The organism is Streptomyces sp. P1-3, from assembly GCF_050613155.1.
Lineage (GTDB): Bacteria > Actinomycetota > Actinomycetes > Streptomycetales > Streptomycetaceae > Streptomyces.
In genome coordinates this window covers 6091208-6204972 of sequence record NZ_CP192512.1, presented here as the reverse complement: position 1 = coordinate 6204972, position 113765 = coordinate 6091208, and the positions used below count along the sequence as shown (strand labels likewise).

The following is a 113765-nucleotide window of genomic DNA, read 5'->3' as shown; positions in this document are numbered from 1 at the left end:
GGCGAGCGGCACACTGAACATGTCCACCATGGTGGTGTTGCAGAACATGCCGTCCGCGTTGAGGGTGAACTCGGCGCAGTCGTGCAGGACTTGGTAGTTGGGGTCGGCGGTGACCCAGCCGGCGGGGTACTGGAGCGCCGCGCTGCCCGCGCCGTCGGTGACGGCCTTGAACCTCAGCTTGCCGCCGAGCGCGACGTAGATCCGCCCCGACATGGCGGGGAGCGTTAGCCGGGTGTCGCCGCTCGCGGCGAGCGGGATGGCGTAGTCGGTGAAGCCGTCGGGGCCGTTGTCGGACAGCGCTATGGGCGCGAGGGTGCCGTCGGGCGTGACGCGCACCTGGCGGCCGTCCTGGTTGCCGACGATGTAGAGCCATATCGATGAATTGCCGAACTCACCGGTCCTGTTGACGACCGTGAGCGGCAGGGCGGCGGCCGCGGTCTGGGCTCCGTGCCGCCCGGCCGCCGGTGAGGGTGAGGCCCGTGGCGGCCGCGGCGGCGGTGGCCGCAAGCCCTCCGAGCAGATTCCTGCGACTGAGTGCCATGCTCATGCGTGCTGCCTCTCGGCTATGTGGGGGGGGATTGCCGTGAGAGCGCTCTCTTGTTGAGGCAGCACCTTGCCCGCAGCACGCGGCGGGCGTCAACCCTCCGTACGAAAGGTCAGCTCCCCGCCAACTCGTCGTAGATCCGCAGCACATGGGAGACCGCGTCGTCCTCACCGGGCCAGTCGTCGGCCTGCGCCCGGCCCGCGGCGGCCAGTTGGGCGTGCCATCCGGGATCGGTGAGCAGCCGGTGTACGGCCAGCGCCAGCGCCTGCGAGTCGCCGTACGGGACGAGGTCGGCGGCCTCGCCGACCAGTTCGGGCACGCCGCCGACCGCGGTCGCCACCAGCGGTACGCCCACCCGCAGCGCCTCCTGAGCCAGCAGGGACCGCGCCTCCCAGGGGCTGGACAGGACGGCGACATCGGCCGCGGCGAGCAGGTCCGAGACATCGGGGCGGCGGCCCACCAGCCGCACCGCCAGCCCTTCGGCGTCGATCCGCCGCTGCAAGGCGGGCCGTCCGGGCCCCTCCCCCGCGATCACCAGCAGCGGCGCCGGGTCCAGCGCGGCCCAGGCCAGGGCCGCGTCCAGCAGTGGCCCGTGCCCGCGGCCCTCCTCCAGCCGGCCGGCGGTGAGGATCAACGAGCGCTCCATCACGCCGAGTTCGGCCCGGAACTTCTGGCGCCACTCCTCGTCGCGTTCGGGTACGTGCCGTGGTGCGGGGACCGCGACCGGCGCGAGCCGGGCGTCGCGCGCCCCCCGCGCGCGGGCCAGGTCCACCAGGTCCGACGAGGCGCCGAGCACCACGGTCGCGGCGCGCGCCACCTTGCGTTCCATCAGACGGACCAGGTGCGAGCGGGCGCCCTCGGTGTGCGGCCTGGTGTGCCAGGTGACGATGAGCGGGGTCCCGCGCCCCCGCATCGCCAGCGCGGCGAGCAGCCCGGACCGCAGGCCGTGCGCGTGCACCAGGTCCGCACCGGCGGCGGCCGCGCGCAGGACCGCGGCGTCTCCGGCGCCGGTGCGGGCATCAGCGGGGACGAACCGCGCGCCCGCCGCGGTGAATCCGTAATCCTCCTCGGCACCGTGCGGCGCGCACACGGTCACCCGCAGCCCGCGCGCCACCAGCCCGGCGGCCAGCGTCCGCACGTGCACCCCGCTGCCGGAACTCCCGCTGCCCAGCACCTGCACGGCGTGCAGAGACGGCTGCCCCTGCGGCGGGACGGGTGTACTGCTCACGCGGGCGTGGCTCCTGAGGCGACGTCGGGGCGGGCGGTGGGCACGCGGCGGTGCGATGCGCTGGCGGGGCTGGTCGTTAGATGTGCCGCGTGTGCTGGATGTGCCGGGTGTGCTGGGTTCAGGATGCCAGCCCGAACACCCGCTCCGGCACCACGGCTTTCCGACGAGGGCCGTCCGGCGCACAGATGATCCCCCGGACTCCTCCCCCAGCGCGGCCGCTGGGGGCGTCCCCAGGCGACCTCCAGGAGCACCACCCGCACGAGCGACGCCGACAGGCGTTTCGGGGTCCGTCCCACCGGCCGTCAGCCGCGGGGCGACGGAAGGGGACGTGACAGGGACCCGCAGCCACCGTGGCGTCGGCATCGGACCGTGGCCCCCGCCGGGCGGCAGTCGCGAGGACGGCGGGAGGGGACGTGGCGGGTGCCCCGCAGCGCGGCGAACATCTCGCCCCGTACCCCGCGGTACGGCAGTAGGTTCGCCGACCGAGTGGGGGCACCTCCCAGCGGCCGCGCTGGGGGAACCCGGCGACGGCCCCGACTCAGATAACGGCGCAGGCGCACCCGTACGGCGGCACGCCGCACCGCGCGCCCCGGCCACCGACCGACAGGTGACACGACCACTCGGCACGACCACACGGCTCAGGCGCCGACAACGCCGGCCCCGTCACAGACCCGTACGCGCCGCCCGAAGCAGTTCCTCCGCGTGCGCCCGTGCCAGTTCCGAGTCCTCCTGGCCCGCGAGCATCCGCGACAGTTCGCGCACCCGGTCCTCGCCCTCCATCGCCTTCACGCCGCTGCGGGTCACGGCCCCGTCGCTGGTCTTCTCGACCACCAGGTGCCGGTCGGCGAACGCCGCGACCTGCGGCAGATGGGTGACCACCACGACCTGCGCGGACTTGGCGAGCTTGGCCAGCCGCCGCCCGATCTCCACCGCCGCCTTGCCGCCGACGCCCGCGTCGACCTCGTCGAAGAGATACGTCGGCACGGGGTCGGAACCGGCGAAGACCACCTCGACCGCGAGCATCACCCGGGACAGCTCACCGCCCGAGGCCCCCTTGGCGATCGGCCGCGGCGGGGCGCCCGGGTGCGGGGCCAGCAGCAGCTCGACCTCGTCGGCGCCGTGCGGACCGTAGACGACCGCGCGGCCGCCGACCTCGATGCCCGCGCCCGCCACCGCGTCGGCGACCTCGGTCTGCCGGATCGCGAAGGTGACTCGCGCATGGGGCATGGCGAGTTCGGCGAGTTCGGCGGTGACCGCGTCGGCGAAACGCCGCGCCGCCTCCGTACGGGCGTCCGTGAGGGTCTGCGCCAGCTCGCCGAGTTCGGTGCGCAGCGCGTCCCGCTCGGCCGCCAGCTCGCCGATCCGGTCGTCGTCGCCGTCCAGTTCGGCCAGCCGGGCGGCGCCCGCCTCCGCCCAGGCGAGGACGTCGGCGACGGTCTCACCGTACTTCCGGGTCAGATGGGTCAGCGTGGCCCGCCGCTCCTCGACGGCGGCGAGCCGCCGCGGGTCGGCGTCCAGGTCGTCGGCGTACCCCGCGAGCTCCCCCGCCGCGTCGGACAGCAGGATGCCGACCTCCCCGATCCGGTCGGCCAGCGCGGCCAGCGCCGGGTCGTGGGAGCGTACGGCTTCCAGGGCACGGTGCGCCCCGGCCACCAGGGTGGCGGCGTCCACGCCCTCGAGGTCCTCCGGGTTCCCGGCGAGCGCGGCGTGCGCGGCGGTGGCGGCGGAGGCGAGCGCTTCGGCGTGGCCGAGCCGCTCGGCCTCGGCGGCCAGCTCCGTGTCCTCCTCAGGCCGCGGCTCGGCGGCGGCGATCTCCTCCAGGCCGAAGCGCAGCAGATCGGCTTCCTGGGCGCGCTCGCGGGCACGCGTGGTCAGCTCGTCCAACTCGGCGCCGACGGCCCGCAGCCTGCGGTAGGCGGCGGCGTACTTCTCCAGTGGACCGGTGACCGCGTCGCCCGCGTACCGGTCCAGGGCCTGCCGCTGCCGGGCGGGGCGCAGCAGGCCCTGCTGGTCGGTCTGGCCGTGTACGGCGACGAGGTCGTCGGCCAGTTCGCCCAGCAGCCCCACCGGCACGGCCCGGCCCCCGACATGGGCGCGGGACCGCCCCTCGGCGGAGAGAGTCCGGCTGATGAGCAGCGCGCCGTCGTCCAGCTCGGCCCCCGCCTCCTCGGCACGTACCGCCGCCAGGGACCGCTCGTCGACGGTGATCCGGCCCTCGACGACCGCCGCCTTCGCCCCGATCCGCACCAGGGCGGCGTCGGCGCGCCCGCCCAGCAGCAGGCCGAGGCTGGTGACGACCATGGTCTTGCCCGCGCCGGTCTCGCCGGTCACCGCCGTGAATCCCGGTGACAGCTCGACCACGGCGTCATCGATCACGCCCAGCGCACGTATCCGCATCTCCTCCAGCACGCCCATGACCATACGAGGTTTCCGGCCCCGCCCGCGACGGGCGTCCCTGGTGCTCCGCCCCGGACCCCGGTCCTCAACCCCCGGCTACCGCTGAGGGTCCCCCCAGATATGCCGCCGTACGGGCTGGCGGCACCGATGCGCGCCGCGCGGCACGATGCCGATATGCGGCTCGCCGCGTGGCGGGGGCGGCTTCGCCCCTTGGACCCCGGGTCTGGGGCAGAGCCCCCACGCGGCGGTAGCCGCATATCGGACGCAGCCGGGAAGGTGGGGGTCCCCCACACCCGCAGGGCGTAGGGGGAGGAGGGCCAGGGGAGAAGCCCACACGGCGCCGCACGCGCCTGCGCCGGCGAGGCGGCGTGCCGCCGGCCCCCGGGCACCGCAGCCGCACAGCACTTCACCGGTGCGGGCCGGTCTTCGCGCCGAGACGGCGCGAAGCCAGCCGACGAACAGCCGCGCCCGCGGAAGCCGCAGGCCGCCGCCGAGCACCTCCGGCGCGACGGTGGGCAGCCCACGACAGGGGCGGCGCGTCGAGCAGCCCCGGCGCCCCGGCCGCGTCCCCGGCACGGAGCACGCCGGTTCCGGTCAGCCCGCCGCCGGGCGCCCACGCGGGGCGTCACACCGACCACGACGGAACGCGGCGTAGCCCCGCGAACGGGGCGCCCCGTTCCCGGTCAGCCCGCCGCCAGGCGTCAGTGCGGGGCGCCGCGCCAGCCGGCGACGGGGAGAGCGAACTTGGCGACCAGCCGGTCGGTGAACGACGCGTGGTGCAGGCGGGCGAGCCGTACGGGCACCGCGCCGCGCCGCACCTCCACCCGTGCGCCCGCGGACAGTTCGACGGTCCGCCGCCCGTCGCACCACAGCACCCCGTGCGGGGTCTGCGGCTGGACCTCCACCGCCAGCACCGAATCGGGCGCCGTCACCAGCGGCTTGGCGAACAGCGCGTGCGCGCTGATCGGCACCATCAGCAGCGCCTCGACCTCCGGCCACACCACAGGGCCGCCGGCCGAGAAGGCGTAGGCGGTGGAGCCGGTCGGGGTGGCGCATACGACGCCGTCGCCGCCGAAGCGGGAGACGGGGCGGCCGTCGACCTCGGTGACGACCTCCAGCATCCGCTCGCGGGCGGCCTTCTCCACGGACGCCTCGTTCAGCGCCCAGTCGGTGTGCACGATCTCCCCGTTGTTGCGCACGAGGACGTCGAGGGTCATGCGCTCCTCGACCTCGTAGGAACGGGTGACGACCCGGTGGACGACCTTGTCGAGGTCGTCGCGCTCCGCCTCGGCGAGGAAGCCGACCCGGCCGAGGTTGACGCCGAGCAGCGGCACCCCGGACGAGCGGGAGTACTCGGCGCCCCGCAGCAGCGTCCCGTCGCCGCCGAGGACGACCAGCAGCTCGCAGCCGTCGAGGACGCCGGGGCCGCCGTCGACCAGTTCCACCGCCTCCGGCAGCGGCAGGTCCGCGGCCTCCGCGGCGAGTACCCGCACCCCGATCCCGCTGCGCAGCAGGCCTTGGACGACCAGCTCGGCGCTGCGCACGGCCGCCGGGCGGCCGGTGTGCGCGAGCAGGAACACGGTGCGACGTGCGTCCGACGCCGCTGCTGATGCTGATGCTGCTTCTGTAGTGGTCAACGAGGCCCCTCCGCCACTGCACGGTCGACATCCGCCGGGTCCAGTGCCGGCGCCCCGGCGCGCATCCACAGAAAGTACTCGACGTTGCCCGAGGGACCGGGCAGTGGGCTGGCGGTGACGCCGAGCACACCGAGCCCGAGGGCGGCCGCGTGGCCGGCGACGGTCCGCACGGCCTCGGCGCGCAGTTCGGGGCTGCGCACCACGCCGCCGCTGCCCAGCCGTTCCTTGCCGACCTCGAACTGCGGCTTGACCATGAGCACCAGATCGGCGTCGGGCGCGGCGCAGCGCACCAGCGCGGGCAGCACGAGGCCGAGCGGGATGAAGGACAGGTCGCCGACGATCAGGTCGACCGGCTGCCCGTCGATGTGCTCCAGGGTCAGTTCGCGGACGTTGGTGCGGTCCTTGACGACGACCCGCTCGTCGCTCTGCAGGGACCAGGCGAGCTGTCCGTAGCCGACGTCGACGGCGACCACGCAGGCGGCGCCCGCGCGCAGGAGGACGTCGGTGAAGCCGCCGGTGGAGGCGCCGGCGTCCAGCGCGCGCCGCCCGGCGACGCGCAGCCCCAGCGGGGTGAAGGCGGCGAGCGCGCCCGCGAGTTTGTGGCCGCCGCGGGAGACGTACTCGGGGTCGCTGTCGTCCTTGGCGACGACGATGGCGGCGCTGGTCTCGACCTGTGTGGCGGCCTTGGTGGCGGTCGTCCCGCCGACGGTGACCCGTCCCGCGACGATCAGCTGGCTCGCGTGCTCGCGGGAACGGGCCAGCTTGCGGCGGACCAGCTCCGCGTCGAGTCGTCTGCGCTGGCTGCGGTTCGCTGCCACGTGCGGTTCAGCTCCTGATGTCGTACGGGGTGGAGGGGGCGGGGGGGCCGGGGCGCCGGTCGAGCGCGGCCAGCGTCTCCCGCAGGCCCCGGTGCACATCCTCGTACACCTCCAGGTGGCCCGCGGCGGCGAGGTGATCGGCATCGGCCAGCCGGTCCAGCTCGGCGTCCACGCGCGGGTTCCCGGTGGGGGTGCGGACGACGCCGAGCGGGGCGGATGCCTCGGGATCAAGCCCGGCCCCGGGGTCGGGCCCGGGACCGGCCTCGGTTCCGGGCTCAGCCGCTGGCACCGGCCCAGGCTCGGGCTTGGGCTCGGTCCCGGCTCCAGCCCGCGGTGGCGTGTCCGGCATCGGATCGGTCATGTGCCGACGCTATCGCGAACCGGGCGTACTCCGGCTGGGGGCACCGCCTGGGGGCACCTCTGGGGGCACCTCCCAGCAGCCGCGCTGGGGGGGAGTCTGGGCGAGGCCGCGCTGGCGCCCTGGGGTACGGTCGGTGACCATGGCGACCATCGAGGAGTGCCGGGACGCGCTCGACCGGCTGGCGGAGAACCTCTCGGGGGCGGACGGCGATCTGCGCAGCGCCGCCGCCCTCGACCGCTCGCTCAGCTGCCGCATCACCGACCTCGACACCACGTTCGTGGGTCGGCTCGCCGGCGGTCGGCTCGCTGACGTGACCGCGGTGCCCGGGCCGCCGCCGGGCAAGGCGGAGATCCGGCTGACGATGACCGGTGACGACCTGGTCGCGCTGGTCGGCGGGCAGCTGAACTTCGCCCGCGCGTGGGCGAGCGGGCGGGTCAAGCTGGAGGCGGGCCTGCGGGACCTGCTGCGGCTGCGGAAGCTGCTGTAGGCGCGCCGCTCACGACAGCGCGCGGCTTACGACAGGCACGCCGCTCACGACGACGTGGCCTCCGCCGCCTTGGTGGCCGCCGCGGTCTCGGTGACCGCCACGGTCTCGGTGACCGCCACGGTCTCGGTGACCGCCACGGGCTTGCCGGCCACCGCCTGGGCGCGCCGCCTGGGGGCCGCGGGCACCACCAGGGGGGTCCCGGTCTCGGGGTCGTCGATCACCTGGCACCGTATTCCGAAGACCTCCGCCACCAGCTCGGCCGTCACGACCGTCTCGGGTGCGCCTTCGGCGACGACCCGGCCACCGCGCATGGCGATGAGGTGGGTGGCGTAGCGGGCGGCATGGTTGAGGTCGTGCAGCACGGCGACGAGGGTGCGGCCCTGCTCCTCGTGGAGCTGCGCGCACAGGTCCAGGACGTCGATCTGGTGCTGGATGTCGAGGTAGGTGGTGGGCTCGTCGAGGAGCAGCAGCGGGGTCTGCTGGGCGATGGCCATGGCGATCCACACCCGCTGGCGCTGGCCGCCGGAGAGTTCGTCGACGTAGCGGTCGCCGAGTTCGGCGACGCCGGTGGCCGCCATCGACTCGTACACGATCCGCTCGTCGGTCTCCGACCACTGGCGCAGCAGCCCCTGGTGCGGGTAGCGGCCGCGCGCCACCAGGTCGGCGACGGTGATCCCGTCCGGCGCGATGGAGGACTGCGGAAGCAGCCCGAGGGTGCGGGCGACCTTCTTGGCGGGCAGGCTGCCGATGGCCTGGCCGTCGAGCAGCACGGAGCCGGCCGCGGGCCTGAGCATCCGGGACAGGGCGCGCAGCAGGGTCGACTTGCCGCAGGCGTTGGGCCCGACGATCACCGTGAAGGAGTGGTCGGGGATGGTCACGGACAGGTCTTCGGCGACCGTACGGCCGTCGTAGGCGAGGGTGAGCCCCTCGGCGGTCAGGCGCTGGCGCGAGGCGTGGGTGGCAGGCACGGGCGGTCGGTTGTCCTTGTCGTGGGGCGTGGAGCTGGTCGAGGACGCGGGCGTGGGGCCGGTCACGGACGCGGGCCGGGGCATGGGGCCGGTCGAGGACCGGGGCACAGGGACGGTCGACGGCGTGCGCGCGCGGGCGTCGGTCATATCCGGCCCGCCCGGCGCTCGGTGGCCAGCAACCACAGCAGATAGCCGCCGCCGAGGACGCCGGTGAGCACGCCGACCGGCAGTTGGTCGGCGCCGAAGGCCCGCTGCGAGGCCCAGTCGGCGGTGATCAGCAGCGCGGCACCGGTCAGCGCCGAGGGCAGCAGGTTGGGGCCGGGGGACTTCGTCAGCCTGCGGGCCACCTGGGGCGCCACGAGCGCCACGAACGCGATGGGCCCGGCCGCGGCGGTCGCCGCGGTCATCAGCAGGACGGCGGCCAGCATCAGCACGAGCCGGGTCCGCTCCACGCGCACCCCGAGGGCGAAGGCGCTGTCGTCGCCCATCTCCATCATCCGCAGCGCACGCGCGTGGCCGAACACCACGGGGAGGAGCAGCGCGCAGGTGCCGGCGAGCGGCCACACCTGCTCCCAGTCGCGGCCGTTGAGCGACCCGGTCACCCATACCAGCGCCCGGGTGGCGTCGAGCAGGTCCGCCTTGGTCAGCAGATAGCTGTTGGCGGCGCTGAGGACGGCGCTGACGCCGATGCCGACGAGGACCAGCCGGTAGCCGTGCACGCCGCGCCGCCAGGCCAGGGCGTAGATGGCGATCCCGGTCAGCAGGCCGCCGACGACCGACCCGCCCGCGACCGCGAGCGGACCGCCCTGGAACAGCACGATGACGGTGAGCGCCCCGGCCGCCGTGCCCTGGCCGAGGCCGATCATGTCGGGGCTGCCCAGCGGGTTGCGGGTGTTGCTCTGGAACAGGGCGCCGGAGAGTCCGAGCGCGACGCCGACCAGCAGGCCCACCAGCACCCGCGGCAGCCGTAGTTCGTTGACGATGAAGTCCTGCGCCACGGTGCCGCCGCCGAACAGGGTGTCGATGACATCGGCGGGCGGTATGGCGAAGTCGCCGGTCCCGATCAGCACCACGCTCATGGTCAGGGCGATGGCGGCCAGCAGGAACCCCACGACCACCGCGCGGGTGTCCACCCGCACCGACAGCCCGCCGCGGACGCGCAGCGTCACCCCGCGCGTCCCGCGCACCGTGGTCCGGTCCGTACTCGCGTTCACAGCTGGGCCATCCTTCGGCGGCGTACGAGGTAGATGAAGACAGGGCCGCCGATGAGCGTCGTGACCACGCCGACCTGCAACTCTGCGGGGCGGCTCACGACGCGCCCGATGACGTCGGAGACGAGCAGCAGCACGGGCGAGAGAACGGCGGCGTAGGGCATGATCCAGCGCAGATCGGGCCCGGTGATGGTGCGCACCATGTGCGGCACCATCAGTCCGACGAAGGCGATCGGCCCACAGGCGGCCGTCGCGGCTCCGCACAGCAGAGTGGTCGCGATCATGGCGAGCACCCGGGTGCGGCCCAGTCGGGCGCCGAGCGCGCGGGCGGTGTCGTCGCCGAGGCCGAGGGCGTTCAGCGGGCGGCCGAGCGCGAGCGCGAGGACCAGGCCGACCAGGAGGAACGGCGCCACCTGCTGGACGACCGTCATGTTCGCCGAGGCGAGCGAACCGACCGTCCAGAAGCGCATCCTGTCCAGCGCCGCGGAGTCCATCAGCTGAACGGCGTAGACGTATCCGTACAGCGCGGAGTACACCGCCGAACCGGCGAGCGCCAGCCGTACGGGCGTCGCGCCCCGGCTGCCGCCGAGCGCGAACACCAGCACCGAGGCGACCGCCGCGCCGAGGAAGGCGAACCACACGTACCCCGTCAGCGAGGTGACGCCGAGGAAGCTGATCGCCGACACGACGGCGGCGGAGGCGCCCGCGTTGACACCCATCAGTCCGGGGTCGGCGAGCGGGTTGCGGGTGAGGGCCTGCATCACCGCGCCGGCCAGGCCCAGCCCCATGCCGACGAGCAGCCCGAGCAGGGTGCGGGGCAGCCGTACGTCCCGGATCACCACATCGGTCTTGTCCCCGGTGTAGTGGAACAGGCCATGCCACACCTGGTCCAGCGGGATCGGCTTCGAACCGACCGCGATGCTCGCCGCGGCCGCCAGCGCCAGCACGCCGAGGGAGACGAGGAGCCCGGCGGCGCGGCGCCTGGTGCGCGGCGCGGCGGGTGGCGCGGGCGCTGCCACGGCCCCGGTGCGTTCGGGACTGACCAAGGACACGCGGAACTCCACCTCGCAGCAGCACCATCGAGCAAGAACTTAGGTCAGGCTAGCCTAAGACTTACTGGCCTCTGCGGCTGGGGCACCGCGCCCCCGCCAGGCGCGGGCGCCAGGCACCGACCGCCGTGGCCGGCCGCCTCACCAGGGCCGATGACGAAGCCTCAGCACGCGAGACGCGGAGACGGGCCGGGCCGCGCAGCCCCGGCCCGCGCCCGCTGACACCGCCTCACAGGACCGGCCGCAGCCGCCGATGCCGCCTCCAGGCCCGGCGGCTGCCACTGACGCCGCCTCTCACAGGCCCAGCCGCGGCCGCCGCCTCTCGCAGCCCCAGCCCGCGGCCGTTGACAGCCTCACAAGCCAAGCCGCGCCAGCGCCTTGCCCGCGTCCGCACCGCACGCCCCGTCGCCCGCGGCCGTCCACGCCGCCGCGCACAGCGCGCGCAGCCCGTCCAGCGGATCGTCCCCTTCGCCGTCCAGCACGAGCGCGTCCCCGTCCACCGCGGCCACCCAGCCGCCGCACCGGAACCCGCCGCGCCGCCCGCCCTCCGACGACGCCGCCTCCCCTGCCGGCGCCACCTCCGGCTGCCCGGTCAGCAGCCCCCGCAGGTCGGCCGCCACATACGTCGGCCGATGCCGGGGCTCCGCGGCGAGCAGCTGCGCCGCCGTCGTCACTCCGGTCAGCACCAGCAGGGAGTCGACCCCGCCCGCGTACGCGCCCTCGATGTCGGTGTCCAGCCGGTCCCCCACCACCAGCGGCCGCCGCGCCCCGGTCCGCAGGATCGTCTCCCGGTGCATCGGCGGCAGCGGCTTGCCCGCCACCTGCGGGGTGGCGCCGGTGGCGATCCGTACGACCTCCACCGCCGCGCCGTTGCCCGGGGCGATGCCCCGGGCGCTGGGGATCGTCAGGTCGGTGTTGGAGGCGAACCACGGCACGCCGCGTGCCACCGCGTACGACGCCTCCGCCAGCCGCCCCCAGGGCAGTTCGGGGCCCCCGTACCCCTGCACCACCGCGGCGGGGTCGTCGTCCGCCGACTCCACCGGCTCCAGCCCGCGCTCGCACAGTGCGACCCGCAGCCCCTCGCCGCCGATCACCAGCACCCGCGCCCCGGCCGGCACCTGCTCGGCGATCAGCCGGGCCACGGCCTGCGCGGAAGTGATCACATCGGCGGGCGCGGCGGGCACCCCGAGTTCGGTCAGATGCGCGGCGACCGCCTCCGGGGTGCGCAGCGCGTTGTTCGTCACGTACGCCAGGTGCATGCCCTCGGCCCGCGCGGCACCCAGCGACTCGACGGCGTGCGCGATGGCCTCGCCGCCCGCGTACACCACACCGTCCAGGTCCAGCAGCGCGGTGTCGTACGCCTCGCTCAACGGCCGCGCGCTGCCGTCGGGCCGGTTCCGGACCGTCTCGTTCATCAGGGTGCCGCTCCTTAGCGGTGGGATTCGTGTCGGCGGTGGAACCGTCACGGGCTCGTCCCCCGATCATCGCCCATGCCCCGCGCCGGGTGGCATGCGGCCTGTTCGATGCGGCCCTTTCCAGCCCCGGCACCGGTGTGCGCCACCGACGACATAACATGCCCCAATGAGCACTCCAGGGCACGTCGGGAAAGGCCTACAGCTCCTTCCCTTCCGGGGTCTGCGGTACGTCCCGGAGCGGGTCGGCAGTCTCGCCGCCGTCACGTCCCCGCCGTACGACGTCGTCGTACGGCCCGACGGACTGCGCGAACTGGAGACCTCCGACCCTCACAACATCGTCCGGCTCATCCTGCCCCAGGCCGACACCCCGGCCGACCGGCACCGGCAGGCCGCAGAGACCCTGCGCCGCTGGCAGGACGAGGGCGTCCTCGCACCCGACCCGGACCCCGCGCTGTACGTGTACGAGCAGCGAAGAGGCGACATCCTGCAGCGCGGGCTGATCGGCGCCCTGCTGCTGAGCCCCAGAGAGGAGGGCGTGGTCCTGCCCCACGAGGACGTCATGCCGCACGTCGTCGAGGACCGGGCCGCTCTCATGCGCGCCACCGGCGCCAACCTCGACCCTCTGCTGCTCGCCTACCGGGGCAACGGAAACGGCAACGGCGGCAGCAACGCGACCGGCGAGGGGAACGCGGCCCACGACGGCAACCGGGTCGAGCCCCTCACCAGCTCCCCGCCCGCGCACGGCGCGGCGCGGGTCATCGAGGCCACCGCCACCCGCCCGCCGCTGCTGTCCACCACCACGGAGGACGGCTTCGAGCACCGGCTGTGGCGCGTGACCGACCCCGCCGAGCTCACCGAGATCACCACCGACCTCTCCCACCGGCAGGCCCTCATCGCCGACGGCCACCACCGCTGGGCGACGTATCTGCGGCTGCGCGCGGAACGCCGGGACCCGGGCCCCTGGGACTACGGCCTGGTGCTTCTGGTCGACACCGCCCGCTACCCCTTGCAGGTGCGCGCGATCCACCGGCTCCTGCACCGGCTGCCGGTCGCCACCGCGCTCGCCGCGCTGGGGGACGCGTTCCGCGTACGGACGGTGGAGGGCCCGCTGCCCCGCGCGCTGGCCGCACTCGACGAGGCCGCGCTGGAAGCGGCGGCGGAGCGCCCGGCCGGCGGCACCGGCTCCGGCACCGCCCCCTCGAACGCGTTCCTTCTGGCCGGGGAGGGCGGCTTCCACCTCCTCGACCGCCCGGACCCGGGGCTGCTCGCCCGTACGGTTCCGGCCGAACGCCCGGAGGCCTGGCGCACGCTGGACGCGACGGTCCTGCACTCCGTGCTCCTGGATCACGTGTGGCAGGTCCCCGACGCCCCGGAGCACATCGGCTACATCCACGACGCGGCGGCGGCCGTGGCGCAGACGGAACGGCACGGCGGTACGGCGGTGCTGATGCGCCCGGTGTCCGAGGACGTCGTCCACGAGCTGGCGCGGCAGGGCGTCGCCATGCCGCACAAGTCGACGTCGTTCGGACCGAAGCCCGCCACGGGCCTGGTGCTGCGCAGCCTGACCCTGAACTGACACGACGCTTCGGGTGAGGCGTACGTGTGAGACGTACGCGTGAGGGCGGAACCCCGGCCGGGGTTCCGCCCTCACGTGTGCCGTGCGGCGACTACGGCCGCCCGTCAACGATCAGCGATCAGCTGTCGGCGCCGTCGTCCGCGCGCTGCTCGTCCTTGTCCTCCTGCTCGGCCTGCCCGGCACGCTCATCCTGCTCATCGTCATCGCGCTCGTCACGGTCCGCGGCAGCCCCGGCATCGTCCTCGGTGTCGTCCTCAGCGTCGTCGTCCGCGGGCGCGCTTTCGCTCTCGGGCGCGCTCTCACCCTCCGGCATCAGCGCGTCGACGAACTCCACGCCGTCCAGCTCCGCGAGCCGGTCCGAGGCGTCCGTCGTCCCACCCTGGTCCGCCTCAAGGGCCTTCGCGAACCACTCACGCGCCTCGTCCTCACGGCCGACGGCGAGCAGCGCGTCCGCGTACGCGTACCGCAGCCGCGCAGTCCACGGCTGGACGGAGCTCGACGCCAGTTCGGAGCTCTGGAGCGTCACGACCGCGGCATCGGCCTGCCCCATGTCCCGCCGGGCACCGGCGGCGACCAGCCGCATCTCGACCTGACCGGCCCGGTCCAGCTTCTGCACCTCCGGCTCACCGGCCATGGCCAGGGCACGCTCGGGGCGGCCCATGCCACGCTCGCAGTCCGCCATCACGGGCCACAGCTCCACGGAACCCGTCATACGACGCGCGGCGCGGAACTCCGCCAGCGCCTCCGAGTACTTCCCCACGGCGTACGAGGCGAAGCCGGCCGCCTCGCGGACGGCGGCGACCCGGGAAGCGAGCCGCAGCGCGACCCGCGAGTAGCCGTACGCCTGCTCGGGGTCCTCGTCCAGCAGCTTGGCGACCATGACGAGGTTGCGGGCGACATCCTCGGCGAGGGTCTTCGGCAGGCTCAGCAGCTCCTGCCGGACGTCCTTGTCGATCTCCTGGCCGGTCACGTCCTCGGGAATCGGCAGCCGCTTGACGGGCTCGCGGTCCCGGTCGCGGTCGCGGTCATCGCGCCGCCCGTACCCGCCGGGACGGTCGGTCCGCCCGTCGCGGCGCCCGTACCCGCCAGACCGCTCACGGTCGTCACGGCCGCGTCCCTGCCCGTACGGACGGCGCGGCCCGCGGTCGTCCCGACCCCGGAAGCCGCCGTCACGGTCATCACGGCGGGGACCACGCGGCCGCTCGTCACGACGGTCATCACGCCGGTCGTCACGACGCTCGTCGCGGCGGAAGGAAGGCCGGTCGTCGCGACGCTCGTCACGCCGGAACGCGGGCCGGTCATCCCGACGGTCGTCACGGCCGAACGAAGGCCGGTCGTCGCGGCGCTCGTCACGCCGGAACGCGGGCCGGTCATCACGACGCTCATCGCGACGGTCGTCACGACGGAACGACGGCCGATCATCACGACGCTCGTCACGGCGGTCGTCACGACGGTCGTCACGACGGAACGACGGCCGATCATCACGACGGCCATAGCCACCGCCGGGGCGGGAGCCACGGTCGTCGTCACGGCGGGGGCCACGAGGCCGGTCGTCGCGCCGGTCGTCACGGCGCTCATCGCGACGGTCATCACGACGGAAACCACCGCGGTCGTCGTCGCGACGCGGACCGCGATCACGGTCATCACTCCGGAAACGCGGACGGTCGTCCCGGTCGCGGTCCTGCCGGAAACCGCCATCGCGGTCGTCGCGACGCGGACCACGCGGGCGGTCATCACGGCGGAACGCGGGCCGGTCGTCACGACGCTCATCGCGACGGTCGTCACGACGGAACGACGGCCGATCATCACGGCGGCCGTAGCCACCGGACCGTCCACCGCGCTCGTCGTCATCACGCCGCGGACCACGCGGACGGTCATCGGGGCGGCGGCCTGAGCTTCGGAAGTCACGCCGGTCGCCGCCGTCACGGCGCCGGGGCTCGCGCTCCGGCCTGTCGTCGGGGGAGTTGGGGGACATCGACGTGACTCCTGTCATGAGGTACCGCAGTCATTCTCGCACCTGGTTTACCGGCGCGCTTCAGCAAAACAAAAAAGGACCCTTGGTCCCAGCATGCACGCTGGGACCAAGGGTCCTGAAAGATTGTTCGGCGGCGTCCTACTCTCCCACAGGGTCCCCCCTGCAGTACCATCGGCGCTGAAAGGCTTAGCTTCCGGGTTCGGAATGTAACCGGGCGTTTCCCTAACGCAATAACCACCGAAACCCTATCGGGTTCGAGCGAACAAGCACACTCTTCAATTGAAGATACTGGTTCGACCGGTGCGACTGTTCGCAACCCGGGAACCACACAGTGGACGCGAGCAACTGAGGACAAGCCCTCGGCCTATTAGTACCAGTCAACTCCACCGGTTACCCGGCTTCCATATCTGGCCTATCAACCCAGTCGTCTACTGGGAGCCTTACCCTCTCAAGGAGGTGGGAATACTCATCTCGAAGCAGGCTTCCCGCTTAGATGCTTTCAGCGGTTATCCCTCCCGAACGTAGCCAACCAGCCATGCCCTTGGCAGAACAACTGGCACACCAGAGGTTCGTCCGTCCCGGTCCTCTCGTACTAGGGACAGCCCTTCTCAATATTCCTACGCGCACAGCGGATAGGGACCGAACTGTCTCACGACGTTCTAAACCCAGCTCGCGTACCGCTTTAATGGGCGAACAGCCCAACCCTTGGGACCGACTCCAGCCCCAGGATGCGACGAGCCGACATCGAGGTGCCAAACCATCCCGTCGATATGGACTCTTGGGGAAGATCAGCCTGTTATCCCCGGGGTACCTTTTATCCGTTGAGCGACGGCGCTTCCACAAGCCACCGCCGGATCACTAGTCCCGACTTTCGTCCCTGCTCGACCCGTCGGTCTCACAGTCAAGCTCCCTTGTGCACTTACACTCAACACCTGATTGCCAACCAGGCTGAGGGAACCTTTGGGCGCCTCCGTTACCCTTTAGGAGGCAACCGCCCCAGTTAAACTACCCACCAGACACTGTCCCTGATCCGGATCACGGACCCAGGTTAGACATCCAGCACGACCAGAGTGGTATTTCAACGACGACTCCACACACACTGGCGTGCATGCTTCACAGTCTCCCACCTATCCTACACAAGCCGAACCGAACACCAATATCAAGCTATAGTAAAGGTCCCGGGGTCTTTCCGTCCTGCTGCGCGAAACGAGCATCTTTACTCGTAATGCAATTTCACCGGGCCTATGGTTGAGACAGTCGAGAAGTCGTTACGCCATTCGTGCAGGTCGGAACTTACCCGACAAGGAATTTCGCTACCTTAGGATGGTTATAGTTACCACCGCCGTTTACTGGCGCTTAAGTTCTCAGCTTCGCCCCACCGAAATGGAGCTAACCGGTCCCCTTAACGTTCCAGCACCGGGCAGGCGTCAGTCCGTATACATCGCCTTACGGCTTCGCACGGACCTGTGTTTTTAGTAAACAGTCGCTTCTCGCTGGTCTCTGCGGCCACCCCCAGCTCAGGAAGTAAATTCCATCACCGGAAATGGCCCCCCTTCTCCCGAAGTTACGGGGGCATTTTGCCGAGTTCCTTAACCATAGTTCACCCGAACGCCTCGGTATTCTCTACCTGACCACCTGAGTCGGTTTAGGGTACGGGCCGCCATGAAACTCGCTAGAGGCTTTTCTCGACAGCATAGGATCATCCACTTCACCACAATCGGCTCGGCATCAGGTCTCACCCTTGTATGAGAGACGGATTTGCCTATCTCTCGGGCTACACCCTTACCCCGGGACAACCACCGCCCGGGCTGGACTACCTTCCTGCGTCACCCCATCACTCACCTACTACAAGTCTGGTCCGTCGGCTCCACCACTCCCCATCACTCCGAAGAGATCAAAGGCGGCTTCACGGACTTAGCATCGCCTGATTCAATGTTTGGCGCTTCAAAGCGGGTACCGGAATATCAACCGGTTGTCCATCGACTACGCCTGTCGGCCTCGCCTTAGGTCCCGACTTACCCTGGGCAGATCAGCTTGACCCAGGAACCCTTAGTCAATCGGCGCAAACGTTTCTCACGTTTGTATCGCTACTCATGCCTGCATTCTCACTCGTGAACCGTCCACAACTACCTTCCGGCGCTGCTTCACCCGGCACACGACGCTCCCCTACCCATCACAGTCCCCGTTGGGGGTATGTACTGCAATGACACGACTTCGGCGGTACGCTTGAGCCCCGCTACATTGTCGGCGCGGAATCACTTGACCAGTGAGCTATTACGCACTCTTTCAAGGGTGGCTGCTTCTAAGCCAACCTCCTGGTTGTCTCTGCGACTCCACATCCTTTCCCACTTAGCGTACGCTTAGGGGCCTTAGTCGATGCTCTGGGCTGTTTCCCTCTCGACCATGGAGCTTATCCCCCACAGTCTCACTGCCGCGCTCTCACTTACCGGCATTCGGAGTTTGGCTAAGGTCAGTAACCCGGTAGGGCCCATCGCCTATCCAGTGCTCTACCTCCGGCAAGAAACACACGACGCTGCACCTAAATGCATTTCGGGGAGAACCAGCTATCACGGAGTTTGATTGGCCTTTCACCCCTAACCACAGGTCATCCCCCAGGTTTTCAACCCTGGTGGGTTCGGTCCTCCACGAAGTCTTACCTCCGCTTCAACCTGCCCATGGCTAGATCACTCCGCTTCGGGTCTTGAGCGCGCTACTAAACCGCCCTATTCGGACTCGCTTTCGCTACGGCTTCCCCACACGGGTTAACCTCGCAACACACCGCAAACTCGCAGGCTCATTCTTCAAAAGGCACGCAGTCACGACCGTGCTCCAAAGAACACGGCGACGCTCCCACGGCTTGTAGGCACACGGTTTCAGGTACTATTTCACTCCGCTCCCGCGGTACTTTTCACCATTCCCTCACGGTACTATCCGCTATCGGTCACCAGGGAATATTTAGGCTTAGCGGGTGGTCCCGCCAGATTCACACGGGATTTCTCGGGCCCCGTGCTACTTGGGAAATAAGCAAGCAAGCCGCTAATGTTTCAGCTACGGGGGTCTTACCCTCTACGCCGGGCCTTTCGCATGCCCTTCGCCTACATCAACGGTTTCTGACTCGCCTCATGGCCGGCAGACCATGAAAGCTCACTCCCACAACCCCGCATGCGCAACCCCTGCCGGGTATCACACACATACGGTTTAGCCTCATCCAGTTTCGCTCGCCACTACTCCCGGAATCACGGTTGTTTTCTCTTCCTGCGGGTACTGAGATGTTTCACTTCCCCGCGTTCCCTCCACATACCCTATGTGTTCAGGTATGGGTGACAGCCCATGACGACTGCCGGGTTTCCCCATTCGGACACCCCCGGATCAAAGCTCGGTTGACAGCTCCCCGGGGCCTATCGTGGCCTCCCACGTCCTTCATCGGTTCCTGGTGCCAAGGCATCCACCGTGCGCCCTTAAAAACTTGGCCACAGATGCTCGCGTCCACTGTGCAGTTCTCAAGCAACGACCAGCCACCCATCACCCCCACACCTACCGTGCAGAGTTCACTGGGGCCGGCGTACCGAAGGCCGAGCAACGCTCGCACCCTCAGACACCCAACAGCGTGCCCGACACGATCCATCCCCTTCACTGTGTTCCACGCCGAAGCAGTACTAACAGGAAGAATCAAAACCGTGCCGAGTAGTCAACGTTCCACCCATGAGCTAACCGTGCGAGACATTCGCTCGCAGTCGGCCATATGCTCCTTAGAAAGGAGGTGATCCAGCCGCACCTTCCGGTACGGCTACCTTGTTACGACTTCGTCCCAATCGCCAGTCCCACCTTCGACGACTCCCTCCCACAAGGGGTTGGGCCACCGGCTTCGGGTGTTACCGACTTTCGTGACGTGACGGGCGGTGTGTACAAGGCCCGGGAACGTATTCACCGCAGCAATGCTGATCTGCGATTACTAGCGACTCCGACTTCATGGGGTCGAGTTGCAGACCCCAATCCGAACTGAGACCGGCTTTTTGAGATTCGCTCCACCTCACGGTATCGCAGCTCATTGTACCGGCCATTGTAGCACGTGTGCAGCCCAAGACATAAGGGGCATGATGACTTGACGTCGTCCCCACCTTCCTCCGAGTTGACCCCGGCAGTCTCCTGTGAGTCCCCATCACCCCGAAAGGCATGCTGGCAACACAGAACAAGGGTTGCGCTCGTTGCGGGACTTAACCCAACATCTCACGACACGAGCTGACGACAGCCATGCACCACCTGTACACCGACCACAAGGGGGCGACCATCTCTGGCCGTTTCCGGTGTATGTCAAGCCTTGGTAAGGTTCTTCGCGTTGCGTCGAATTAAGCCACATGCTCCGCCGCTTGTGCGGGCCCCCGTCAATTCCTTTGAGTTTTAGCCTTGCGGCCGTACTCCCCAGGCGGGGAACTTAATGCGTTAGCTGCGGCACGGACAACGTGGAATGTCGCCCACACCTAGTTCCCAACGTTTACGGCGTGGACTACCAGGGTATCTAATCCTGTTCGCTCCCCACGCTTTCGCTCCTCAGCGTCAGTATCGGCCCAGAGATCCGCCTTCGCCACCGGTGTTCCTCCTGATATCTGCGCATTTCACCGCTACACCAGGAATTCCGATCTCCCCTACCGAACTCTAGCCTGCCCGTATCGAATGCAGACCCGGGGTTAAGCCCCGGGCTTTCACATCCGACGCAACAAGCCGCCTACGAGCTCTTTACGCCCAATAATTCCGGACAACGCTCGCGCCCTACGTATTACCGCGGCTGCTGGCACGTAGTTAGCCGGCGCTTCTTCTGCAGGTACCGTCACTTGCGCTTCTTCCCTGCTGAAAGAGGTTTACAACCCGAAGGCCGTCATCCCTCACGCGGCGTCGCTGCATCAGGCTTTCGCCCATTGTGCAATATTCCCCACTGCTGCCTCCCGTAGGAGTCTGGGCCGTGTCTCAGTCCCAGTGTGGCCGGTCGCCCTCTCAGGCCGGCTACCCGTCGTCGCCTTGGTAGGCCATCACCCCACCAACAAGCTGATAGGCCGCGGGCTCATCCTGCACCGCCGGAGCTTTCCACCACCATGAGATGCCTCAAGTGGTCGTATCCGGTATTAGACCCCGTTTCCAGGGCTTGTCCCAGAGTGCAGGGCAGATTGCCCACGTGTTACTCACCCGTTCGCCACTAATCCCCCACCGAAGCGGGTTCATCGTTCGACTTGCATGTGTTAAGCACGCCGCCAGCGTTCGTCCTGAGCCAGGATCAAACTCTCCGTGAATGTTTTCCCGTAATCGGGATGCACACTCGCGTTGAGCGGAACCACCGGGAGGAATAATCCCAGTAGTTCACAGCGTCCTCGCTGTGTTTGTGTTTCTTCAAAGGAACCTCGTCCCAAACCATCAGGTTCGGAGACGGGGTATCAACATATCTGGCGTTGACTTTTGGCACGCTGTTGAGTTCTCAAGGAACGGACGCTTCCTTCGGATTCCCTCTCGGGCTTTCCTCCGGGCGCTTCCCTTCGGTCTTGCGTTTCCAACCTTACCAGATCCGATTTCCAGTCCGTTTCCGTTCTGGTCCGTTTCCGGATTCCCCTGTTGGAGCGGGGTCTTTCGCGCCTTCCGGCGTGTCCACTACTTTAGCGGATTTCTCACCGGGCTCCCAATCGAGCCTTCCGGGTCAGAATTCCGGCACGCCAAAAGACGCAGCGGAAGGAGACCCCGATGAGGGATTTCGCAAGTAGTGGGTTGCCGCCTGGGGCTGTGGAGAAGTGGACCACGAAAGGTCACGTCATCCGTGCTGCCCGTCTCAAGCGGCTCGGGCTACGTTAGGCGTCTCGCCGTCCCGAGTCAAGTTCGGCCTGACGGCGCGTCGGGCCGCGGCGGCGCGGGGTGTGGGCCCGGTACGGGCTGACCGTCCGGTCGCCCGCGATCCAGAAGCGCCAGGGGTGGTTCGCGCCGTCTCCTCCGACGCCGGTTCGCGGGCCGCGCAGCACGTCCGCGGAAGGAACCGGATCGCCCGCGAGGATCCGCATCGCGGCCTCGTGCCCGGCTCCCTGCCCACCGCAGACATCAGTGCCGTTCAGCAGCCGGTCCACTTCGAGGGCCGTGGCCAGTCGCGCCGGGCCCTTGGCCAGCTCGTGATCGCCGCGGGCGGTGGCGCGGCGCGCCCGGGCCAGGTCCGCGCCGCGAGTGATCTCCCCCGCGCGCAGCAGCACACCGCTCGCCGAGCCCTCCGGGCCGCAGACCAGGTTCAGGCAGTGCCACATGCCGTAGGTGAAGTAGACGTACGCGTGGCCGGGAGGCCCGAACATCACGGCGTTGCGCTCGGTGCGGCCGCGGTAAGCGTGGGAGCCCGGATCGGCCTCGCCCGCGTACGCCTCCACCTCTGTCAGGCGCACCTCGATCGGGCCGTGCAGGGTCTGGCGCACCAGGACGCGCCCGAGCAGATCGGGGGCGACCTCCAGTACGGGGCGGTCGAAGAAGCTCCGGTCGAGCGGCGTACGGTCGGATGCCACGGTCACGGGATTCGAGCGTAGTGCAACAGATCACCGGCAGACCGGTACCGCTGTTGGTGCGGGGCCCGGTCGGCTGGAAGGGTAGATACGGAACCGTCTGCCGTCGTTCCGCGTTTCTACCGGTCAACGGTTCACGTGCGGACCCGCAGATCAATCAGTGGTCGTGTCCTGGAGAGGAAGAACATGGGCTTCAAGAAGCTGCTCGCGAGTCTGGGTGCCGGTGGCGCCTCGGTCGAGACTGTGCTGACCGAGGAGAACGTCGTGCCGGGCGGTGTCGTGCAGGGCGAGGTCCGCATCCAGGGCGGGTCCGTCGCGCAGCAGATCGAGGGACTGTCCGTCGGTCTGCAGGCGCGGGTCGAGGTCGAGGGCAACGACCAGGAGTACAAGCAGGACGTCGAGTTCACCCGGCAGCAGCTCGGCGGCGCGTTCGAGGTGCAGGCGGGTGCGGTGCACGCCGTGCAGTTCGCGCTGGAGGTCCCGTGGGAGACCCCGATCACGATGTTCATGGGCCGGCACCTGACCGGGATGAACGTGGGTGTGACGACGGAGCTGGCGATCGCGCGCGCCGTGGACTCCGGTGACCTGGACCCGGTCAACGTGCACCCGCTGCCGGCGCAGCAGGCCCTTCTGGACGCCTTCGGCTCGCTGGGCTTCCGGTTCAAGAGCGCGGACCTGGAGCGCGGGCACATCCGCGGCACCCGGCAGCGGCTGCCGTTCTACCAGGAGATCGAGTTCTACGCGCCGGAGCAGTACCGCGGGCTGAACCAGGTCGAGGTCACGTTCATCGCGGACGACCGTGAGATGGACGTGGTGCTGGAGATGGACAAGAAGCCGGGGCTGTTCACCGAGGGCAGCGACTCGTACCGCGCGTTCACCGTCAACCTGGCCTCGTTCCAGAGCACCGACTGGGCCGCGTACCTGAACCAGTGGCTGGCCGAGGTCGGCGGCAAGCGCAACTGGCTCTGACCCGCGGCCGGTTCTGACCGGCCGCCCTGATCGGAGGGCGTGCGCGGACCCGTGGTCCGCGCACGCCCTTTGTCATGTCTCGCCTGTCCTTTCTCGCCTGTCGTGACCCCCGCCTGTCATGTCTCGCCGTCTTCGGTGTCGTACACGACGGTGAACGGGGTCCCGTTCCGGGTCCAGTAGTCGGCGGCCTCGGTGAGGATCTCGGCGGCGGTCTCGGCGGCGGCGGGATCGGCCGCGCGGAACGCGGCCCAGCCCTGGACGCGCAGCAGGTATCCGGTGGGCTCGCCCCACCAGGACAGGTCGGTCAGGCAGTCGGCGAGGGCGTCCCAGTTGCGGCCGAACCAGTCGGGGAGCCGCAGATCGCGGGCGCACCGGTCGAGGAAGGCGGCCTTGTCTGACACGCCGTCAAGGTGCAGGACGGCCGTGTACGGGCGGGGGCGGGGCGCCGGTGTGGTCATGCACGCATCGTCCCAGACCGGGCGGCCGTCGCTGGCTAGGCTGGCGGCGCATGCGTCTCGTACGAGCAGCAGGAGGTTTCCAGGTGTCACAGCAGAACCGGCGTCCGCTCCCCCACGACTTCCATCCCCCGGTGCCGTCCTTCTCGGCGCGGAGTGAGGATGTGGAGCACGAAGGCACGCTGAACGCCGCCCAGGTGTACGCGAAGGGGAACACGTCCCCGCATCTGCGGTGGGAGGGTTTTCCGGAGGCGACGAAGAGCTTCGCCGTCACGTGCTTCGATCCGGACGCGCCGACGGGCAGCGGCTTCTGGCACTGGGTGCTGTTCGACATCCCGGCGTCGGTGACGGAACTGCCGGCCGGGGCGGGGAGCGAGGGGTTCAAGGGGCTGCCGAAGGGTGCCGTGCACGTCCGGAACGACTACGGGACGCGGGACTTCGGTGGTGCCGCGCCGCCGCCCGGTGACGGGCCGCACCGTTACGTGTTCACCGTCTACGCCGTGGACAGCGAGAAGCTGGGGCCGGACGCGGACGCTTCGCCCGCGGTCGTCGGTTTCCATCTGCGCTTCCACACGCTGGCCAGGGCGAACGTGATCGCTGAGTACGAGACGCCGGCCGGGGCGTGAGACCGGCGGCGCGGACGGGCTTCCGGGTCCGGTCCGCGCCGCTGAAATTGCGTTGTCGTCGCACCTGCGCCACGCCAGAGTTGATCCCGGCCCGCCCGTCCGGAGCGGGCCGGTGCGCCGGTGTGCGGGAGGTGGTCCGGGTGCGCGAGACGCTGGTGCTCAATGCGAGTTTCGAGCCGCTGTCGACGGTGACGCTGCGACGTGCGGTGGTGCTGGTCCTGCAGGACAAGGCCGTCGTCGAGCAGGCGCATCCCCGGCTCCGGGTGCGGGCTTCGGCGGTCGATGTGCCGCTGCCGCGGGTGATCCGGCTGTGCCGGTACGTACGGGTTCCGTTCCGAAGACAGGCGCCGTGGTCGCGGCGCGGTGTGCTGGTCCGGGACCGGCACCGGTGCGCGTACTGCGGCCGCAGGGCGACGACCGTGGACCACGTGGTGCCCCGGTCGCACGGGGGCGGTGACACCTGGCTGAACACGGTCGCGTCCTGCGCGGAGGACAACCACCGCAAGGCGGACCGGACTCCGGAGCAGGCGGGGATGCGGTTGCTCAACGCCCCGTTCGAGCCGACTCCTTCGGACGCGCTGCTGCTCGCGCTGGACGCGTCGGCCGCCCGGGACCTCCCGGACTGGCTGACACTGCCCGCGGCCTGAGGCGCCCCCACCGCCTGGCATGACGCCTGACATGAGATGAGCTGCCGCTCGCGCCGTGGGCGCGGGCGGCAGCTCGTGGTGCCGGTGGTGGTGCCGGGTCAGTCGATCCTGGGCTGCTCGCGGCGCGGTGCCGCTTCCTTGGGGGAGCTGGAGCCGCCGCCCATGGGGCCGAAGTTCCCGATGGCGCCGCCGAGTCCCTTGAGCGCGTCGCCGATCTCGCTGGGCACGATCCAGAGCTTGTTGGCGTCGCCTTCGGCGATCTTCGGCAGCATCTGCAGGTACTGGTACGACAGCAGCTTCTGGTCGGGGTCTCCGGCGTGGATGGACTCGAAGACCGTGCGGATCGCCTGGGCCTCGCCCTCGGCGCGCAGCGCGGCGGCCTTGGCCTCACCTTCGGCCCGCAGGATCGCGGACTGCTTCTCGCCCTCGGCGCGCAGGATCTCGGACTGCCGGACGCCTTCGGCTTGGAGGATCGCGGCGCGCTTGTCACGGTCGGCGCGCATCTGCTTCTCCATCGAGTCCTGGATGGAGGTCGGGGGCTCGATGGCCTTGAGTTCGACGCGGTTGACGCGGATGCCCCACTTGCCGGTGGCCTCGTCCAGGACGCCGCGCAGGGCGGCGTTGATCTCCTCGCGGGAGGTGAGGGTCCGTTCCAGGTCCATGCCGCCGATGATGTTGCGCAGCGTGGTGACGGTCAGCTGCTCGATGGCCTGGATGAAGCTGGCGACCTCGTAGGTCGCGGCGCGTGCGTCGGTCACCTGGTAGTAGATGACCGTGTCGATGTTGACGACCAGGTTGTCCTGGGTGATCACCGGCTGCGGCGGGAACGGCACGACCTGTTCCCGCAGGTCGACGCGGTTGCGGACGGAGTCGATGAACGGTACGACGATGTTGAGGCCGGCGTTGAGGGTGCGGGTGTAGCGCCCGAAGCGCTCCACGATGGCCGCGCTGGCCTGCGGGATGACCTGGATCGTCTTGATGAGTGCGATGAAGACGAGCACCACCAGGATGATCAGGACGATGATGATTCCCACAGCGGCTCCCCGTGCCCTTCGTGCTTCTGTCGGTCAGGACTCTCGGTCTTCGGAACGATGATGTTGAAGTCTTTCAGATAACCGGTGTCCGGCGCAGCCTGACGGGGTTACATGACCACGGCCGTGGCTCCGTCGATGTCGACGACGTCGACCTGCTGTCCGGGTTCGTATGCCTGATCGGTGTCGAGGGCGCGGGCGGACCAGATCTCGCCCGCGAGTTTGATCCGGCCGCTGGCGCCGTCCACCCGTTCCAGGACGACCGCCTGGCGGCCCTTCAGCGCTTCGACGCCGCTGACGAGTTCGGGGGGCCGACGGCGGCTGCGGTTGGCCATCGGGCGTACGACGGCGATCAGCGCGACCGACACGACGGCGAAGACCACCGTCTGCAGCACGAGTCCGCCGCCGAGCGCGTCGGTGAGGGCGGCGGCGACGGAGCCGACCGCGACCATCCCGAATTCGGGCATCGCGGTCAGCACGAGCGGAATCCCCAGTCCTCCAGCGGCGATCAGCCACCACACCCATGCGTCCACATGGTCATGGTAGTTCGCGCGGTGTACGGGGGACAGGGCGCGGGCCGACAGGCCGCCGAGCGCCGGTGCCCGGCGGGACGACAGGCCCCCGCTCGTATCCGGCGGGCGCCCCGCGCCTCCCGGCCCGGGGCCGGCCCGTCACTTGCCGAGCGGCAGCCCCTGCGCGCTCCAGCGGTCGCCGTTGCGCGAGACGACCAGCGGCAGGCCGAAGCACAGGGAGAGGTTGCGCGAGGTCAGCTCGGTCTCGACCGGGCCGGCGGCGAGCACCTTGCCCTGCCGGATCATGAGGACGTGGGTGAAGCCGGGGGCGATCTCCTCGACATGGTGGGTGACCATGATCATGGAGGGGGCGTACGGGTCGCGGGCGAGCCGGCCGAGCCGCCGTACGAGGTCCTCGCGGCCGCCGAGGTCGAGACCGGCGGCCGGCTCGTCCAGGAGCAGCAGCTCGGGGTCGGTCATCATGGCGCGGGCGATCAGGGTGCGCTTGCGCTCGCCCTCGGAGAGGGTGCCGAACTTGCGGTCCAGGTAGTCGGTCATGCCGAGCCGGTCGAGGAAGGCGCGGGCGCGCTCCTCGTCGACGGCCTCGTAGTCCTCGTGCCAGTGCGCGGTCATGCCGTAGGCGGCGGTGAGCACGGTCTGCAGCACGGTCTGGCTGCGCGGCAGCTTGTCGGCCATGGCGATGCCCGCCATGCCGATGCGCGGGCGCAGCTCGAACACGTCGACTCCGCCGAGCTTCTCCCCGAGGATCTGCGCGGTACCGCTGGTCGGGAAGAGATAGCTGGACGCGACGTTGAGGAGGGTGGTCTTGCCGGCGCCGTTGGGGCCGAGGATCACCCAGCGCTCCCCTTCGGCGACCGACCAGGAGACCTGGTCCACCAGAGCCCGGCCTTCGCGGACCACGGATACGTCCACCAGCTCCAGAACATCGCTCATGAGCGCGTTGTCTCCCATTGCAGTCTCGAATGTCGCTTGCGCCGGTAGGCGCAGCCCCCAGGGAAAACCTACGCCACGTGGTGTCGGTGCCAGTCCCTAGGCTGGGGGCATGCTCGACGAACCTCGCTCAGGACGCCTCGCCGCATGGGGAAATTCCCTTATTGCCGGACTTGTCTCGCCCGATGAGGCCGCTCACCGGATCGCGGGCGGTGATTCAACGCACCGCGTCGCCGATCTGCCCGGGGAGTCGGCGCCGGTCGGTCTGACGCTGGCCCTCGGCCGGCTGAGGGTGCTGGGCGCCACCGGACTGCGGGTGGCGCTCCCGGCGCCGGGCCACCCGCTGGGGCTGAGCGGTCCGCCGGAGTTCAACGCGCGGGCGCTGGAGGCGGGTGAGGCGGTGCTCGCGTCGGGCGTGTCGCTGGGGCTGGTGCCGGAGGTGTTCCAGGCGGGTCCGGAGGGCGACCGGCATGTGGAGGTGGTGTGGCGCTGTCTGCCGGTGCGTGAGGCGCCGCCCGCCGATGTGCCGTCGCTGGGTGAGGCCGAGCGAGAGCTGGCGGAGGCGCTGCGGGAGGCGACCGATGTGCTCTCCCGGTTGAACGTGGCCGGGGCGGGGCCGGTCGCGCAGGCCGCGCTCGACGCGTACCGGGCGCGGGCCGAGCGCGGGCGCGAGGTGCTGGCGCCGGGCTATCCGCCGCGGGCGATCCGGGTGCTGGAGCTCGCCCAGCGGGTCGGCGCGCTGATCGGCATCGCGCGGGGGGCCGGTGGCCGGGAGCACGGCGCCGCGGTGAGCGCGTCGGAGATCGCGGCGCGCGCGGAGGTCCTGCGGCCGGTGGAGCGGACCGCGCGCCGGGCACAGGTGGCCGCGTACAACGCCTATGTGGAGGAACGGGAACGCCGCCGCGGCGAGGGCTGAGGGCCGCCGGACGCGGCGAGGCCCCGCGGTCGAGAGACGCGCGGGGCCTGCCGTTCGGCTGTGAAGAGCCAGGTGCGGATCAGCGACCGCAGTTGGGCGCGGAGTCGAAGTCGAGGAGCTCGATCGCGTCGACGTTGTTACCGCACACGTCCACCGGGCCGCTGATCGGCACCTGGATGTCGTTGCCCGAGACGACGCCCGGGGAGCCGGTGGCTCCGCCCTGCGCCGTGGCGCCCCCGGCGGCGGAGGCGACGCCGGCACCGGCGATGGCGAGTCCACCCGCCGCGATGGCGACGGCCGCGAGCTTCTTGATGTTCTTCACTTGGTCAAACCCTTCTAGCGTGATGCTGTGGCAATCGCCGCAGCACGCACTGGAAAACGGGCGGAGACCTCCGAGGTTGCGCTGATCGGGTGACATACACCCGACGGTATGAATCTCTGCTCGGCACATGACGTGATGGAACGCCCGTGACCGATCGGTCCGTCATGCCCCGATGCCGTGCCGTACCGCCCACAGCGCCGCCTGGGTGCGGTCCGCGAGGTCGAGCTTCATCAGGATGTTGGACACGTGCGTCTTGACGGTCTTCTCGGAGAGCACCAGCGCGCGGGCGATCTCCCGGTTGGAGCGTCCGTCCGCGATCAGCGCGAGCACCTCGCGCTCCCGCTCGGTGAGCGTGCCGCCGCGGCCTCCGCCGCCGCCCGACTCCTCCTGGGACAGCAGCGCTCCGGCGACCTCGGGCTGGAGCAGCACATGCCCGGCGTGTACGGACCGGATGGCGCCGGCGAGGGCGTCGGGGTCCACGTCCTTGTAGACGTAGCCGGCGGCGCCCGCGCGCAGCGCGGGGATGACGGTGCGCTGCTCGGTGAAGCTGGTCACGACCAGCACCCGGGCCGGGTTGTCCGCCTCGCGCAGTCTGCGCAGCGCCTCGATGCCGTCGGTGCCGGGCATCTTCACATCCATGAGGATCACGTCGGGCCGCAGCTCCTGGGCGCGGGTGACGCCCTCGTCGCCGTCGGCCGCCTCGCCCACGACCTCGATGTCGTCCTGGACCTCCAGGAAGGTCCGCAGTCCGCGCCGTACGACCTGGTGGTCGTCGACGAGCAGGACCCGGATCCTCCCACCCGTCGCCCGCCACCGCCCTTCCGGCGAGACTCTCCCGGGCTCCTTCCCCTGCGCGGCTTCCCCCGGACTCCTCCCCCAGCGCGGCCGCTCGGAGGTGCCCCCAGGAGGTGCTCCCAGGCGGTGTCCCCGGGGGGACCCGCTTCGCGTCGCCTCTTCCTCTGGTGGTTCAGCCACCGGGCACCTCCATCTCGATCAGCGTCCCCTTGCCGGGCGCCGAGTCCACCCTGAGCCTGCCACCGACCCCGCCGGCTCGGTCCCGCATCGACACCAGGCCCAGGTGCCGACCCGCGCGCCGGGTGGCGGACGGGTCGAATCCGCTGCCGTCGTCGGCCACCCGCAGCAGGGCACCGCCGTCCCCCTGACGGGTCAGGGTCACCTCGACGCGCCCGGCGCCGGAGTGCCGCAGCGCGTTGTGCAGGGCCTCCTGGGCCACTCGCAGCAGCGCCTCCTCCTGGGCCGCGGGCAGCGCCCGCACGCCGTGGGCGGCGAAGGTGACACGGGCGGTGTGGGCGCGGTCGAGTACGTGGATCTGGGTGCGCAGGGTCGCGATGAGGCCGTCCTCGTCGAGGGCCGCGGGGCGCAGCTCGACGACCGCGGCCCGCAGCTCGTCGGCGGCCTCCGCGGCGAGCGCCGCGATCTGGTGGAGCTCGGTCTTGGCGCGGGCCGGGTCCCGGTCGACCAGGGCGACAGCGGCCTGTGCGGTCAGACGCAGGGAGAAGAGCTTCTGCGCCACGGCGTCGTGCAGTTCGTTGGCGAGCCGGGCCCGCTCCCCCGCGATGGTCAGCTCGCGGCTGCGCTCGTAGAGCCGGGCGTTGGTCAGCGCGATGGCGGCGTGCTGGGCGAGGATGCCCAGCAGCTCCTCGTCCTGGGCGGTGAAGCCGCAGCCCCCCGCGGGCTTGGGGCACTTCTTGTTGGCGAGGAACAGCGCGCCGAGCACCTCGTCGCCGTCGGCGACGGGCAGCCCGATGAAGTCGGACATATCGGGGTGTGCGGCGGGCCAGCCCTCGAAGCGGGGGTCCTGGCGGACGTCGGCCAGCCGCTGTGGCGTGGCGTCGTGGAGCATCGCGGCGAGGATCCCGTGCTGGCGGGGCAGCGGGCCGATGGCCTTCCACTGCTCCTCGCTGACCCCGTCGACGACGAACTGGGCGAAGCCGCCGTGATCGTCGGGCACGCCCAGCGCCGCGTACTCGGCGTCGAGGAGCTGCCGGGCCGAGACGACGATCGTCTGGAGGACGTCGCGCACTTCGAGGTGCCGGTTCATATCGAGGAGCGCGCTGCTCACACAGGCCAGGCCCGCGCCGGGATCACCGCCCAGTACCGCATTCATAAGATCACCGTACCGGCGGGCCGTCCGGCGGATATCGGGCCCGCGTCGGCTCGCGCCTAGGCCCTGCGACCTAGGGCCGGAGGGCCGCGAGTTCCCGGAAACCCCCTTCGCCGGGCCGGATGGCGGGCCACACTCCCCTATATGTCCATACCAATGAGGAGCTGGACGCCGACGCACGGCGAGCCGTACCGCCCGGTCCCCTACCGTCCCGCCCGGATGCCGGCCGAGGAGTCGCTGGCGCGCGCCGCCGAGCTGCGGGAGCGGATGGCGGAGCGCAGGACGGTGCGGCGGTTCTCGGCCGACCCGGTGCCGGAGCAGGTGGTGCGGGATGCCATCGCCTGCGCGGCGACCGCACCGTCCGGGGCGCATCAGCAGCCCTGGACGTTCGTCCTGGTCAAGGATCCCGAGGTACGGCGGCGGATCCGGGAGGCCGCCGAGGCGGAGGAGCGCGTCTCCTACGGCGGGCGGCTGGGTGATGAGTGGCTGGCGGCGCTGCGTCCGCTGGGCACGGACGAGGTCAAGTCGCACATGACCGACGCCCCGCAGCTGATCGTGGTCTTCCAGCAGCGCCACTGGCTCGGGCCGGACGGCGAGCGCCGCAAGCACTACTACGTGGACGAGTCGGTCGGGATCGCGGTGGGGATGCTGCTGTCCGCGCTGCATCTTTCGGGGCTGGCGGCCTTGGTGCACACGCCCAGCCCGATGCGGTTCCTGTCCGAGGTGCTGGACCGGCCGCCGAACGAGAAGGCGTTCGCGGTGATCCCGGTGGGCTATCCCGCCGACGACTGCGAGGTCCCGGATCTGGTCCGCAAGTCGCTGGACCAGGTGATCGTCGACATCTGACGGTTCGACCCGAGGGGACCGAAACACCCGGATTCCCGTATTCGCATGAGCACACAGAGCGAGGCGGAGGGGGTCCGGGTGTGACCCTACGCATAGGACGTACATCACTTACGACCTGGATTAGTGGACGTTTAAGACCCGTATAAGCGGGGAGACAGGCGCCCTGGACGCCTCCCGGGGGGCCGGGGTTCCACTAAGCGGCTTAGTACGTCACACCTTTGCCACGCGTTTTTGCCGCCGCTAACAATTGCCGAGTCGCACGGCGCCGTCATCGAGACGCGGCGCTTTTTTCGCGCCGCTCCGGCCGATGCGACTCAAGCGATTGGAAGAGGACTTCACCGCATGCGCGTCCCCAGCATCCCCGGTTATAGCCGTCTCACCAAGACCCACAAGCTTTCCGCCGCCGGTATCGCCGCCGCCAGCACCGCCGCTCTGGCCTTCGCCGTCGTGCCGGCCAGCGCCGACAACGACGCGGACGCCAAGGCGCTGTCCGCCAAGCCTGTGGCCCTCGACCAGTCGACCTTCGGTGGCGAGATCCAGAAGAACAGCCTGACCCAGCAGTCCGCCGAGGCCGCCAAGCAGGCGAAGGCCGACGCAGAGGCCAAGAAGAAGGCCGCGGCCGCCGCGAAGGCCAAGGCCGAGCGCGACCGCGTCATCAAGGAGCAGATCGCCAAGAAGCGCGCCGCCGCGGAGGCCGCCAGCCGGTCCGAGAAGCGCAAGGCGGTCGTCAAGAGCGCCCCGGCCCCGAAGGTCTACGCCAACAACCTCGACGGCTGGATCCGCGAGGCCCTGGACGTCATGAAGGCCAAGGGCATACCGGGCAGCTACTCCGGTATCCACCGCAACATCATGCGTGAGTCCACCGGCAACCCGCGGGCCATCAACAACTGGGACGTCAACGCCGCCAACGGCATCCCCTCGAAGGGCCTGCTGCAGGTCATCGACCCGACCTTCCGGGCCTACCACGTCGACGGCACGTCCTGGGACATCTACGACCCGGTCGCCAACATCACCGCGGCCTGCAACTACGCGGCCGACCGCTACGGCTCGATCGACAACGTCAACTCGGCGTACTGAGCACATCCGGCATGACGAAGGGCGGCACCCCGCGAGAGGGGTGCCGCCCTTCGGCGCGTCGTCAGGCCGACGTCACTTGCGCATGACCTCCGGCTCGTGGCGCCGCAGCAGCCGCGCGACCACGAAGCAGCAGACGACGCCTATGCCGAGCAGGACGGCGAGGTCGGTGTACCACTGCGAGGCGGCGTGCTCCCAGAGCGGGTCCGGGTTGTTCGCGTTCTCCTTGTCCCATGGCGCCATCACATGGCCCAGGCCGGGGCCGAGGTCCAGCGTGGCGCCGGCCGCGGCCACGGCCCAGCGGGCAGGCATCAGCCAGGCGACCTGTTCCACACCCGGGGAGTCGTAGATCTGGAACATGATGCCGGTGAAGACGATCTGGACGATCGCGAACATGACCAGCAGCGGCATGGTCTTCTCGGAGGTCTTCACCAGGGACGAGATGACCAGGCCGACCATCATCGCGGTGATGCCGATGGCGATGATCGCCACGCACAGCTCGGCGAACGGCGGGAGGACCAGGCCCTCCTCCGGCAGCTCGCGCTTGGGCAGGCCGATGGCGCAGATGATCACGCCCTGGCAGGCGGTGATCAGGCCGAGCACGATGACCTTGGACATCAGGTACGCGGAGCGGGACAGGCCGACGGCCCGTTCCCGTTCGTAGATGACCCGTTCCTTGATCAGCTCACGTACGGAGTTCGCCGCGCCGGACAGGCACATGCCGACCACGAGGATCATGATGACCGTGCCCGCCTGCGAATTGTGCTTGGGCGCCGGTGCGTGGACCAGGCCGTTCTTCGCCGGGATGACCGTACTGACGATGCCGAGCACCGCGGGCAGGATCACCATCAGGGCCATGAAGCCGCGGTCGGACGCGATCACCGACAGGTAGCGGCGGATCAGGGTCCACAGCTGGGAGCCCCAGCTCTGCGGCTTGGCCACCCGCGCGGGCGGCGGCTGGACGTGCACCGACTGCGGGGCGACGGCGTCGAGGTCCGCGGCGTACAGCCGGTAGTGCTCCGAGCCGCGCCAGCGGCCCGCCCAGTCGTAATCGCGATAGTTCTCGAAGGCCGAGAAAACGTCGGCCCACGTCTCGTAGCCGAAGAAGTTGAGCGCCTCCTCCGGCGGGCCGAAGTACGCGACCGAGCCGCCCGGCGCCATCACCAGCAGCTTGTCGCACAGCGCCAGCTCGGCCACGGAGTGGGTGACCACCAGCACGGTGCGGCCGTCGTCGGCCAGACCGCGCAGCAGCTGCATGACGTCGCGGTCCATGCCCGGGTCGAGGCCGGAGGTGGGCTCGTCCAGGAAGATCAGCGACGGCTTGGTGAGCAGCTCCAGCGCGACGGAGACGCGCTTGCGCTGACCGCCGGAGAGGGAGGTGACCTTCTTCTCCGCGTGGATGTCGAGCTTGAGCTCGCGCAGCACCTCGTTGATACGGGCCTCGCGCTCGGCCGCCGCGGTGTCGCCGGGGAAGCGGAGCTTGGCCGCGTACCGCAGGGCCTTCTTGACGCTCAGCTCCTTGTGCAGGATGTCGTCCTGCGGGACCAGGCCGATGCGCTGCCGCAGCTCGGCGAACTGCTTGTACAGGTTCCGGTTGTCGTAGAGCACGTCGCCCTGGTTGGCCGGACGGTAGCCGGTGAGGGCCTTGAGCAGCGTGGACTTGCCGGAACCGGACGGGCCGATGACCGCGACCAGGGACTTCTCGGGGACGCCGAAGGAGACGTCCTTGAGGATCTGCTTCCCGCCGTCGACGGTCACCGTCAGGTGGCGGGCGGAGAAGGACACCTCACCGGTGTCGACGAACTCCTCGAGCCGGTCGCCGACCAGCCGGAAGGTCGAGTGGCCGACGCCGACGATGTCGGCCGGGCCGATGACCTGCTGACGGACCGGCTGACCGTTGACATACGTACCGTTGTGGCTGCCGAGGTCGACGATCTCGAAACGGCCGTCGGGCAGCGCGCGGAATTCGGCGTGGTGCCGTGAGACCTGCAGGTCGGAGACGACCAGCTCGTTCTCCAGCGCACGGCCGATCCGCATCACCCGGCCGAGGGCCAGGTGATGGAAGGTGGTCGGGCTGCGGTCGCCGTGGGCCGGCGGGGCCCCCGCGGCGCCGGCGCCGGGCACCTTCTGGGCCGGGGTCTCGCGCGGGGCCTGCTGCGGTACGTATCCCTGCGGCGGCTGGTGGGGCTGGCCGTGGGGCGGCTGCTGGGGAGGGACCTGCTGCGGAGCCTGCTGCCAGCCCTGCGCCTGCGGCTGCTGCTGGTACGGCTGCTGCGGCGCGGGTCCCCAGCCGGGGCCGGGCTGCTGCTGGTGCGGCTGCTGCGGGGCCGGAGCCTGCGGCTGCTGCTGGAACTGCGGAGCCTGCTGGCCCGGCATCGCGTTCGGGGCGTTGTTCGGTGCGCTGCCCGGGGCGTTGAAGGCACCCGAGGCGGCGGGGGCCGCGGCGGCGGACAAGCTCAGCCGGGGGCCGTCGGTCGCGTTACCCAGGTGCACCACGGACCCCGGGCCGATCTCCAGCTGCTGGATCCGCTGACCCTGGGTATAGGTGCCGTTGGTGCTGCCCTGGTCCTCGATGATCCAACTCCGCCCACCCCAGCGCACGGTGGCGTGCCGCCAGGACACCCTGGCGTCGTCCAGCACCATGTCGCCTTGCGGGTCGCGACCAATGCTGTATGACCTGGATGGATCAAGTGTCCAGGTCTGTCCGTTCAATTCCAGTACGAGTTCCGGCACTCCATGCCCCACTAGTTGTCCCCCGAGTCTCCCCCCTGCGCGGGATCCGCACAGGGAGTCTAGGGATGGCGAACATCGTGAGGAACTATTTCAGGCTCGGTCCCCGTACCGAAAGTCGGGCCTTGACAAGAGCGCGTATCGGGTCGTACCGACTCATCCGAAAGGCCCTCGGAAAGTGGTAAGCGGCCACGGATGACGCAGATCATGGATCATCCGGGCAACTCACGGTCAATTCGCACCGAACGCGCACCTACCGGGGGAACCGTCATGACGGCGAGCAGCGGAGGACGGATCCCCTGGGGCGCTGCCGCGCTCGCCGCGCTCACGGCCGTGAGCTGGGCGTTCATCGCCATGGTGGGGGTCGCCGCGCTCGGCCTCGAACTACTGGGAGCCGACGACGTGGGGGCGCTGGGGCCGATGACGGCCGCCGTGGTCGTCCTCGCGACCGGCGGCAGCGTCACCCCGTCAGGAGATGTGGAGGTGTTCGGGCTTGTCGGCGCGGATGCCGCGAGCGCCGTCGATATCGCGCCACTGGGTGTCTCCGTCGTCGGGGCGCTGCTGCTCGGCGGGGTCTTCCTGCGTTCGCTGCGGGCGGCCGGGGCGGTGATCCCCCTCGCGGAACTCGCAGTTCGCGCCGGCGCGATGGCCGTCCTCTTCGTCATGTTTCTGGTGGGGCTGTGCTGGGTGGGCAACGATACGGTCACGATCGACGGCTCCGGCCTCGGCCTGGACGACGCGGCGCCCCGGGACGGCGGACTGCTCGACCGTCTTCCGGACGAACTGGGCGACCTCGTGGAGCTCGGCGGCGGGCTGCTGCCGAGTCGTATCGCCGAGCTGGCACGGGCTCAGGCGCACGTCGGCTACTCCGTCGACACCGGCCCGTCGCTGCTGGGCGGCGCCGTCTGGGTCCTGATCGTGCTGGGCATCGCGCTGCTGGTGTCGCGCCGCGGCCCGCTGCCGCGCGGCTGGGAGGCCCTGCACCGGACCGTGCGGCCCGCCGCGTCCGCGCTGTGCGCGGTGCTGCTGCTCGCCATCGGCGCCGGGCTGGCGACCGCGGTGTTCGCCGCGATCGACGACGACCACCCCGCTCTCGTGCTCGGCGCCGCGCTGCTCGGTGCGCCGAACGGGGTGGGGCTCGGGGTGCCGCTGGGGCTCTTCGTGCCCTGGCACGGTTCGGCGACCGGTGCGCTGCGGTCCGTACTGCCCGATCCACTGGACGATCTGCTCAGCACCGGCGGGGACCGGTCGATCACGATCGGCCGACTGGCCGAGCTCGACGGACGGGTGTGGCTGCTGGTGGTGGCCTGTGTGCTGATGATGCTGGCCGCCGGGGTGCTCACCGGTGCCCGTACGCCGCTCCCTCCGGGTCGGAGGGAACCCGGGTACGGCTTCGCGGGGTGGTGCGCGCTGCGGCTCGGGGTCGCCACGGCGGTGACCCTGCCCCTGGCCGTCTGGCTGACGGGGCTCTCGGCGGGGGCGAGCCTGTCGGTGCTCGGCTTCGACGCCTTCGGGGCCGGGATCGACCTGCACGGCAGCATCCCGCTGGCGCTGCTGCTGGGCGCGGCCTGGGGCGCGGCGGCGGGAGGCGCGGGGGCGCTGCTGGTGTGGGTCACCGGAGTCGCCGGGACGGGGGCGTCGGCACTGGCGCGAGCGTCAGAGCCTGCGACGGCGCGCGTGAGCACGCGGCACGGCGGCTGACGAGACCGGGTCCCGTCCGTCACGTCCGCGTGACCATCCGGTTACCGTGGGTCGAACACTCCATGCCGTACGCCTGTCCGCTGCACGGACAGCCGGGCGAGGCGCGTCGGCGGCCCGATACGGTGGAATCACCATGAGCGCATCGCAGATCCCACCTGCCACCGCCGTACCGGGCGACGACGTACCCACCCTGCTGGTCAAGATCTTCGGCAAGGACCGGCCCGGCATCACCGCCGGTCTGTTCGACACCCTCGCCGCCTACGGCGTGGATGTCGTGGACATCGAGCAGGTCGTCACGCGAGGGCGCATAGTGCTGTGCGCCCTGGTGACGACGCCGACCGACGCCGGTGCGGCCGAGGGCGACCTGCGCGCGACCGTCCACAGCTGGGCGGAGTCGCTGCGGCTCCAGGCGGAGATCATCTCCGGCCGGGGCGACAACCGCCCGCGCGGCACCGGCCGCTCGCACGTCACGGTGCTCGGCCACCCGCTGACGGCCGAGTCCACGGCCGCGATCGCGGCGTGCATCACCGGCACCGGCGGCAACATCGACCGTATCTTCCGGCTCGCCAAGTACCCCGTGACGGCGGTGGAGTTCGAGGTCTCCGGCGTGGCGACCGAGCCGCTGCGTACGGCGCTCGTCACCGAGGCGGCGGCCCTGGGCGTCGATGTGGCGGTCGTGTCGTCGGGGCTCCAGCGGCGGGCGCAGCGCCTGGTGGTGATGGACGTGGACTCCACGCTCATCCAGGACGAGGTGATCGAGCTCTTCGCCGCGCACGCGGGCTGCGAGGCCGAGGTCGCCGAGGTCACGGCCCAGGCGATGCGCGGCGAGCTGGACTTCGAGCAGTCGCTGCACGCGCGCGTGGCGCTGCTGAAGGGCATCGACGAGTCGGTGGTGGACAAGGTGCGGGCGGAGGTCCGGCTGACGCCGGGCGCCCGCACTCTCATCCGTACGCTCAAGCGGCTGGGCTACCAGGTGGGCGTGGTCTCGGGCGGCTTCACCCAGGTCACGGACGATCTCATGGAGCGGCTGGGCCTGGACTTCGCCTCCGCCAACACCCTGGAGGTGGTGGACGGGAAGCTGACCGGCCGCGTCGTGGGGGATGTGGTGGACCGGGCGGGCAAGGCCCGCCTGCTGCGGCAGTTCGCGGCCGAGGCCGGGGTGCCGCTGGCGCAGACGGTGGCGATCGGGGACGGCGCGAACGACCTGGACATGCTCAACGCGGCCGGGCTCGGGGTGGCCTTCAACGCCAAGCCGGTGGTGCGCGAGGCCGCGCACACGGCGGTGAACGTGCCGTTCCTGGACACCGTGCTGTATCTGCTGGGTGTGACGCGGGAAGAGGTCGAGGCCGCGGAGACCCACAGCGACTGACCCCCGCCCTGACGCCGCCGTACGGGTGGCATACGACTACTGACCGGGCCCCCGCCGTGCGGCAGGGGCCCGGCGCGTGTTCCCACGCCTCCGTGGCGACCTGCGAGGCCGGCAGGCGGCCGGTCCGGCGACCGCCTGCGGGGTCACTTGTGCGGCGACCAGTACGCGACGAGGCGGCCCACGCCGTGCTCCACGGTCTTCCAGGAACCGTTGAAGGTGAGCACCGCGATGGCGGCGGTGGGGAATCCGCTGCGGTTCATCCGGGGCAGCAGATCGCTCTCGGACTCTCCCGCCAGGGCGTCGGCCAGCGCGTGCATACCGGGGTTGTGGCCGACCAGCAGGAGATCGGACACATCGTCGGAGGTCTCGTTGAGCAGGGCGATCAGCTCGCCGAGCGATGCCTCGTACATCCGCTCCTCGTAGACCGTCTTCGGCCGCTGCGGCAGCTCATGGACGGCCAGCTTCCAGGTCTCGCGGGTGCGCAGCGCGGTCGAGCAGAGGGTGAGGTCAGGGGTGATACCGGCGCCGGCGAGCCAGCGCCCGGCCATCGGGGCGTCCTGGCGACCGCGATCGGCGAGCGGTCGTTCGTGGTCGGATTCCTGGGCCCAGTCGGCCTTGGCGTGTCGGAGTAGGACGATCCTGCGGGGCACATCGACGCTCATGGGCTACAGCTTCGCACGAAACGCGGTACGCGGCGCGGGGTGTTGGGGCCGTCCCCCACCAGGGGGTGACCAGGGCAGAACATCTAGTGCGGCGCCGCCTGCAGCAGCAGAAGCGCCGCGAAGGCGATGGCCGGGAGCGCTATCGCCCACCACGGAAGCCGGATCTCCATGCCGCTGTGCGTGGAGCGGGCGGACCGGGTGTGGGTGCTGGCGGACATGATCGCCTCCGGATGGGGAGCGGGCGCTGTGACGACGACACCTACGAATCTAGGGAGCCGAGGTCGCCGATCCCATCCGGTGAGCCACCCACTTGCCCCTGACGCCTGCCCCCTAGGGGATGGTGGTGCCAGCACCACCATCCCCGGACGTCACGGCGAGGCGATGGTCGCGATCACGCCGATGACGACGGTGATGCCCAGCATCACGCCCAGGATCGTGAGCAGCTTCTTCTGGCCGTTCTGCGGATTGGGGTCGAGCACGGGAGACGACATGGCCCAAGTGTCCCATCAGCCCCGAAAGGCTCGCAGGCGGGGCGTCACGGCTCGTCCCGGGCGGGGCGTCACAGCTCGTCCCGGGAGCGAGGCGTCACAGCATCGTCCTCCAGCACGCGGTCGCGCCCGGCGAGCACGCCCGCCGCGATCTGCGGCAGCATCAGCCCGGCCATGAGTGCGATCGGCAGGTCCCAACCGCCGGTGTGCTGGTAGAGCGCGCCCACGAGCAGCGGTCCGGGGATGGACAGCAGGTAGCCCGTGCTCTGCGCGAACGCCGACAGCTTGACCACGCCGGCGCCGGACCGGGCCCGCATGCCGATCATGGTGAGGGCGAGCGGGAAGGCGCAGTTGGAGACGCCGAGCAGCAGGGCCCAGAGCCAGGCGCCGCCGGCCGGGGCGAGCCACAGCCCGGCGTAGCCGATGAGCCCGAAGACGCCGAGGACCACCGCGAGCACACCCTGGTTACGGAGCCGGGCCGCGATCCGCGGCAGAACGAAGGACAGCGGTACGCCCATCGCCATGGTGAGGGCCAACAGCACCCCGGCGGTGGAGGCGGAGACCCCGGCGTCCCGGAAGATCTGCGGCATCCAGCCCATGGTGATGTACGCGGCGGTGGCCTGGAGGCCGAAGAACACCGCGATCGACCAGGCGATGGGGCTGCGCGTGATGCGGATCGCGGGGGCGTCCTGGGGAGTCGCGGCGCGGGACTCACGGCGCGCCTGCCGGTTCGTGCGCCCGCCGGCGACGGCGAACCAGGGCAGTATGGCGACCGCGGCCAGCAGAGCCCACACTCCCAGACCGGTGCGCCAGTCGCCGCCCATGGCATCGGTCATGGGCACGGTGACGGCGGCCGCCGCGGCGGTGCCCAGGGCCAGGGCCATGGAGTACAAGCCGGTCATGGCGCCCACCCGGTCGGGGAACCAGCGCTTGATGATCACCGGGATGAGGACGTTGCTCACGGCGATACCGGCCAGGGCGAGCGCGCTGGCCGCCAGGAAGACGGCGGTGCCGCCCGCGAACGGCCGTATGACCAGGCCCGCGGTGATGGCGGCCAGTCCGGCGCAGACCACGGTGGCCGGGCCCCAGCGGCGGGCCAGCCAGGGCGCGGTGAGCCCGAAGACCGCGAAGCACAGAGCGGGAACGGAGGTCAGCAGTCCGGCGACCGTGCCGCTCATCCCCAGGCCGTCCCGCACCTCTTCGAGCAGTGCGCCGAGGCTGGTGATGGCGGGCCGGAGGTTGATGGCGGCGAGGACGATACCGGCGATCACCAGCCGCCGCGGCCAGGGCGAGGCGTCGGCGCCGGACGGAGCCCCGGACGAGGCGTCGGCGGCTCTCGACGCGGACGCCGCGGCGGCCCCGGGACCGCCGGTAGCGGTCGCCGCCGAGGTGCCCGGACCCGCGGCGCGGGCCGTCCGTTCGGTCCCGGTCGGCGCCGGGGCGGCGGGGTCGATCGTCGCTAGCTCGTCATCTGCCATGCCGACCATCATAGAATCATGGGATGAATCTCGGCCAATCCGTTCGCGACGCCTGTGACCCCGCGGTCACGCGCGAACGGCATCATGGGAGAACCCTCCCGCCCACTGACGGCTCAAAGCCAGGAGAGTCATGCCACTGACCTCGCCCCGGCGCTCCGCGCTCGCCGACCAGGTGATCGCCCAGCTGCGCGCCCAGATCACCTCCGGCGAGTGGCCGGTGGGATCGCGGATCCCGACCGAGCCCGAGCTGGTGGAACAGCTCGGGGTGGCCCGTAACACCGTGCGGGAGGCGGTCCGCGCGCTCGCGCACAACGGCCTGCTGGACATCCGGCAGGGGTCGGGCACGTACGTGGTGGCGACCAGCGAGCTGGCCGGGGTGATGAACCGCCGCTTCGCCGACGCTGATCCGCTGCACGTCGCCGAGCTGCGCAGCGCGCTGGAGACGAAGGCGGCGCAGCTCGCGGCCGAGCGCCGCACCGAACAGGACGTCAAGCAACTCGACGCGCTGCTGGACCGGCGCGAGCGGGCATGGGAGTCCGGTGACGCGGAGGCGTTCGTGGAGGCGGACGCGACGCTGCACATGGCGGTGGTCGCGGCCGCGCACAACGAGGTCCTGGCGGAGCTCTACGCCGATCTGGGCGGTGTGCTGCGGGACTTCCTGCGCGCGGACGTCGGTCGCGAGCTCCGACCGGAGTCGCATGTGGACCACGCGCGGCTGGTGGCGGCGATCCGGGCCGGGGACGGGGAGCGGGCGGCGGCGGAGGCGGGCGCGCATCCGTACGCGTGCCGGCTCTCGCGCCTGGGCGCGTGACCGGGGCCCCGCCCCGGACCCGGCCCTGACACGTCAGCGCGGGTGGCTCACCCACGCCTCCCGTATCTCCTTCCAGCACCGCTGCGACAGCTGCACGTACTGGGCCGGTCCCACCTCGACCGGAGCGCCGTCCATGTCCGGGTCCCACCAGCGCTCGCACTCCACGTGGAGCTGCACCCGGTCCGCCTCGGGGTAGGGGTTGAAGCAGGTCGCGGTGGCGTGTGAGCCGCGCACCCAGGCGTTGCACGCCGCGCGTTCGTCCCGCGGCCGCGGCCGGCTGTCGGACGGGTCCGCCGCGGCGATGTGCTCGGCGGCCACGGCGACCGCGCAGGCGGTGGCTATGAGCGCCACGGCCGCGGCGGGACGGGACCAGCGGGACCTACGCATGGCGGAACCTCCTCGGCCGTGCTGCGGCGCGCACGCCGCGGCTGCACCTCAAGGGGGATGTACGGGGGATGTACTCCGACGTTCCTGTGAACGCAGTCACGCGGTACGTACTCCACGATGCCGCCGCCGCGGCCACGGCGCCCGCCACGCTGACCCGAACGGGCGATGCCCCGGCCCCCGCGCGCTCGCGGGGACCGGGGCATCGAAGGACCGAACCAGGCGGTACGACGGGCTCAGACGCCCATCATGTGCACGCCGCCGTCGACGTGCACGACCTCGCCGGTGGTCTTGGGGAACCAGTCAGACAGCAGCGCGACCACGCCGCGGGCCGCGGGCTCGGGGTCGGCGATGTCCCAGCCGATCGGCGCGCGGTCGCCCCACTCGTCCGCCAGCACCTCGAAGCCGGGGATGGACTTGGCGGCCATCGACTTGATCGGCCCGGCGGAGACCAGGTTGGAGCGGACGTTGACCTTGCCCAGGTCGCGCGCCAGGTAGCGGGAGGTGGACTCCAGGGCCGCCTTGGCGACGCCCATCCAGTCGTACACCGGCCACGCGAACTGCGCGTCGAAGGTGAGGCCGACGACCGAGCCGCCGCGCGGCATCAGCGGCAGCAGCGCCGCGGTCAGCGACTTGAGGGAGTACGCGGAGACCTGCACGGCGGTGGAGACGTCCTCCCAGGAGGCCTCCATGAAGTTGAAGGCGCCCTGCGGGCCGAAGGCGATCGAGTGCACGATGCCGTCCAGGTCGACGCCCTCGCCGAGGTGCTCGCGCACCTTGTCCGCGAGGCTGTCCAGGTGCTCCTGGTTGGTGACGTCCAGCTCGATGACCGGGGCGGGCTTGGGCAGCCGCTTGGCGATCCGCTCGACCAGCGTCAGCCGTCCGAAGCCGGTGAGGATGACCTCGGCGCCCTCCTCCTGGGCCAGCTTGGCGGCGTGGAAGCCGATCGACGCGTCGGTGATGACGCCCGTGACCAGGATGCGCTTTCCGGCGAGAATTCCACTCATGACGTTCAGTGACCCATGCCCAATCCGCCGTCGACGGGGATGACGGCTCCAGTGATGTACGCGGCCTCGTCGGAGGCCAGGAAGCGGACCGCGGCGGCGATCTCCTCCGGCTGCGCGTAGCGCGCCAGCGGCACCTGCTTCACGATGCCCTCCCGCTGCTCGTCGCTGAGCGCGCGGGTCATGTCGGTGTCGACGAAGCCGGGGGCGACGACGTTGACGGTGATGTTGCGCGAGCCCAGCTCGCGGGCGAGGGAGCGGGCGAAGCCCACCATGCCGGCCTTGGAGGCGGCGTAGTTCGCCTGTCCCGCGGAGCCGAGCAGCCCCACGACGGACGAGATGAGGACGACCCGTCCCTTGCGGGCGCGCAGCATGGCGCGGTTGGCCCGCTTGACCACCCGGAAGGTGCCGGTGAGGTTGGTGTCCAGGACCGAGGTGAAGTCCTCCTCGGACATCCGCATCAGCAGCTGGTCGCGGGTGACGCCGGCGTTGGCCACCAGCACCTCGACCGCGCCCTGCTTCTCCTCGATCTCCTTGTACGCCTGCTCGACCTGCTCCGGGTCCGTGATGTCGCACTTCACGGCGAGGAAGCCCGCGGGCGGCTCGCCGCTGCGGTAGGTGATGGCGACCTTGTCGCCTGCTTCGGCGAACGCGCGGGCGATGGCGAGGCCGATGCCGCGGTTGCCTCCGGTGACGAGAACCGAGCGGCTCAAGGGACCACCCTCTCTGTTGATTGTCGCTGCGTATGTCGCCTGTATCCCCAAGAAACTATCGGGCTGGGGCCCCGGACGGAGAATCGGCCCCGCACAGGGGCTGACATTTGTCACTGTGGACTCCCTACAGAAAGCACTGGGCGGCCGCGCCCCGCACGGGGCATGATCGTGGGGCCGACCACGGGAGGATCACGTGCCCCATTCCATCGACGAGGACTTCTTGGCGCTGCCGCTGCGGGCGCTCGCGGACGCAGCGCTCGCCCGCGCCCGCGCGCTGGGAGCCGACCACGCGGACTTCCGCTTCGAGCGGGTGCGCAGCGCGTCCTTGCGACTGCGGGACGCCAAGCCCGCCGCTTCGTCCGACATCACCGACCTGGGCTACGCGGTGCGCGTGGTGCACGGCGGCGCATGGGGATTCGCCTCGGGGGTGGATCTGACGATGGACGCGGCGGCCCGGGTCGCCGCGCAGGCGGTGGCGATGGCCAAGCTGTCCGCCAAGGTGATCGCGGCCGCCGGTTCGGACGAGAGGGTGGAGCTGGCGGACGAGCCGGTGCACGCCGACCGCACCTGGGTCTCGGCCTACGAGATCAACCCGTTCGAGGTACCCGACGCGGAGAAGACCGCGCTGCTCGTGGACTGGAGCGAGCGGTTGCTGGCCGCGAAGGGGGTCGCGCACGCGGACGCGTCGCTGCTCTCCGTCCACGAGAACAAGTTCTACGCGGATACCGCGGGGACCACGACCACGCAGCAGCGCGTGCGGGTGCACCCGCAGCTGACCGCCGTGGCCGTGGATCCGGAGAGCGGCGAGTTCGACTCCATGCGCACGCTCGCGCCGCCGGCCGGCCGCGGCTGGGAGTACCTCCGGGGAACGGGCTGGGACTGGGACGCCGAGCTGGCCGAGATCCCCGCCCTGCTCGCCGAGAAGATGAGCGCGCCGTCGGTCGAGGCCGGGGCGTACGACCTGGTGGTGGACCCGTCCAACCTCTGGCTGACCATCCACGAGTCCATCGGCCACGCCACCGAGCTGGACCGGGCGCTGGGCTACGAGGCGGCGTACGCGGGCACGTCCTTCGCCACGTTCGACCAGCTCGGGAAGCTCAGGTACGGCTCGGAGATCATGAACGTCACCGGGGACCGGACCGCCGAGCACGGTCTCGCCACCATCGGGTACGACGACGAGGGCGTCGCCGGCCAGACCTGGGACCTGGTCAAGGACGGGGTGCTGGTGGGCTATCAGCTGGACCGGCGGATCGCGAGGCTCACCGGGCTCGGCCGGTCCAACGGCTGCGCCTACGCGGACTCCCCCGCCCACGTCCCCGTCCAGCGGATGGCGAACGTCTCGCTCCAGCCCGCGCCCGGCGGGCCGTCCACCGAAGAGCTGATCTCCGGGGTGGAGCGCGGGATCTACGTCGTCGGCGACCGCTCCTGGTCGATCGACATGCAGAGGTACAACTTCCAGTTCACCGGCCAGCGCTTCTTCAAGATCGAGAACGGCCGGCTGGCGGGCCAGCTGCGCGATGTCGCCTACCAGGCCACCACCACGGACTTCTGGGGGTCGATGGCAGCCGTGGGCGGCCCGCAGACCTACGTCCTGGGCGGCGCGTTCAACTGCGGCAAGGCCCAGCCCGGCCAGGTCGCCGCCGTCTCGCACGGCTGCCCGTCCGCCCTCTTCCGCGACGTCAACATCCTCAACACCACGCAGGAGGCCGGTCGATGAGCCGTACGCACAAGCCGCACGAGATCGTCGAGCGCGCGCTGGAGCTGTCCCGCGCGGACGGCTGCGTGGTGATCGCCGACGAGACGTCCACCGCCAATCTGCGCTGGGCCGGCAACGCCCTGACGACCAATGGCGTCACCCGCGGCCGCACCCTCACCGTCATCGCGACCGTCGACGGCGCGGAGGGCACCGCCTCCGGTGTGGTGTCGCGATCGGCGGTGACCGCGGACGATCTGGAGCCGCTGGTCCGCGCCGCCGAGGCCGCCGCCCGGGAGGCGGGGCCCGCCGAGGACGCCCAGCCGCTGGTCGAAGGAGTACCGGCGTCCGCCGACTTCACCGAGCCGCCCGCCGAGACCACCTCGGAGGTCTTCGCCGCCTTCGCCCCGGCGCTGGGCGAGTCCTTCGCCCGGGCGCGCGCCGGGGGCCGGGAGCTCTACGGCTTCGCCAACCACGAGTTCGTCTCCAGCTACCTGGGCACCTCCACCGGTCTGCGGCTCCGCCACGACCAGCCCACCGGCACGCTGGAGCTCAACGCCAAGTCACCGGACCGCACGCGTTCGGCCTGGGTGGGCCGCGCCACCCGTGACTTCCGCGACGTGGACCCGGCCGCGCTGGACGCCGAGCTCGCGCGGCGGCTGGTGTGGGCCGAGCGGAAGACCGAGCTGCCCGCCGGGCGGTACGAGACGCTGCTGCCGCCGACCGCCGTGGCCGACCTGCTGATCTACACGATGTGGTCGGCGGCGGCGCGGGACGCGACGGAGGGCCGTACGGTCTTCAGCAAGCCGGGCGGCGGCACGCGCGTCGGCGAGAAGCTGTCCCCGCTGCCGCTGACCCTGCGCAGCGATCCGCGCGAGCCGGGCCTGGAGGCGGCGCCGTTCGTCCTCGCGCACTCCTCCGGCGACGACGCGTCCGTCTTCGACAACGGGCTGCCGCTGCCCGCCACCGACTGGATCGCCGACGGGGCACTGAACCATCTGCTGACCACCCGGCACAGCGCGGGGCTGACGGGCCTGCCGGTGACCCCGGGCATCGACAACCTGATCCTCGACGCGGGCGGCACCCGTTCCCTGGAGGACATGGTGGCGGGCACCGAGCGCGGTCTGCTGCTGACCTGCCTGTGGTACATCCGCGAGGTGGATCCGGCCACGCTGCTGCTCACCGGCCTGACCCGGGACGGGGTCTATCTCGTCGAGGGCGGCGAGGTCGTCGGCGAGGTGAACAACTTCCGCTTCAACGAGTCGCCGGTGGACCTGCTCTCCCGCGCGACCGAGGCGGGCCGCACCGAACCGACGCTGCCGCGCGAGTGGAGCGACTGGTTCACCCGGGCCGCGATGCCGCCGCTGCGGGTGCCCGACTTCAACATGAGTTCGGTCAGCAAGGGCGTATGACCCGGCCGGGGACCGATCGCCCCGGCGTGACCGACGGGCATGACCAAATAGACTCGGCCTGTCCTACATAGACTCGACCTGTCCTTCGTCCGACCACCAATCTCAGGAACGCCACGATGACACGCCTCGGCGACTCCGTCGCGCGCGCCAGCGCACTGCTGGCGCAGGACCTCTCCTCCGACTCCACCGTGGAGCAGCTGCTCACGGAGACCAAGGCGCGGCGCTATCTGGACCTGACGGATCTGTCGGCGAGGGAACAGGCCGAGCTGATCGCCTCCCGTACGGTCGAGGTGCTGCCCAGCCCGGAGCGGCTGGCCGAGCGGATCGAGGCGCGGCGGGCCGAGGGCAAGGGCCTGCACGTCAAGCTGGGCATCGACCCGACGGCGACGGACGTGCACCTCGGCCACGCCGTGCCGCTGATCGTCCTCAGCCGGTTCCAGCGGCTGGGCCATGACGTCACACTGATCATCGGTGACTTCACCGCCAAGATCGGCGACCCGACCGGCCGTACGACCGAGCGCCCGCCGCTGACCGACGAGGACATCGCGAAGAACCTGGCCACGTACCGGGAGCAGGTGCGGCCGTTCTTCGACTTCGAGAAGGTCAGCTTCCGGCAGAACAGCGAGTGGCTGGCGCCGTACACCTTCCCCCAGTTGCTGGCGCTGCTCGCCCACGTGCCGGTCTCGCAGCTGCTGCAGCGCGAGGACTTCCGCAACCGTCTCGCCGAAGGCTCCGGGCTGACCATGACGGAGCTGCTGTACCCCATCGCCCAGGGCCTGGACTCGGTGGCGCTGGAGTGCGACGTGGAGCTGGGCGGCGCGGACCAGCTGCTGAATCTGCAGATGGGCCGCAAGCTCATGGAGCTCGAGGGCCAGAAGCCGCAGCTGGTCGTCACCATGCCGCTGATCGAGGGCACGGACGGCACCGGTGCCAAGATGTCCAAGTCCAAGGGCAACTACGTCGGGCTGACCGCGCCCGCCGACGACGTCTTCGGCAAGATCATGTCGGTGCCGGACCGGCTGATGGAGCCGTACCTCAAGGCGTGGACCGAGTGGACGGACGAGGAGATCGCGTTCGCTCTGACGCGGGTCGCGGAGAAGCGGCTGCACCCGATGGACCTCAAGAAGGTCCTGGCGGGTGAGGTCGTCGCGGCGCTGTACGGCGTGGCGGCGGCGATGACGGCGCGCGCCGGGTTCGTGGCGCAGTTCTCCAAGAAGAGCTTCGCGGACGTGGAGTCGCTGCCGGTGGTGGACCTGGCCGAGCACGGTGCGGAGTCGGTCGCTGCCGTGCTGGCGAAGGTGCTGGAGTTCCAGCCCAGCGCCTCGGCCGCGCGCCGGGTCGCCAAGCAGAACGGGCTGCGGCTGGTCGTCGAGGCCGCGGACGGCCAGCAGAACGTGGTGCTGACCGAGGCCCAGGCCATCCGGCCGCTCGCCGAGGTGGTGGGCGAGGTGCTGGAGAGCGGTGAGTTCGCCGACCCGGGCACGGTCTACCTCAAGGCGGGCCGGAAGATCGCGGAGCTGAGCGGGCGCTGACGCCCGCGGGGCCCGGCGGTGCGCGGGCCCGCACCGGCGGGTGTCCGCGCGGCCCGGCGGGTGTCCGCGCGGCAGGGCGGCGCGTCCCGCCCCGGGCATGCGTCCGGACGCGCTGCCTCAGCGGCGCGTCCGGCGCCGCCTCGGGCAGGTCCTCTCAGCCGCCGGCGGCGCGTGGCGGGTCAGGTGCGTTCCCTCGGGCGGCCCCGTATGGCGGCCCACAGCGGGCTGCCTACGGCCACGATCAGTACAGCGCCGGCGAGCTGGAACAGGTGCCGCCCCCAGTCGACGCCGTCGGTCTCGTCGATGCCGATCCCGGCCGCGACGGAGTTGCCCACGATGGCGCCCAGGATGCCGAAGACCACGGTCAGCCAGATCGGGATGTTCTGCCTGCCCGGGAGGATGGCTCGGGCGAGGGCACCGAGCACCAGCCCCAGGATGATCGCCCACAGCCAGTTCATGGCGTCGCCTCCTCGTGCGGTGGCGCGTGCGTGTCCGGTCTCAGTGTCGGTCCGGGGCGGCTACGCCGCATATCGGAGCCGTCGGTACGCCGCCCGGTGGATGCGCACACGTCCGCCCGTGTGACCCGGCGTCGATCCGGCCCCAGGTGAGGCGTACCGTGGACGGTGTCCGGACCGGGGGAGAGCCGGTACAGCAGTCAGGCGGTGGAATGCGATGCGGAAGCGGAACAGCACGGAGGTCTTCCGGATCACCGGCGCGCGGCGCGGGCTCGCCGACGATGTGCGCAGCCGGCAGCGCCGCTACGTCATCTCGATGACCATCCGCACGATTTCGGTGGTGCTGGCCGCGGTGCTGTGGAACGTGGAACGGCACGTCGCCTTCGTCGCGCTGGCTCTGGGACTGCTGCTGCCGTACATCGCGGTGGTGATCGCCAACGCCGGCCGGGAGAACGCCCCGTCGCTGCCCAACTCCTTCGTCACGCCGCCCACTCGGCCGATGCTGGGCCCGGGTGAGAGCGAGCATCTTCCGGAATCGGTCCCGGAAGATGTCGACCGCGGTAGCGGAAAGGGCCCGGCGGAGAGCGGCTGACCTGCTGCGGAGCCGTACCCTCAAGAAAACCTCAGATCAATCACGCGGTTCCGGTGCAACGGGCCCCATGCCGCATGACATACTGCGTACGCGCTCCGCATCCCCCGTCGGAGCGAGGTCCGACGCCGGGCGGCTCCCCCCGTGGCTGCCCGGCGTCGCCATGTCCGTAGGGTTGAGACCGTGAACTCCCCTGAGAACGCCACCATCTGCTCGGCCAAGGGCTGCCGTGCGGCCGCCGTATGGGTGCTCGCGTGGAACAACCCGAAGATCCACACCCCGGAGCGCCGCAAGACCTGGCTGGCGTGCGAGGAGCATCGCGAGCATCTGTCCCAGTTCCTGGGCGTACGCGGCTTCTTGAAGGACGTCGTGTCCCTCGAGGAGTGGCAGCGGCGGTCAGCCGCCGATCGCTGACATCGGGCGGTCGGGCTGCAGGAACGACGGGTCGTCGAGTCCGGAGCCGGCCTTCTTGCCCCACATCGCCTTCCGCCACAGCGCGGCGATCTCCTCGTTCGGCGCTCCGGAGCGCAGGGCTCCACGCAGATCCGACTCCTCGCGCGCGAACAGACAGGTGCGCACCTGTCCGTCGGCGGTGAGCCGGGTGCGGTCGCAGGCGCGGCAGAACGGCCGGGTCACCGAGGCGATGACGCCGACCCGGGCGGGGCCGCCGTCGACCAGCCAGCGCTCGGCGGGTGCCGAGCCGCGCTCGTCCGCCTCCTCGGCGGTGAGGGTGAAGCGGGTGCGCAGGGAGGCCAGGATGTCCCCGGCGGTGATCATGCCGTCGCGCGTCCAGCCGTGCTGGGCGTCCAGGGGCATCTGCTCGATGAAGCGCAGTTCGTAGTCGTTTTCGACGGCCCAGGCGAGCAGGTCGGGAGCCTCGTCGTCGTTGAGGCCCGGCATCAGGACGGCGTTGACCTTGACGGGCGCCAGCCCGGCGGCGCGGGCGGCGGCGAGCCCTTCGAGGACGTCGTGGTGGCGCTTGCGCCGGGTCAGGGCCTGGAAGACGTCGGGGCGCAGGGTGTCGAGGGAGACGTTGACCCGGTCCAGCCCGGCGTCGCGCAGGGCGGTGGCCGTGCGGGCCAGACCTATGCCGTTGGTGGTGAGCGACATCCTGGGGCGGGGTTCGAGGGCGGCGCATCGCTCGACGATGCCGACGAGACCGGGACGCAGCAGCGGCTCGCCCCCGGTGAAGCGGACCTCGGTGACGCCCAGCTCGGTCACCGCGATGCGGATCAGCCGGACGATCTCGTCATCGGTGAGCAGGTCGGGCTTGGCCAGCCACTGGAGCCCTTCCTCGGGCATGCAGTAGGTGCAGCGCAGGTTGCAGCGGTCGGTCAGGGAGACCCGCAGGTCGGTGGCGACCCGGCCGTAGGTGTCGATCAGCATGGTGGCGGCCCCTCCACGGAACGTGATGCCTGCGCTGCGTCTTCTCTCGCAGCGTACGTGAGACCCAGGATCTTCAACAGTTCGTTGAAGTTACGGAGTCCTCACCTTCCGTGGCCGGGGCCGCTGAGGTAGCCGGTGGAGGGGGCGTACGGCCCGGCGCCGACCGGGCCGTACGCCGTCCGTCAGTGGGCGCCGTATCCGGTGAGCGACCGGACCTCCAGCTCGGCGTACTTCTCCTTGTCCGGCTCCTCCTTGGACAGCAGCGAGCCCAGCCAGCCGAGGAGGAAGCCCAGCGGGATGGAGATCAGGCCCGGGTTCTCCAGCGGGAACCAGTGGAAGTCCACGTCGGGGAACATCGAGGTCTCCTTGCCGGAGACGACCGGCGAGAACAGGACCAGGAAGACGGAGGAGACCAGACCGCCGTAGATGGACCACAGCGCGCCGGAGGTGGTGAACCGCTTCCAGAACAGGCTGTACAGGATCGTCGGGAGGTTGGCGGACGCGGCGACCGCGAAGGCCAGCGCCACCAGGCCCGCGACGTTGAGATCCCGGGCGAAGACTCCGAGTACGACGGCGACGACGCCGATGCCGACGGTCGCCCAGCGGGCCGCGGAGATCTCCTCCTGCTGCGTGGCCTGGCCCTTGCGGATGACGTTGGCGTACAGGTCGTGGGCGAAGGAGGACGAGGAGGCGAGGGTGAGACCGGCGACGACGGCGAGGATCGTCGCGAAGGCCACCGCTGAGATCACGGCGAGCAGGATCGCGCCGCCCGCGGAGTCCGGACCGCCGCCGATCTCCTCGGCGAGCATCGGGGCGGCGGCGTTGCCCGCCTTGTTCTTCTCGATGATGTCCGCGCGGTTCAGCAGCGCGGCGGCACCGAAGCCCAGCGCGATGGTCATCAGGTAGAAGGCGCCGATGATGCCGATCGCCCAGTTCACCGACTTACGGGCGGCCTGGGCCGTGGGGACGGTGTAGAAGCGGACGAGGATGTGCGGCAGGCCCGCGGTGCCGAGCACCAGGGCGAGGCCGAGCGAGATGAAGTCCAGCTTGGTGGTGCCGTTGACCCCGTATTTGACCCCTGGCTCCAGGAACGCGCCACCCATGCCGCTGTTCTCCGCCGCCTCGCCGAGCAGCCGGGAGACGTTGAAGTCGAACTTGAGCAGCACCAGGAAGGTGATCAGGAGGGTGCCCGCGATCAGCAGGACCGCCTTGACCATCTGCACCCAGGTGGTGCCCTTCATGCCGCCGATGGAGACGTACAGGATCATCACGGCGCCGACGAGGACGACGATGAGGATCTTGCCCGCCTCGCTGGTGATGCCGAGCAGCAGCGAGACCAGGACGCCGGCACCCGCCATCTGGGCCAGCAGATAGAAGATCGACACGACGATGGTGGAGGTGCCCGCGGCGGTGCGGACCGGGCGCTGGCGCATTCGGTACGCGAGCACGTCGCCCATGGTGAACCGGCCGGAGTTGCGCAGCGGCTCGGCGACCAGCAGCAGGGCCACCAGCCAGGCGACCAGGAAGCCGATGGAGTACAGGAAGCCGTCGTATCCGGCGAGCGCGATGGCGCCGGCGATGCCGAGGAAGGACGCGGCGGACATGTAGTCGCCGGAGATGGCGAGCCCGTTCTGGAAGCCGGAGAACTGGCGGCCGCCGGCGTAGAAGTCGGTGGCGTCCTTGGTCTGGCGGCCGGCCCATACGGTGATGGCGAGGGTCGCGGCGACGAAGACCGCGAAGAGCGTGATGATCAGCGGCCGGTTGCCGGTGCCGCTCTCGGCGGCGAGCAGATGGGCGGTGTCGCTCACGATTCGCCCTCCAGACCCGACTTGATCGCCTGGGCGCGCGGGTCGAGTTCGGCGGCGGCGTGCCGCGAGTACCACCACGCGATGAGGAAGGTGGTCAGGAACTGGGCCAGGCCGAACACGAGCGCGACGTTGATGTTGCCCGCGACCTTGGTGTCCATGAAGCCGCCCGCGTAGTTGGACAGCAGCACGTACAGCAGGTACCAGCTGACGAACGCGACCGTGAGCGGGAAGGCGAACGAACGGTGCGCATGGCGCAGTTCGCCGAACTCGGGGCTCGATTGCACCTCCGCGTACGGCGGATGCTGCTGCCCTCGTTGATTGGGCGGTGCGGTGTCCACGGTCTCTCCTGTGAGTAAGGGTCAGCGAAGGGACGGGGCCGAGTGATCCAGGTCACGCATCGTAGGGGTGCGGCGCGCCATCCGACAGAGGCCGGTGATTGAAAGAGGGAACAACTTCGCCGGGTTTTGACTCCCGCACCCGAACCGTGGAGGTTTTTCTTCCGGAATCCATTGCTGGGTGGCCATGATCGGCGCTAGCTTCACTCGTCATGTACCCGACCGCGCACAGGGGGCGCGGTCGGACCCACGGATGATGTGGAGATCCCATGGCTCATCTGAGATCCAGACGTCGGCGCGCCGTCCTGGCCGTGCCGGTCGGACTGGCGCTCACCGCGTCGCTCGGCCTGCTCTCCCAGGGCGCCTCGGCGGCCGCGCAGGAACCCACGGCGACCACAGCGGCGGAGGGGCCGCTGCTGTCGTACGTGGTGAACACCACCGCCGACAAGACCACGGTCGACTCGGTGAAGAAGGCGATCAAGACGGCCGGCGGCAAGGTCGTCACGGCCCACCCGCAGATCGGCGTGATCGTCGCACACTCGGCCAACCCGGAGTTCGCCACGGCGATCCGCGCCGTGTCGGGCGTGCAGTCGGCCGGAGCCACCCGCACCGCACCGCTGAAGCCGGTCGCGACCACCGAGGTCGGCAAGCCCGAGAAGGTGCAGGCGCCGCGCACCACGGCCCGTAGCGCGGCCAAGTCCCTGGCCGCGGGCAAGGAGCCGCTGGAGCCGCTCCAGTGGGACCTGCCCGCCATCAAGGCCGACAAGGCCGCCAAGGTGAACCCGGGCAGCAGGAACGTGACCGTCGCGGTCATCGACACCGGCGTGGACGACACCCACCCGGACCTCGCCCCGAACTTCTCGGCCAAGCAGTCGGCCAACTGCGTCGGCGGTGTCGCGGACACCAGCCCCGGCGCGTGGCGCCCGTACACCGAGGAGGACTACCACGGCACGCACGTGGCGGGCTCGATCGCCGCCGCGCGCAACGGCGTCGGCGTCGCCGGTGTCGCGCCGGGCGCGAAGGTCTCCGGCATCAAGGTGAGCGACCCGAAGGACGGGCTGTTCTACGCGGAGAACGTGGTCTGCGCGTTCGTCTTCGCCGCCGAAAAGGGCGTCGAGGTGACGAACAACAGCTACTACGTCGACCCGTGGATGTTCAACTGCAAGGATGACCTCGACCAGGGGGCCATCGTTGACGCGGTCGGCCGGGCGGCGAAGTACGCGCAGCGCAAGGGCGCGATCAACGTCGCCTCCGCGGGCAACTCGAACTTCGACCTCGGCTCCAAGTCGATCGTCGACAAGTCGAGCCCGAACGACAGCACTCCGGTGGAGCGCACCATCGACCCGTCGAAGTGCCTCGACGTGCCGACCCAGATCCCGGGTGTCGTCACCGTCGCCGCGACCGGCGTGAAGTCGCTGAAGTCGTACTACTCCAACTACGGCCAGGGCCAGATCGACGTGGCCGGGCCGGGCGGTGACAAGTACCAGGTGCCCGAGCTGCCCGCCAAGGACGGCCGCATCCTGTCCACCATGCCCGACGGCGACTTCGCCTACCTGCAGGGCACGTCGATGGCCGGCCCGCATGTCGCCGGTGTCGCCGCACTGGTCAAGAGCGCGCACCCGAAGTCCAGCCCGCAGGAGATCCAGTGGCTGCTGAAGCAGCAGGCGGACAACCCGGGCTGCCCGACCGCGCCGTACGACCCGGACGGCAACGGCACCGTGGACGCCACCTGCGTCGGCACCCAGCACGTGAACAGCTTCTACGGCTACGGCATCGTGGACGCGCTGGACGCGGTCACCGAGTGACCTTGTAGCGCGATGTTCCGGTGACGGGCGGTACCCTGCGGGATTCGGGGTGCCGCCCGTCAGCGCTGTCCGCGTCGGCCAACGCCCCGCCGGGACATGACAACCTCGTACGCGCTACCCTCCGCCCCCATGTACCAACATCAACACGACCCCTGGGGCCCCCTGCCCAACCGCTCCGCCGGGCAGTTGTGGGCACTGTGCCTGCTCTCGCTGCCGTTTCTGCCGGTCTGGTGGGCGCTGATCCTCGCGGTCTTCCTCGGGTTCCTCGCCGTCGGGCTCGTGGTCGAGGTCCTCTCCGTCGTGATCCCGCCCCTTGAGAAGGGCTTCGAGCGCGTCATGGACAGGTTCGTGGAAGCCGTGCCCCTGGTCCCGGCCTGGTGTGTCTCGCCGGGCCAGGTGGCGCACGAGGGGGACGCGGCCTATTACCAGGCGCGGGTCGACAAGCACGTCGGCCGCTTTCTGCGCGACAGGTCAGCGCACGAGATACCGGTGCGCATCTACCGCGGCATCGGCGCCGGTTACGCCGTCCATGCCGCCCGGGCGCGGGGCTGGGACCTGAGCCACGACCGGGCTTCGGACCCGCTCACCGTGGTCAGGCTGCGGAAGCTGCCGGTGCCCGCGTAAGAGCGGCGGCCAGCGCGTACTGCGCTCCGAGATACGTCAGCATGATCCAGAACTGAGGGACCGGTGCCTGCGGCCACTCGGCGATCCCGGTGGCGATGAGGGTGTCGGAGAGGACGAACAGCGCGCCGCCGGCCGCGGCGAGCGGGCCCGCGCGCAGCGCGCCGAGCGCCATGCCGGTGAGCAGGAGGCTGTAGCCCGCGACGGGGGCGCGCATGTCCGCCGGGAGGTCGGGCCACAGCAGGGCCACGGTGCCGAGCCAGCCGATCCCGTATCCGGCGGCGACGACCGTGGGGACGCGCCGGGCACCGCCCTTGGCGAACAGCAGCAGATAGCAGACGTGTCCGGCCGCGAAGGAGCCCATTCCGGCCAGGAATGCGATGTCGCCGCCGATCTGGAGGAGGGTGTCGCCGCCGCAGCCGAACAGCAGGGCGGCTGCCAGCGGTCGGGGGCCGCCCCGGGTGAGGACATACGCGGCCAGCACCGGCATCAGGGCGGGTTTGGTGAGGTGTTCGGCCGTCGCGGCCCCGGCCGGCAGCGCGGCCAGGTGGATCGCGGCCAGTGCGGCGAAGGCTGCGAGCAGGACGGTGGCGGGCCGGGTGCGGCGCACGGCGCGGGGCGCGGCGGGCGACGCGGGGCTCGCCGTGGAGTGCTCCACGCTCATGCGGCGCCCTCCCCTACAGAGGGCGCCACCGGCTGCCGTTCCTCGGTGCCCGTACGGGCACCCGTGACGGCACGGGTGGCCGCGGGCTGCCAGCCCGGCCCGCGGAAGATCCGCCCGGCCCGCTCCCGCCAGCTGCTCGCCGCGCGGACGTCGCGCGCGATGGCGGCGTACTCGTGGGTGGCGACGCGCAGCGGGTTGTAGGTGTTGATGTTCTTGGTCAGCCCGTATACGGGGCGTTCCGTTTCGGCGACGAAGGAGCGGAAGATCCGGTCCCAGACGATGAGGATGCCGCCGAAGTTGCGATCCAGATAGCCGCCCTGGGAGGCGTGGTGGACGCGGTGGTGCGAAGGGGTGTTGAAGACGAACTCGATGGGTCGCGGCAGCCTTCCGACACGCTCGGTGTGGACCCAGAACTGGTAGACGAGATTCGCCGACGAGCAGAAGAAGACCGCGGCAGGATGCACGCCGAGGGCGATCATCGGCACGTAGAACGGCCAGACGGTCCAGGTCGTCCAGGGCTGCCGGAGCGCGGTGGTGAGGTTGAACTTCCGGCTCGAGTGGTGCACGACGTGGCACGCCCACAGGATGCGGATCACATGGTGCCCGCGGTGCGACCAGTAGTAGAAGAAGTCCTGTGCGAGCAGCATCAGGGGCAGCGTCCACCACAGCACCGGGATGTGGAGCGGGGTGAGTTCATATATCGCGGCATAAATCGCGACAATCGGGGCCTTCCACAGCAAGTCGAAGCCCAGACTGCCGAGCCCCATGGTGACGCTGGTCGCGGCGTCCTTGGCCTCGTACCCCTCGGCCTCCTCATCGGGGCGCAGGCGACAGCTCACCATCTCCACGACAGTGAGCAGCACGAAGGCCGGTACGGACCACAGCACGACATCGGGCAGGTGCGGCATGCCCGCAACATAGAACCGCTCCCGGCGCCCTGACTAGAGGTAGTTACCCAGAAGTAAGAAAGACATGCTGTCAGCAAGCGGCATCGCCGGGCATCACAAAAGCCCTGTCACCTTTCACACCGTCACTTAAGCCCCGGGTCGGCACGGTGACTGTCAGCGGTGGCCCGTATCCTCATGGACCATGCTCGAAGACCATTTGGCGGCCGCACCGCCGAGCCCGTGGCCGGACGCCTATCCGGAGGGATACGCCGTCGTCGACGTGGAGACCACCGGACTCGGCCGCGACGACCGGATCATCTCGGCCGCCGTCTACCAGCTGGACGCCCGAGGAGAAGTCCAGGACCACTGGTACACACTGGTCAATCCGCAGCGCGACCCCGGACCGGTGTGGATCCACGGGCTGACCACCGAGACGCTGGAGCACGCCCCGCTCTTCCCCGAGATCGCCGGCGAGCTGTCCGCGCGGCTGGCCGACCGGGTGCTGGTCGCCCACAACGCCGCCTTCGACTGGTCGATGATCGCCCGTGAGTACGCGCGGGCCCGCGACACCGCGCCCGTCCGGCAGCGGCTGTGCACCATCGCGCTCTCCAAGGAGCTCGGACTGCCGCTGCCCAACCACAAGCTGGAGTCCCTCGCCGCCCACTACGGCGTCGTCCAGCAGCGTGCGCACCACGCACTCGACGACGCCCGGGTACTCGCCGAGACCTTCCGGCCAAGCCTCCACCTGGCGGCCCGGTCCGGGCTGCGCCTGCCGCTGCTCGCCTGCCAGCCGCTCACCCAGTGGTCGGACGGCCCGGCGGCCGCGGCGGGCTCCGGCGGCCGGGCCATCGGCCACCAGCGGTCGTACCGGTCGAACAGCTGGCGCCCCAGCCGCAAGCGCCCCGCCTGCCCGTACCCCAACCCCGGGCGTTACGAACCGGGCGAACAGCTCATCCAGGGCATGCGGGTGGCGTTCTCCGGCGACACCTCCGTCGACCGCGACCTGCTGGAGGACCGCGCGATCGAGGCCGGGCTGCACGTCGCCACCAGCGTCTCGCGGCTCACCAGCGTCCTCGTCACCAACGACCCCGGCTCCCCCACCTCCAAGGTCGCCAAGGCTCGCTCCTTCGGCACCCCGGTCATCGACGAGGCGGCCTTCATGCAGCTGCTGCAACATGTCGTCCCGGCACCGGTGCCCGGCTGAGCAGACCGCGTAGCGGGTGCCGCGTCCATCGGGCGTTCATCGGGCGATCAGGTGAAGTCCCGACGACGCGCCGCACCCGCCGCTCGCCCGCCGCGACCGCGCCCCGCACGCTGTGGCGCATGGGACGTTGCGAGGTCTGCGGAAACGAGTACGGCATGACGTTCGAGGTGCACGCGCAGGGCGCGGTGCACGTCTTCGACTGCTTCTCCTGCGCGATCCACCGGATGGCGCCGATCTGCGAGCACTGCCGCTGCCAGATCATCGGCCAGGGCGTGCAGGCCGACGGCCACTTCTACTGCGGCGCGCACTGCGCGCGCGCCGAGGGGAGAGTGGGCATCGTCGACCACGTCTGACAACGGCCGCGGCCGAGGACCCGCCGCTCCGCCAGCGCCTGGGATCCACCCCCTCCGCGCGAGCGCCCCATGACGGAGTTGTACCGTCGTGGGGTGTACCGCTTCCTGTTGTCCCGGCAGTGGGTGATCCTCACGCTCCTGGGGCTCGTCCTGATCCCTGTCATGATCAAGCTGGGCTTCTGGCAGCTCCACCGCCACGAAGACCGGGTAGCGCACAACGAGCTGATCGCCGACAGCCTGAACGCCCCGGCCGTCCCGGTCGGGAAGCTCACGGCCCCCGGCCGCGCCGTCCCCCGCGACGCCACCTGGCGCACCGTGACCGCCACCGGCCGGTACGACGCCGGGCACGAGGTCGTGGTCCGGCAGCGCACCGGCGACGACGAACGCGTCGGCTACTTCGTCGTGACCCCGCTGCTCACCCGTGACGGCGAGGCGGTGCTGGTGAATCGCGGCTGGATCCCCGCGGGCGACGACCTCACCCGGTTCCCGAAGGTACCGGCAGCCCCCGGCGGCGAGGTCACCGTCACCGGCCGCCTGCGGGCCGACGAGACCACCGGCAGCAGCGGCATCAAGGACAAGAAGGGTCTGCCCGACCGCCAGGTCATGCTCATCAACAGCGCGCAGGCCGCGAAGGCGCTCTCCCGGCCCGTCCTCGGCGGCTACATCGAGCTGACCTCGTCGTCCCCGAAGGGCACCCGGCAGCCGACGCCGGTGGCCGCCCCGGACCACAGCGGCATCGGCCCGCACATGGCGTACGCGATCCAGTGGTGGCTGTTCGCCGCGGGCGTGCCCGCGGGCTGGATCGTCCTGGTCCGCCGCGAGCGCCGCGACCGGGCCGAGGCCGAGTCGAAGGCGAAGGCCGCACCTGCACCCGCACCCTCGCCCTCGCCCTCGCCCTCCAAGGCTCCTGCCGACCCCACCGACGCGGACTCCGCCGACGCCGCCACGGACCCCGTCGGAACCTCCGAGACCTCCGAGCCCCCCAAGGGCTCCGCGGCCTCCGGCACCGCCGCCCGCGACGTCGCCCGGACGGCTGCCGCCCCTGACTAGCGCACGGCCGCCGAGGGCACCACGTCCGACGTGGCACGACGCGTCGAGGGCGGCGACCTCCCCCAGGTTCCCCCGGGCGTTCGGCCACATCGCGCTTGTTCAGCGCCGCCTGCGCGCTGTTCACCCCGGCAACGACGGGCTGACTCCGCCACGGCAGACTGACCCCATGGATCTGGGACTCAAGGACCGTGTGTACGTCATCACCGGAGCGAGCCGCGGACTGGGCCACGCGGCCGCGCGGGAACTGGTCGCCGACGGCGCCAAGGTGGTGATCACCGGCCGTGACGAGGACGTCGTGGCACGGGCCGCCACCGAACTCGGCCCGAACGCGGTGGGCGTCCCCGCGGACAACGCCGACCCCGCCACCTCCGACCGGGTGATCGCCCTCGCCCGCGAGCGCTTCGGCGGTTTCGACGGCGTCCTCATCAGCGTCGGCGGCCCGCCGGCCGGGCTGCTCGCGGACAACACCGACGAGCAGTGGCAGGCGGCGTTCGACGCGGTCTTCCTGGGCGCGGTGCGCATGGCCCGCGCGGCGGCCGCGTCCCTGGGCGCGGGCGGGGTGATCGGCTTCGTCCTCTCGGCTTCCGTCCACGAGCCGATCCCGGGCCTGACCATCTCCAACGGGCTGCGCCCCGGCCTGGCCGGGCTCGCCAAGTCCCTCTCGGTGGAGCTGGGACCGCGCGGGATCCGCGTCGTCGGGCTGCTGCCGTCCCGTATCGACACCGACCGGGTCCGCGAGCTCGACGCGCTGTCCGGTGACGCGGACGCGGCCCGTCGCCGCCACAGCGAGGCGATCCCGCTGCGCCGCTACGGCTCCCCGGAGGAGTTCGGCAAGGCGGCCGCCTTCCTGCTCTCGCCCGCCGCCTCCTACCTCACTGGCCTGATGCTCCCCGTGGACGGCGGTGCGCTGCACGGCTTCTGACGGACCTGCTGACGGACCTCCCGCCCCGCGCCGCGCCCCTCCTCCGCTGAGCCGAGGCGCGGGGGCGGAACCTCCACGTACGCGGCCGGACACCGCGAGCCGCGGCCACGCGGCCCAGGCACCACAAGTCGCAGGCACGACGCAGCCCAAGCACCATGGAGCCGTAGGCACCAGCCGCAAGCCGCATGAGCCGAACCGGGCCCGCCTAGCTCACCCGTTCCGCCCCGTGCCGCACCGCCCGCAGCCGCACCTCGGCGGGCAGCCGCGCCAGCCCCGCCGAGCCGCGCGCGTGTTCCAGCACCTCGCCGCGGACCCGCTCCAGCGCCACCGCCGGCTCCGCGTGGGGCGCCAGCAGCAGCCCCATCTCCACCTCCGGCGCGGTACGCCGCCCGAGCAGCCGCGCCCACGCCCGGTCGACGCCGTCGAGCGACTCCGCCTCGGCCTCCAGCACCGCCTCCAACGCCCGGCCGCGCAGCGCCGCCTCCGACCCGTCGCCGCTCGGCACGGACACCTCGCCGAGCCTGCGCCGCCGCAGTTGGGCCAGCAGCCACCACAACACGAGCAGCACCAGCACGGCGAGGGCCGCGATGACGGTGGGCCACCACCAGCCCTCGTCGCGCCAGCGCCGCCGGTCGGCGCGGGTGAGCAGCACGTCGCGCGGCCCGTCGAACGGCCACCACGACGGCAGGTCGAAGCCCCAGTGGCGCGGCAGGTCGAGGCCCGGTACCAGCACCGCGCCACCCAGCCCGAGCAGCGCCAGTCCGATCAGTGCCAGCAGCACCCGGTTGACGGTCCGCAGCACCCGCGCTCACCCCTTCGGGGGGCGGCGTACGGAGACGGAGATCCGGGGTCGCCGGGCCAGGCCGAGCTGCCGGACGCCCTCCCGCAGGACGGTGTCCAGATCGTCCCGTACCTCGTCCAGGTCCCGGAAGTGGGACCGGGCGCGGGCGACGACCGTCCGACGGCCCACGTCGACGCGGACGGAGCGCACCCCGGCGATCTCCATGGCGCGGTCGCGGAGCACGAGCCCGGCGGCGGTCCGGTCGAGTCCGGCGCGCAGGTCCGCGCTGTCCCGCCGCATGGGGAGCAGCCGCCGCAGACCAGGAGTCACGGCGAGCACCAGCAGCCAGAGGCCGAGGGCCATCGCCACCGCGGCGCCCGCGATCACCCACGTGTCGTCGAGCGGACGGGTCGCCAGTTCGTCGGCGAGCCGTCGCCGCCAGCGCATCGCGGGCTGGTCGGCGCGGACCGCGGACACGTCGTAGAGCAGCAGTCCGGTCGCGCCGAGCAGCACGGCGGCGACGACGCCCGCCGGGACCCGCCGAACGGACCAGAAGCGGCCCGCGCGGGCATGCGGGCCGCCCTGCTCCGGCGCGGACCGGGCCTGCTCCGGCGGGGACCCGGCCCCGGCGGCGGGCGTCGGCTTCGTCAGGTCCACGTGTGATGCGGTCGGTGACGCGGAGCCTCGTTGGAGCCCTGGTTCGGAACGCGACTCGGGGGCCGGTCCGGAGCGCGGCTCGGGGGCCTCGGGGGCCGGTCCGGAGCGGGCCTCGGGGGCCGGTCCGGAGCGCGACTCGGGGGGCGGTCCGGAGTCTGGTCCGGTTCCCGGTTCGGCGTCGCTCATCGCACCCTCTCCCTCCCGGTGCCCGCCAGGTGGGGTGAGTGCAGACGCTCGACCGTGACCGCGACGTCGGGGACCTCCATGCCCGCCAGCCCGGTCACCCGCTCGCCGACACGGCGGCGCACCGCGCCGCACTGGGCGCCGATGTCCGACGGGTAGCCGAGTTCGACCGCGACCCGTACCCGTACGGCCTGGTCGCGGACGGCGACCACAGCGTGCGGGCGGCGGGGTTTCCCCGGGACGCCGGCCAGCGCCTCCCATGCCGCCTGTGAGGCGATCTTGGCGACGACTCGGTCCGCGATCCGGATCGCGCCGCGCTCCGCGGGCTCGACCGGCACGGTCACCGCCGTCTCTCGCCACGGTCACGACCGCGGAAGAAGTCGCCGGGGTCCAGGTCGCCGTCCAGGAACCGGCCGACCACGAACCCGATGGCGCCCAACGCCGCCACCAGCAGAAAGGCCCCGAAGCCGCCGAAGTAACCGGCGAAGGCGAGCCCCATCCCGGCGATCAGACCGATGACAGCATTGCTCATCGCGTACTCCGTATGTCGCGTACTCCATGTGGGTTCGGCGGTGGCCAGTCGGTGCGGACGGCGCCTCGGCCTGGCCTTGCCGGGCCCTGGTCGGGGCTACTGGACCCGCAGTTCCTGCTCCTCTTCCTCCTCGTCGGGCAGCTTCACATCGCTGACCGCGATGTTGACCTCGACGACCTCCAGCCCGGTCATCCGCTCGACGGCGACGACCACGTTCTCCCGTACGGCGCGCGCCACGTCGGCGATCGAGACGCCGTAGTCGACGACGATCTCCAGGTCCAGGGCCGTCTGCACCTCGCCGACCTCGGCCTTCACGCCGCGCGTGGCGGCGGCCACGCGACCGCCGGGGACCCGGTCGCGTACGGCGCCGAAGGTACGGGCGAAGCCGCTGCCCATGGCGTGGACGCCGACCACGTCCCGGGCGGCCAGCCCCGCGATCTTCTCCACGACGCCGTCGGCGATGGTGGTCCGGCCACGGACACCGGGTTCTCCGCCGCCGCGCCGGGTTCCGGAGGGTTTGCGTTCCATCTCCGTCGTGGCAGCCTCGGCCCGGCCTCGCTGTGTGGTCTCCGTCATCGCCGATCATCCTTTCCGGACGGTGGAGTGACTTTCGGCTCACTTATCACTTTATGTAGCTCTACGGGCTGCCGCTTGCGGGGCGCGCCAGATGTGCGACGCGGTGACCCGATCGCGCCCGGTCGGGTGGGTCGTACGGCACCGTCGCCGGGGATGTGCGGCAGGCTGGGCGGACCGAGGAAGAAGGAGTGACGGCCTGTGGTCGCGGACCGGCTGGCGCGTGCGGTACGGGAGCAACTGGGGCTCGGCCGCCTGCTCCCGCTGGGCGGCCCCGGGGACGGCGCATGGCTCACCGAGCGTGCGGCGGACCGGGTCCTGCGGCGCGCCGCCGCGGCGGTGCCGGACGCGCGGCTGGGCGCGTTGCGAATCGGCCTGGCCGAGCCGGCGGCGGTGACGCGGCCCGGGGTGCCGCCGCCGCCCAGCGCGCTGCCGCCGGGCAGGCTGCGGATCGAGGCGACCTGCGCGGCCGCCGCCCGGGAGCCGTTGCCGGTGGTGGCCGACGCGCTGCGGAGGGCCCTGGCCGGGGCGGCGAAGGACCGGCTCGGTCTGCTGATCGAGGCGGTCGACGTGCGGGTGACGGCGCTGCTGGACGAGCCGGTGTCCACGGGCGTGGCGGAGGCACCACCCGCCCCGGAGAGCGGCGCCCCGGAGGGGATCGCCCCGGAGAGCGGCGCCTCAGACGAGATCGGTCCGGTGGGCGGCGGTCCGGAGGAAGTCGGCCCGGTGGGCGGTCCCTCGGAGGAAGTCGGCCCGGTAAGCGACCGGACGGACGACGGTTCGGAAGGCCCGGATCTGCCCCCGGGCGCGGTGGCGGCCGCCGCGGCGGCGAGCGCCGTCCCCGGGGTGGCCGCGCTCACCTCCGTGCTCGGCGGCTCTCGGCACCCGGTGCGGATCGAGGACCGCGTCACCCCGGACGGCGCCCCGGCGGGCCGCCATGTTCAGGTGCAGGTGGCCGTGGCGCCGGGCCACCGCGCGCTGGACGTGGCCAGAGCCGTACGCGCGGCGGTGGCACGGACCGTCTCGGCGCCGGTGACGGTGGCGGTACTGGTCACGGACGTACGCCTTCCACAGCCCCTCCCCCTGCGCCCTTGAACGCGTGGGGCCCCGCCTTCCCGTGACGGGGAGCTGCCCCGAGGCCCACGGGCGGAGGGCACCGGACGCGGAGCCCACAGCCCTGGGTCGGGTACGTCAGTCCGACAGGCCCGCCAGGTCGCGGAGGCGACGCGCCTGCGCTGCCCGTTCGGCGGTGCGCTGGTCCTCGTACGTACGGTCGACGGCTCCGCGCAGCAGCGCCTTGGTCTCGATCACCGCGCTCCGGGGCGCCGCGAGGAGCGCCGCCGCCAGGTCCGCGACGGCGGCGTCGAGTTCCGCGGTGGGCACGACCAGGTTGGCCAGTCCGATGCGTTCGGCCTCTGCCGCGTGCACGAAGCGGCCCGTGGCGCAGATCTCCAGGGCGCGCGCGTACCCGACCAGGCCGACCAGCGGATGCGTGCCGGTGAGGTCCGGGACCAGTCCGAGACTGGTCTCGCGCATCGCGAACTGCGCGTCGTCCGCGCACACCCGCAGGTCGCAGGCGAGCGCGAGCTGGAACCCCGCGCCGATGGCGTGTCCCTGGACGGCGGCGATGGAGATGATGTCGTTCCGCCGCCACCAGGTGAACGCCTCCTGGTACTCCGCGATCGTGCGGTCCAGGTCCGCGTCCGAGCCGCGGGCGAGGTCCAGGAAGGACGGCTCGCCGTCGAAGCCCTCAGGCGTGAACGCCTGCCGGTCGAGCCCGGCGGAGAAGGACTTGCCCTCGCCACGCAGCACGACCACCCGCACGCTGCCGGGCAGCAGCTGCCCCGCCTCGACCAGTGCTCGCCACAGCGCCGGCGACTGGGCGTTGCGCTTGGCCGGATGGGACAGGGTCACGGTGGCGACCGCGTCATCGACGGTGAGGTGTACGCCGTCCTTGTCGAGCAGGGTCACAGGGAGCCTCCGGTCGGCCGCAGTCAGATGAAGTTGACTGCACAGTAACCACCCGGCCGACCGGCCGATCAACCGGGTGGCACTGCCCTACCCGTCGGCGGACGGCTCAGGCCGCTGCGACTTTCTTGCCCCGCGTCGCTCCTCCGCGACCGCGCAGCACCACGCCGGATTCAGTCAGCATCCGGTGGACGAACCCGTAGGACCGGCCGGTCTCCTCGGCCAGCGCCCGGATACTCGCACCGGCGTCGTACTTCTTCTTCAGGTCTGCCGCGAGCTTTTCGCGCGCGGCGCCGGTCACCCGGCTGCCCTTCTTCAGAGTCTCGGCCACCCGTGCCTCCTCATGGGAAGTGCGCTCTGGACTCTCATGATCACCCCTCCGCGCGTTCCTGGCCACCCATTCGACAAGGTCCGTGCGAGGAGACTTCCCCGGAATCACGGGCCGCACGGCTCCGGAACACGAGATTCCGGAGCGATCCGTCCGCTCCTTCGTCCGGTGTCGTGGACGAAGCGGCAGGTCAGAGAGGGGCCCACGGCGGGCATGGGATTCCGGGCGGCGCGTGCCACCCGGCGTGCGCCGGGCGGGTGCGGCGCGCCGCGGTACGAGCCGTTCTCACTCAGATGATGGATCACGCATCGGCCGAATGATCCACCGCACCTTGATCACCGGCCTGACCACGGGGCGTGGCCGACGGTCGTGACCACCAGGTGGGCGGGCCCTGGCGGCCTGCCGGCGCGGGCGGGCGGGCGGGGTCAGGCGAGCGCGACCAGGTCGGCGTAGTCCTCGCCCCACAGGTCCTCGACGCCGTCCGGGAGCAGGATGATGCGCTCCGGCTGGAGCGCCTCGACCGCGCCCTCGTCGTGGGTGACGAGGACGACGGCGCCGGAGAAGGTGCGCAGCGCGCCGAGGATCTCCTCACGGCTGGCGGGGTCGAGGTTGTTGGTCGGCTCGTCCAGGAGCAGGACGTTGGCCGAGGAGACCACGAGGGTGGCCAGGGCGAGCCGCGTCTTCTCGCCACCGGAGAGCACCCCGGCGGGCTTGTCGACGTCGTCCCCGGAGAACAGGAACGACCCGAGCGTCTTGCGGATGTCGACCAGGTCCATGTCCGGCGCGGCGGAGCGCATGTTCTCCAGGACGGTGCGGTCCGCGTCGAGCGTCTCGTGCTCCTGCGCGTAGTACCCGAGCTTGAGGCCGTGGCCGGGCACGACCTCGCCGGTGTCGGCCTTCTCGACGCCGGCGAGCAGCCGCAGCAGGGTGGTCTTGCCCGCGCCGTTGAGGCCGAGGATGACCACCCGGGAGCCCTTGTCGATGGCGAGGTTCACATCGGTGAAGATCTCCAGCGAGCCGTAGGACTTGGACAGCCCCTCCGCGGTCAGCGGGGTCTTGCCGCACGGCGCGGGGTCCGGGAAGCGCAGCTTGGCGACCTTGTCGGAGGCGCGCACCGCCTCCAGGCCGGAGAGCAGCTTCTCGGCGCGCCGGGCCATGTTCTGGGCGGCCACGGTCTTGGTGGCCTTGGCGCGCATCTTGTCGGCCTGCGAGTTGAGGGCGGCGGCCTTCTTCTCGGCGTTGGCGCGCTCGCGCTTGCGGCGCTTCTCGTCGGCCTCGCGCTGGGCCTGGTAGAGCTTCCAGCCCATGTTGTAGATGTCGATGACCGAGCGGTTGGCGTCGAGGTAGAAGACCTTGTTCACGACCGTCTCGACCAGGTCGACGTCGTGGGAGATGACGATGAAGCCGCCGCGGTAGGTCTTGAGGTAGTCGCGCAGCCAGAAGATCGAGTCGGCGTCGAGGTGGTTGGTCGGCTCGTCCAGCAGCAGGGTGTCGGCGTCGGAGAAGAGGATCCGGGCCAGCTCGACGCGGCGCCGCTGACCGCCGGAGAGGGTGTGCAGCGGCTGGCCGAGGACCCGGTCGGGCAGGCCGAGGCTGGCGGCGATGGTCGCGGCCTCGGCCTCGGCGGCGTAACCGCCCTTGGTGAGGAACTCGGTCTCCAGGCGCTCGTACTTCTTCATCGCCTTTTCGCGGGTGGCGCCCTTGCCGTTGGACATCCGGTCCTCGTTCTCGCGCATCTTGCGCAGCACCTCGTCCAGGCCGCGTGCGGACAGGACGCGGTCGCGGGCCAGGACGTCGAGGTCGCCGGTGCGCGGGTCCTGCGGCAGATAGCCGACCTCGCCGGAGCGGGTGATGGTGCCGGCGGCCGGCATGCCCTCGCCCGCGAGGCACTTGGTGAGGGTGGTCTTGCCCGCGCCGTTGCGGCCGACGAGACCGACCCGGTCGCCCTTGGCGATACGGAAGGAAGCGGACTCGATGAGGACGCGGGCGCCGGCGCGCAGCTCGATGCCGGAGGCGGTGATCACGGGAATTACTCCTGGGCAGATGGACGGCGGGAGGGGCTGAGCGGGATGCGGGCCACGCCGCCTAATGCACGAGGAGAATTGCCATACGAAGCAGTTTACCGGGGTGGGCAAGCCGTTTTCCCCGGGCCGCCGGGCCGCCCGCAGGTCAGTGTCACACCTCGGTGCCAGACTGTGCGGTGAATCACATCGCCGGGTTCGGCGAGGTCGTCGAGGAGGAGTGATCGCCATGGCAGCCACCACGGGAACGGGCGGGCCCACCGTCGTGCCCACACTGCTCTACCGCGACGCCAAGGCCGCGATCGCCCAGCTCACCGAGGCGTTCGGGTTCACCGCGGCCGCGGTGTACGAGGGCGAGGACGGTTATGTGCAGCATGCCGAACTCACCTATGGGAACGGCATGGTGATGCTCGGCACGGCGGGCGGGGAAGGGGCGTTCGCCAAGGCCATGGCGGGCGCGGGCCCCTTCGGGACGTATGTGGTCGTGGACGACGTCGACGCGCACCACCGGCGGGCGGCGGAGCACGGGGTGGAGATCCTCATGCCGCCGACCGACCAGGAGTACGGATCGCGGGACTACATGGCGCGGGACGCCGAGGGCAACGTGTGGAGCTTCGGCACGTATGCCCCCGGCGCGGGCGGCTGAGCACCGGCCCTGGCGCGGTCGGCTGAGGTCGACCTCGGTGCGGGGGGGGTGAGACCGGCCTTGACGCGGGGGATGAATCCGGCCTCGGCGCGAGCGCCTGGGAGGGGGACCTGCCCGGTGCGTCACGAACCGCCGGTGTGCACCTGGAAAGCCGCGCGGCGGACCGCTTTGGCCAGCACCGGGTCGGGGTGCGCGGCGGCGAGGGCCACCAGCACCTGCACGGTGCGCGGGTGGCCGACGGCGCGTACCTCCTCCAGGAGCGCGGGGACAGTGCCCTGCACGGCGCTCTCCAGGTGCCGGACCAGCAAGGGGCTCTCACCGTGGTCGGAGACGGCCGCCGCGGTGTCCACCCACAGCCAGGTGGCCTCCTCGCGGGTGAGTACCCGCAAGGTGTCCTCCGGGTCCCCGCCTTCCAGTTCGGCGAGCCAGAGCAGGGCGTACGGACGCAGGAACGGCTCGTCGACGACAGCGCGTACGGCGGGCTCGGCGGGCGCGCCGACCACGCGCAGCGCCTCGAAGGCGAGGCCGCGCAGCAGCGCGTCGTCGCCGCGCGCGGCGTCGAGGAGTTCGGTGACGGCGCTGCCCGCCGGGCGGGCCGCGAGCCAGGCCCGGTACTCGGCGCGGGCGGGGCCCGGGGTGAGCCGGGCGCAGCCGCGGAGCATGTCGGCGGCGGACTGCTCGATGTTTCCGGCGGGGCTCTGCGCTGCGACGCAGATCTGCTCGAGCTTGACCCACACCGCCCAGTTGCCGAGCGGGGTGAGCACCGCCTCGCGCCGCCCTCGGCCCGCGCCGGGGTCGAGGGCAGTGGGGGGCTCGAGGGCAGTGGGGGGCTCGAGGGCCGTGGCGGAGCCGGGGACGGCGCAGGACCCGGTGCCGGGTTCGGCGACCGGGCGGACCACGAGGGAGCCGACGGAGGCGAGAGCGTCGAGGGCCCAGTCCAGGAGCGCGGCGAGGGCCCCGGCCGCGTCACCGGGCGCCGCGGGCTCAGCGTCACCCGGGTGCGCGCGCTCAGCGCCGCTGGGGCGCGCGGGCCCAGCGTCACCCGCGCGGGGGGCCGCCAGCGGCGCGGTATCCGCACCGGCCGTGCCGCTCCCTCCCGGCGTGCCGCCCTCGCCGCCGGGCGCCGAAGCCGCGGCGTACGGCACCTCGCAGCGCTCCGTACGGAGCTCCGCGACCCGCTGTTCGAGCATGTCCAGCAGGACCGGCAGCTGCACCGGGCCCGCCGACAGCTGGAGCAGGGAGAGCAACTGCGGTACGGCTTCGACCACTTCCGCCACCGCGGCGGGTTCGGCCTCCTCCGGCGCGGGGCGGGCCAGGGACCAGGCGTCCAGGAGCGCGACCCAGCCCCGCAGCACGGCGGTGTCGTCGCGGTCCCACGCCCGGAGCCGCCAGCCGGGGCGGGCGGTGTTCCCGTGCGGTTCCACGAGCCCGACGAGCCGGGCGCGGTCCCACTCTGCCCGTACCTGCTCGGGGGTGCCGCCCAGGGCCGCGGCGGCCCGTTCGGCGGCTTCGGCGGAGAGCGTGCCGGGGGCGCCCTGCTCCGTGGCCCAGCGGGCGACCCGTACCGCACCGGCGAGTTCCGCCCGGGCCTGCCGGGCGAGTTCCCCCGGCAGCGGTGTGCCCTCGGGCGGGCGCGGGGCCGGGCGCTTGGCGCCGCGGGGTGCCATGCCCCGGCGGGCAGCGGCGATCGGCTGGCGGGGGACGAGTCGGAGCCTGGAGTCGCGCGGAGTACGGGACGTCACGGGCTCAGTCTCGCCTTTGACGGCCCGAAAGCCCAATCGGAACCCGTCCGGCGGATTTCCCGGCCACCGCCGGGACGCTACGACCGGTCCGCGGGCGCCGCGCCGACGGACCCCTTGGGTGCGGCGCCGACGGATCCTGTGGGGGCCGCGCCGCCCGTGGTGCGCGGGAACCTCTCCGGGCCGGTGCGCGGCAAGCCGCGCCGACCGGCTGCGCACCGTGCCGGGCCGCGCACCGTGCCGGGCGGTGCGCCGTGCCGGACGGTGCGCCGTGCCAGGCCGTGCGCGAGCGCTACATCAGCGGTGTCAGGAACCGCCTCAGGGTCTCTTCGTAGCCGGGCGGGTCGGCGTTCCACATGGCGGCGTGCGGGGCGTGCGGAACGGTGTGAAGGGTGACCAGGTCGGTGCGGAGCCGGGCCAGTTGGCGCGATGCGCCCCAGGGCGCCAGGGTGTCGTCCGGACCGTGCAGGATCAGGGTCGGCACGGACAGCTGCCCGGGGTCCACGTGGTCGGAGCCCGCGTGCTGCGGGCCCGCGCGCCGGGTGCGGCCCTGCGGCCGGATGCGCCCGTGGGCGGCCCGTACGGCCAGCGGAAGCAGCGCGGTGGGGACCCGGTAGGCGGCGAGGGCGCGCACGGTGGCCTGCCAGTCGAGCACCGGGGAGTCCAGCACGAGCCCGGTGATCCGGTGCCGCAGCGCGGAGTTGGCGGCGGTCCGCAGCGCCATCGAGGCACCGGTGGACCAGCCGTAGAGGACCACGCGCCGGGCGCCGTACCGCACGGCGTAGCGGACGGCGGCGTCCACGTCGTGCCATTCGGCGTCGCCGAGGTAGCCGGCGCCCTGGGACGTACGGGGCGCCCCGGGATCGCCGCGGTAGGCGAGGTCGAGGACGGGGAAGCGGTGCCGGTGCAGGAAGGGCAGGGCCACCATGGGGTGTTCACGGGTGGTGCCCAGGCCGTGCACGGTGATCACCCAGGTCGCGCGGGCGCCGGGGACGAACCAGGCGGGGAGCGCGCCGAGTTCGCCGGGGATGTCGACGTCGGCGTGGTCCAGGCCGAGGGCGTCCCGGGGGTTGCCGACGTACACCTGCGGGGTCAGCCGCACCCGGGCTCCGGGGGCCAGCGCACCGTAGGTGACCCGCTCCAGGCGGCGGACCACGCAGTCGACGGGGTGCGGGACGTCCGCGAGGACCGGCCCGACGACGGCGTGGGTGTTCTGGCCGGTGAGCCCGTAGCGCCCGGGGCGCAGCGCGGCGAAGCTGCGGGTCAGGGTGATCCGGCCGTCCCCGGCGGCGTGCACGGTCAGCGGCGGGTCGTGGGGCAGCGGCCGGTCCGGGGTGGGCCTGAGCGCGGCGTCGCCGGCGTACCGTCCGGCCGCCAGCGCGGCCGCTCCGGCACCGAGCAGGGTGGTGGCGGCCGCGGCCGCCGCGGTACGCAGGCGCACCACATCAGTGTGGGCGCGGACGGGGGAAGCGGCCAGCGGACGTCCCCGCGCGGGTGACGGCGCCGTCACCGGGCCGCAGCGCCCCGGATCCCGGCACCCGAAGCAGGCCCCGGCGCCCCCCGCCCTGGCGCCGTACGGCCCTGGCCCCCGGCCCCGGCCCCCGGGGCGGCCTGGCACGCTCACGCCGACCAGACGGCGCGCCGCGCACCCGGGCGATGATGTCCCTCGCACAAGGTCCCGTGGGTCCCGTAGGTCTCATAGGTCCCCCATGCGGGTCCTATAGGTAGGAGCGCCGTGGGACTCGTAGGAAGGTGCACCGCGGGACTAGTAGGTAGGTAGGGACGCCGCGGGACGCGGGCCTTCCAGGTCCGTCACGTATGTCGCGTGCGTCACTTCCACCCCGGATTGCCGCAGGCGCGGGCGGTCTGACGCACGCCCCCTCGGCCACGTCACCGCCAGGCCTGCACCAGTTCACCTTCCGTTCACCCTGTGTCCCTACGGTCGCCGTGCCACTGACGCCGAACGATTGCCTGGGTGAATGGAACACATCACGCTTCTCATCGGGATCGTGATCATCACGGCCTTGGTGTTCGACTTTACGAACGGCTTCCACGACACCGCCAACGCCATGGCCACCACCATCTCCACGGGCGCGCTCAAGCCCAAGGTGGCGGTCGCGATGTCCGCGGTGCTGAACCTCGTCGGCGCCTTTCTCTCCGTCGAGGTCGCCGCGACCATCTCCAAAGGCATCATCGACGAATCCGGAATCCAACCCGAAGTGATCTTCGCCGGGTTGGTGGGTGCGATCATCTGGAACCTGCTGACCTGGCTCGCGGGTCTGCCCTCCAGCTCCTCGCACGCGCTGTTCGGCGGTCTGATCGGCGCGACCGTCGCCTCGGTCGGCTTCGGTGCCGTGCACGGCGAAGAGGTCGTCATGAAGGTCCTGATCCCGGCCGTCGCCGCGCCGGTCGTGGCGGGCCTCGCCACCGTGCTGGCGACCCGGCTGACCTACGCCGCGTCCCGGAAGACCGACCCCGAGGCCAGCGCCAAGGGCTACCGGGCCGGGCAGATCGCCTCGGCCGGGCTGGTCTCCCTGGCCCACGGCACCAACGACGCGCAGAAGACCATGGGTGTGATGACCCTGGCGCTGATCACCGGCGGCGCGCTGGCCCCGGACTCGGACCCGCCGCTGTGGGTCATCGCCTCGGCCGGTATCGCCATCGCGCTCGGTACGTACCTGGGCGGCTGGCGGATCATCCGCACGATGGGCAAGGGCATCACCGACATCCAGCCGCCGCAGGGCTTCGCCGCCCAGTCCGGCGCCGCGGTGACCATCCTGGCCTCCTCCCACATCGGGTTCGCGCTCTCCACCACCCAGGTCTGCTCCGGTGCCGTGATGGGCGCGGGGCTCGGCCGCAAGGGCGGCGTGGTGCGCTGGTCGACCGCGGGCCGGATGGCCGCCGCCTGGGCGCTCACCCTGCCGGCCGCCGGCCTGGTCGGTGCCGCGGCCGCGCTGCTGGCGAAGCAGGGCGACTGGGGCGTCACGGCCGTCGCGATCCTCGCCGGCGCCGCCTGCGCCGCGATCTGGGTGGCATCGCGCCGCAAGCCGGTGGACCACACCAACGTCAACGACACCGGTGTGAGCGAGACCGAGCCCGCGGGTGTCGTCACCACCGCGCTCCAGGCGGTCGCCCCGCCGCCGGCCGGGCCCGTGGCCCCGGCCGAACCCGCCGCCCCGACCGGCTCCGAGCAGCGGGCCGAGTTCACGGCGTCCGCCGAGCCGGCCGCCACCCCCGCCGCCCCCGCACAGGCCACGGCCTGACCGCCCGGCCAAGGTAAGGAAGCGCTTCCATGAACATCGACTGGGCAGCACTCGGCCAGGTCTTCGGCGTCAGCCTCGTGGTGACCGTGGCCATGGTCGGGGTCTTCACCCTCGGCATCGTCGGTACGTCCCGTAAGCCGCAGCCCGAGGGGCAGTCCGAGGTGGCGGCGGTGACCGCCTCCGGCGGCCCGTCCGTCCTCGCACGCACCCTCGGGTACGCCTGCTACGCGGTGTGCGCGGCGGTCGTCGCCTACGGCATCAACCTCATCGTCAACGGCTGACGGCCGCCCGCGCCGCAGCCCCTCGTGCCCCGGGACACCCGTCCCGGGGCACGGCCGTGTGCCGGGCCGAGGGCGAGTTTCCCAGGTCAAGGGTGAGTTGACGGCCGTTCCCGCAGCATGGTGGACTGCCGAGGCCAAACGGCGGCAGGAGAGGAAGCCGGTGCGAGTCCGGCGCGGTCCCGCCACTGTCACCGGGGAGCGCTCCCCCACCGTGAGCCGAGGTCACGGCTCGTCGGACGCGGCCGCCACGCGCGGTCGTCGTACGCGGGCTGGAAGGCCGGGGGAAGCGCCGATCCGGGAGCCAGGAGACTCTCACCGCCGGTTACGTCGAGCCAGGGCGCGGACCCTGAGTGAGGACACCACGCCATGCCCGGCACCGTCACGCCGCCGCCCGCAGCCGCGGCTCCCCCGACCCCGACATCCGGCGCCGCCTCCCGAGCGGCCCGACGAGGCGTGACGGCGGGCTGACCGATGCGTGCCGACCACGCCGTGTCCTTCGCGTGCGGCGCCGCCCTCGGCTTCGCCTGCGACCTGGCCGTCGGCGATCCGCGCCGCGGGCATCCCGTGGCCGCCTTCGGGCGGGCCGCCGCCGCCGTCGAGCGGCGGCTCTGGCGCGACCACCGCGGCTACGGGGCGCTCCACACGCTGCTGTGCGCGGGCGGCGCGACCGCCGGTGCCGCGCTGCTGGCCCGTGCCGTACGGCGGCCCGCCGCCGCCTCTTCCCTCTCTCCCGCCTCCCCCGCCGTACGGTCCCTGTCCAGGACCGCCGACATCGCGCTGACCGCCGCCGCCACGTGGGCCGTGCTGGGCGGTACGTCGCTGCGCCGCGAGGCCCTCGTCATCGGGAACGCGCTCGCCGCCGGCGACCTGGCCGCCGCCCGGGCGCGGCTGCCGCATCTGTGCGGGCGCGACCCGCAGGCACTGGACGGACAGCAGATCGCGCGCGCGGTCGTGGAGTCGGTGGCCGAGAACACCTCCGACGCGGTCGTGGGCGCCCTGGTGTGGGGGGCGATCGGCGGCGTACCGGGGCTGGTGGGCTTCCGTGCCGTCAACACCCTGGACGCGATGGTGGGCCACAAGTCGCCGCGCCACCGGCGGTTCGGCTGGGCGTCGGCCCGGCTGGACGACGTCGCCGGATGGCCGGGCGCCCGGCTCACGGCGGCGCTGGCCGCGGTCGCCGGACCGGATCCGCGCGGCGCCCGGCGGGTGTGGCGCGCGGACGGCGGTGCGCACCCGAGCCCCAACGCGGGCCCCGTCGAGGCGTCCTTCGCGGGGGCGCTGGGGGTGCGGCTGGGCGGCACCCTCGCCTACGGCGGCCGAGTGGAGCACCGACCCGTACTGAACGCCGAGGGGCGGCCGGTGGAGGTCGCCGACGTCGCGCGCGCGGCCCGGCTGTCGCGGCGGGTCGGGGTGCTGGCGCTGGCGACGTCCGTCGCGGGACGGCTGGCGGTCTGCGCCCTGCGGTCGGCCCTGTCCGGCGGCGGCCGGGGACCGGTACGGCCGAAGGCGGCTGGAACGGGGGCCGGATGAGCGGCCACGCGTACCAGGTCACCGGCGCCCGCGTCGGGCAGGCACACGGCGGGGCCGGCCTCTCCCGCCGGACGCGGCGACCGCGGGCAGCGGTCGCCCGGCCACGGTGCGAGGCGGCGAGCGGCCGCCGGGAAGGACGCGGCATGAGCGGCCCCGGCGACGCGGCGCGGTGCCGTCCCGAGCACCGCACAGGCGGCGGCAGCAGGTCGTACGCCGCCCCGTCGGCCAACGCGTACGCGCGGGCGCGGGCGGCCTCACGGTCCGCCCGTGATGGGGCGCGGCGCGCTCCTCACGCTCGCGCGATCCGACCCGGGCGCCCCGCGCAGCGGGGCGCGCCGTACGCCTCGTACGCGCCGTACGCCTCTTATACGCGCGCCGCGCAGGCGAACGCCGCGCTCACGCGGTACGCGGCCGGGCCGCGTGCCGCGATGCCGCGCCGGGCATGGTCTACCGCGGGCCACACCCCGCACGCAGCGCGGCCGGTGGCCGCTGGAAGGGGGACCCCTATGAGCGACGCACGCGCGGCCGCCGGGCAGCAGGTGCTGGGGATGGCCGCACCTCTGATCCCTCCTTGCCCGCCCTCGGGCAGGAGGGGCCCAGCGGGCGGAGAAGCGATTGAAGGAGACGCGGCATGAGCGGCGACCGAAGCCGCCTCGGTGGCGGACTGCTGGTCGCGGGGACGACCTCGGACGCGGGCAAGAGCGTGGTGACGGCGGGCATCTGCCGGTGGCTGGCCCGCAAGGGCGTGTCCGTGGCGCCGTTCAAGGCGCAGAACATGTCGCTGAACTCGTTCGTCACCCGCGACGGCGCCGAGATCGGGCGCGCCCAGGCGATGCAGGCCGCGGCCGCGCGCGTGGAGCCGAGCGCCCTGATGAACCCCGTCCTGCTCAAGCCGGGCGGCGACCGCAGCAGCCAGGTCGTGCTGCTGGGCAAGCCGGTGGGCGAGCTGAGCGCGCGCGGCTACCACAGCGGGCGGCAGGAGGCGTTGTTCGGCACCGTGACGGAGTGCCTGGAGGAGCTGCGCCGTACCCACGACGCGGTGATCTGCGAGGGCGCGGGCAGCCCCGCCGAGATCAATCTGCGGCGCACCGACATCGTCAACATGGGGATCGCGCGGGCCGCCTCGCTGCCCGTGGTGGTGGTCGGCGACATCGACCGGGGCGGGGTGTTCGCGTCCTTCTTCGGTACGACGGCGCTGCTGTCGCCCGAGGACCAGCGGCATGTCGCGGGCTATGTGGTGAACAAGTTCCGCGGCGACGTGACACTGCTGGAGCCGGGCCTGGACATGCTCCGCGACCTGACCGGGCGACCCACGCTCGGCGTGCTGCCGTACGCGCACGGGCTCGGCATCGACGAGGAGGACGGGCTGAGCGTGTCGATGCGCGGGGCGGTTCGGGAGAGCGTCGTCGCGCCGCCGCACGGCGCGGATGTGCTGCGGGTCGCGGTCGCCGCCGTCCCCCTGATGTCGAACTTCACGGACGTGGACGCGCTGGCCGCCGAACCCGGCGTGATCGTGCGGTTCGTGGACCGGCCGGAGGAGCTGGCCGACGCCGACCTGGTGGTGCTGCCCGGCACCCGCGGCACCGTGCGGGCGCTGGCGTGGCTGCGGGAGCGGGGCCTGGCCGACGCCGTCGTGCGGCGCGCCGCCGAGGGGCGGCCGGTGCTGGGCATCTGCGGCGGCTTCCAGATGCTCGCCGAGCGCATCGAGGACGACGTCGAGTCCAGGGCGGGGACGGTCGACGGGCTCGGCCTGCTGCCGGCACGGATCCGCTTCGCCGCCGAGAAGACCCTCGCGCGGCCCGTCGGCGCGGCCCTGGGCGAGCCGGTGGAGGGGTACGAGATCCACCACGGCGTCGCCGACGTGGGCGGCGGCGACGAGGCGTTCCTGGACGGCTGCCGGGTCGGGGCGGTGTGGGGGACGCACTGGCACGGCTCGCTGGAGAGCGACGGCTTCCGCCGGGCGTTCCTGCGGCGGGTCGCGGCGGACGCGGGCCGGGCGTTCGCCCCGGCGCCCGACACGTCCTTCGGCGCGCTGCGCGAGGAGCAGTTGGACCGGCTGGGCGATCTGATCGAGGAGCACGCGGACACGGACGCGCTGCTGCGGCTGATCGAGGACGGGGTGCCGCGAGGGCTTCGCTTCATTCCACCGGGTGCGCCGTGAGCGAGTGCGTCGCGCGGCACCCGAGGCTTGTTCCCCTACCCGCCCCTTCCCGCTTCGTCCCCAAGCTCCCCCATAGCGCTTCGCGCATGGGAGGTACCCCCAGGACGGGCTGGATTTTTGGAGGTACGACCGCATGAGCCCCACCCCCTACCCCTTCACCGCGATCGTCGGCATGGCCGACATGCGGCTCGGCCTGCTGCTCAACGCCATCTCGCCGGCGATCGGCGGCGTGCTCGTACGCGGCGAGAAGGGCACCGCGAAGTCGACGGCGGTGCGGGCCCTTTCCGCGTTGCTGCCGGGCATCGACGTCGTCCCCGGCTGCCGGTTCTCCTGTGACCCGGCCGCGCCGGACGCCGCCTGCCCGGACGGCCCGCACGAGCCGGGTGCCGGGGCCGCCCGCGCCGCCCGCATGGTGGAGCTGCCCGTGGGCGCCTCCGAGGACCGGCTCGTGGGCGCGCTCGACATCGAACGCGCGCTGTCGGAGGGCGTGAAGGCGTACCAGCCGGGGCTGCTGGCGGACGCGCACCGGGGCATCCTGTACGTCGACGAGGTCAACCTGCTGCACGACCACCTCATCGACCTGCTGCTGGACGCCGCCGCCATGGGCGCGTCCTACGTGGAGCGTGAAGGCGTCTCCGTACGGCACGCGGCGCGGTTCCTGCTGGTCGGCACGATGAATCCCGAAGAGGGCGAGCTGCGGCCGCAGTTGCTGGACCGCTTCGGGCTGACCGTCGAGGTCGCGGCGTCGCGGGAACCGGACGAGCGGGTCGAGGTGGTGCGGCGGCGGCTGGCGTACGACGAGGACCCGGGCGGGTTCCGGGCGCGCTGGGTGGCGGACGAGAGCGAGCTGCGGGAGCGGATCGCCGCCGCCCGCGCGCTGCTGCCGCAGGTGCGTCTCGGCGACGGCGCGCTGCGCCAGATCGCCGCCGTGTGCGCGGCGTTCGAGGTGGACGGGATGCGCGCGGACATCGTCACCGCGCGTACGGCGACGGCGCTGGCCGCCTGGGCGGGGCGTACGGACGTCACGACCGAGGACGTGCGGCAGGCGGCGCTGCTGGCGCTGCCGCACCGGCGGCGGCGCAATCCGTTCGACGCGCCGGGGCTGGACGAGGAGAAGCTCGACGAGACGCTGCGGCAGTTCGCGGACGAGGACCGGGACCCGGAGCCGGACCCCGAGCCGGAGCCGGAGGGGCCGGACAACGATCCGGACGGGGGCCCGGACGGCGGACCCGGCGGCGGCCCGGGGGGCGGCCCCGACGGACGTGCGCCGGACCAGGCGCCGCCGTCCGGTGAGAGCGCCGAGGGCGCGCCGGATCCGTCCGTGCCCGGTCCGCGTACGGGCAGGGAGGCAACGGCCGAGTCGGCCGGCGACGAGGACCGGGAGGCCTCGGGCGAGCCCGCGGGCGGTGCCGCGCCCGAGCAGCGCGCGGTCGGCGCGGCGGCCCCGTTCAAGGCCCGGAAGCTGGACGTGCCGGGGTTGGGCGAGGGGGCGGCCGGGCGCCGCTCGCGCGCCCGTACCGCGCACGGCCGCACCACCGGCGCCCGTGTCCCGCGCGGCACCCTGACCGCGCTGCACCTGTCGGCGACCGTGCACGCGGCCGCCCCGCACCAGCGGGCACGCGGGCGGCGCGGCCCCGGTCTGGTGATCCGCCGGGACGATCTGCGGGAGGCGGTGCGCGAGGGGCGCGAGGGCAATCTGGTGCTGTTCGTCGTGGACGCCTCCGGCTCCATGGCCGCCCGTAAGCGGATGAGCGCCGTCAAGGGCGCCGTGCTGTCGCTGCTGCTGGACGCCTACCAGCGGCGGGACAAGGTCGGGCTGATCACCTTCCGGGGCGCGGACGCGGAGCTGGCGCTGCCGCCCACCTCGTCGGTGGACGCGGCCGCGGCCCGGCTGGAGAAGCTGCCCACGGGTGGCCGTACGCCGCTGGCCGCCGGGCTGCTCAGGGCGCGTGAGGTGCTGCGGATCGAGCGGATGCGGGATCCGGGGCGCCGCCCGCTGCTGGTCGTGGTGACCGACGGGCGGGCGACCGGCGGCCGGGGCGCGGTGGCCCGGGCCGGGCGGGCCGCCGGGTTGCTCGCCGGCGAGGGCGTCGCGTCCGTGGTCGTGGACTGCGAGGCGGGCCCGGTGCGGCTGGGGCTGGCGGCGGAGCTGGCCCGCGGGCTGGGCGCCACCGCGCTCACTCTCGACGAACTCCGCGCGGACAACGTGACCGCGCTGGTACGCGATGTACGGACCGCACAGCAGACCAGGAGGGCCGCGTAATGCCGCAAGGACAACCCACCACCGTTCCCGCTGACGGGCTCACCACCCGGCAGCGCCGCAACCGCCCGCTGGTGCTGGTGCACACGGGCATCGGCAAGGGCAAGTCGACCGCCGCGTTCGGGCTGGCGCTGCGGGCCTGGAACCAGGGCTGGCCGATCGGGGTGTTCCAGTTCGTCAAGTCGGCGAAATGGAAGGTCGGCGAGGAGAACGCGCTGAAGGTGCTCGGCGCCTCCGGCGAGGGCGGGACCGTCGACTGGCACAAGATGGGCGAGGGCTGGTCCTGGATCCAGCGCGACGGCGAGATGTCCAACGAGGAGAAGGCGCGCGAGGGCTGGGAGCAGGTCAAGCGCTGCCTCGCCGAGGAGACGTACAAGCTGTACGTGCTGGACGAGTTCGCGTACCCGATGCACTGGGGCTGGGTGGACACCGACGAGGTGATCTCGGTCCTGCGCGACCGCCCGGGCACCCAGCACGTCGTCATCACCGGCCGCAACGCGCCGCAGCCGCTGCTGGACTTCGCCGATCTGGTCACCGACATGTCCAAGGTCAAGCACCCGATGGACGCCGGCCAGAAGGGCCAGCGGGGTATCGAGTGGTGAGCGCGCGATGAACGTCCCCCGTCTGGTCATCGCCGCCCCGGCGTCCGGCAGCGGCAAGACCACGGTCGCCACGGGGCTGATGGCCGCGTTCACCGAGGCGGGCCTCGCGGTGTCGCCGCACAAGGTGGGCCCGGACTACATCGACCCGGGCTACCACGCGCTGGCGACCGGTCGGCCGGGCCGGAACCTCGACGCCTATCTGTGCGGCCCCGAGCGGATCGCGCCGCTGTTCCTGCACGGGGCGGCGGGCTGCGATCTGGCCCTGGTCGAGGGCGTGATGGGGCTGTACGACGGGGCCAGCGGGCTGGGCGAGCTGGCGTCCACGGCGCATGTGGCGAAGCTGCTGCGCGCGCCGGTGGTGCTGGTGGTCGACGCGTCGTCGCAGTCGCGTTCGGTGGCGGCGCTGGTGCACGGCTTCGCGTCCTGGGACCCGGAGGTCCGGCTCGCCGGAGTGATCCTCAACAAGGTCGGCTCGGACCGGCACGAGGCACTGCTGCGCGATGCCCTCGACGGCTCGGGCGTCCCGGTGCTGGGCGCGCTTCGGCGCGTCCAGGCGGTGCGGGCGCCCAGTCGGCACCTGGGTCTGGTGCCGGTGGCGGAACGCCGTGCGGACGCGGTGGACTCGGTGGCCGCGCTGGCGGCGCAGGTGCGTGCGGGCTGCGACCTGGAGGGCCTGCTGGCGCTGGCGCGCAGCGCGCCGCCGCTGACGGGGGCGGCCTGGGACCCGGTGGCGGAGGTGCGGCACGCGGACGGCGGCCACGCCGAGGGGCGGCGGCCGGAGGAGCGGCAGCCGAAGGGGCAGCGGACGGACGGGCAGCGGCCGGAGGAACAGCAGCCGGACGGGCAGCGACCGGTGGTCGCCGTCGCGGGCGGTGCCGCGTTCACGTTCTCGTATGCCGAGCACACCGAGCTGCTGACGGCCGCGGGGGCGGAAGTGGTCGGCTTCGACCCGCTGCGGGACGAGAAGCTGCCGCCCGGCACCGGCGGCCTGGTGATCGGCGGTGGTTTCCCCGAGGTGTACGGGCCCGAGCTGTCCGCGAACGAACCGCTGCGGGCCGCCGTGGCGCGGCTGGCCGCGTCCGGTGCGCCGATCGCCGCCGAGTGCGCGGGGCTGCTGTATCTGGCGCGGTCGCTGGACGGCAACCCGATGTGCGGGGTGCTGCCCGCGCGGGCGCGGATGACGGAACGGCTGACGCTGGGCTACCGGGAGGGCGTCGCGCTGACGGACAACGCGCTGGCCGCCGCCGGGACCCGGGCGCGCGGGCACGAGTTCCACCGCACGACCGTGGAGCCGGGCGCCGGTGCCGAGCCCGCCTGGGGGCTGGTGCACCCCGAGCGCCGGGTCGAGGGGTTCGTGCAGGGCTCGGTGCACGCGTCGTACCTGCATGTGCACTGGGCCGCGACGCCCGCCACGGCGGCCCGGTTCGCCGCCGCGTGCCGGACGTGAGCGCGCCGCCGCCGGTTCTCACGGTGGGCGTGGGGGCCCGCCGTGGCGCGACCGGCCAGGAGGTGCTCGGCCTCGTCCGGCAGACGCTCGCCGAGGCGGGCCTGTCCGCCGCCGACGTCGCCGTTCTGGTGACCGCCGCGCCGAAGGACACGGAGCCGGGACTGGTGGCGGCGGCGGCCGCGCTGGGGGTGCCGCTGGTGGCGTACGAGCCGGGGGCGCTGGCGGCCGTCCCGGTACCCGGCCCGTCCGCCGCGGCGTACGCGGCCCTCGGTACGCCGAGCGTTGCGGAGGCCGCCGCGCTGCTGGCGACCGGTCCGGCGGGCGGCGAACTACTTGTTCCCAAACGGAAGTCCGGCGGAACAGCAGGCCGTCCCGCGACGGTGACCTGCGCGGTGGCCCGCCGCCGAACGGTCCCGGCAACCGAGCCCCAGAGCCCGCCCCACCCCGCGTGACCGGTACCCTCGCCCCGGCCGTGAGGCACGGACACCGCACCGGCCAGCGACGATCGGCAGGGCCGTAGGCCGCCCAGCCGTCGCGCCGCGCCGCCGCGCCCTGTGGCGGCGTCCTCCCGTCGCCCCCAAGCTTGCGACCCGCCAAGCCCCCGGCTCCATTACGCCCGACGGGCCTCGGGAGTCCGGGAGCTAGCCCCGCCACGCGGCGGACCGGTGCGCGTCGCCCCCGTGGGCGGGCGCGCCCGCGCACACTCGGGCCGGACCGCCGACGCGTCGGCACGGCCGGCGCCACGTCCACCGGGCACCCGTCGTGCCGGGCACGCGCCGGGCAGGTGTTCACCGCACACCCACGCGCGCCCCGCGAACGGGGCGTCAGTGGTCCGGTCCGGTCCGGCGGCCTGGGCCTCCATGGCCGAAACAGCGGCGGCCCAGGTCACCCCGCGTGGCCGTAGAAGGCCGCGCGTCAGTAACGTCTCGGGGGACACCGGCCCGGCGCCCCCACATCCCCCACGCCGCCGTGCCCCGCTTCCGTCCGGCACCACCCGCACCACGTACAAGGGAGATCCCGTGACCACCCCGCCCGCGCTGCTCCTCGCAGGCCACGGCACCCGAGACGAATCCGCCGCCGCGGTATTCCGCTCCTTCACCGAGGACGTGGCGGCCCGGCACCCCCGGCTCCCCGTCGCGGGCGGCCTCACCGAGCCGGGCGCGCCCTCGATAGCGGACGCGGTGGCCCGGCTCGCCGAGCGCGGTGCGGAGCGCTTGGCGGTCGTCTCGGTCAGCCTGGTGGGGGACGCTCGGGCGGAGCGCGCGGTCGCGGCGGAGCTGGCCGACGCGCTGCCGCGGCACCCCGGTCTCCGGCACACCTACGCCGGTCCGCTGGGGCCGCGCCCCAAGCTTTTCCAGGCGCTCGAACGGCGCCTGGACGAGGCGCTCGGCGGCGTCGCGCGGAGGCCCTCGGACCGGGCCGGGACGACGGTGCTCCTGGTCGGCAAGGGGTCGACGGACCCGGCCGCCAACGCCGAGGTGCACCGCGCCGCGCGGCTGCTGTGGGAGGGCCGGGGGTTCGCGGGCGTGGAGACGGCGTTCGTCTCCCTGGCCGCCCCGGACGTGGCGTCGGGTCTCGACCGGTGCGCGAGGCTCGGCGCGCGCCGGGTCGTCGTCGCGCCGTACGCGCTGTTCGCGGGGGCGCTGACCGACCGGGCGTGGCAGCAGGCCGAGGGCTGGTCGCTGGCGCACCAGGAAGTGGAGGTGGTACGCGCGCGGCCCGTCGGGCCGGTGGCGGAGCTCGTGGAGACGGTCATGGAACGGTACGCGGAGCTGGTCGCGGAGGCCGCACCGTGCACGGGCACGGGCACGGTCGCGGCCCGCGGCTGCGGCGTGGGAGAAGCCGCCCATGTCCACTGAGAGAGACCCAGCCGAGACCCCAAGTGCGCCCGTGTCCACCGGTCCTCTGAGTGCGCCCGTGTCCACCGGTCCTCTGAGTGCGCCCGTGTCCACCGGTCCTCTGAGTGCGCCCATGTCCGCCGATCCCCAAAGCGCGCCCGTGTCCGCCGAGTTCGACCTGCGGCACCACGGTGACGCGGAAGTACGGGGCTCCGGCGCGGCGTTGACCGATCTCGCGGTCAACGTCCGCACCGGCACGCCTCCGGCCTGGCTCAAGGCCCGCATCGCCGACTCCCTCGACGGGCTCGCCGCCTATCCGGACGGGCGGGCGGCGCGCGAGGCGGTCGCGGCGCGGCACGGGCTGCCGGCCGGCCGGGTGCTGCTGACGGCGGGCGCGGCGGAGGCGTTCGTCCTGATCGCCCGCGCACTGCCCGCCCGGCGGGCGGTGGTGGTGCATCCGCAGTTCACCGAGCCGGAGGCGGCGCTGCGCGACGCCGGTCGGCCGGTCGAACGGCTGCTCCTCGATGAGCGCGACGGCTTCCGGCTGCGCCCGGAGCGGGTGCCCGAGGACGCCGACCTGGTGGTGGTCGGCAATCCGACCAACCCCACGTCCGTACTGCACCCCGCCGCGGACCTGGCCGCGCTGGCCCGCCCCGGGCGCACCGTGGTGGTGGACGAGGCGTTCATGGACGCGGTGCCCGGTGAGCGGGAGTCGCTCGCCTCCGTGACGGACCTGCCGGGGCTCGTCGTCCTGCGCAGTCTCACCAAGACGTGGGGGCTGGCGGGTCTGCGGATCGGGTACGTGCTGGCCGGTGCCGGGACGATCGCGGCGCTGGAGCACGCCCAGCCGCTGTGGCCGGTGTCGACCCCCGCGCTGGCGGCGGCGGAGGCGTGCTGTTCGGCCGAGGCGCTGGCGGAGGCCGAGGAGGCGGCCGCGCGGATCGGCGCGGACCGGGCCCATCTGCTGGCCAGGCTGGCGGAGTTCGCGCAGGTCCGGGTGTGCGGGCCGGCGGCGGGCCCGTTCCTGCTGATCCGGCTTCCCCGAGCGGCCGCGGTCCGCGCCCGGCTGCGCGACCACGGCTTCGCGGTGCGCCGCGGCGACACGTTCCCGGGCCTCGGCCCGGACTGGCTGCGGATCGCCGTCCGGGACCCCGCGACGACGGACCGCTTCACGGAGGCGCTGGCGAAGGTCCTCGCGGACGTGTGAACGGGAACGCCGGGGTGCGGCGGTCACGACCGATACCGCGACCGCCGCACCCCGGCGCACGAGATGGGGCGCACAGCGCCCCGTGGGTTTACGGGAGCCCTCGGGTTCCCGGGAGAGCGGGCCCGGGGCGCGGACCGGCGGTCGACCCCTCATCGAACCGGCCCGCGCCGCGGACCACCGCACGCACGCCGCAGGCGTCACGCGTGCGGCGCGGCCGGACGCTGTGAGCCCTCGGCACGTAACACACCGGCACGCCGCCGAACAACCGCCGCGGTGCGGACCGGAGGTCACCCCCCACCAACCGGCCCGCACCACGGACCACCCGCGCCGGCGGGCCCCCGCAGGACACCCGCACCCGCAGGTGCGAGGCTCCCGCGGACGCGGACCACCCGCGCGCCGCAGGCGCTAGTCGCCCTGCGCGGCCGCCTTGCGCCTGCGGGTGAGGACCAGCGCGCCCGCGCCGGCCGCGACCAGTGCGGCCGCGCCACCCGCGATGTACGGGGTGCTGGAGCTGCCGCCGGTCTCGGCGAGGTTCTCCGAGCCCGGGCCGGAGCCCTTGCCCGCCTGGACCCCGGTGCCCGAGCCGCCCTTGGCCGAGTCGCCGCCCTCGCCGGGCTTCTCTCCACCGCCGGGCTTCTCACCGTCACCGGGCTTGCCCGGTCCCGGCTCAGTGGATCCCGATCCCGATCCCGCCGTACGGCAGTTCGCCTCGACGAGCGTGACGCGGCCCTCGACCTCCGCCACGTTCAGCTTGAGCGGGTTGATCGCGACCTTCAGGTCGAGCGCGGTCGCGGCCGCCGTGCGCCCCGTGGTGGCGGTGCGGGCCAGGTCGAGCTGGACGTCCCCGAGTCCGGGCACGTTCACCTTCGTCGTACCGGACGAGCTGAGCGTGACCTTCTTGCCGAGCACGGTCACGCTGCCCGGGATGCTGGCGGCGGCCTTGGGGCGCTTGCCCGTTTCGCACGTCGCCTTGGCCGTGACCTGGTCGACCTCGATCAGCGGCACGAGCGGCAGGCCCGGCACGTGGACCTTGGCGTGGAGCAGTTTGGCGCTGCCCTCCGACTTCTTCCCGTCGACCGCGGCACGTGCGTTGGCCACGTCGGCCCGCGCCACCTGGACGGGACGGCCCCCGTCGACGCCGTCCAGGGTGACGCTGAGCGTGGTCTTGTCCGCGTTGGCCGGCGCGTGGACCTCGTTGAGCACGGCGTCCAGCGGCGCGTTGACCTTCTTATTCAGGAGCGAGACGTCAAGCCCGGTGCGGAGCACGACCGCGTCGGCCGTGCCCTTCTGTCCGGTGGCGGCGGTGGAGCCGTTCGCGCTGCCGGTGGCGTGCGCGGGCGCGGCGCCGAGCAGCATCGCCGTGGTGGCGGTGACAGCAGCGGCGGCGGCGAGTCGGCGTGCGGGCACGCCGAACACAGAGTTGGTGGAACAGGACACGAGTGTGGAACCCCCACAAGAGAGTTGGAGCCACCGGCACCTGCCACGGGGGACATCACGGGCGCCGGCGGCCTCGACTCCGCCATCGTTGACCTACGGAGGGTGAACCAACAGCCACTTGGGGACCGCTTCACACCAACGAGTGAGCTTCAACCATCCCGTTCGAAGAAATGATCAGCACACTGCGATCAGCGCACCACGCGCCCCCGCAGCACCACCCTGCGCGGGTCCTCCAGCACCCGGACGTCCGCCCGCGGGTCGGCGGCGTAGACGACGAGGTCGGCCGGGGCGCCCTCGGTGAGTCCGGGGCGGCCGAGCCAGTCCCGCGCAGCCCAGGTCGCCGCCGACAGCGCGTCCGTCGCCGGGATGCCCGCCCGGGTCAGTTCGGCGACCTCCCGCGCGATGAGCCCGTGCGCGAGCGAGCCGCCCGCGTCCGTGCCGGTGTAGATCGGGACTCCCGCGTCGAAGGCGGCGCGCACGGTGTCGTAGCGACGTTCGTGGAGCCTGCGCATGTGGTCGGCCCAGCGCGGGAACTTGCCCTCGCCCCGGACCGCCAGCGTGGGGAACGTGGCGATGTTGACGAGGGTGGGCACGATCGCCACGCCGCGCTCGGCGAACAGCGGAATGGTTTCCTCGGTGAGGCCGGTGGCGTGTTCGACGCAGTCGATGCCCGCCTCCACCAGCGGGGCGAGGGACTCCTCGGCGAAGCAGTGCGCGGTGACCCGCGCGCCCAGCCGGTGCGCCTCGGCGATGGCCGCCGCCGCCTCGCCGCGCGGCCAGCAGAACCCCAGGTCGCCGGTCTCGCGGTCCAGCCAGTCGCCGACGAGCTTGACCCAGCCGTCGCCGCGCCGGGCCTCCTGGGCCACGTACGCCACGAGGTCCTCCGGCTCGACCTCGTGGGCGTAGTTGCGGATGTAGCGCTTGGTACGGGCGATGTGGCGGCCGGCGCGGATGATGCGCGGCAGGTCCTCGCGGTCATCGATCCAGCGGGTGTCGGACGGTGACCCGGCGTCACGCAGCAGCAGCGCGCCGACCTCACGCTCCCGCAGCGCCTGGCTCTCGCTGACCGCCGCCTCGACCGGGCCGTGGGCGTCGAGTCCGACATGGCAGTGGGCGTCGACCAGACCGGGCAGCACCCAGCCCTCGACGCGCGTGACATCGCGGGCCGGGACCCCGGCGGGCCGGTCGTAGGAGATCCTCCCGCCGACCACCCACAGCTCGTCACGCACCCCCTCCTCCGGATCCGGCCCGACCAGCACCCGTCCCTTGATGTGCAGCACCGCGCTCTCACTCATGGTCCGCACTGTACGAGCCCCTCCGGGGCCCCGGAGGGGCAGGCGGCCGATCCGCACCGGTTCCGGCCGCCGCGCGCACTTCCGGGATTAAATTCCGAGGTTATTCACGGCCTTTTCATTGCAGCTTCCCATATTCGTCTGCCCGGTTTCGCGATTCTTAAACGCCAAGATTTTGTTAGGCCCAGGGGAGGGTAATTCGAGCCCATCTCGCCAGCGTTACACAGATGTGACACACTCCACACACTCCATGGATTTGCCCCATAAGTGCGGGGCAAATACCGCCTTTTCGGTGACGGCCCGCGCGCACGCGCGTCCCTGCGCGATAACACAGAACCCCCTTCCCACGTAACCCCCTCCCGCGATGCAATCCAAAGCCCTGCTGGGTAAATTCAATTTCCATGAGCCCCGCACAAGCAGACCTTGCACGTGCCCGCAACGAATTCACGGAAATACCGGAGGGACTGCGGCTGGACGCCCCACAGGTCGAGGACGGAGCCGCGATCTGGCGCATAGCCCGCGACTCCAGGGCCCTGGACCTCAACTCGTCCTACAGCTACCTGCTGTGGTGCCGCGACTTCGCGGCCACCTCGGTGGTGGCCCGCGACGCCCAGGGAGAGCCGGTCGGCTTCGTCACCGGCTACATCCGCCCCGAACGCCCCCGGACCCTGGTCGTCTGGCAGGTCGCCGTCGACCACGCGTTCCGCGGCCGGGGGCTGGCGGCGGCCCTGCTGGACGGGCTGACCGCCAGGGTCGTGAAAAGTGCGGGCGTCGAGGGGATCGAGACCACCATCACGCCGGACAACACCGCGTCCCACCGGCTGTTCACCTCCTTCGCCGACCGGCACGGCGCGGCCGTCGAACGCGAGGTGCTGTTCCACGGCGGGCTGTTCCCCGACGGCGGGCACGAGCCCGAGGTCCTGTACCGCATCGGCCCCCTGGGCGCATGACGCCCGACCGGATCCACCACCCCCACCAGTTCCACCAGACCGACCAGATCGACCAGTTCCACGAGACCGACCAGCTCCACCGCGTTCATCACTCCTCACCCCCCTGCCACTCATCTCCCAGGAGAATGCTGTGACCATCACCCCGCCCGCCCTGAGTGTCTTCGAGACCCTGGAGTCCGAGGTGCGCAGCTACTGCCGTGGCTGGCCCGCCGTCTTCGACCGCGCCCAGGGCAGCTACATGTACGACGAGGACGGCCACACGTACCTCGACTTCTTCTCCGGTGCCGGGGCGCTCAACTACGGCCACAACAACCCGGTCCTCAAACGCGCCCTGCTGGACTACATCGAGCGCGACGGCGTCACCCATGGCCTCGACATGGGCACCACCGCCAAACGGGCGTTCCTGGAGTCCTTCCAGAACACCGTGCTGCGCCCACGCGACCTGCCGTACAAGGTCATGTTCCCCGGCCCGACCGGCACCAACGCCGTCGAGGCCGCGCTGAAGCTGGCCCGGAAGGTCAAGGGCCGGGAAGCCGTCGTCTCCTTCACCAACGCCTTCCACGGCATGTCGCTGGGCGCCCTCGCCGTGACCGGCAACGCCTTCAAGCGGGCGGGCGCCGGCATTCCGCTGGTGCACGGCACGCCGATGCCGTTCGACAACTACCTCGACGGCCAGGTCCCGGACTTCCTGTGGTTCGAGCGGCTGCTGGGGGACCAGGGGTCCGGGCTCAACCACCCGGCGGCCGTCATCGTCGAGACGGTCCAGGGCGAGGGCGGCATCAACGTCGCGCGTCCGGAGTGGCTGCGCGGCCTGGCCGACCTGTGCCGGCGCCGCGACATGCTGCTCATCGTCGACGACATCCAGATGGGCTGCGGACGCACCGGCGCCTTCTTCTCCTTCGAGGAGGCGGGCATCACCCCGGACATCGTGACGCTGTCCAAGTCCATCGGCGGCTACGGGCTGCCGATGTCCCTGACGCTGTTCCGCCCCGAGCTGGACCTCTGGGAGCCGGGCGAGCACAACGGCACCTTCCGCGGCAACAACCCGGCCTTCGTCACCGCCACCGCCGCGCTGGACGCCTACTGGGCCGATGGCGGAATGGAGAAGCAGACGCTGGCCCGCGGCGAGCAGGTCGAGGCGGCGCTGCGCGCCATCTGCGAGGAGCACGCCGCGCTCGGCGCCGAGTACCGCGGCCGGGGCCTGGTCTGGGGCCTGGAGTTCACCGACAGGGAGCGGGCGGGCCGCATCGCCAAGCGGGCCTTCGAGCTGGGTCTGCTCATCGAGACCTCGGGCCCGGAGGGCGAGGTCGTCAAGCTGCTGCCGGCGCTGACCGTGTCCCGGGAGGAGCTGGACGAGGGCCTGCGGACCCTCGCCCGCGCGGTCCGGGAGACCGCGTAGCCGCCCGGTCCCGGAGACCGCGCCACCACCCCTCCGTACAAGAGAGAGTTCCGTACAAGAGAAAGGCAACAACCCACCGTGATCGTCCGATCCTTCAAGGACATCGAGGGCACCGACCGGCATGTGAAGGCCAAGTCCGGCACCTGGGAGAGCAAGCGGATCGTGCTCGCCAAGGAGCGCGTGGGCTTCTCCCTGCACGAGACCGTCCTGTACGCGGGCACCGAGACCTCCATGTGGTACGCCAACCACATCGAGGCGGTGGTCTGCACAGAGGGCCTGGCCGAGCTGACCAACGACGAGACCGGCGAGAAGCACGCCATCACGCCCGGCACCATGTACCTGCTGGACGGGCACGAGCGGCACACGCTGCGGGTCGTGGAGGACTTCCGCTGCATCTGCGTCTTCAACCCGCCGGTCACGGGACGGGAGGACCACGACGAGAACGGCGTCTACCCGCTGCTGACGGAGGAGGGCTGAGCATGACCACGATCACTGACCTGTACCCGACTCGGGGCGCCGCCGAGGTGATCACCCCCCGCCAGGATCCCGTGGTGTGGTCCGCGCCCGGCGCCGAGGGCCCCATCGCCCCTTCCGGGCTGCGGGACTTCGACCGGGACGGCTTCCTCACCGTCGACCGGCTGATCACCCCGGACGAGGTCGCGGTCTACCGTGCCGAGCTGGACCGGCTGATCGCGGATCCGGCGGTACGGGCCGACGAGCGCTCCATCATCGAGCCCAAGTCGCAGGACGTGCGGTCGGTGTTCGAGGTGCACCGGATCAGCGAGGTCTTCGCCGGCCTGGTGCGCGACCCGCGGGTGGTGGGCCGGGCCCGCCAGATCCTGGGCTCGGACGTGTACGTCCACCAGTCGCGGATCAACGTCAAGCCGGGGTTCGGGGCCAGCGGCTTCTACTGGCACTCGGACTTCGAGACCTGGCACGCGGAGGACGGGCTGCCGCGGATGCGCACGGTGTCGGTCTCCATCGCGCTGACGGAGAACCACGACACCAACGGCGGCCTGATGATCATGCCGGGCTCGCACCGGACGTTCCTCGGCTGCGCGGGCGAGACGCCGAGGGACAACTACAAGCAGTCGCTGAAGATGCAGGAGGCGGGCACCCCGTCGGACCAGGCGCTCACCGACCTGGCCGACCGGCACGGCATCCGGTTGTTCACCGGCCCGGCCGGCTCCGCGACCTGGTTCGACTGCAACTGCATGCACGGGTCCGGGGACAACATCACGCCCTACCCGCGCAGCAACGTCTTCATCGTCTTCAACAGCGTGGAGAACGCGGCGGTCGAGCCGTTCGCGGCACCGGTCAGCCGGCCGGACTTCATCGGAGCACGGGACTTCACACCGGTTCGGTGAGGTCCTGACACAGCCGTGCGGGAGGAGCCGGGCCGCGTCGCCCCGGCTCCTCCCGCACGCCCGGAAGACCGGCCTAGCCGGGCAGTCCGGACAGCACCTCCAGCAGGTGGTCCACATCGGCCGCCGTGTTGTACAGGTGGAAGGCGGCGCGCAGGTTGCCCGCGCGGGCCGCCACATGCACCTCCGCCTCGGCCAGCCGGCCCGCCGCGTGACCGAGTCCCGGTACCGAGACGATGGTGGACCCGGGCGCGGCCACCGGTGTGTGGCCCAGGACGGCGAGCCCGGCGCGGAAGCGGTCGGCGAGGGCCCGGTCGTGCGCGCCGATGGTCTCGGGGCCGATCTCGGCGACCAGTTCGAGGCAGTGGTCGGCGGCGACGTACGAGAGGAGGCCGGGGGCCTCGTCGAAGCGGCGGGCGGAGTGCGCGAGTTCGGTGACGGGCCCGTAGCAGCTGTCCCACGGGTGCTCGCCCGCGACCCAGCCGCCGAAGATCGGGGCGAGCCCGCCGAGGTCGTCGGGGACGGTCATGAAGGCGACCCCGCGCGGGCACAGCAGCCACTTGTAGGCCACGCACACGGTGAAGTCGAAGGCGTCGGCGCGCAGCGGCAGCCAGCCGGTGGACTGGCTGGTGTCGACGAGCGTACGGGCCCCGTGCGCCTGAGCGGCCGCCGCGATGGCGTCGAGGTCGGCGATCCTGCCGTCCGCCGACTGGACGGCGCTGACCGCGACCAGTGCCGTCTCGGGGCGGACCGCCTCGGCCAGCTCCGCCAGCGGTACGATCCGCAGCCGGAGGTCGCCGCGGACCGCGAACGGGTTGACCAGGGAGGCGAAGTCCCCTTCGGCGACGAGGACTTCCGCGCCGGAGGGCAGGGCGGTGGCGATCAGCCCGGCGTACACCGCGACGGAGGCTCCCGCCGCGACGCGCCGCACGGGCAGGTCCACGAGTCCGGCGTAGGTGGTGCGGGCCTGCTCCACCGACGCGAAGGCGGCGTCGATGTATCCGCCTCCGGAGGCGGCGGCGTCGAGAGTGTCCTTCATGGCGGCCACCGCGCGTGCCGGGAGCAGACCGGCGGACGCGGTGTTGAGGTACGTCGTCTTGGGCGCGAACTCCGCGCCTGAGAGGCTCTCCATGCCCATCCACTATGGGCTTGGATGATCGCCGCGTCCATCGCATATGCGTGGAGTCCAGCCTCAAGCGATGCTTATACATTGACCCTGATCTGCGCCGATGTGGCCTCGGCGGACTGCGGGTAGCGTGCGTTCATGACACATTCACACGGGCTGCGGCAGTACTGGGAGACCACCGGCGCGGCGCACACCTTCACCCATCCCCTGGACCGCGAGCTGCTCGGGCGCCGGGTGCCGGCCGACGCGCGGATCCTCGACTACGGCTGCGGGTACGGCCGGCTGGTGGCGGAGCTGGCCGACCTCGGGTACCGCGATGTGGAGGGTGTGGACCTGTCGGCGGCGCTCGTCGCGCGGGGCCGCGCCGAGCGTCCGGACCTGAGGCTGTCCGCTGTGGCGGGGCTGCCGCTGCCGTTCCCGGACGGGTCGTTCGACGCGGCGCTGCTGTTCGCCGTGCTGACGTGCGTGCCCGAGGAGGAGACGCAGGCCGCGACGCTGACGGAGCTGGCCCGGCTGGTGCGCCCCGGCGGGGCGCTGTATCTCAGCGACGTACCGCTGCAGAGCGACAAGCGGCACCTTGCGCGTTACCGGGAGGCCCGGCCGGACGGCGCGGCGTACGGGGTCTTCGCCATCGCCGACGGCGGGGTGTTCCGGCACCAGGACCCGGAGCGGCTGCGCGGGCTGCTGGAACGGTCCGGGTTCGAGGTGGCCGAGGAGCGGCGGGACGAGGTCCCCACGCTCGACGGCCACACCGTCACCCGCATCCAGCTGGTGGCGCGCCGCGCCTCCTGACGCCGGTCCGCCTAGCCCTCCCGGACGCCGTCCACCTGGCGGGGCAGGCGCTGCGGGTTGGCCTCGCGCAGCTCCTCCGGGAGCAGCGCGTCGGGGGTGTCCTGGTAGGCGACCGGGCGCAGCCAGCGTTCGATGGCGGTGCCGCCGACCGAGGTGGAGGTGGAGGTGGTCGCCGGGTACGGGCCGCCGTGGTGCTGCGCGGGGGCGACGGCGACGCCGGTCGGCCAGCCGTTGACCAGGAGCCGCCCGGCGAGCGGGGTGAGGTCGGCCAGCAGCCGCGCGCCGCGCCCCGCGCCGTCCGTTCCCGCGCACTCGTCGGCGCCGAGCTGGACGGTGGCCGTGAGGTTGCCGGCGAGGCGGCCGAGGGCCGCGCCGACCTCGCTGTCGTCGGTGTAGCGGGCGATGACGGTGACCGGTCCGAAGCATTCCTCCAGCAGCAGGTCGTACGGCCCGCCCTCGGCCAGCCGGGCGGCGGGCACCGTGAGGAACCCGGCGCTGACGGTGTGCTCGTCGCCGGGTCCGGGGCGCACCGGTGCCTCGACCTCGGGGAGCTCGGCGCGTTCCCGTGCGCCCGCGACGAAGGCGTCCCGCATCCGGCTGTCGAGCAGGACGCCGTCGGCGGTGGCGTCGACCGCTTCGGCCAGGGAGGCGACCAGCCGGTCGCCGGACTCCCCCGCCGGGGCGAGGACCAGGCCGGGCTTGACGCAGAACTGGCCGGCGCCCAGCGTCATGGAGGCCGCGAGTCCGGCGCCGATCTGCTCGGCCCGCTCGTCCGCCGCGGCGGCGGTGACGACCACCGGGTTGAGGCTGCCGAGCTCGCCGTGGAAGGGGATGGGCCGCGGGCGGGCGGCCGCCGCGTCGAACAGGGCGCGGCCGCCGCGGATCGAGCCGGTGAAGCCCGCGGCGGCGACGAGTTCGTGGCGGACGAGGGCGACGCCCGCCTCGAAGCCGTGGACCAGGCCGACGATGTCGGCGGGCAGCCCGACGCGCTCGGCGGCGGCGCGCAGCGCGGCGGCGGCCAGCTCGGAGGTGGCGGGGTGGTCGGGGTGGGCCTTGACGACGACGGGGCAGCCCGCGGCCAGGGCGCTGGCGGTGTCGCCCCCGGGCACCGAGAAGGCCAGCGGGAAGTTGCTGGCGCTGTAGACGGCGACGACGCCGAGCGGCACCTTGTAGCGGCGCAGGTCGGGGCGCGGCGGGGCGAGCGCCGGATCGGCGTGGTCGATGCGCACGTCGAGGTAGCCGCCTTCGTCGACGAGGTCGGCGAAGGCCCGCAGCTGGTAGGTGGTGCGGCCCAGTTCGCCGGTGAGCCGGGCGGTTCCGAGCGCGGTCTCGGCGTCGGCGGTCGCCACCAGCTTCTCGGTCTCCGCCGCCAGCAGCTCGGCGGCGGTGCGCAGCAGGGCGGCGCGGACGGTGCGGTCGGCGAGCGTGCCGCGGGCGGCGTGCGCGGCGCGTACGACGCGGTCGACGTCCTCGGCGGTCGCTTCGACGGTGACCTGCTCCCGCTGCTTCCCGGTTCGGGGGTCGACGCTCCACACTGGTGCCGGCACGGCGGGTCCTCCTGGCGGCTCGTGCTCAGGTCGAAACATGGCCCGGTCGCGGCTTGCACCCCGTGGCCCGTTGTTCGATATGCTGAACAATGTTCCTGGTAGTGAACTTTCTCCGGGACTCTATGGCTGATCGAACAGAGGGGTCAAGGGCGATGGCAGCTGCCGAGGCAGGGGGAGCGCAGGTCAAGTCGGCGGTCCGCACGGTCGAACTGCTGGAGTTCTTCGCCGGACGGCCGGGCATGCACAGCCTGGCGGCCGTCCAGGAAGCCGTCGGTTACCCCAAGTCGAGTCTGTACATGCTGCTGCGCACCCTGGTGGAACTGGGCTGGGTGGAGACGGACGCGACCGGCACCCGGTACGGCATCGGGGTGCGCGCGCTGCTGGTCGGCACCTCGTACATCGACGGCGACGAGGTGGTGGCGGCCGCCCGCCCGACGCTGGACCGGCTCTCGGACGACACCACCGAGACCATCCACCTCGCGCGGCTCGACGGCACCAACGTCGTCTACCTCGCGACCCGCCAGTCCCAGCATTATCTGCGGCCCTTCACCCGCGTGGGCCGCCGGCTGCCCGCCCACTCCACCTCGCTCGGCAAGGCGCTGCTGGCCACGTACACCGACGCGCAGGTCCGCGCCATGCTGCCGGAGAAGCTCGACGCGCTCACCGAACACACCATCACCGACCGCGAGCAGCTCATCGAGGAGCTGCGCCTCGTCCGCGAGCAGGGGTACGCGGTGGACCGCGAGGAGAACACCCTGGGTCTGCGCTGCTTCGGCGTCGCGATCCCTTACCGCACCCCGGCGCGGGACGCGATCAGCTGCTCGGTGCCGGTGGCCCGGCTGACCCCGGCGCACGAGCAGACGATCAAGGACGCGCTGTTCGACGCGCGGGACCGGCTCGCGCTCGCCACCCGCCGCCTCTAGGTCCTCCGCACGGGGTTGTACGGCTCCGCCGTGCGGCGGAACCGGATCGTCTCCGTGGCCGACGCGGGCACGCCACGCGCGCCGGGAGACTTGACGCATGACACCCCGCCCCACCGCCCTTCGCCCCGCGCTGCGTGCCGTGGCCATCGCCGCCTGCCTGCCGTATGTCGCGCTCAAGGCCGCCTGGATCTGCGGCAGCCGCGTCGGTATCCCCGAGGGCAGCGCGCTGCGCGACGCGGGCGTGGGGTTGGCTCTCATCAACGCCGCCACCCTCCTCATGGACGGTGCCGTCGTGGTCCTGGCGCTGCTGCTCACCCAGCCCTGGGGCCGCCGCGTCCCGGCCTGGCTGCTGGCCCTGCCCATGTGGGGTGCGACCGGGCTGCTCGCACCGATCATGACCGGCTTCCCGCTGCAACTGCTGATCCGGGCGCTCGGCGGGTCGACAAGGAAGGACGCGGACGACGCCGAACCCTTCCTGGATGAGTGGGTGTACGGCGTCGTCTACGGCGGTTTCATCGTCCAGGGGCTCGCTCTCGGCACCCTGTTCGTCCTCTACGCCCGGGACCGCTGGGCCCCGCTGTGGCGGGGGCGGCTCGGCGAGCTGCCCGAGGGCGCCACCGGCCCGGCGTACCGGGTGGTGGCGGTGGTGACCGCACTGCTCGCCCTCCTTCCCGTCGTGATGCACCTGATGTGGGCGTCCGGGGTGACGGCCGGGCTCGGCGAGCAGCAGGCGAAGGAGCACACGAGCGACATCGCCTGCCTGGACGCGGTGTACGCCCTGTTCACGGCGGCGGCCGCGGCTGGTGTGCTCATGGTCGCGTTCCGGTGGGGTCGCCGGGTCCCGCTGCGGGTGCCGCTCGCCCTGGGCTGGCTCGGCTCGGGCGCGCCCGCCTGCTGGGGCGGCTGGATGACGCTGGCGGCACTGGGCGTGGCCCCGGACGACCCCAAGGCCCCGAGCCAGGTCGTGGATCTGACCTACGCTGTGCAGATGATCATCGGGGGGCTTCTGGTCGCGGTCGGCGCGTTCTTCTTCGCCGAGCGCGCCGGGCAGCTCGCTTCGTCGCGCACCGCAGGGCCTGCCCCTCAGCACGCCCGAGGACTCGTCGCGGTGCGCGCCGACAGGCGGGCCGCGCGGTGACCTCGGCTGTCGCGCCGGCGGCGGTGCGCCGCCGGCTCCGCGCGATGCTGGGGCAGCGGTCCCGGCGCCGCTGGATCCATCTCGTCCTCGGCGGCGCGCTGTTGATGCCGTACTTCCTCCTGACGAGCGTGCTGATCGCCTCCCTGGTCCGGGGCACCGATCCGTTCCGGTCGCTGCTCTGGCAGTTCATCGCCTATCTGACCGCGCTGCCGCTCGCCGCCGCGACCGCGCTCTTCCCGCTGGCCCGCCCGCTGTCGGCGACGGCGGCCCGCTCGCTGTGCGGGCTGCCGGACGACGCCGAGCTGGCCGCCGAGCCCGCCGCGTCCTGGGACGCGCGCACGCGTACGGCGCAGTGGTTCGCCCTCCACCTCGGGGTCGGCGGCCTGGTCAGCGGGGCGACGCTCGCCCTCTACCCGTTCGCCGTCTATCTGATGCTGCTGCCGGTCACCGGGGCGCCGGGCGACGGCGATCCGGGGTGGGTGGAAGCCGTGGGGCGGCATGCCTCGCTCGGCCCGGTTCTCGGCGCCGCCGTGGCGACCCTGGTCGTGCTGGCGACGGCCGCCGCCGGGGCGCTGCTGGCCCGGTGCGCACCGCTGCTGCTGGGGCCCGCGCCCGCCGACCGACTGGCCGCCGCCGAGGCCCGGGCCGCCGCGCTGGCCTCCCGCAACCGGCTCGCCCGCGAACTGCACGACTCCGTGGGGCACGCGCTCAGCGCCGTGTCGTTGCAGGCCTCGGCGGCGCGGCGGGTGCTCGACGCCGACCCGGAGTTCGCCCGGCAGGCGCTGACCGCCATCGAGGAGACCACCCGCGCCGCCGTCGGCGAACTCGACAGCGTGCTGGGCCTGCTGCGGGTGGACGGGGAAGGCTCCCCGGAGCGGACCGCCACCCCCACTCCCACCCTCGCCGACCTGGACGGGCTGCTGTCCCGTACGCGCGCGGCGGGCGTCGGCGTCGAGGTGTCCCGCTCCGGGGCACTGGACCGGCTGCCGCCGGTGGTCTCCCGCGAGGCGTACCGCATCGTTCAGGAGGGGCTCAGCAACGCGCTGCGGCACGCCGGGCGGGTCCGGGTGCGGCTGCGGATCGCCGTGCCCCGGAAAGAGGAGTTGGAGATCGAGATGGAGAATCCGGTGCGCGAGGCGGCGCGCGGTCGGCGGTCCGGCGGCGGCCGCGGCCTGCGGGGCATCGCCGAGCGGGCGGCACTGCTGCGCGGCAGCTCCGACTGGGGCGCGCACGGCGGCACATGGCGGCTGGTGGTCCGTATCCCGCTGAGCACGGAGGGGCCCCGATGAGCCTGAGGATCGTGCTCGCCGACGACGAGCAGATGGTGCGCACGGCGGTGCGGGCGATCCTGTCCTGCGAACCGGACCTGGAGGTGGTGGGCGAGGCGCGGACCGGCGCCCAGGTGGTGCCGCTGGTCCGCGAACTGCGCCCGGATCTGGTGCTGATGGATGTGCGGATGCCGGAGATCGACGGGATCCGCGCCACCGAGCAGATCCTGCGGACGATGGACGATCCTCCTCGGGTGCTGGTGCTGACGACGTTCGAGAACGACTCCTACGTGTACGACGCGCTGCGCGTGGGCGCCGCCGGGTTCCTGCTCAAGCGGGCGGGCGCCGACGAACTGGTGCAGGCGGTGCGGCTGGTGGCCCGCACCGACTCGCTGCTGTTCCCCGCCGCCGTACGGGCGCTCGCCGCCCGGCACGCGGACGCCCGCGCCGACGACGCGGCGCGGGCGCTGCGGGGCCGGCTCTCGGACCGGGAGGCCGACGTGCTGCGGCACATGGCCGCCGGGCTGTCCAACGCCGAGATCGCCGAGCGGATGGCGGTGGGGGCGGCCACGGTGAAGAGCCATGTGGCCGCCGTCCTGGCCAAGCTTGGGGTCCGGGACCGGACCCAGGCGGTGATCTCGGCGTACGAATGCGGATTCGTGACGCCGGGGTGATCCGGCCGCCCGGGGCCGGGCCCCCCGTAGTGGACCCGGTGCCCGGTCCTCAGGTGAGCAGCTGCTCGATCGGGTCGATCGCGAAGTACGCCAGGAACAGCGCGGCGGTGCCCCACAGCAGCCAGTGCACCTCGCGGGCCTTACCCAGCACCAGCTTGATGACGACGTAGGAGACGAACCCGGCGCCGATGCCGTTGGTGATGGAGTAGGTGAACGGCATCACCGAGACGGTGAGGAACGCCGGGATGGCGATCTCGTAGCGCTCCCACTCGATGTGCCGCACCTGGCTCATCATCAGGAAGCCGACGGCGATCAGCGCGGGGGCCGCCGCCTGCGCGGGGACGACCGTCGCCAGCGGGGTGAGGAACAGCGCGAGGCCGAAGAGGCCGCCGGTGACGAGGTTGGCGAACCCGGTCCTGGCGCCTTCGCCGACGCCCGCCGCGGATTCGATGTAGGTGGTGCTGGAGGAGGCGGAGGCCGCACCGCCCGCGACCGCCGCGACGCTGTCGATGAACAGCACCCGGCCGAGGTTGGGGACGTTGCCCTGGGCGTCCAGCAGCCCGGCCTCGTTGGTCACACCGACGACGGTGCCCATGGTGTCGAAGAAGTCGGACAGGATCAGCGTGAAGATGATCAGCACCAGGGTGAGCGCGCCGACCTCGTTCCAGGCCCCGAAGAGGTCGAAGTCGCCGAGCAGCCCGAAGTCGGGGGAGGCGACGACGTCGTCCGGCATCTTGGGCACGGTCAGGCCCCAGGCCGCGGGCTTGATGTCGGCGATCTCGTTGATCGCGATGGCGAGCACGGTGGTGGTGACGATGCCGATCAGGATGGCGCCCCTGAGGCCGCGGGCCATCAGCGCGATGGTCAGCAGCACGCCGAGGCAGAACACCAGCACCGGCCAGCCGGACAGCTGGCCGTCGCCGCCCATCTGGACCGGGACGGAACTCTCACCGATCGCGCCCGGGATGCGGGTGACGAACCCGGCGTCGATGAAGCCGATGAACGCGATGAACAGTCCGATGCCGACGCTGATGGCCTGCTTCAGCGGCTGCGGAATGGCGTGCATGACCGCTTCCCGCAGACCGGTGAGCACCAGGACGCAGATGATGAGCCCTTCCAGGACCACCACGCCCATGGCGTCGTCCCAGCTCATCTTGGGGGCGATCTGGAAGGCCACGACGGCGTTCAGGCCGAGACCGGCCGCCAGGGCCAGCGGCAGGTTGCCCGCGACGCCCATGATGACCGTCATGACACAGGCCACCAGCGCGGTGGCGGTGGCCAGTTGGGTGTGCGAGAGATGGTGGCCGTACTTGTCCTCGGCGCCGCCCAGGATGATCGGGTTGAGGACGAGGATGTACGCCATGGTGAAGAAGGTGGCGAATCCGCCGCGTATCTCCCGGCCGAAATCCGACCCTCGCTCTGTTATCCGGAAGAACCGGTCGATCCCATTGGATGCCGTTGCGGGCGGCATTTCCGGCTTGTCGACAACGTGTCGTGACACGCGCTGCTCCTCGATTCCTCGATGACGGCGGGCGGGCTTGACCTGGATTGTGCTCGCCCGAGGAATCGATCAGGTTTACGGTCTATTACGAGATCACTCCGAATGCGCCCCGGCACTGGACAGCAGCGCTCAACTGGCCCCACAGGCAAGGGGTTAACGCCCGTTGCCGTAGGCCTCGACATTCCGGACGACATTGGTGCGGGTGTCCCCGCCGCGCAGGGTCAGACCACGGCCGCCATTGGAGTGCGTGCTGATGTTCTCGAAGACAGCCCCGGTACAGGAGACGCAGACGACACCATCGCCCGGGGCATTGCGGAATTCGATGCCCGCCACGGTCCAGTAGTCGGCGCGCACGGTCAGCAGCGGCGAACCGGAAGACAGCCGTGAGCCGTCGACGGTGACTGGTTCCGAACGGTACGCGGTGAGGACGACGCGGTGGTCCGCGGCGCCGTCGGCGCTGCCGCTCAGCGGCGCGGACGGGCGGTAGGTGCCGCCGCGCACCGTGATGGTGGTGCCGGCCTCGGCGACGGAGAGCGCCTTCTCCAGGGTCCGGTACGGGGCGGCGCGGGTACCGGGGGCGCCGTCACTGCCGGTGGTCGCCACGTACACGGTGGTGGGCGCGGCGTTCGCCCCGCCGGGAGCGGTCGTCAGATAGACGCCCGCGGCGGCCGACGCCACGATGACCATCGTGCCCAACGGCAGCGTACGGTCCTTGCGATGGCGGCCACGGTAACGGCGGCGGCGTCTCATGGCAGCTCCTGTCAGTGCGGCGAGGGGTGCCGTGCGCTCGCGTTCTGCGTGGGGCACATGTTACGCGCGAGCGGCCGCGCGGTGGCCGGTTCGCGCCCACGAGTTGGGACCACTCCCCCTGTTCGGGGGTGGTGCCGCACTTCGGTGAAGGGAGGCCGGGCGGGGCCAGGTAACGCCCGGCCTCCCAGTCTTCGGGCGGCATACGGACCGTGCGTGGGCGCGGCGCCCACACTTCCTAGTGTTCTCCGTCTGACGGCTCTTCATCCCACCGTCGCGAATCAAGGTCCTCCAGCGCGCCGCGCACCGCCGCGAGGTCCTGGTCGGAGGCGAGTCCGGCGTGGTAAAGCCGGATCTCGTCCGCGCCGAGCGCGGCGGCGTGCGCGGCGGCGCTCGCGAGCGCGCCGGGGCTGCCGCCCATGCCGGAGACGACGGTGAAATTGGCGGCCAGCGTGGTGCGCCGGGCGCGGTGGGGGGGGCGCACGGCGCGAGGACGGCGGCGCGGGCGGCGGCGCCGCCGGTACAGGGCAGGACGAGTCCGTCGGCATGGGCGAGCACGTCGGCGGGGTCGACCCCGGCGTTGGCGCCGCAGCGGTGGGGGGCCGGGTCGGCGTGCAGCAGCACCCTGAAGCCGGGCCCGGCGGCGGCGCGTACGGCGGCGACGGCCTCCCGTTGCAGGGCGCTCGCGGCCCGGTCGCGCCAGGCGCGGACGACGCCGGCCAGATCCGCGCCGAGCAGCTTCTCCACCTCGGCCCACTCCCCCGCCCGGCCCTCCCCGCCCGCCGCCCGCTCACCGCGCCACACCGGCAGCAGGGCCCGTACGACCGCTTCGCGCACCTCGCCGGGAGCGGCGCCGAGCCCGGCGTAGCCCGCGCCGCAGACCTCGCAGAAGCACAGGGACATCAGATACTGGCCGGCACCTCCGAGGGCGACCCCGCCGGTCTTGTCGTGGGCGTGCGGGTGGGCGAGCCCGTACCAGCCGCAGGACTCCAGTTCGGTGCCGCGCGCACCGGGGCGTACCGCCGCCTCGGCCGCCAGGTCGGTGAGGTACGCGCGGACCTCGGGGCGGGCGATGCACGGCGCCCACGGATAGCGGTCGCCATAGGCGTTGGTCACGCAGATGTGCGGATGGTCCTCGCCCAGGCGGGAGTTGTGGGCGAGCACGACCCAGGAGTGCACGTCCAGTCCGGCGGCGGCCAGGGCGCGGGACGCCTCGCCGTACGGGTCCGGGCCGGGCACCCATCCCTGCCGGTACGGGTGCAGGGCCCGGCCCGCCCAGCGGCCGGGGTCCGGCGGGTAGAGCACGGCGGAGTGCCGGGCGGTGACCACGCGGTGGCGGGGGTGGCGCGGGGTCAGGGCACGGGTGGAGTGGTAGGCGGCGGCGAGGGTGACCTGGCGGACGCCGAGGTCGGCGAGGCGGCGGGCGGCGTCGGGGTCGCCGACGACGTCCCAGGGGTAGAGGAAGGCGGAGGCTCGCAAGACGGCTCCCGTTGGACTCGGCCGGTCGGGCGGGGGCGGAGAGGACAGGCGGGGCGAACAGGCCAGGCGCGGCGGCGTCAGGCGCGGTCGGGGGCGTCAGCCGCGGTCGGCGACCAGGGCCATGCCGCGCTCGATCAGCGCGGCCAGTTGGTCCACATGGGCGGGGGCGGGGTCGCTCAGTGGCGGGCGGACCCCGCCGACGTCGAGGCCGCGCAGCCGCACCCCGGCCTTGACCAGCGAAACGGCGTAGCCGCGGCCCTGGTTGCGCAGTTCGACCAGCGGCCGGTGGAAGCCGTCGAGAAACCGGCGGACGGTCTCGTCGTCGCCGGAGCCGAGGGCCCGGTGGAAGGCGAGGGCGATCTCGGGGGCGAAGCAGAAGACGGCGGAGGAGTAGAGCCGCACGCCGATGCCCCGGTAGGCGGGTCCGGTCAGTTCGGCGGTGGGCAGCCCGTTGACGTACTGCCAGCGCGGCGTAGTGCCGCAGCAGCCCTTCCTGGTCGGGGGCGACGAGGTACGGCGGCATGGCGAGCAGCCCGTCGGCTCCGGCCTCCTCGGCCAGGCGCGCGAACCGTACGGCGAGCGCGGTGCCGTAGCCCGTGCCCGCGAGACCGGGACCCGGTCGCCGACCTCGGTCACCGCGGCCGCGACGCAGTCGGCGAACTCCTCCGGGGTGAGCGCGTGGAACTCGCCGGTGCCGCAGCACGCGAAGACGGCCGCCGCGCCGGCGTCGACACCGGCCCGCACATGGGCGCGGAAGACGTCGAGGTCGACGGCGCCGTCGGGGCCGTACGCGGTCACGGGGAAGAACAGCGGTCCGTCGAGTCGGTCGGCAAGTGCCGTCACGCACCCTCCCTATGTACACGTTTCTGATCGACATCTATATTCATGAACGACGTTCACGGTAGGACAGCGCTCGGGCGAGGGTCAAGGGCGCGCAGACACGAGGAGCTCCGCCCATGCCGGCTGCCGACCGTCCCCGCACCGTCCTCCTCACCGGCGCCGCCGGCGGCATGGGCACCCTGATGCGCGATCTGCTCCCCGCCCACGGATACGCCCTGCGGCCGCACGACATCCGCCCCGTCGCGGGCGCGCCGGACGCGTTCGTCTCTGATCTCGCCGACCTCGGCGCGGTACGCGAGGCCGTGCGCGGCGTCGACGCGATCGTCCATCTGGGCGGCATCTCAGTGGAGGCTCCGTTCGAGGAGATCCTGCGCGCCAACATCCAGGGCGCGTACCACCTCTACGAGGCGGCGCGGCTGGAGGGAATACGCCGGGTCGTCTTCGCCTCCAGCAACCACGCGGTGGGCTTCACCCCGCGCCCGGTGGGCGACGCCCCGCTGATCCCCGTGGACACCCCGCACCGGCCCGACACCCTCTACGGGCTGTCCAAGTCCTTCGGAGAGGACCTCGCGCAGTTCTACTGGGACCGGCACGGCGTGGAGACGGTCTCCATCAGGATCGGCTCCTGCATTCCCGAGCCGACCTCGGTGCGCATGCTGTCGGTGTGGCTGAGCCCGGCCGACGGTGCGCGCCTTCTGCACGCCGCCCTCATAGCGGAGGACGTCGGCCACACGGTCGTCTACGGCAGCTCGGCCAACACCCGGCTGTGGTGGGACCTGGCGCCCGCCCGGGCGCTGGGTTACGCGCCGCGGGACGACTCGGAGCCGTACGCCGCGAAGCTCATCGCCGCGGAGGGGGAACTCTCCCCGGACAACCCCGACCACGCCCACCTCGGCGGACATTTCTGCACCAACCCGCCCGTCTGGCCGCACTGATCGGCGGCCCCTGCGATCTACGGACGGCGGCCCCGGTGACGTACGGACGGCGACCCCGGTGACCTACGGTCAAGGAACCGCAAACCACGGTCGTTCGTTAGCCCGAACATGACCGCTATGACTCCCGGCTCGAATCTCCCGCTCCCCGTCGCGCGTGTGGCGGTGGGCGTCACCGCCCCGGTGCGGCTCGACGTGTCGGGCCTGCTCCTCACCGCCAACGGCAAAGTGCGCTCCGACGACGACTTCGTCTTCTACAACCAGCCGGCCGGGCCCGGTGTGACCCACTCCGCCTCGGCTCCCGGCGGCGGGGACACGATCACCGTCGACACCGCCGCGGTGCCCGCGGACATCGACAAGATCGTGGTCACCGCGAGCCTGGACGCCCCGGGCGCCACCTTCGCCGGCACGGAGCCGACGGCCACCGTGCGCGGCGCCGACGACGGCGCCGTCATCGCCACCTTCACCCCGCCCCGCCTGGGCACCGAGACCGCTCTCGTCGTCGTCGAGATCTACCGGCGCGGCGGTGCCTGGAAGGTCCGCGCGGTCGGGCAGGGGTACGCCAACGGCCTGGCGGGCATCGCCACCGACTTCGGGGTGAGCGTCGAGGAGCCGGCCGCGCCCGCCGCCCCGGCCGCGCCGCAGATGGCCCCGCCCACCGGCCCGGCTGCCCCGCTGCCCGCGCCCGGCGGCGTGCAGGCACCGCCGGTCCCGGCCGCGCCCCCCGCCGCTCCCCCGGCCCCCGCCGCGGGCACGGGCAAGATCAACCTCGACAAGGGCCGGGTGAGCCTCCAGAAGAACCAGACGGTCTCCCTGGTCAAGGGGGGCAGGCCGCTGCTGACCTCGGTGAAGATGGGTCTGGGCTGGGAGCCCGCGTTCCGCGGGAAGGACATCGACCTCGACGCGTCCGTGATCGCCTTCGGCGTGGACCGCAAGAAGATCGACAACTGCTTCTTCGGCAAGCTCAGCATCCTGGGCGGCACGATCCAGCACTCGGGCGACAACCTCACCGGCGAGGGCGGCGGCGACGACGAGGTGATCACCGTGCACCTCGGCGGCCTGCCCCCGGAGGTCACCGGCCTGGTCTTCACCGTCAACTCCTTCTCCGGTCAGCGGTTCACCGACGTCGCCAAGGCGTACTGCCGCCTGTTGGACGCCGGGACCAACGAGGAGCTGGTGCGCTTCGACCTCACCAACGCCGAGCCGCGGACGGGCGTGATGATGGCGAAGCTGATCCGCCAGTTCTCGGGCGAGTGGGAGATGACCGCGATGGGCGAGTACGTGGACTCGCGCACCGTGCGCGGCATGGTCAAGCCCGCCGGAAAGGCCCTCTGACCGGCTTGACGGGGCCCTGTGTCCCAGGCGGGGCCCCGTGCCCCAGGCCCTACGGGAACGCCGGCTCCGGCCGGGACGGCGGCGCGCCGTCCCGGCCACCCGGCTCGTACGAGAGTCCACCCGGCAGCCCGGCCAGGTCGGCCAGCCGCCGATAGGAGTCCAGCAGCGCCTCCCGGTCGTACGTACTGGTGGTCACCAGCACCTCGTCCGCGCCGCTGCGCTCGATGAGCCCGCCGAGCGCGTCGGCGACCTGCTCCTCCGTCCCGTGGATGTGGCCGCGCGTCGCCTCCTCGAAGAGGCCGCGCTCCCGCTCGCTCATCGTCCGCGCCGCGATCTCCCCGGGCGGGGCGAGCGGCGGGAACTCCCCGTGTGTACGGGAGTGGGCGGTCGACCACGCCTCGGGCACCAGCAGCTCGCGCGCGGCCTCCGGCGTCCCGGCGACGGCGACGTTCCCCGCGACGACGACATACGGCCGCTCGCTCCACGCCGAGGGGCGGAAGCGCGCGCGGTAGCGGTCGATGGCGCGCAGCATCGGCTCCTCGCCGCGTACGGAACCGATCACCAGCGGCAGCCCGTGGTCCGCCGCGTGGTCCGCGCCCGAGCCGGTGGCCAGCACGAACGCGGGAAGCCGCAGCCCCTCGGCGGGGCGCGCGTGCACCTGATGATCGCCGGTGAAGTACCCCAGCAGCTCGGCCAGCTGCGCCCCGAAGTCCTCCGCGGCGTCCTTGTCCCGCCCCAGCGCCCGCCGGATCCCGTCGGTGAACCCCACCGACCGGCCGAGGCCCATGTCGATGCGGCCCGGAAAGAGGGATTCCAGCACCCCGAACTGCTCGGCGACGACCAGCGGTTGGTGGTTGGGGAGCATCACCCCGCCGGTGCCGACCCGGATCGTGGAGGTGGCCGCCGCGACGGCCGCGGCCAGCACCGTGGGCGCGGACCCGGCGACGCCGGGCACGCCGTGGTGCTCGGAGACCCAGAACCGGTGATAGCCGAGGGCCTCCACCTGCTGTGCGAACCGCACGGTGTCGCGCAGCGCCTGGGCCGGCTCCCGCCCCTGCCGGGTGCGGGAGCGGTCCAGGACGGAGAATCGGATGCCGCGTGTCGCTGCCTTGGTCACGCCCTCTTCAACAACACAGGCCGGACAGGATTCCCGCCGGTCAGCCGCGGGCGCGCTGCCGCCGCCACGGGCCGGTGATCGCGACCATGATCCCCGGGTCCTGGATGTTGGCGTACAGCGTCGTTCCGTCGGGCGAGAAGACGACCCCGGTGAACTCGCTGTACTCCGGTTCCTCCGCGGTGCCTATGTTCAGGTCGTTGCGCGCGATCGGGTACGTACGCCCGTCGCCGGTGGCCCCGAACAGGTGCTGGACGCCCTCGCCGTCCTCGGCGATGATCAGGCCGCCGTACGGCGAGACGGTGATGTTGTCCGGGCCGTCGAGCGCGCCGTCCTTGGACGGGTCGGCGTTGACCTTGAGCAGCACCTTCAGCGTGAGCGTGCGCCGCTTGGGGTTGTAGAACCACACCTGGCCGTCGTGGGCGACCGGGCTCTCCTCACGGGCGTAGCTGGAGACGATGTAGGCGCCGCCGTCGGCCCACCACATGCCCTCCAGCTTGCGGCCGCGGGTGACCTCGCCCTCGCCGAACTGCTTGCGCACCGGCACCGTCTTCGCGTCCCGGTCCGGGACCTCCACCCAGTCGACGCCGTAGACGGTGCCGGTCTTCGTCGCGCGCGACAGGTCGTCGACGAAGTTGCCGCCGGAGTCGAAGCACTGGGCCGCCTTGAGGACCCCCGCGTCGTCGGCGAGCCCGCGCAGCTCGCCGCGCCCGTGCTCGAAGTCGCGCGGCGGGGTCCAGCGGTAGAGCAGGCCGTTGGGGCCCGAGGCGTCCTCGGTGAGGTAGAGGTGGCCGCGCTGGGTGTCGACGACGACCGCTTCGTGCTCGTAGCGTCCGAGTGCCTTGATGGGCTTGGGGTCGCGGTTGGCGCGGCGGTCGTGCGGGTCGACCTCGAAGACGTATCCGTGGTCCTTGGTCATGCCGTTCTGCCCGGCCCGGTCCACGTTCTCCTCGCAGGTCAGCCAGGTGCCCCAAGGGGTGCGGCCGCCCGCGCAGTTGGTGGACGTCCCGGCGATGCCCACCCACTCGGTGACGTGGTCGCCGTGCTTGGAGACCTCCACGACGGTGCAGCCGCCGGACGCCGCGGGGTCGTACACCAGGCCCTCGGCGAGCGGCACCGGGTGCTCCCACTTCGAGCGGGGCCCCTTCAGCTCGTGGTTGTTGACCAGCAGCGTCGTCCCGCGCGGGCCCTGGAAGGTGGCGGTGCCGTCGTGGTTGGAGGGGGTGGACTCGCCCGACTCCAGCGTGGTGACGCCGGAGTGGGTGATGACCCGGTACGAGAACCCGGCCGGCAGCGCGAGGATGCCGTCCGGGTCCGGCACCAGCGGCCCGTAACCGAACCCGTGCCCGCCCCGCGCCAGGTCCTGCCCGGAGTCGGCCTCGTCGCCGGCGATCGCGCCGGGCGCGGTGGCGAGCACGCCGGCACTCCCGGCGAGGGCGACCCCGGCCCCGGTGTACGCGGAACGCTTGGCGAAGTCTCTGCGGCTGAGCGGCATGGTCATCTCCTGGAGGGCCAGAACGGGTCATCCGAGTGCGGCGGCCATACGGTCCCGCCTCCGGCCGAACAGGAGTTGAACGCGACACGACATCAAAGCGCGGATTCACCGGGCCACCGGCCGCGAGTGTGTACCGGTCGGCTACTGGCCGCGGTGGGGACTACCCGCCGGGCACGGCCCGCAGGTGCGCACCAGTACCACGCGCCGGTGGCGTCGGCAACGGGTCACACCGGTCCGCGGGCCCGCATGACGGTGCCCACCCGGCGACGAGCCACCTGCGGCGGCACACCCGCCGGGTATCGGCGTCCGGCCGTTCCGGCGCCGGGCTGTCCCGGCGAGGTGCCGCCTGGCGCGGGCCCTGCCGGGAAGCCGGGCGGCGGTCCGCGTCGACGGCAACCAGTCGGCGGCCGGGCACGCCCGCCCGCATCGACGGATACCCGGTCCCGGCGGCAGGGCTCGGCCACCGGCCACCCAATGGGGGCGCACCCGCCGCGCAGCGGCGCCGGACCGCAGCGGCATCAAGCCCCACCGGCGGGGGCCGCCAGGCGACCGGCCGCGCACGCGGTGCCGTCGGGGCAGCGGCTCCAGCCCGCAGCATCCCGGTGCCGTCGGACAGCGCCCCACCCGGCCGCATCCCGGTGCCACCGGGCGGCGGACCACCCGCCCGCCCGGTTCGTCAGCCGCGCGAGCGGGCCTTGAACGCCGCCTTGCGGGCCTCCTTGGCGGTCTTCTTGTCCGGGTGCAGCCGGCCCATCGCCTCCAGCACCTCAGCGGTGGCCGGGTGGTCGACGCGCCAGGCCGTGTCGAAGAAGCCCTCCGAGCGGCCGACGAGCCCCGCCACCAGGTCGCGCAGCTCCGCCGAGTCGCCGTCGGCGGCGAGTTGTGCGGCGATGGTGTCGATGGTCAGCCAGAACACCATGTCCTCCGGCGGCTCCGGCACCTCGGCCGCGCCGTGCTCGGCCAGCCAGACCCGGGCCAGCCCGCCCAGCTGCCGGTCGTCGAGCACCTCGCGCAGCGCGTGCTCGGCCTCCGGGCCGACCAGGGTGAGGGTCTGCTGGCAGATCAGCCGGCGCAGCGGCGCGTGCTCGTCGTCGCCGCGGGCGGCGGCGAGGAGTTCGCGGGCGGCGGCGTCCGGAGCGCGGCGCGCGAGCCACGCCTCGGCCTCGGCGCGGGCCGCGGGCCGGGGGTGTCCGGGCAGGGCGTCGAGGAGGGCGTCCGCGCCCTTGTCGGACAGGTCGCCGACGGCCGGGGCGTCGACGCCCGCCTCCAGCATCCGGGCCCGTACGGCGAAGACGCCGAGCGGGGTGAGCCGCACCAGGCCGTAGCGGGAGACGTCCTCCTCGTCGAGGTCGGCGGCGGGGAGGCCCGGTTCGCGGCTCCCGTCCTCGCCGTCGGCCCCCTCTCCGTCGACCTCCTCGATCAGCGCCTCGTCGACCGGCTGGTACTCGACGAGGCCGGTGGGCGCCAGCATCCGGAACTGGTCGTCGAGGCGCATCATCGCCTCGGAGACCTCCTCCAGGACGTCGTCGGTGGGCTCGTCCATGTCCTCGGGGACGATCATGGAGGCGGCGAGCGCGGGCAGCGGCACGGCGCGCCCGGCGTCGGGGTCCAGGGCAGTGAGCAGATAGAGGTTGCCCAGCACCCCGTCGAGGAAGTCGGCCTCCTCCTCGGGGTTCCACTCCAGCCCGTCGAGGTCGAGGTCACCGCCCGCGCTGATCCGCTCGGCGATCTCGCCGAGGTCAGGGGTGGCGGCGTCGGCGAGGACGGCCTCCAGTCCGGCCAGCCAGATGTCGAGGACGTCCTGCGGGCTGCCGCCGGTGACGGCGCGCAGTTCGTCGCCGGGGGCGGCGATCCCCTCGGGGGCCTCAGGCTCCGCGTCGGCCGTCCGCTCCGCGCCGTCCACCGCCGCGTCAGGGCCCTCGGCGCCGGCACCGGCGCCGTGCTGCTCCGTGATCTCGACCAGGCCGGTGTCCAAGGCCAGTTGCCAGGCTTCCTCCGCGTATCCGGGTCCGTCCTCGGAGTCCGCGAGGCCCAGGTGCGCGACGGCCTCCCGCAGCGCGTCGTCCGGCAGTTCCCCGTCCGCCCCGACCTCCCTGCGCGGTGCGGTCCAGCGGGCCAGCCGCACCGCGTCGGCGAACAGCGGCGCGGCGAGCGCGTCCCTGGCGAGTTCCGCGTCGGTGTGCAGCCGCACCGGCGGCATGGTGGGACGGTCTGCGGGCATGGGGGCGTTCAGCTCCTCTTCAGTCACGGACGGACTGTGTCCAAGCGTAGACGGAATGCCACGACGGGTTCGTCCCGATGTGGCGGTCGCCGCCGGGCAGCGTCGCGATCCGGCCGCCGGCCCGGATTCGCGCGCGGGCCGGGGCCGCGTTCCGTAGATCACTTTCAGTGGCCGTTCACCCGGCATCTCTTGACAATGTCCATGCCCAACCAAGAGATTCACGCGCGTAGACATCACATTTCGACCGCCACTCCCCACATCCAACGGAGGCCTTCCCATGTCCCCACGCGCGCTGCGCAGATCCGCCGCCGTCACCGCCCTCGTCGCCTCCGCGGTCGCGGCCGGGCTACTCGCCGTCCCGCAGTCCGCGGCCGCCGACGAGATCCGGGTCCACGACATCCAGGGCGGCACCCGGGTGTCCCCGCTGGCCGGGCAGCAGGTCAACGACGTCCCGGGGACGGTCACCGCGGTCCGCGCCTTCGGTTCCGCCCGCGGCTTCTGGATCCAGGACACCCGGCCCGACAACGACCCGGCGACCAGCGAAGGGGTCTTCGTCTACACCGGATCGACCACTCCGCAGGTCGCCGTCGGCGACGCGGTGACGGTCTCCGGCACCGTCGCGGAGTACTACCCCGGGGGCGCGGACGCGGGTCTGCAGTCGGTCACCCAGATCACCAAGGCCGCATGGACGGTGAAGACTTCGGACAACGCTCTCCCGGCCGCCTTCGCCCTCAAGCCGTCGACGGTGCCGAACCGTTACGCCCCGGACGCCGGCGGCGGCAGCATCGAAGGACTGCGGCTGCGTCCCGGCTCCTACGCGCTGGACCGCTACGAGTCCGTGGAGGGCATGCGGGTCGCCGTACACGACGCACCGGTGACCGGTGCGACCAGCGAGCACAAGGAGCTGTGGGTCACCGCCGAGCCGGGCCACAACCGCACCGCGCGCGGCGGCGTGCTGTACCCCTCGTACCGCGACCCGAACCCGGGCCGGGTGAAGGTCGCCTCCCTCATCCCGTACGCCGAGCGCCCGTTCCCCGTGGCGAACGTGGGCGACGAGCTGACCGGCACCACGGCCGGACCGCTGGACTACGACAACTTCGGCGGCTACGAGATCCAGGCCACCGAGCTCGGCGAGCTCACCGACCGCGGGCTGCCGCGTGAGAAGACCCGGAAGCAGTCCTCGGGCGAGTTGTCCGTGGCGACCTACAACGTCGAGAACCTCTCCCCCAAGACGCCGCAGGCGAAGTTCGACCGGCTCGCCTCGGCGCTGGTGGCCAACCTGGCCTCGCCCGACGTCGTGGTCCTGGAGGAGGTGCAGGACGACAACGGCCCCACCAACGACGCCGTGGTGAGCGCCGACGCCACGCTGAAGAAGCTCACCGACGCCATCGCCGCGGCGGGCGGCCCCGCCTACCAGTGGCGGCAGATCGACCCCGCCGACGACCAGGACGGCGGCCAGCCGGGCGGCAACATCCGGGTGGCCTTCCTCTTCAACCCCGAGCGGGTCTCGTTCACCGACATCCCGGGCGGTGACGCCACCACGCCCGTGAAGGTGGTGGGTGACGGCGGCAAGGCGGCGCTGTCCGCCTCGCCGGGCCGGATCGACCCGGCGAACCCCGCGTGGCGCACCAGCCGCAAGCCGCTGGCCGGTCAGTTCTCCTTCCGCGGCCACCCGGTCTTCATCGTCGCCAACCACTTCAACTCCAAGGGCGGGGACCAGGCGCTGGACAGCCGGTTCCAGCCGCCCACCCGGAGCTCAGAGCAGCAGCGCGGCGAGCAGGCGAAGGCGGTCAACACCTTCGTCAAGGAACTGCTGGCGGTCGACCCGCGCGCCGATGTGGTCGTCGCCGGGGACCTCAACGACTACCAGTTCTCGCCCGCGCTGGACACGCTCACCGCCGGCGGGGTGCTGACCGACCTGGTCAAGCAGCTGCCGCGCGCCGAGCGCTACGGCTACGTCTTCAACGGCAACGCCCAGGTTCTGGACCACATCCTGACCAGCCGTCACATCCGGCGGGCCGACTACGACATCGTGCACGTCAACGCGGAGTTCGCCGACCAGGCCAGCGACCACGACCCGCAGGTCGTCCGCATCAGGCCGTAGCGCTGCCTCGGGTTCGCCCACGGTGAGGGCCGCGGCCCCGCGCGCCTCCTGCCCCGACGGGTTCGCTTTGCGTGACGTGATCACGTCGAGATAGCGTGAGCGCGCCTTAATGCACGGCACCGCGCATTAGGGCTCAAGCACCACAAGAATTCGGGGATATCAGATGAAGCGCAAGACGCACCGCACGATCGCCAGGGCGGCCGCCGCCCTGGCCGCCGCCGCCGGCATCACCCTCACCGCCGGCGTGGGCTCCGCGCACGCCGTCAGCTACATGGGCTGGGTCAACGACGAGGCCCAGGGCAACTTCAACTTCGAGTCCAACGGAGAGGTCGTCACCGTCAGGGACACCCGGGGCGACGGCTGGGGCATCGAGGTCCAGGTCTACGACCCGAAGACCTCCTGGATCCAGTACTGCAAGGTCAGCGGCACGGGCAAGACCAAGAAGTGCGACATGTCCTTCAAGGAGGGCCACGAGCTGAGCTTCAACATCTACGGCATCGACAGCAGCGGCAACATGACCGACGGGAAGTCGTACGACTTCACCGCCTGACGCGCGCGTGCGCCATTGGCCGGCAGCTTCCCCTTAGTCCTGCTGAAGAGTGGCGCCAGCACAATTAAATAGACCTGTACGGCCGAACGGGCCCAGAATCGGGCGGAGAGAACCCTCACCGCGCGGAGTGTGACGATCGATGTCCCAGGGCCCGTTCGGCCGTACGGCTGCCGCCATGATCACCCCGTTCACCGCCGACGGCGCACTCGACCTCGACGGCGCACAGGCGTTGGCGACCCGGCTCGTGGACGACGGCGGCTGCGACGCCCTGGTCCTCAGCGGGACCACGGGCGAGTCGCCGACCACGACCGACGCCGAGAAGGAATCGCTGGTCCGGGCGGTGGTGGAGGCGGTCGGCGACCGAGCGGTGATCACCGCCGGGGTCGGCACGAACGACACCGCGCACACAGTGGAGCTGGCCCGCGCGGCCGAGAAGGCGGGCGCCCACGGCCTGCTGGTCGTCACCCCGTACTACAGCCGCCCGCCCCAGGAGGCCGTGGCGGAGCACTTCCGCACCGTCGCCGACGCGGTCGGCCTGCCCGTCATGCTGTACGACATCCCCGGCCGCACCGGCACCCGCATCGAGACCGAGACGATGCTGGCGCTGGCGGACCATCCACGCATCGCCGGGGTTAAGGACTGCGCCTACGACCTGATGCACAGCTCCAAGGTCATGGCGCGGACCTCGCTGGCGTTCTACTCGGGCTGCGAGGAGACGAACCTGCCGCTGTACGCGATCGGCGGCGCCGGCTTCGTCGGCACCGTGGCCAATGTCGCGGGTCCGCAGATGCGGGCCGTCCTCGACGCCC

Annotated in this window: 99 protein-coding genes, 3 rRNA genes, 4 pseudogenes and 1 riboswitch (2 of these 107 running past the window's edge); of the genes and pseudogenes, 48 read left to right on the top strand and 58 right to left on the bottom strand. The window is 72.2% G+C overall.

What is annotated here, in order from left to right; all coding sequences use genetic code 11:
* The 6 genes from ACQUSR_RS26535 to ACQUSR_RS26510 all read right to left on the bottom strand — a co-directional run.
* Nucleotides 1-507, bottom strand: partial view of a glycoside hydrolase family 64 protein gene (locus ACQUSR_RS26535; protein ID WP_431045128.1) — the 5' end (the start) only. The gene continues 630 nt to the left of window position 1, outside the view; the window shows 507 of its 1137 coding nt (coding positions 1-507); the start codon lies at nt 505-507; its stop codon lies off the left edge, out of view.
* A 149-nt stretch (nt 508-656) separates the two neighbouring features.
* Nucleotides 657-1772, bottom strand: coding sequence for a glycosyltransferase family 4 protein (locus tag ACQUSR_RS26530; RefSeq protein ID WP_431045127.1), 1116 nt, complete (start codon nt 1770-1772; stop codon nt 657-659).
* A gap of 663 nt (nt 1773-2435) precedes the next feature.
* Nucleotides 2436-4193: a DNA repair protein RecN gene (recN, locus tag ACQUSR_RS26525; RefSeq protein WP_431045126.1), complete on the bottom strand. Its 1758-nt coding sequence runs from the start codon at nt 4191-4193 to the stop codon at nt 2436-2438.
* 677 nt (nt 4194-4870) lie between these two features.
* A complete protein-coding gene (locus tag ACQUSR_RS26520; RefSeq protein ID WP_431045125.1) occupies nt 4871-5806 on the bottom strand; it encodes an NAD kinase in 936 nt (311 codons plus the stop codon).
* Nucleotides 5803-6624: a TlyA family RNA methyltransferase gene (locus tag ACQUSR_RS26515; protein WP_431045124.1), complete on the bottom strand. Its 822-nt coding sequence runs from the start codon at nt 6622-6624 to the stop codon at nt 5803-5805. Before ACQUSR_RS26515 ends, ACQUSR_RS26520 begins: the two co-directional genes overlap by 4 nt.
* A 7-nt stretch (nt 6625-6631) precedes the next feature.
* Nucleotides 6632-6973 (bottom strand): hypothetical protein, encoded by a 342-nt coding sequence (locus ACQUSR_RS26510; RefSeq protein WP_431047855.1) that lies wholly within the window; start codon nt 6971-6973, stop codon nt 6632-6634.
* A 151-nt stretch (nt 6974-7124) separates the two neighbouring features.
* Between ACQUSR_RS26510 and ACQUSR_RS26505 the strand changes: the two genes are divergently transcribed.
* Nucleotides 7125-7472: an SCP2 sterol-binding domain-containing protein gene (locus ACQUSR_RS26505; protein WP_431045123.1), complete on the top strand. Its 348-nt coding sequence runs from the start codon at nt 7125-7127 to the stop codon at nt 7470-7472.
* A 44-nt stretch (nt 7473-7516) separates the two neighbouring features.
* Here ACQUSR_RS26505 and ACQUSR_RS26500 read toward each other — a convergent pair whose 3' ends face one another.
* The 4 genes from ACQUSR_RS26500 to ACQUSR_RS26485 form a co-directional block, all read right to left on the bottom strand.
* Nucleotides 7517-8440, bottom strand: coding sequence for an ABC transporter ATP-binding protein (locus ACQUSR_RS26500; RefSeq protein ID WP_431045122.1), 924 nt, complete (start codon nt 8438-8440; stop codon nt 7517-7519).
* 143 nt (nt 8441-8583) lie between these two features.
* The gene (locus tag ACQUSR_RS26495) at nt 8584-9654 is read right to left on the bottom strand and encodes a FecCD family ABC transporter permease (RefSeq protein WP_431045121.1); all 1071 of its coding nucleotides are present in this window, start codon (nt 9652-9654) and stop codon (nt 8584-8586) included.
* The gene (locus tag ACQUSR_RS26490) at nt 9651-10703 is read right to left on the bottom strand and encodes a FecCD family ABC transporter permease (protein ID WP_431045120.1); all 1053 of its coding nucleotides are present in this window, start codon (nt 10701-10703) and stop codon (nt 9651-9653) included. Before ACQUSR_RS26490 ends, ACQUSR_RS26495 begins: the two co-directional genes overlap by 4 nt.
* 350 nt (nt 10704-11053) lie before the next feature.
* On the bottom strand, nt 11054-12115 hold the full coding sequence (locus ACQUSR_RS26485) for an HAD hydrolase-like protein (RefSeq protein WP_431045119.1): 1062 nt from the start codon (nt 12113-12115) through the stop codon (nt 11054-11056).
* A 166-nt stretch (nt 12116-12281) separates the two neighbouring features.
* Between ACQUSR_RS26485 and ACQUSR_RS26480 the strand changes: the two genes are divergently transcribed.
* Entirely contained in the window at nt 12282-13691 is a 1410-nt protein-coding gene (locus tag ACQUSR_RS26480; RefSeq protein ID WP_431045118.1) for a DUF1015 family protein, read from the top strand.
* Nucleotides 13692-13809: 118 nt separating this feature from the next.
* On the opposite strand, the gene ACQUSR_RS26475 is transcribed toward ACQUSR_RS26480, so the two are convergent.
* From ACQUSR_RS26475 to ACQUSR_RS26450, 6 genes are all read right to left on the bottom strand, one after another.
* Nucleotides 13810-14661 (bottom strand): hypothetical protein, encoded by an 852-nt coding sequence (locus ACQUSR_RS26475; RefSeq protein WP_431045117.1) that lies wholly within the window; start codon nt 14659-14661, stop codon nt 13810-13812.
* Complete coding sequence (locus tag ACQUSR_RS26470) at nt 14658-15599, bottom strand: hypothetical protein (protein WP_431045116.1); 942 nt, start codon at nt 15597-15599, stop codon at nt 14658-14660. The genes ACQUSR_RS26475 and ACQUSR_RS26470 overlap by 4 nt, the downstream gene beginning before the upstream one ends.
* Nucleotides 15600-15791: 192 nt before the next feature.
* Nucleotides 15792-15908 (bottom strand): 5S ribosomal RNA (rrf, locus tag ACQUSR_RS26465).
* Nucleotides 15909-16013: 105 nt separating this feature from the next.
* Nucleotides 16014-19138, bottom strand: a 23S ribosomal RNA gene (locus ACQUSR_RS26460).
* 281 nt (nt 19139-19419) lie between these two features.
* Nucleotides 19420-20948, bottom strand: a 16S ribosomal RNA gene (locus ACQUSR_RS26455).
* Together the 16S, 23S and 5S rRNA genes form the textbook arrangement of a ribosomal RNA operon.
* 546 nt (nt 20949-21494) lie before the next feature.
* The gene (locus tag ACQUSR_RS26450; RefSeq protein WP_431045115.1) at nt 21495-22190 is read right to left on the bottom strand and encodes a DNA-3-methyladenine glycosylase; all 696 of its coding nucleotides are present in this window, start codon (nt 22188-22190) and stop codon (nt 21495-21497) included.
* Between the two features lie 177 nt (nt 22191-22367).
* Here ACQUSR_RS26450 and ACQUSR_RS26445 point away from each other — a divergent pair, with 177 nt between their 5' ends.
* Nucleotides 22368-23150: a sporulation protein gene (locus tag ACQUSR_RS26445; RefSeq protein WP_431045114.1), complete on the top strand. Its 783-nt coding sequence runs from the start codon at nt 22368-22370 to the stop codon at nt 23148-23150.
* A 116-nt stretch (nt 23151-23266) separates the two neighbouring features.
* Here the strand turns inward: ACQUSR_RS26445 and ACQUSR_RS26440 are convergent, their stop codons facing one another.
* A complete protein-coding gene (locus ACQUSR_RS26440) occupies nt 23267-23608 on the bottom strand; it encodes a barstar family protein (RefSeq protein ID WP_431045113.1) in 342 nt (113 codons plus the stop codon).
* Nucleotides 23609-23691: 83 nt separating this feature from the next.
* Between ACQUSR_RS26440 and ACQUSR_RS26435 the strand changes: the two genes are divergently transcribed.
* Entirely contained in the window at nt 23692-24231 is a 540-nt protein-coding gene (locus tag ACQUSR_RS26435) for a YbhB/YbcL family Raf kinase inhibitor-like protein (protein WP_431045112.1), read from the top strand.
* Nucleotides 24232-24371: 140 nt separating this feature from the next.
* Nucleotides 24372-24878: an HNH endonuclease gene (locus tag ACQUSR_RS26430; RefSeq protein ID WP_431045111.1), complete on the top strand. Its 507-nt coding sequence runs from the start codon at nt 24372-24374 to the stop codon at nt 24876-24878.
* Nucleotides 24879-24976: 98 nt separating this feature from the next.
* Here the strand turns inward: ACQUSR_RS26430 and ACQUSR_RS26425 are convergent, their stop codons facing one another.
* The 3 genes from ACQUSR_RS26425 to ACQUSR_RS26415 form a co-directional block, all read right to left on the bottom strand.
* Nucleotides 24977-25912, bottom strand: a complete 936-nt coding sequence (locus tag ACQUSR_RS26425; protein WP_431045110.1) for an SPFH domain-containing protein — start codon at nt 25910-25912, stop codon at nt 24977-24979.
* A gap of 107 nt (nt 25913-26019) precedes the next feature.
* Nucleotides 26020-26442, bottom strand: a complete 423-nt coding sequence (locus ACQUSR_RS26420; protein WP_431045109.1) for an NfeD family protein — start codon at nt 26440-26442, stop codon at nt 26020-26022.
* Between the two features lie 138 nt (nt 26443-26580).
* Nucleotides 26581-27375 (bottom strand): ABC transporter ATP-binding protein, encoded by a 795-nt coding sequence (locus ACQUSR_RS26415; RefSeq protein ID WP_431045108.1) that lies wholly within the window; start codon nt 27373-27375, stop codon nt 26581-26583.
* A 109-nt stretch (nt 27376-27484) separates the two neighbouring features.
* Here ACQUSR_RS26415 and ACQUSR_RS26410 point away from each other — a divergent pair, with 109 nt between their 5' ends.
* Nucleotides 27485-28288 (top strand): hypothetical protein, encoded by an 804-nt coding sequence (locus ACQUSR_RS26410; RefSeq protein ID WP_431045107.1) that lies wholly within the window; start codon nt 27485-27487, stop codon nt 28286-28288.
* Nucleotides 28289-28367: 79 nt separating this feature from the next.
* Here ACQUSR_RS26410 and ACQUSR_RS26405 read toward each other — a convergent pair whose 3' ends face one another.
* From ACQUSR_RS26405 to ACQUSR_RS26395, 3 genes are all read right to left on the bottom strand, one after another.
* A complete protein-coding gene (locus ACQUSR_RS26405; protein WP_431045106.1) occupies nt 28368-28610 on the bottom strand; it encodes a chaplin in 243 nt (80 codons plus the stop codon).
* 162 nt (nt 28611-28772) lie between these two features.
* Nucleotides 28773-29402: a response regulator gene (locus ACQUSR_RS26400; protein ID WP_431047853.1), complete on the bottom strand. Its 630-nt coding sequence runs from the start codon at nt 29400-29402 to the stop codon at nt 28773-28775.
* A gap of 175 nt (nt 29403-29577) precedes the next feature.
* The gene (locus ACQUSR_RS26395; protein WP_431045105.1) at nt 29578-30738 is read right to left on the bottom strand and encodes a GAF domain-containing sensor histidine kinase; all 1161 of its coding nucleotides are present in this window, start codon (nt 30736-30738) and stop codon (nt 29578-29580) included.
* Nucleotides 30739-30879: 141 nt separating this feature from the next.
* Here ACQUSR_RS26395 and ACQUSR_RS26390 point away from each other — a divergent pair, with 141 nt between their 5' ends.
* Together ACQUSR_RS26390 and ACQUSR_RS26385 are read left to right on the top strand one after the other, a co-directional pair.
* Entirely contained in the window at nt 30880-31581 is a 702-nt protein-coding gene (locus tag ACQUSR_RS26390) for a nitroreductase family protein (protein ID WP_431045104.1), read from the top strand.
* A 342-nt stretch (nt 31582-31923) separates the two neighbouring features.
* Nucleotides 31924-32658: a transglycosylase SLT domain-containing protein gene (locus tag ACQUSR_RS26385; protein ID WP_431045103.1), complete on the top strand. Its 735-nt coding sequence runs from the start codon at nt 31924-31926 to the stop codon at nt 32656-32658.
* A gap of 72 nt (nt 32659-32730) precedes the next feature.
* Here the strand turns inward: ACQUSR_RS26385 and ACQUSR_RS26380 are convergent, their stop codons facing one another.
* Complete coding sequence (locus tag ACQUSR_RS26380) at nt 32731-35400, bottom strand: FHA domain-containing protein (protein WP_431045102.1); 2670 nt, start codon at nt 35398-35400, stop codon at nt 32731-32733.
* A gap of 255 nt (nt 35401-35655) precedes the next feature.
* Between ACQUSR_RS26380 and ACQUSR_RS26375 the strand changes: the two genes are divergently transcribed.
* Both ACQUSR_RS26375 and serB read left to right on the top strand, forming a co-directional pair.
* Complete coding sequence (locus tag ACQUSR_RS26375) at nt 35656-37086, top strand: streptophobe family protein (protein WP_431045101.1); 1431 nt, start codon at nt 35656-35658, stop codon at nt 37084-37086.
* Nucleotides 37087-37219: 133 nt separating this feature from the next.
* Nucleotides 37220-38455 (top strand): phosphoserine phosphatase SerB, encoded by a 1236-nt coding sequence (serB, locus tag ACQUSR_RS26370; protein ID WP_431045100.1) that lies wholly within the window; start codon nt 37220-37222, stop codon nt 38453-38455.
* A gap of 143 nt (nt 38456-38598) precedes the next feature.
* Here the strand turns inward: serB and ACQUSR_RS26365 are convergent, their stop codons facing one another.
* The 4 genes from ACQUSR_RS26365 to ACQUSR_RS26350 form a co-directional block, all read right to left on the bottom strand.
* Complete coding sequence (locus ACQUSR_RS26365) at nt 38599-39117, bottom strand: SixA phosphatase family protein (protein ID WP_431045099.1); 519 nt, start codon at nt 39115-39117, stop codon at nt 38599-38601.
* A gap of 83 nt (nt 39118-39200) precedes the next feature.
* Nucleotides 39201-39335: a hypothetical protein gene (locus ACQUSR_RS26360; RefSeq protein WP_431048010.1), complete on the bottom strand. Its 135-nt coding sequence runs from the start codon at nt 39333-39335 to the stop codon at nt 39201-39203.
* A 150-nt stretch (nt 39336-39485) separates the two neighbouring features.
* Entirely contained in the window at nt 39486-39608 is a 123-nt protein-coding gene (locus ACQUSR_RS26355) for an SGM_5486 family transporter-associated protein (RefSeq protein ID WP_304461035.1), read from the bottom strand.
* Nucleotides 39609-39676: 68 nt separating this feature from the next.
* Complete coding sequence (locus tag ACQUSR_RS26350) at nt 39677-41083, bottom strand: CynX/NimT family MFS transporter (protein WP_431045098.1); 1407 nt, start codon at nt 41081-41083, stop codon at nt 39677-39679.
* A gap of 130 nt (nt 41084-41213) precedes the next feature.
* Here ACQUSR_RS26350 and ACQUSR_RS26345 point away from each other — a divergent pair, with 130 nt between their 5' ends.
* The gene (locus tag ACQUSR_RS26345; protein ID WP_431045097.1) at nt 41214-41894 is read left to right on the top strand and encodes a FadR/GntR family transcriptional regulator; all 681 of its coding nucleotides are present in this window, start codon (nt 41214-41216) and stop codon (nt 41892-41894) included.
* Nucleotides 41895-41927: 33 nt separating this feature from the next.
* Here the strand turns inward: ACQUSR_RS26345 and ACQUSR_RS26340 are convergent, their stop codons facing one another.
* From ACQUSR_RS26340 to fabG, 3 genes are all read right to left on the bottom strand, one after another.
* Nucleotides 41928-42281 (bottom strand): hypothetical protein, encoded by a 354-nt coding sequence (locus ACQUSR_RS26340; RefSeq protein WP_431045096.1) that lies wholly within the window; start codon nt 42279-42281, stop codon nt 41928-41930.
* Nucleotides 42282-42514: 233 nt separating this feature from the next.
* Nucleotides 42515-43285 (bottom strand): enoyl-ACP reductase FabI, encoded by a 771-nt coding sequence (fabI, locus tag ACQUSR_RS26335; protein WP_431045095.1) that lies wholly within the window; start codon nt 43283-43285, stop codon nt 42515-42517.
* 5 nt (nt 43286-43290) lie between these two features.
* Nucleotides 43291-43995 (bottom strand): 3-oxoacyl-[acyl-carrier-protein] reductase, encoded by a 705-nt coding sequence (gene fabG / locus ACQUSR_RS26330; RefSeq protein WP_431045094.1) that lies wholly within the window; start codon nt 43993-43995, stop codon nt 43291-43293.
* Between the two features lie 193 nt (nt 43996-44188).
* On the opposite strand from fabG, the gene ACQUSR_RS26325 reads away from it, so the two are divergent.
* The 3 genes from ACQUSR_RS26325 to tyrS all read left to right on the top strand — a co-directional run bounded on the left by ACQUSR_RS26325 (nt 44189) and on the right by tyrS (nt 48632).
* Entirely contained in the window at nt 44189-45712 is a 1524-nt protein-coding gene (locus ACQUSR_RS26325; protein ID WP_431045093.1) for a TldD/PmbA family protein, read from the top strand.
* On the top strand, nt 45709-47100 hold the full coding sequence (locus ACQUSR_RS26320) for a metallopeptidase TldD-related protein (protein WP_431045092.1): 1392 nt from the start codon (nt 45709-45711) through the stop codon (nt 47098-47100). The genes ACQUSR_RS26325 and ACQUSR_RS26320 overlap by 4 nt, the downstream gene beginning before the upstream one ends.
* Nucleotides 47101-47216: 116 nt before the next feature.
* Nucleotides 47217-48632 (top strand): tyrosine--tRNA ligase, encoded by a 1416-nt coding sequence (gene tyrS / locus ACQUSR_RS26315; RefSeq protein WP_431045091.1) that lies wholly within the window; start codon nt 47217-47219, stop codon nt 48630-48632.
* Nucleotides 48633-48811: 179 nt separating this feature from the next.
* On the opposite strand, the gene ACQUSR_RS26310 is transcribed toward tyrS, so the two are convergent.
* Nucleotides 48812-49090, bottom strand: a complete 279-nt coding sequence (locus ACQUSR_RS26310; protein WP_431045090.1) for a GlsB/YeaQ/YmgE family stress response membrane protein — start codon at nt 49088-49090, stop codon at nt 48812-48814.
* Nucleotides 49091-49304: 214 nt separating this feature from the next.
* On the opposite strand from ACQUSR_RS26310, the gene ACQUSR_RS26305 reads away from it, so the two are divergent.
* Entirely contained in the window at nt 49305-49679 is a 375-nt protein-coding gene (locus ACQUSR_RS26305; RefSeq protein ID WP_431045089.1) for a DUF3099 domain-containing protein, read from the top strand.
* Nucleotides 49680-49859: 180 nt separating this feature from the next.
* A complete protein-coding gene (locus tag ACQUSR_RS26300; RefSeq protein WP_431045088.1) occupies nt 49860-50090 on the top strand; it encodes a hypothetical protein in 231 nt (76 codons plus the stop codon).
* Here ACQUSR_RS26300 and moaA read toward each other — a convergent pair.
* The 3 genes from moaA to ACQUSR_RS26285 form a co-directional block, all read right to left on the bottom strand.
* A complete protein-coding gene (gene moaA / locus ACQUSR_RS26295) occupies nt 50073-51062 on the bottom strand; it encodes a GTP 3',8-cyclase MoaA (protein WP_431045087.1) in 990 nt (329 codons plus the stop codon). The genes ACQUSR_RS26300 and moaA overlap by 18 nt on opposite strands.
* A 182-nt stretch (nt 51063-51244) precedes the next feature.
* The gene (locus tag ACQUSR_RS26290; protein WP_431045086.1) at nt 51245-52870 is read right to left on the bottom strand and encodes a solute symporter family protein; all 1626 of its coding nucleotides are present in this window, start codon (nt 52868-52870) and stop codon (nt 51245-51247) included.
* A complete protein-coding gene (locus ACQUSR_RS26285) occupies nt 52867-53208 on the bottom strand; it encodes a DUF485 domain-containing protein (RefSeq protein WP_431045085.1) in 342 nt (113 codons plus the stop codon). Before ACQUSR_RS26285 ends, ACQUSR_RS26290 begins: the two co-directional genes overlap by 4 nt.
* Before the next feature lie 266 nt (nt 53209-53474).
* On the opposite strand from ACQUSR_RS26285, the gene ACQUSR_RS26280 reads away from it, so the two are divergent.
* Complete coding sequence (locus ACQUSR_RS26280) at nt 53475-55010, top strand: S8 family peptidase (RefSeq protein ID WP_431045084.1); 1536 nt, start codon at nt 53475-53477, stop codon at nt 55008-55010.
* 129 nt (nt 55011-55139) lie between these two features.
* A complete protein-coding gene (locus tag ACQUSR_RS26275; protein WP_431045083.1) occupies nt 55140-55634 on the top strand; it encodes a hypothetical protein in 495 nt (164 codons plus the stop codon).
* On the opposite strand, the gene ACQUSR_RS26270 is transcribed toward ACQUSR_RS26275, so the two are convergent.
* On the bottom strand, nt 55603-56295 hold the full coding sequence (locus tag ACQUSR_RS26270; RefSeq protein ID WP_431045082.1) for a lysoplasmalogenase: 693 nt from the start codon (nt 56293-56295) through the stop codon (nt 55603-55605). The two genes, ACQUSR_RS26275 and ACQUSR_RS26270, sit on opposite strands and share 32 nt — an antisense overlap.
* On the bottom strand, nt 56292-57203 hold the full coding sequence (locus ACQUSR_RS26265; protein ID WP_431045081.1) for a sterol desaturase family protein: 912 nt from the start codon (nt 57201-57203) through the stop codon (nt 56292-56294). The genes ACQUSR_RS26270 and ACQUSR_RS26265 overlap by 4 nt, the downstream gene beginning before the upstream one ends.
* A gap of 181 nt (nt 57204-57384) precedes the next feature.
* Between ACQUSR_RS26265 and ACQUSR_RS26260 the strand changes: the two genes are divergently transcribed.
* From ACQUSR_RS26260 to ACQUSR_RS26245, 4 genes are all read left to right on the top strand, one after another.
* On the top strand, nt 57385-58386 hold the full coding sequence (locus tag ACQUSR_RS26260; RefSeq protein WP_431045080.1) for a DEDDh family exonuclease: 1002 nt from the start codon (nt 57385-57387) through the stop codon (nt 58384-58386).
* A 119-nt stretch (nt 58387-58505) separates the two neighbouring features.
* Nucleotides 58506-58739, top strand: coding sequence for a hypothetical protein (locus ACQUSR_RS26255; protein WP_431045079.1), 234 nt, complete (start codon nt 58506-58508; stop codon nt 58737-58739).
* A gap of 93 nt (nt 58740-58832) precedes the next feature.
* Nucleotides 58833-59789 carry an SURF1 family cytochrome oxidase biogenesis protein gene (locus ACQUSR_RS26250; protein ID WP_431045078.1) on the top strand — a complete coding sequence of 319 codons (957 nt, stop codon included), beginning with the start codon at nt 58833-58835 and terminating at the stop codon, nt 59787-59789.
* A gap of 166 nt (nt 59790-59955) precedes the next feature.
* On the top strand, nt 59956-60711 hold the full coding sequence (locus ACQUSR_RS26245; protein WP_431045077.1) for an SDR family oxidoreductase: 756 nt from the start codon (nt 59956-59958) through the stop codon (nt 60709-60711).
* 205 nt (nt 60712-60916) lie between these two features.
* Here ACQUSR_RS26245 and amaP read toward each other — a convergent pair whose 3' ends face one another.
* From amaP to ACQUSR_RS26220, 5 genes are all read right to left on the bottom strand, one after another.
* Nucleotides 60917-61513, bottom strand: a complete 597-nt coding sequence (gene amaP, locus ACQUSR_RS26240; RefSeq protein ID WP_431045076.1) for an alkaline shock response membrane anchor protein AmaP — start codon at nt 61511-61513, stop codon at nt 60917-60919.
* A 6-nt stretch (nt 61514-61519) separates the two neighbouring features.
* Entirely contained in the window at nt 61520-62149 is a 630-nt protein-coding gene (locus ACQUSR_RS26235) for a DUF6286 domain-containing protein (protein ID WP_431045075.1), read from the bottom strand.
* A 182-nt stretch (nt 62150-62331) separates the two neighbouring features.
* Nucleotides 62332-62670 carry a hypothetical protein gene (locus ACQUSR_RS26230; protein WP_431045074.1) on the bottom strand — a complete coding sequence of 113 codons (339 nt, stop codon included), beginning with the start codon at nt 62668-62670 and terminating at the stop codon, nt 62332-62334.
* Nucleotides 62671-62672: 2 nt separating this feature from the next.
* Nucleotides 62673-62864 (bottom strand): hypothetical protein, encoded by a 192-nt coding sequence (locus tag ACQUSR_RS26225; RefSeq protein ID WP_431045073.1) that lies wholly within the window; start codon nt 62862-62864, stop codon nt 62673-62675.
* 96 nt (nt 62865-62960) lie between these two features.
* Nucleotides 62961-63440 carry an Asp23/Gls24 family envelope stress response protein gene (locus ACQUSR_RS26220; RefSeq protein ID WP_431045072.1) on the bottom strand — a complete coding sequence of 160 codons (480 nt, stop codon included), beginning with the start codon at nt 63438-63440 and terminating at the stop codon, nt 62961-62963.
* A 198-nt stretch (nt 63441-63638) separates the two neighbouring features.
* Here ACQUSR_RS26220 and ACQUSR_RS26215 point away from each other — a divergent pair, with 198 nt between their 5' ends.
* Entirely contained in the window at nt 63639-64532 is an 894-nt protein-coding gene (locus tag ACQUSR_RS26215; RefSeq protein ID WP_431045071.1) for a nucleopolyhedrovirus P10 family protein, read from the top strand.
* Nucleotides 64533-64628: 96 nt separating this feature from the next.
* On the opposite strand, the gene ACQUSR_RS26210 is transcribed toward ACQUSR_RS26215, so the two are convergent.
* From ACQUSR_RS26210 to abc-f, 3 genes are all read right to left on the bottom strand, one after another.
* Complete coding sequence (locus ACQUSR_RS26210) at nt 64629-65408, bottom strand: enoyl-CoA hydratase/isomerase family protein (RefSeq protein ID WP_431045070.1); 780 nt, start codon at nt 65406-65408, stop codon at nt 64629-64631.
* A gap of 106 nt (nt 65409-65514) precedes the next feature.
* Nucleotides 65515-65736: a helix-turn-helix domain-containing protein gene (locus ACQUSR_RS26205; protein WP_304461066.1), complete on the bottom strand. Its 222-nt coding sequence runs from the start codon at nt 65734-65736 to the stop codon at nt 65515-65517.
* Nucleotides 65737-66158: 422 nt separating this feature from the next.
* Complete coding sequence (abc-f, locus tag ACQUSR_RS26200) at nt 66159-67757, bottom strand: ribosomal protection-like ABC-F family protein (protein WP_431045069.1); 1599 nt, start codon at nt 67755-67757, stop codon at nt 66159-66161.
* 226 nt (nt 67758-67983) lie between these two features.
* On the opposite strand from abc-f, the gene ACQUSR_RS26195 reads away from it, so the two are divergent.
* The gene (locus ACQUSR_RS26195) at nt 67984-68400 is read left to right on the top strand and encodes a VOC family protein (protein WP_431045068.1); all 417 of its coding nucleotides are present in this window, start codon (nt 67984-67986) and stop codon (nt 68398-68400) included.
* A 122-nt stretch (nt 68401-68522) separates the two neighbouring features.
* Here ACQUSR_RS26195 and ACQUSR_RS26190 read toward each other — a convergent pair whose 3' ends face one another.
* Both ACQUSR_RS26190 and ACQUSR_RS26185 read right to left on the bottom strand, forming a co-directional pair.
* On the bottom strand, nt 68523-70142 hold the full coding sequence (locus ACQUSR_RS26190; protein ID WP_431045067.1) for a hypothetical protein: 1620 nt from the start codon (nt 70140-70142) through the stop codon (nt 68523-68525).
* Nucleotides 70143-70431: 289 nt separating this feature from the next.
* A complete protein-coding gene (locus ACQUSR_RS26185; RefSeq protein ID WP_431045066.1) occupies nt 70432-71580 on the bottom strand; it encodes an alpha/beta hydrolase in 1149 nt (382 codons plus the stop codon).
* Between the two features lie 538 nt (nt 71581-72118).
* On the opposite strand from ACQUSR_RS26185, the gene ACQUSR_RS26180 reads away from it, so the two are divergent.
* From ACQUSR_RS26180 to cobC, 10 genes and pseudogenes are all read left to right on the top strand, one after another.
* A complete protein-coding gene (locus ACQUSR_RS26180) occupies nt 72119-73402 on the top strand; it encodes an inorganic phosphate transporter (protein WP_431045065.1) in 1284 nt (427 codons plus the stop codon).
* 29 nt (nt 73403-73431) lie between these two features.
* The gene (locus tag ACQUSR_RS26175; RefSeq protein ID WP_431045064.1) at nt 73432-73683 is read left to right on the top strand and encodes a hypothetical protein; all 252 of its coding nucleotides are present in this window, start codon (nt 73432-73434) and stop codon (nt 73681-73683) included.
* 151 nt (nt 73684-73834) lie between these two features.
* A riboswitch (cobalamin riboswitch) is annotated at nt 73835-73994 on the top strand.
* Nucleotides 73995-74154: 160 nt separating this feature from the next.
* Nucleotides 74155-75213: a cobalamin biosynthesis protein gene (locus ACQUSR_RS26170; RefSeq protein ID WP_431045063.1), complete on the top strand. Its 1059-nt coding sequence runs from the start codon at nt 74155-74157 to the stop codon at nt 75211-75213.
* A 631-nt stretch (nt 75214-75844) separates the two neighbouring features.
* Entirely contained in the window at nt 75845-77374 is a 1530-nt protein-coding gene (locus ACQUSR_RS26165) for a cobyric acid synthase (RefSeq protein WP_431045062.1), read from the top strand.
* 133 nt (nt 77375-77507) lie between these two features.
* Nucleotides 77508-79637 (top strand): putative cobaltochelatase, encoded by a 2130-nt coding sequence (locus ACQUSR_RS26160; RefSeq protein WP_431045061.1) that lies wholly within the window; start codon nt 77508-77510, stop codon nt 79635-79637.
* A complete protein-coding gene (gene cobO, locus ACQUSR_RS26155; protein WP_431045060.1) occupies nt 79637-80236 on the top strand; it encodes a cob(I)yrinic acid a,c-diamide adenosyltransferase in 600 nt (199 codons plus the stop codon). Before ACQUSR_RS26160 ends, cobO begins: the two co-directional genes overlap by 1 nt.
* Nucleotides 80237-80243: 7 nt before the next feature.
* Nucleotides 80244-81683 (top strand): cobyrinate a,c-diamide synthase, encoded by a 1440-nt coding sequence (locus tag ACQUSR_RS26150; RefSeq protein WP_431045059.1) that lies wholly within the window; start codon nt 80244-80246, stop codon nt 81681-81683.
* Between the two features lie 8 nt (nt 81684-81691).
* A pseudogene (locus ACQUSR_RS26145) lies at nt 81692-82087 on the top strand (cobalamin biosynthesis protein); the annotation flags it as partial.
* A gap of 615 nt (nt 82088-82702) precedes the next feature.
* Nucleotides 82703-83542 (top strand): sirohydrochlorin chelatase, encoded by an 840-nt coding sequence (locus ACQUSR_RS26140; RefSeq protein WP_431045058.1) that lies wholly within the window; start codon nt 82703-82705, stop codon nt 83540-83542.
* 112 nt (nt 83543-83654) lie between these two features.
* Nucleotides 83655-84728: an Rv2231c family pyridoxal phosphate-dependent protein CobC gene (gene cobC, locus ACQUSR_RS26135; RefSeq protein ID WP_431045057.1), complete on the top strand. Its 1074-nt coding sequence runs from the start codon at nt 83655-83657 to the stop codon at nt 84726-84728.
* Nucleotides 84729-85133: 405 nt separating this feature from the next.
* Here cobC and ACQUSR_RS26130 read toward each other — a convergent pair whose 3' ends face one another.
* Both ACQUSR_RS26130 and ACQUSR_RS26125 read right to left on the bottom strand, forming a co-directional pair.
* A complete protein-coding gene (locus ACQUSR_RS26130) occupies nt 85134-86135 on the bottom strand; it encodes an SCO1860 family LAETG-anchored protein (protein WP_431045056.1) in 1002 nt (333 codons plus the stop codon).
* 218 nt (nt 86136-86353) lie between these two features.
* Nucleotides 86354-87460, bottom strand: coding sequence for an amidohydrolase family protein (locus tag ACQUSR_RS26125; RefSeq protein WP_431045055.1), 1107 nt, complete (start codon nt 87458-87460; stop codon nt 86354-86356).
* A gap of 398 nt (nt 87461-87858) precedes the next feature.
* Between ACQUSR_RS26125 and ectA the strand changes: the two genes are divergently transcribed.
* From ectA to thpD, 4 genes are all read left to right on the top strand, one after another.
* A complete protein-coding gene (gene ectA, locus ACQUSR_RS26120; RefSeq protein ID WP_431045054.1) occupies nt 87859-88407 on the top strand; it encodes a diaminobutyrate acetyltransferase in 549 nt (182 codons plus the stop codon).
* Between the two features lie 130 nt (nt 88408-88537).
* A complete protein-coding gene (gene ectB / locus ACQUSR_RS26115; RefSeq protein ID WP_431045053.1) occupies nt 88538-89806 on the top strand; it encodes a diaminobutyrate--2-oxoglutarate transaminase in 1269 nt (422 codons plus the stop codon).
* A gap of 78 nt (nt 89807-89884) precedes the next feature.
* Nucleotides 89885-90283, top strand: coding sequence for an ectoine synthase (locus tag ACQUSR_RS26110; RefSeq protein ID WP_431045052.1), 399 nt, complete (start codon nt 89885-89887; stop codon nt 90281-90283).
* 2 nt (nt 90284-90285) lie between these two features.
* Nucleotides 90286-91173: an ectoine hydroxylase gene (gene thpD / locus ACQUSR_RS26105; RefSeq protein ID WP_431045051.1), complete on the top strand. Its 888-nt coding sequence runs from the start codon at nt 90286-90288 to the stop codon at nt 91171-91173.
* Between the two features lie 73 nt (nt 91174-91246).
* On the opposite strand, the gene ACQUSR_RS26100 is transcribed toward thpD, so the two are convergent.
* Nucleotides 91247-92302 (bottom strand): aminotransferase class V-fold PLP-dependent enzyme, encoded by a 1056-nt coding sequence (locus ACQUSR_RS26100; protein WP_431045050.1) that lies wholly within the window; start codon nt 92300-92302, stop codon nt 91247-91249.
* 132 nt (nt 92303-92434) lie between these two features.
* Between ACQUSR_RS26100 and ACQUSR_RS26095 the strand changes: the two genes are divergently transcribed.
* Nucleotides 92435-93088, top strand: coding sequence for a class I SAM-dependent methyltransferase (locus tag ACQUSR_RS26095; protein ID WP_431045049.1), 654 nt, complete (start codon nt 92435-92437; stop codon nt 93086-93088).
* Between the two features lie 11 nt (nt 93089-93099).
* Here ACQUSR_RS26095 and ACQUSR_RS26090 read toward each other — a convergent pair whose 3' ends face one another.
* Nucleotides 93100-94674 carry an aldehyde dehydrogenase (NADP(+)) gene (locus tag ACQUSR_RS26090; RefSeq protein WP_431045048.1) on the bottom strand — a complete coding sequence of 525 codons (1575 nt, stop codon included), beginning with the start codon at nt 94672-94674 and terminating at the stop codon, nt 93100-93102.
* Between the two features lie 113 nt (nt 94675-94787).
* Here ACQUSR_RS26090 and ACQUSR_RS26085 point away from each other — a divergent pair, with 113 nt between their 5' ends.
* The 4 genes from ACQUSR_RS26085 to ACQUSR_RS26070 all read left to right on the top strand — a co-directional run bounded on the left by ACQUSR_RS26085 (nt 94788) and on the right by ACQUSR_RS26070 (nt 98638).
* The gene (locus ACQUSR_RS26085; RefSeq protein ID WP_431045047.1) at nt 94788-95558 is read left to right on the top strand and encodes an IclR family transcriptional regulator; all 771 of its coding nucleotides are present in this window, start codon (nt 94788-94790) and stop codon (nt 95556-95558) included.
* Between the two features lie 97 nt (nt 95559-95655).
* Nucleotides 95656-96696, top strand: a complete 1041-nt coding sequence (locus ACQUSR_RS26080; protein WP_431045046.1) for a hypothetical protein — start codon at nt 95656-95658, stop codon at nt 96694-96696.
* A gap of 44 nt (nt 96697-96740) precedes the next feature.
* Complete coding sequence (locus ACQUSR_RS26075; protein WP_431047851.1) at nt 96741-97985, top strand: sensor histidine kinase; 1245 nt, start codon at nt 96741-96743, stop codon at nt 97983-97985.
* Entirely contained in the window at nt 97982-98638 is a 657-nt protein-coding gene (locus tag ACQUSR_RS26070) for a response regulator transcription factor (protein ID WP_431045045.1), read from the top strand. Before ACQUSR_RS26075 ends, ACQUSR_RS26070 begins: the two co-directional genes overlap by 4 nt.
* Nucleotides 98639-98687: 49 nt before the next feature.
* Here ACQUSR_RS26070 and ACQUSR_RS26065 read toward each other — a convergent pair whose 3' ends face one another.
* The 4 genes and pseudogenes from ACQUSR_RS26065 to ACQUSR_RS26050 all read right to left on the bottom strand — a co-directional run bounded on the left by ACQUSR_RS26065 (nt 98688) and on the right by ACQUSR_RS26050 (nt 103208).
* Nucleotides 98688-100109 (bottom strand): NCS2 family permease, encoded by a 1422-nt coding sequence (locus ACQUSR_RS26065; RefSeq protein ID WP_431047849.1) that lies wholly within the window; start codon nt 100107-100109, stop codon nt 98688-98690.
* A gap of 183 nt (nt 100110-100292) precedes the next feature.
* A complete protein-coding gene (locus tag ACQUSR_RS26060) occupies nt 100293-100889 on the bottom strand; it encodes a DUF1565 domain-containing protein (RefSeq protein WP_431045044.1) in 597 nt (198 codons plus the stop codon).
* Nucleotides 100890-101124: 235 nt separating this feature from the next.
* Nucleotides 101125-102365: pseudogene (locus ACQUSR_RS26055) on the bottom strand (hypothetical protein).
* A 96-nt stretch (nt 102366-102461) separates the two neighbouring features.
* Nucleotides 102462-103208, bottom strand: a pseudogene (locus ACQUSR_RS26050) (dihydrodipicolinate synthase family protein).
* Nucleotides 103209-103321: 113 nt separating this feature from the next.
* Between ACQUSR_RS26050 and ACQUSR_RS26045 the strand changes: the two are divergent.
* Nucleotides 103322-104140, top strand: coding sequence for an NAD-dependent epimerase/dehydratase family protein (locus tag ACQUSR_RS26045; RefSeq protein ID WP_431045043.1), 819 nt, complete (start codon nt 103322-103324; stop codon nt 104138-104140).
* Between the two features lie 108 nt (nt 104141-104248).
* Nucleotides 104249-105472 carry a TerD family protein gene (locus ACQUSR_RS26040; protein WP_431045042.1) on the top strand — a complete coding sequence of 408 codons (1224 nt, stop codon included), beginning with the start codon at nt 104249-104251 and terminating at the stop codon, nt 105470-105472.
* Nucleotides 105473-105521: 49 nt separating this feature from the next.
* On the opposite strand, the gene ACQUSR_RS26035 is transcribed toward ACQUSR_RS26040, so the two are convergent.
* From ACQUSR_RS26035 to ACQUSR_RS26025, 3 genes are all read right to left on the bottom strand, one after another.
* Complete coding sequence (locus ACQUSR_RS26035) at nt 105522-106589, bottom strand: MsnO8 family LLM class oxidoreductase (protein ID WP_431045041.1); 1068 nt, start codon at nt 106587-106589, stop codon at nt 105522-105524.
* 40 nt (nt 106590-106629) lie between these two features.
* Nucleotides 106630-108081 carry an alkaline phosphatase PhoX gene (locus ACQUSR_RS26030; RefSeq protein ID WP_431045040.1) on the bottom strand — a complete coding sequence of 484 codons (1452 nt, stop codon included), beginning with the start codon at nt 108079-108081 and terminating at the stop codon, nt 106630-106632.
* A 676-nt stretch (nt 108082-108757) separates the two neighbouring features.
* Nucleotides 108758-110302, bottom strand: a complete 1545-nt coding sequence (locus tag ACQUSR_RS26025) for a hypothetical protein (RefSeq protein ID WP_431047847.1) — start codon at nt 110300-110302, stop codon at nt 108758-108760.
* A gap of 277 nt (nt 110303-110579) precedes the next feature.
* Between ACQUSR_RS26025 and ACQUSR_RS26020 the strand changes: the two genes are divergently transcribed.
* From ACQUSR_RS26020 to dapA, 3 genes and pseudogenes are all read left to right on the top strand, one after another.
* Entirely contained in the window at nt 110580-112406 is a 1827-nt protein-coding gene (locus tag ACQUSR_RS26020) for an endonuclease/exonuclease/phosphatase family protein (RefSeq protein ID WP_431045039.1), read from the top strand.
* Between the two features lie 163 nt (nt 112407-112569).
* Complete coding sequence (locus tag ACQUSR_RS26015; RefSeq protein ID WP_431045038.1) at nt 112570-112956, top strand: hypothetical protein; 387 nt, start codon at nt 112570-112572, stop codon at nt 112954-112956.
* A 175-nt stretch (nt 112957-113131) separates the two neighbouring features.
* A pseudogene (gene dapA / locus ACQUSR_RS26010) lies at nt 113132-113765 on the top strand (4-hydroxy-tetrahydrodipicolinate synthase) (its annotated part continues 212 nt past the right edge of the window); the annotation flags it as partial.

What these genes read in the sequence shown, in the direction of transcription:
- recN (WP_431045126.1), bottom strand. Translation starts at nt 4,193, where the DNA reads ATGGTCATGGGCGTGCTGGAGGAGATGCGGATACGTGCGCTGGGCGTG.
- ACQUSR_RS26510 (WP_431047855.1), bottom strand. Translation starts at nt 6,973, where the DNA reads ATGCCGGACACGCCACCGCGGGCTGGAGCCGGGACCGAGCCCAAGCCC.
- ACQUSR_RS26505 (WP_431045123.1), top strand. Translation starts at nt 7,125, where the DNA reads ATGGCGACCATCGAGGAGTGCCGGGACGCGCTCGACCGGCTGGCGGAG.
- ACQUSR_RS26485 (WP_431045119.1), bottom strand. Translation starts at nt 12,115, where the DNA reads ATGAACGAGACGGTCCGGAACCGGCCCGACGGCAGCGCGCGGCCGTTG.
- ACQUSR_RS26480 (WP_431045118.1), top strand. Translation starts at nt 12,282, where the DNA reads ATGAGCACTCCAGGGCACGTCGGGAAAGGCCTACAGCTCCTTCCCTTC.
- ACQUSR_RS26445 (WP_431045114.1), top strand. Translation starts at nt 22,368, where the DNA reads ATGGGCTTCAAGAAGCTGCTCGCGAGTCTGGGTGCCGGTGGCGCCTCG.
- ACQUSR_RS26440 (WP_431045113.1), bottom strand. Translation starts at nt 23,608, where the DNA reads ATGACCACACCGGCGCCCCGCCCCCGCCCGTACACGGCCGTCCTGCAC.
- ACQUSR_RS26415 (WP_431045108.1), bottom strand. Translation starts at nt 27,375, where the DNA reads ATGAGCGATGTTCTGGAGCTGGTGGACGTATCCGTGGTCCGCGAAGGC.
- ACQUSR_RS26410 (WP_431045107.1), top strand. Translation starts at nt 27,485, where the DNA reads ATGCTCGACGAACCTCGCTCAGGACGCCTCGCCGCATGGGGAAATTCC.
- ACQUSR_RS26395 (WP_431045105.1), bottom strand. Translation starts at nt 30,738, where the DNA reads ATGAATGCGGTACTGGGCGGTGATCCCGGCGCGGGCCTGGCCTGTGTG.
- ACQUSR_RS26390 (WP_431045104.1), top strand. Translation starts at nt 30,880, where the DNA reads ATGTCCATACCAATGAGGAGCTGGACGCCGACGCACGGCGAGCCGTAC.
- ACQUSR_RS26385 (WP_431045103.1), top strand. Translation starts at nt 31,924, where the DNA reads ATGCGCGTCCCCAGCATCCCCGGTTATAGCCGTCTCACCAAGACCCAC.
- ACQUSR_RS26375 (WP_431045101.1), top strand. Translation starts at nt 35,656, where the DNA reads ATGACGGCGAGCAGCGGAGGACGGATCCCCTGGGGCGCTGCCGCGCTC.
- serB (WP_431045100.1), top strand. Translation starts at nt 37,220, where the DNA reads ATGAGCGCATCGCAGATCCCACCTGCCACCGCCGTACCGGGCGACGAC.
- ACQUSR_RS26365 (WP_431045099.1), bottom strand. Translation starts at nt 39,117, where the DNA reads ATGAGCGTCGATGTGCCCCGCAGGATCGTCCTACTCCGACACGCCAAG.
- ACQUSR_RS26360 (WP_431048010.1), bottom strand. Translation starts at nt 39,335, where the DNA reads ATGTCCGCCAGCACCCACACCCGGTCCGCCCGCTCCACGCACAGCGGC.
- ACQUSR_RS26355 (WP_304461035.1), bottom strand. Translation starts at nt 39,608, where the DNA reads ATGTCGTCTCCCGTGCTCGACCCCAATCCGCAGAACGGCCAGAAGAAG.
- ACQUSR_RS26350 (WP_431045098.1), bottom strand. Translation starts at nt 41,083, where the DNA reads ATGGCAGATGACGAGCTAGCGACGATCGACCCCGCCGCCCCGGCGCCG.
- ACQUSR_RS26345 (WP_431045097.1), top strand. Translation starts at nt 41,214, where the DNA reads ATGCCACTGACCTCGCCCCGGCGCTCCGCGCTCGCCGACCAGGTGATC.
- ACQUSR_RS26340 (WP_431045096.1), bottom strand. Translation starts at nt 42,281, where the DNA reads ATGCGTAGGTCCCGCTGGTCCCGTCCCGCCGCGGCCGTGGCGCTCATA.
- fabI (WP_431045095.1), bottom strand. Translation starts at nt 43,285, where the DNA reads ATGAGTGGAATTCTCGCCGGAAAGCGCATCCTGGTCACGGGCGTCATC.
- ACQUSR_RS26320 (WP_431045092.1), top strand. Translation starts at nt 45,709, where the DNA reads ATGAGCCGTACGCACAAGCCGCACGAGATCGTCGAGCGCGCGCTGGAG.
- tyrS (WP_431045091.1), top strand. Translation starts at nt 47,217, where the DNA reads ATGACACGCCTCGGCGACTCCGTCGCGCGCGCCAGCGCACTGCTGGCG.
- ACQUSR_RS26310 (WP_431045090.1), bottom strand. Translation starts at nt 49,090, where the DNA reads ATGAACTGGCTGTGGGCGATCATCCTGGGGCTGGTGCTCGGTGCCCTC.
- ACQUSR_RS26305 (WP_431045089.1), top strand. Translation starts at nt 49,305, where the DNA reads ATGCGGAAGCGGAACAGCACGGAGGTCTTCCGGATCACCGGCGCGCGG.
- moaA (WP_431045087.1), bottom strand. Translation starts at nt 51,062, where the DNA reads ATGCTGATCGACACCTACGGCCGGGTCGCCACCGACCTGCGGGTCTCC.
- ACQUSR_RS26280 (WP_431045084.1), top strand. Translation starts at nt 53,475, where the DNA reads ATGGCTCATCTGAGATCCAGACGTCGGCGCGCCGTCCTGGCCGTGCCG.
- ACQUSR_RS26275 (WP_431045083.1), top strand. Translation starts at nt 55,140, where the DNA reads ATGTACCAACATCAACACGACCCCTGGGGCCCCCTGCCCAACCGCTCC.
- ACQUSR_RS26270 (WP_431045082.1), bottom strand. Translation starts at nt 56,295, where the DNA reads ATGAGCGTGGAGCACTCCACGGCGAGCCCCGCGTCGCCCGCCGCGCCC.
- ACQUSR_RS26265 (WP_431045081.1), bottom strand. Translation starts at nt 57,203, where the DNA reads ATGCCGCACCTGCCCGATGTCGTGCTGTGGTCCGTACCGGCCTTCGTG.
- ACQUSR_RS26260 (WP_431045080.1), top strand. Translation starts at nt 57,385, where the DNA reads ATGCTCGAAGACCATTTGGCGGCCGCACCGCCGAGCCCGTGGCCGGAC.
- ACQUSR_RS26255 (WP_431045079.1), top strand. Translation starts at nt 58,506, where the DNA reads ATGGGACGTTGCGAGGTCTGCGGAAACGAGTACGGCATGACGTTCGAG.
- ACQUSR_RS26245 (WP_431045077.1), top strand. Translation starts at nt 59,956, where the DNA reads ATGGATCTGGGACTCAAGGACCGTGTGTACGTCATCACCGGAGCGAGC.
- ACQUSR_RS26225 (WP_431045073.1), bottom strand. Translation starts at nt 62,864, where the DNA reads ATGAGCAATGCTGTCATCGGTCTGATCGCCGGGATGGGGCTCGCCTTC.
- ACQUSR_RS26220 (WP_431045072.1), bottom strand. Translation starts at nt 63,440, where the DNA reads ATGACGGAGACCACACAGCGAGGCCGGGCCGAGGCTGCCACGACGGAG.
- ACQUSR_RS26195 (WP_431045068.1), top strand. Translation starts at nt 67,984, where the DNA reads ATGGCAGCCACCACGGGAACGGGCGGGCCCACCGTCGTGCCCACACTG.
- ACQUSR_RS26180 (WP_431045065.1), top strand. Translation starts at nt 72,119, where the DNA reads ATGGAACACATCACGCTTCTCATCGGGATCGTGATCATCACGGCCTTG.
- ACQUSR_RS26175 (WP_431045064.1), top strand. Translation starts at nt 73,432, where the DNA reads ATGAACATCGACTGGGCAGCACTCGGCCAGGTCTTCGGCGTCAGCCTC.
- ACQUSR_RS26170 (WP_431045063.1), top strand. Translation starts at nt 74,155, where the DNA reads ATGCGTGCCGACCACGCCGTGTCCTTCGCGTGCGGCGCCGCCCTCGGC.
- ACQUSR_RS26165 (WP_431045062.1), top strand. Translation starts at nt 75,845, where the DNA reads ATGAGCGGCGACCGAAGCCGCCTCGGTGGCGGACTGCTGGTCGCGGGG.
- ACQUSR_RS26160 (WP_431045061.1), top strand. Translation starts at nt 77,508, where the DNA reads ATGAGCCCCACCCCCTACCCCTTCACCGCGATCGTCGGCATGGCCGAC.
- cobO (WP_431045060.1), top strand. Translation starts at nt 79,637, where the DNA reads ATGCCGCAAGGACAACCCACCACCGTTCCCGCTGACGGGCTCACCACC.
- ACQUSR_RS26150 (WP_431045059.1), top strand. Translation starts at nt 80,244, where the DNA reads ATGAACGTCCCCCGTCTGGTCATCGCCGCCCCGGCGTCCGGCAGCGGC.
- cobC (WP_431045057.1), top strand. Translation starts at nt 83,655, where the DNA reads ATGTCCGCCGATCCCCAAAGCGCGCCCGTGTCCGCCGAGTTCGACCTG.
- ACQUSR_RS26125 (WP_431045055.1), bottom strand. Translation starts at nt 87,460, where the DNA reads ATGAGTGAGAGCGCGGTGCTGCACATCAAGGGACGGGTGCTGGTCGGG.
- ectA (WP_431045054.1), top strand. Translation starts at nt 87,859, where the DNA reads ATGAGCCCCGCACAAGCAGACCTTGCACGTGCCCGCAACGAATTCACG.
- thpD (WP_431045051.1), top strand. Translation starts at nt 90,286, where the DNA reads ATGACCACGATCACTGACCTGTACCCGACTCGGGGCGCCGCCGAGGTG.
- ACQUSR_RS26100 (WP_431045050.1), bottom strand. Translation starts at nt 92,302, where the DNA reads ATGGAGAGCCTCTCAGGCGCGGAGTTCGCGCCCAAGACGACGTACCTC.
- ACQUSR_RS26095 (WP_431045049.1), top strand. Translation starts at nt 92,435, where the DNA reads ATGACACATTCACACGGGCTGCGGCAGTACTGGGAGACCACCGGCGCG.
- ACQUSR_RS26090 (WP_431045048.1), bottom strand. Translation starts at nt 94,674, where the DNA reads ATGTTTCGACCTGAGCACGAGCCGCCAGGAGGACCCGCCGTGCCGGCA.
- ACQUSR_RS26085 (WP_431045047.1), top strand. Translation starts at nt 94,788, where the DNA reads ATGGCAGCTGCCGAGGCAGGGGGAGCGCAGGTCAAGTCGGCGGTCCGC.
- ACQUSR_RS26080 (WP_431045046.1), top strand. Translation starts at nt 95,656, where the DNA reads ATGACACCCCGCCCCACCGCCCTTCGCCCCGCGCTGCGTGCCGTGGCC.
- ACQUSR_RS26075 (WP_431047851.1), top strand. Translation starts at nt 96,741, where the DNA reads ATGCTGGGGCAGCGGTCCCGGCGCCGCTGGATCCATCTCGTCCTCGGC.
- ACQUSR_RS26070 (WP_431045045.1), top strand. Translation starts at nt 97,982, where the DNA reads ATGAGCCTGAGGATCGTGCTCGCCGACGACGAGCAGATGGTGCGCACG.
- ACQUSR_RS26065 (WP_431047849.1), bottom strand. Translation starts at nt 100,109, where the DNA reads ATGCCGCCCGCAACGGCATCCAATGGGATCGACCGGTTCTTCCGGATA.
- ACQUSR_RS26060 (WP_431045044.1), bottom strand. Translation starts at nt 100,889, where the DNA reads ATGAGACGCCGCCGCCGTTACCGTGGCCGCCATCGCAAGGACCGTACG.
- ACQUSR_RS26045 (WP_431045043.1), top strand. Translation starts at nt 103,322, where the DNA reads ATGCCGGCTGCCGACCGTCCCCGCACCGTCCTCCTCACCGGCGCCGCC.
- ACQUSR_RS26040 (WP_431045042.1), top strand. Translation starts at nt 104,249, where the DNA reads ATGACCGCTATGACTCCCGGCTCGAATCTCCCGCTCCCCGTCGCGCGT.
- ACQUSR_RS26030 (WP_431045040.1), bottom strand. Translation starts at nt 108,081, where the DNA reads ATGCCGCTCAGCCGCAGAGACTTCGCCAAGCGTTCCGCGTACACCGGG.
- ACQUSR_RS26025 (WP_431047847.1), bottom strand. Translation starts at nt 110,302, where the DNA reads ATGCCCGCAGACCGTCCCACCATGCCGCCGGTGCGGCTGCACACCGAC.
- ACQUSR_RS26020 (WP_431045039.1), top strand. Translation starts at nt 110,580, where the DNA reads ATGTCCCCACGCGCGCTGCGCAGATCCGCCGCCGTCACCGCCCTCGTC.
- ACQUSR_RS26015 (WP_431045038.1), top strand. Translation starts at nt 112,570, where the DNA reads ATGAAGCGCAAGACGCACCGCACGATCGCCAGGGCGGCCGCCGCCCTG.